This is a genomic window from Burkholderia puraquae (assembly GCF_002099195.1).
Classification (GTDB): Bacteria; Pseudomonadota; Gammaproteobacteria; order Burkholderiales; family Burkholderiaceae; genus Burkholderia; species Burkholderia puraquae.
Window position 1 is genome coordinate 283881 of record NZ_NBYX01000002.1, and the last position, 113175, is coordinate 397055.

At 66.9% G+C, this 113175-nt stretch carries 110 protein-coding genes and 2 pseudogenes (2 of these 112 running past the window's edge); 49 read left to right on the forward strand and 63 right to left on the reverse strand.

Annotated features, from left to right (window positions below; all coding sequences use genetic code 11):
* From B7G54_RS05655 to B7G54_RS05665, 3 genes are all read right to left on the reverse strand, one after another.
* Positions 1–736, reverse strand: partial view of a tyrosine-type recombinase/integrase gene (locus B7G54_RS05655; RefSeq protein WP_085038183.1) — the 5' portion only. The gene continues 284 nt to the left of window position 1, outside the view; only the first 736 of its 1020 coding nucleotides appear in the window; it begins with the start codon at positions 734–736; its stop codon lies off the left edge, out of view.
* 102 nt (positions 737–838) lie between these two features.
* On the reverse strand, positions 839–1216 hold the full coding sequence (locus B7G54_RS05660; protein WP_085038184.1) for a DUF2471 family protein: 378 nt from the start codon (positions 1214–1216) through the stop codon (positions 839–841).
* Positions 1217–1356: 140 nt separating this feature from the next.
* Complete coding sequence (locus B7G54_RS05665) at positions 1357–1968, reverse strand: helix-turn-helix domain-containing protein (RefSeq protein WP_085038185.1); 612 nt, start codon at positions 1966–1968, stop codon at positions 1357–1359.
* Between the two features lie 161 nt (positions 1969–2129).
* Here B7G54_RS05665 and B7G54_RS05670 point away from each other — a divergent pair, with 161 nt between their 5' ends.
* The gene (locus tag B7G54_RS05670) at positions 2130–3329 is read left to right on the forward strand and encodes a glycine C-acetyltransferase (RefSeq protein WP_085038186.1); all 1200 of its coding nucleotides are present in this window, start codon (positions 2130–2132) and stop codon (positions 3327–3329) included.
* Between the two features lie 13 nt (positions 3330–3342).
* Complete coding sequence (gene tdh / locus B7G54_RS05675; RefSeq protein WP_085038187.1) at positions 3343–4371, forward strand: L-threonine 3-dehydrogenase; 1029 nt, start codon at positions 3343–3345, stop codon at positions 4369–4371.
* A gap of 395 nt (positions 4372–4766) precedes the next feature.
* On the opposite strand, the gene B7G54_RS05680 is transcribed toward tdh, so the two are convergent.
* A complete protein-coding gene (locus B7G54_RS05680; RefSeq protein ID WP_085038188.1) occupies positions 4767–5183 on the reverse strand; it encodes a hypothetical protein in 417 nt (138 codons plus the stop codon).
* The gene (locus tag B7G54_RS05685; protein WP_085038189.1) at positions 5180–5818 is read right to left on the reverse strand and encodes a GNAT family N-acetyltransferase; all 639 of its coding nucleotides are present in this window, start codon (positions 5816–5818) and stop codon (positions 5180–5182) included. The genes B7G54_RS05680 and B7G54_RS05685 overlap by 4 nt, the downstream gene beginning before the upstream one ends.
* A 182-nt stretch (positions 5819–6000) precedes the next feature.
* On the opposite strand from B7G54_RS05685, the pseudogene B7G54_RS05690 reads away from it, so the two are divergent.
* Together B7G54_RS05690 and B7G54_RS05695 are read left to right on the forward strand one after the other, a co-directional pair.
* Positions 6001–6198, forward strand: a pseudogene (locus tag B7G54_RS05690) (TetR/AcrR family transcriptional regulator); the annotation flags it as partial.
* A 26-nt stretch (positions 6199–6224) separates the two neighbouring features.
* The gene (locus B7G54_RS05695; protein WP_085038190.1) at positions 6225–6704 is read left to right on the forward strand and encodes a nuclear transport factor 2 family protein; all 480 of its coding nucleotides are present in this window, start codon (positions 6225–6227) and stop codon (positions 6702–6704) included.
* Between the two features lie 597 nt (positions 6705–7301).
* On the opposite strand, the gene B7G54_RS05705 is transcribed toward B7G54_RS05695, so the two are convergent.
* Positions 7302–8387 carry a tartrate dehydrogenase gene (locus B7G54_RS05705; RefSeq protein WP_085038191.1) on the reverse strand — a complete coding sequence of 362 codons (1086 nt, stop codon included), beginning with the start codon at positions 8385–8387 and terminating at the stop codon, positions 7302–7304.
* Between the two features lie 125 nt (positions 8388–8512).
* Here B7G54_RS05705 and B7G54_RS05710 point away from each other — a divergent pair, with 125 nt between their 5' ends.
* Positions 8513–9436, forward strand: a complete 924-nt coding sequence (locus B7G54_RS05710) for a LysR substrate-binding domain-containing protein (protein ID WP_085038192.1) — start codon at positions 8513–8515, stop codon at positions 9434–9436.
* A 160-nt stretch (positions 9437–9596) separates the two neighbouring features.
* Here the strand turns inward: B7G54_RS05710 and argC are convergent, their stop codons facing one another.
* A complete protein-coding gene (gene argC / locus B7G54_RS05715; protein WP_085038193.1) occupies positions 9597–10535 on the reverse strand; it encodes an N-acetyl-gamma-glutamyl-phosphate reductase in 939 nt (312 codons plus the stop codon).
* A 120-nt stretch (positions 10536–10655) separates the two neighbouring features.
* Between argC and B7G54_RS05720 the strand changes: the two genes are divergently transcribed.
* The gene (locus B7G54_RS05720) at positions 10656–11540 is read left to right on the forward strand and encodes a LysR family transcriptional regulator (RefSeq protein WP_085038194.1); all 885 of its coding nucleotides are present in this window, start codon (positions 10656–10658) and stop codon (positions 11538–11540) included.
* Positions 11541–11610: 70 nt separating this feature from the next.
* Here the strand turns inward: B7G54_RS05720 and B7G54_RS05725 are convergent, their stop codons facing one another.
* From B7G54_RS05725 to B7G54_RS05740, 4 genes are all read right to left on the reverse strand, one after another.
* A complete protein-coding gene (locus tag B7G54_RS05725) occupies positions 11611–12075 on the reverse strand; it encodes a hypothetical protein (RefSeq protein WP_085038195.1) in 465 nt (154 codons plus the stop codon).
* Positions 12076–12135: 60 nt separating this feature from the next.
* Positions 12136–13353 (reverse strand): patatin-like phospholipase family protein, encoded by a 1218-nt coding sequence (locus B7G54_RS05730; protein ID WP_085038196.1) that lies wholly within the window; start codon positions 13351–13353, stop codon positions 12136–12138.
* 130 nt (positions 13354–13483) lie between these two features.
* Positions 13484–14269 (reverse strand): 3-hydroxybutyrate dehydrogenase, encoded by a 786-nt coding sequence (locus tag B7G54_RS05735; protein WP_048021178.1) that lies wholly within the window; start codon positions 14267–14269, stop codon positions 13484–13486.
* A gap of 52 nt (positions 14270–14321) precedes the next feature.
* Positions 14322–15062 (reverse strand): acetoacetate decarboxylase, encoded by a 741-nt coding sequence (locus B7G54_RS05740; protein ID WP_034181487.1) that lies wholly within the window; start codon positions 15060–15062, stop codon positions 14322–14324.
* Positions 15063–15505: 443 nt separating this feature from the next.
* On the opposite strand from B7G54_RS05740, the gene B7G54_RS05750 reads away from it, so the two are divergent.
* Complete coding sequence (locus B7G54_RS05750; protein ID WP_085038197.1) at positions 15506–16087, forward strand: undecaprenyl-diphosphatase; 582 nt, start codon at positions 15506–15508, stop codon at positions 16085–16087.
* Between the two features lie 26 nt (positions 16088–16113).
* Here B7G54_RS05750 and B7G54_RS05755 read toward each other — a convergent pair whose 3' ends face one another.
* The 3 genes from B7G54_RS05755 to B7G54_RS05765 all read right to left on the reverse strand — a co-directional run bounded on the left by B7G54_RS05755 (position 16114) and on the right by B7G54_RS05765 (position 18076).
* Positions 16114–16338, reverse strand: a complete 225-nt coding sequence (locus B7G54_RS05755; RefSeq protein ID WP_085038406.1) for a hypothetical protein — start codon at positions 16336–16338, stop codon at positions 16114–16116.
* A gap of 167 nt (positions 16339–16505) precedes the next feature.
* Positions 16506–17327 (reverse strand): siderophore-interacting protein, encoded by an 822-nt coding sequence (locus tag B7G54_RS05760; RefSeq protein ID WP_085038198.1) that lies wholly within the window; start codon positions 17325–17327, stop codon positions 16506–16508.
* A gap of 38 nt (positions 17328–17365) precedes the next feature.
* Positions 17366–18076 (reverse strand): PadR family transcriptional regulator, encoded by a 711-nt coding sequence (locus B7G54_RS05765; protein WP_085038199.1) that lies wholly within the window; start codon positions 18074–18076, stop codon positions 17366–17368.
* 70 nt (positions 18077–18146) lie between these two features.
* Between B7G54_RS05765 and B7G54_RS38525 the strand changes: the two genes are divergently transcribed.
* The 4 genes from B7G54_RS38525 (at position 18147) to B7G54_RS39535 (ending at position 23356) form a co-directional block, all read left to right on the forward strand.
* A complete protein-coding gene (locus B7G54_RS38525) occupies positions 18147–18491 on the forward strand; it encodes a hypothetical protein (RefSeq protein WP_133059143.1) in 345 nt (114 codons plus the stop codon).
* 400 nt (positions 18492–18891) lie between these two features.
* Positions 18892–19893 carry an FHA domain-containing protein gene (locus B7G54_RS05770; protein ID WP_085038200.1) on the forward strand — a complete coding sequence of 334 codons (1002 nt, stop codon included), beginning with the start codon at positions 18892–18894 and terminating at the stop codon, positions 19891–19893.
* Positions 19890–22760 carry a TOMM system kinase/cyclase fusion protein gene (locus B7G54_RS05775; protein WP_244289256.1) on the forward strand — a complete coding sequence of 957 codons (2871 nt, stop codon included), beginning with the start codon at positions 19890–19892 and terminating at the stop codon, positions 22758–22760. The genes B7G54_RS05770 and B7G54_RS05775 overlap by 4 nt, the downstream gene beginning before the upstream one ends.
* Before the next feature lie 116 nt (positions 22761–22876).
* Positions 22877–23356, forward strand: a complete 480-nt coding sequence (locus B7G54_RS39535) for a helix-turn-helix transcriptional regulator (protein WP_085038201.1) — start codon at positions 22877–22879, stop codon at positions 23354–23356.
* A gap of 149 nt (positions 23357–23505) precedes the next feature.
* Here the strand turns inward: B7G54_RS39535 and B7G54_RS05785 are convergent, their stop codons facing one another.
* The 5 genes from B7G54_RS05785 to B7G54_RS05805 form a co-directional block, all read right to left on the reverse strand.
* Positions 23506–24597 carry a porin gene (locus B7G54_RS05785; RefSeq protein WP_085038202.1) on the reverse strand — a complete coding sequence of 364 codons (1092 nt, stop codon included), beginning with the start codon at positions 24595–24597 and terminating at the stop codon, positions 23506–23508.
* A 176-nt stretch (positions 24598–24773) separates the two neighbouring features.
* Positions 24774–25496 (reverse strand): SDR family NAD(P)-dependent oxidoreductase, encoded by a 723-nt coding sequence (locus tag B7G54_RS05790; RefSeq protein ID WP_085038203.1) that lies wholly within the window; start codon positions 25494–25496, stop codon positions 24774–24776.
* Positions 25474–26595: a 2,3-butanediol dehydrogenase gene (locus tag B7G54_RS05795; protein ID WP_085038204.1), complete on the reverse strand. Its 1122-nt coding sequence runs from the start codon at positions 26593–26595 to the stop codon at positions 25474–25476. The genes B7G54_RS05790 and B7G54_RS05795 overlap by 23 nt, the downstream gene beginning before the upstream one ends.
* 1 nt (position 26596) lies before the next feature.
* Entirely contained in the window at positions 26597–27901 is a 1305-nt protein-coding gene (locus tag B7G54_RS05800) for an MFS transporter (RefSeq protein ID WP_085038205.1), read from the reverse strand.
* An 18-nt stretch (positions 27902–27919) separates the two neighbouring features.
* Positions 27920–28453 carry a 2,4'-dihydroxyacetophenone dioxygenase family protein gene (locus tag B7G54_RS05805; RefSeq protein WP_085038206.1) on the reverse strand — a complete coding sequence of 178 codons (534 nt, stop codon included), beginning with the start codon at positions 28451–28453 and terminating at the stop codon, positions 27920–27922.
* 178 nt (positions 28454–28631) lie between these two features.
* On the opposite strand from B7G54_RS05805, the gene B7G54_RS05810 reads away from it, so the two are divergent.
* Entirely contained in the window at positions 28632–29612 is a 981-nt protein-coding gene (locus B7G54_RS05810) for a helix-turn-helix domain-containing protein (RefSeq protein ID WP_085038207.1), read from the forward strand.
* An 85-nt stretch (positions 29613–29697) separates the two neighbouring features.
* Here the strand turns inward: B7G54_RS05810 and B7G54_RS05815 are convergent, their stop codons facing one another.
* From B7G54_RS05815 to B7G54_RS05830, 4 genes are all read right to left on the reverse strand, one after another.
* The gene (locus B7G54_RS05815; protein WP_085038208.1) at positions 29698–31263 is read right to left on the reverse strand and encodes a GMC family oxidoreductase; all 1566 of its coding nucleotides are present in this window, start codon (positions 31261–31263) and stop codon (positions 29698–29700) included.
* Between the two features lie 159 nt (positions 31264–31422).
* Positions 31423–32397, reverse strand: coding sequence for a helix-turn-helix domain-containing protein (locus tag B7G54_RS05820; protein ID WP_085038209.1), 975 nt, complete (start codon positions 32395–32397; stop codon positions 31423–31425).
* 235 nt (positions 32398–32632) lie between these two features.
* On the reverse strand, positions 32633–33373 hold the full coding sequence (locus B7G54_RS05825) for a hypothetical protein (protein WP_244289257.1): 741 nt from the start codon (positions 33371–33373) through the stop codon (positions 32633–32635).
* Positions 33374–33641: 268 nt separating this feature from the next.
* The gene (locus B7G54_RS05830; RefSeq protein WP_085038211.1) at positions 33642–34589 is read right to left on the reverse strand and encodes an aldo/keto reductase; all 948 of its coding nucleotides are present in this window, start codon (positions 34587–34589) and stop codon (positions 33642–33644) included.
* A gap of 355 nt (positions 34590–34944) precedes the next feature.
* Here B7G54_RS05830 and B7G54_RS05835 point away from each other — a divergent pair, with 355 nt between their 5' ends.
* The 4 genes from B7G54_RS05835 (at position 34945) to B7G54_RS05850 (ending at position 40914) form a co-directional block, all read left to right on the forward strand.
* A complete protein-coding gene (locus tag B7G54_RS05835) occupies positions 34945–37449 on the forward strand; it encodes a type VI secretion system Vgr family protein (RefSeq protein WP_085038212.1) in 2505 nt (834 codons plus the stop codon).
* 13 nt (positions 37450–37462) lie between these two features.
* Positions 37463–38365 (forward strand): DUF4123 domain-containing protein, encoded by a 903-nt coding sequence (locus B7G54_RS05840; protein WP_085038213.1) that lies wholly within the window; start codon positions 37463–37465, stop codon positions 38363–38365.
* A gap of 83 nt (positions 38366–38448) precedes the next feature.
* Positions 38449–39135 (forward strand): DUF3304 domain-containing protein, encoded by a 687-nt coding sequence (locus B7G54_RS05845; RefSeq protein WP_244289258.1) that lies wholly within the window; start codon positions 38449–38451, stop codon positions 39133–39135.
* A 36-nt stretch (positions 39136–39171) separates the two neighbouring features.
* Entirely contained in the window at positions 39172–40914 is a 1743-nt protein-coding gene (locus B7G54_RS05850; protein WP_085038214.1) for a T6SS phospholipase effector Tle1-like catalytic domain-containing protein, read from the forward strand.
* Between the two features lie 69 nt (positions 40915–40983).
* On the opposite strand, the gene B7G54_RS05855 is transcribed toward B7G54_RS05850, so the two are convergent.
* The gene (locus B7G54_RS05855; protein ID WP_085038215.1) at positions 40984–41604 is read right to left on the reverse strand and encodes a LysE/ArgO family amino acid transporter; all 621 of its coding nucleotides are present in this window, start codon (positions 41602–41604) and stop codon (positions 40984–40986) included.
* 110 nt (positions 41605–41714) lie between these two features.
* On the opposite strand from B7G54_RS05855, the gene B7G54_RS05860 reads away from it, so the two are divergent.
* Complete coding sequence (locus tag B7G54_RS05860; RefSeq protein WP_085038216.1) at positions 41715–42608, forward strand: LysR family transcriptional regulator ArgP; 894 nt, start codon at positions 41715–41717, stop codon at positions 42606–42608.
* A 47-nt stretch (positions 42609–42655) separates the two neighbouring features.
* Here B7G54_RS05860 and fnr read toward each other — a convergent pair whose 3' ends face one another.
* The 3 genes from fnr to B7G54_RS05875 form a co-directional block, all read right to left on the reverse strand.
* Positions 42656–43402, reverse strand: coding sequence for a fumarate/nitrate reduction transcriptional regulator Fnr (gene fnr / locus B7G54_RS05865; RefSeq protein ID WP_085038217.1), 747 nt, complete (start codon positions 43400–43402; stop codon positions 42656–42658).
* A gap of 103 nt (positions 43403–43505) precedes the next feature.
* Positions 43506–43973: a universal stress protein gene (locus B7G54_RS05870; protein WP_085038218.1), complete on the reverse strand. Its 468-nt coding sequence runs from the start codon at positions 43971–43973 to the stop codon at positions 43506–43508.
* A 600-nt stretch (positions 43974–44573) separates the two neighbouring features.
* Positions 44574–44984, reverse strand: coding sequence for a DUF3005 domain-containing protein (locus tag B7G54_RS05875; protein WP_085038219.1), 411 nt, complete (start codon positions 44982–44984; stop codon positions 44574–44576).
* 278 nt (positions 44985–45262) lie between these two features.
* Between B7G54_RS05875 and B7G54_RS05880 the strand changes: the two genes are divergently transcribed.
* Both B7G54_RS05880 and epsC read left to right on the forward strand, forming a co-directional pair.
* Entirely contained in the window at positions 45263–45496 is a 234-nt protein-coding gene (locus B7G54_RS05880) for a hypothetical protein (protein WP_011356723.1), read from the forward strand.
* Between the two features lie 137 nt (positions 45497–45633).
* Positions 45634–46554 (forward strand): serine O-acetyltransferase EpsC, encoded by a 921-nt coding sequence (epsC, locus tag B7G54_RS05885; RefSeq protein WP_085038220.1) that lies wholly within the window; start codon positions 45634–45636, stop codon positions 46552–46554.
* 38 nt (positions 46555–46592) lie between these two features.
* On the opposite strand, the gene B7G54_RS05890 is transcribed toward epsC, so the two are convergent.
* The 3 genes from B7G54_RS05890 to B7G54_RS05900 all read right to left on the reverse strand — a co-directional run bounded on the left by B7G54_RS05890 (position 46593) and on the right by B7G54_RS05900 (position 49044).
* Positions 46593–47396, reverse strand: coding sequence for an SDR family oxidoreductase (locus B7G54_RS05890; RefSeq protein ID WP_085038221.1), 804 nt, complete (start codon positions 47394–47396; stop codon positions 46593–46595).
* The gene (gene folE / locus B7G54_RS05895) at positions 47396–48028 is read right to left on the reverse strand and encodes a GTP cyclohydrolase I FolE (RefSeq protein ID WP_085038222.1); all 633 of its coding nucleotides are present in this window, start codon (positions 48026–48028) and stop codon (positions 47396–47398) included. The genes B7G54_RS05890 and folE overlap by 1 nt, the downstream gene beginning before the upstream one ends.
* Before the next feature lie 89 nt (positions 48029–48117).
* Entirely contained in the window at positions 48118–49044 is a 927-nt protein-coding gene (locus tag B7G54_RS05900; protein WP_085038223.1) for a LysR family transcriptional regulator, read from the reverse strand.
* Positions 49045–49160: 116 nt separating this feature from the next.
* On the opposite strand from B7G54_RS05900, the gene pobA reads away from it, so the two are divergent.
* The 7 genes from pobA (at position 49161) to B7G54_RS05935 (ending at position 56100) form a co-directional block, all read left to right on the forward strand.
* A complete protein-coding gene (gene pobA / locus B7G54_RS05905) occupies positions 49161–50393 on the forward strand; it encodes a 4-hydroxybenzoate 3-monooxygenase (RefSeq protein WP_085038224.1) in 1233 nt (410 codons plus the stop codon).
* Between the two features lie 142 nt (positions 50394–50535).
* Positions 50536–51249, forward strand: coding sequence for a 3-oxoacid CoA-transferase subunit A (locus tag B7G54_RS05910; RefSeq protein ID WP_085038225.1), 714 nt, complete (start codon positions 50536–50538; stop codon positions 51247–51249).
* A gap of 18 nt (positions 51250–51267) precedes the next feature.
* Complete coding sequence (locus B7G54_RS05915) at positions 51268–51924, forward strand: CoA transferase subunit B (protein WP_085038226.1); 657 nt, start codon at positions 51268–51270, stop codon at positions 51922–51924.
* 88 nt (positions 51925–52012) lie between these two features.
* Positions 52013–53371, forward strand: a complete 1359-nt coding sequence (locus B7G54_RS05920; RefSeq protein WP_085038227.1) for a 3-carboxy-cis,cis-muconate cycloisomerase — start codon at positions 52013–52015, stop codon at positions 53369–53371.
* A gap of 13 nt (positions 53372–53384) precedes the next feature.
* On the forward strand, positions 53385–54170 hold the full coding sequence (gene pcaD, locus B7G54_RS05925; protein ID WP_085038408.1) for a 3-oxoadipate enol-lactonase: 786 nt from the start codon (positions 53385–53387) through the stop codon (positions 54168–54170).
* A gap of 10 nt (positions 54171–54180) precedes the next feature.
* Positions 54181–54567, forward strand: coding sequence for a 4-carboxymuconolactone decarboxylase (gene pcaC, locus B7G54_RS05930; protein WP_034206288.1), 387 nt, complete (start codon positions 54181–54183; stop codon positions 54565–54567).
* Between the two features lie 174 nt (positions 54568–54741).
* Positions 54742–56100: an MFS transporter gene (locus B7G54_RS05935; protein ID WP_085038228.1), complete on the forward strand. Its 1359-nt coding sequence runs from the start codon at positions 54742–54744 to the stop codon at positions 56098–56100.
* A 123-nt stretch (positions 56101–56223) separates the two neighbouring features.
* Here B7G54_RS05935 and B7G54_RS05940 read toward each other — a convergent pair whose 3' ends face one another.
* The 4 genes from B7G54_RS05940 to B7G54_RS05955 form a co-directional block, all read right to left on the reverse strand.
* Entirely contained in the window at positions 56224–56472 is a 249-nt protein-coding gene (locus tag B7G54_RS05940) for a hypothetical protein (protein WP_085038229.1), read from the reverse strand.
* Positions 56473–56579: 107 nt separating this feature from the next.
* Positions 56580–57197, reverse strand: coding sequence for a LysE family translocator (locus tag B7G54_RS05945; RefSeq protein WP_085038230.1), 618 nt, complete (start codon positions 57195–57197; stop codon positions 56580–56582).
* Positions 57198–57497: 300 nt separating this feature from the next.
* Positions 57498–57947 carry a hypothetical protein gene (locus tag B7G54_RS05950; protein WP_085038231.1) on the reverse strand — a complete coding sequence of 150 codons (450 nt, stop codon included), beginning with the start codon at positions 57945–57947 and terminating at the stop codon, positions 57498–57500.
* Positions 57948–58186: 239 nt separating this feature from the next.
* On the reverse strand, positions 58187–58792 hold the full coding sequence (locus B7G54_RS05955) for a TetR/AcrR family transcriptional regulator (protein ID WP_085038232.1): 606 nt from the start codon (positions 58790–58792) through the stop codon (positions 58187–58189).
* Between the two features lie 110 nt (positions 58793–58902).
* Between B7G54_RS05955 and B7G54_RS05960 the strand changes: the two genes are divergently transcribed.
* From B7G54_RS05960 to B7G54_RS05975, 4 genes are all read left to right on the forward strand, one after another.
* Positions 58903–59958 (forward strand): sugar phosphate isomerase/epimerase family protein, encoded by a 1056-nt coding sequence (locus B7G54_RS05960; RefSeq protein WP_085038409.1) that lies wholly within the window; start codon positions 58903–58905, stop codon positions 59956–59958.
* A 31-nt stretch (positions 59959–59989) separates the two neighbouring features.
* Positions 59990–60874, forward strand: coding sequence for an alpha/beta fold hydrolase (locus tag B7G54_RS05965; protein WP_085038233.1), 885 nt, complete (start codon positions 59990–59992; stop codon positions 60872–60874).
* A gap of 2 nt (positions 60875–60876) precedes the next feature.
* The gene (locus B7G54_RS40205; RefSeq protein ID WP_425266454.1) at positions 60877–61944 is read left to right on the forward strand and encodes an alpha/beta hydrolase; all 1068 of its coding nucleotides are present in this window, start codon (positions 60877–60879) and stop codon (positions 61942–61944) included.
* Positions 61945–62169: 225 nt separating this feature from the next.
* Positions 62170–63399 carry an MFS transporter gene (locus B7G54_RS05975; protein ID WP_165765546.1) on the forward strand — a complete coding sequence of 410 codons (1230 nt, stop codon included), beginning with the start codon at positions 62170–62172 and terminating at the stop codon, positions 63397–63399.
* Positions 63400–63426: 27 nt separating this feature from the next.
* Here B7G54_RS05975 and B7G54_RS05980 read toward each other — a convergent pair whose 3' ends face one another.
* From B7G54_RS05980 to B7G54_RS05990, 3 genes are read right to left on the reverse strand one after another with little or no spacing between them, the layout of a single operon-like run.
* The gene (locus B7G54_RS05980) at positions 63427–64161 is read right to left on the reverse strand and encodes a polysaccharide deacetylase family protein (protein ID WP_085038235.1); all 735 of its coding nucleotides are present in this window, start codon (positions 64159–64161) and stop codon (positions 63427–63429) included.
* 23 nt (positions 64162–64184) lie between these two features.
* Complete coding sequence (locus tag B7G54_RS05985) at positions 64185–64751, reverse strand: hypothetical protein (RefSeq protein WP_244289259.1); 567 nt, start codon at positions 64749–64751, stop codon at positions 64185–64187.
* Positions 64751–65896, reverse strand: a complete 1146-nt coding sequence (locus B7G54_RS05990) for a glycosyltransferase (RefSeq protein WP_085038236.1) — start codon at positions 65894–65896, stop codon at positions 64751–64753. Before B7G54_RS05990 ends, B7G54_RS05985 begins: the two co-directional genes overlap by 1 nt.
* A gap of 603 nt (positions 65897–66499) precedes the next feature.
* On the opposite strand from B7G54_RS05990, the gene B7G54_RS05995 reads away from it, so the two are divergent.
* From B7G54_RS05995 to B7G54_RS06005, 4 genes are all read left to right on the forward strand, one after another.
* Positions 66500–67804, forward strand: coding sequence for a dicarboxylate/amino acid:cation symporter (locus tag B7G54_RS05995; protein ID WP_085038237.1), 1305 nt, complete (start codon positions 66500–66502; stop codon positions 67802–67804).
* Between the two features lie 57 nt (positions 67805–67861).
* Positions 67862–67993 carry a hypothetical protein gene (locus tag B7G54_RS39965; protein ID WP_279628047.1) on the forward strand — a complete coding sequence of 44 codons (132 nt, stop codon included), beginning with the start codon at positions 67862–67864 and terminating at the stop codon, positions 67991–67993.
* 344 nt (positions 67994–68337) lie between these two features.
* Positions 68338–70272 carry an SMP-30/gluconolactonase/LRE family protein gene (locus tag B7G54_RS06000; protein ID WP_085038238.1) on the forward strand — a complete coding sequence of 645 codons (1935 nt, stop codon included), beginning with the start codon at positions 68338–68340 and terminating at the stop codon, positions 70270–70272.
* A gap of 349 nt (positions 70273–70621) precedes the next feature.
* Positions 70622–71461 carry a peptidylprolyl isomerase gene (locus B7G54_RS06005; protein ID WP_085038239.1) on the forward strand — a complete coding sequence of 280 codons (840 nt, stop codon included), beginning with the start codon at positions 70622–70624 and terminating at the stop codon, positions 71459–71461.
* Positions 71462–71486: 25 nt separating this feature from the next.
* Here B7G54_RS06005 and B7G54_RS06010 read toward each other — a convergent pair whose 3' ends face one another.
* Positions 71487–71924, reverse strand: a complete 438-nt coding sequence (locus tag B7G54_RS06010) for a GNAT family N-acetyltransferase (RefSeq protein WP_085038240.1) — start codon at positions 71922–71924, stop codon at positions 71487–71489.
* Positions 71925–72072: 148 nt separating this feature from the next.
* Positions 72073–72240 (reverse strand): hypothetical protein, encoded by a 168-nt coding sequence (locus tag B7G54_RS38945; protein ID WP_165765547.1) that lies wholly within the window; start codon positions 72238–72240, stop codon positions 72073–72075.
* Between the two features lie 464 nt (positions 72241–72704).
* Between B7G54_RS38945 and B7G54_RS06015 the strand changes: the two genes are divergently transcribed.
* Together B7G54_RS06015 and B7G54_RS06020 are read left to right on the forward strand one after the other, a co-directional pair.
* The gene (locus B7G54_RS06015; RefSeq protein ID WP_085038241.1) at positions 72705–73997 is read left to right on the forward strand and encodes an MASE1 domain-containing protein; all 1293 of its coding nucleotides are present in this window, start codon (positions 72705–72707) and stop codon (positions 73995–73997) included.
* Between the two features lie 13 nt (positions 73998–74010).
* Positions 74011–74826 carry an alpha/beta hydrolase gene (locus B7G54_RS06020; RefSeq protein ID WP_085038242.1) on the forward strand — a complete coding sequence of 272 codons (816 nt, stop codon included), beginning with the start codon at positions 74011–74013 and terminating at the stop codon, positions 74824–74826.
* A gap of 7 nt (positions 74827–74833) precedes the next feature.
* On the opposite strand, the gene B7G54_RS06025 is transcribed toward B7G54_RS06020, so the two are convergent.
* Positions 74834–75856, reverse strand: coding sequence for a MerR family transcriptional regulator (locus tag B7G54_RS06025; RefSeq protein WP_085038243.1), 1023 nt, complete (start codon positions 75854–75856; stop codon positions 74834–74836).
* Between the two features lie 195 nt (positions 75857–76051).
* On the opposite strand from B7G54_RS06025, the pseudogene B7G54_RS40210 reads away from it, so the two are divergent.
* Positions 76052–76309, forward strand: a pseudogene (locus tag B7G54_RS40210) (STM2901 family protein); the annotation flags it as partial.
* Between the two features lie 3 nt (positions 76310–76312).
* On the forward strand, positions 76313–76678 hold the full coding sequence (locus tag B7G54_RS06035) for a DUF1493 family protein (protein ID WP_085038245.1): 366 nt from the start codon (positions 76313–76315) through the stop codon (positions 76676–76678).
* Between the two features lie 91 nt (positions 76679–76769).
* Here the strand turns inward: B7G54_RS06035 and B7G54_RS06040 are convergent, their stop codons facing one another.
* From B7G54_RS06040 to B7G54_RS06065, 6 genes are all read right to left on the reverse strand, one after another.
* The gene (locus B7G54_RS06040) at positions 76770–77744 is read right to left on the reverse strand and encodes an amidohydrolase family protein (protein ID WP_085038246.1); all 975 of its coding nucleotides are present in this window, start codon (positions 77742–77744) and stop codon (positions 76770–76772) included.
* A 1-nt stretch (position 77745) separates the two neighbouring features.
* The gene (locus B7G54_RS06045; protein WP_085038247.1) at positions 77746–78693 is read right to left on the reverse strand and encodes a YncE family protein; all 948 of its coding nucleotides are present in this window, start codon (positions 78691–78693) and stop codon (positions 77746–77748) included.
* Between the two features lie 52 nt (positions 78694–78745).
* Entirely contained in the window at positions 78746–80038 is a 1293-nt protein-coding gene (locus tag B7G54_RS06050) for an MFS transporter (RefSeq protein WP_085038248.1), read from the reverse strand.
* A 127-nt stretch (positions 80039–80165) separates the two neighbouring features.
* Positions 80166–81083 (reverse strand): dihydrodipicolinate synthase family protein, encoded by a 918-nt coding sequence (locus B7G54_RS06055; protein WP_085038249.1) that lies wholly within the window; start codon positions 81081–81083, stop codon positions 80166–80168.
* Positions 81084–81091: 8 nt separating this feature from the next.
* The gene (locus B7G54_RS06060; protein WP_085038250.1) at positions 81092–82264 is read right to left on the reverse strand and encodes an L-rhamnonate dehydratase; all 1173 of its coding nucleotides are present in this window, start codon (positions 82262–82264) and stop codon (positions 81092–81094) included.
* 50 nt (positions 82265–82314) lie between these two features.
* Complete coding sequence (locus tag B7G54_RS06065) at positions 82315–83370, reverse strand: 4-hydroxythreonine-4-phosphate dehydrogenase PdxA (RefSeq protein WP_085038251.1); 1056 nt, start codon at positions 83368–83370, stop codon at positions 82315–82317.
* A gap of 115 nt (positions 83371–83485) precedes the next feature.
* On the opposite strand from B7G54_RS06065, the gene B7G54_RS06070 reads away from it, so the two are divergent.
* The gene (locus B7G54_RS06070) at positions 83486–84433 is read left to right on the forward strand and encodes a LysR family transcriptional regulator (RefSeq protein ID WP_085038252.1); all 948 of its coding nucleotides are present in this window, start codon (positions 83486–83488) and stop codon (positions 84431–84433) included.
* A gap of 435 nt (positions 84434–84868) precedes the next feature.
* On the opposite strand, the gene B7G54_RS06075 is transcribed toward B7G54_RS06070, so the two are convergent.
* Positions 84869–86146, reverse strand: a complete 1278-nt coding sequence (locus tag B7G54_RS06075; protein WP_085038253.1) for an MFS transporter — start codon at positions 86144–86146, stop codon at positions 84869–84871.
* A gap of 184 nt (positions 86147–86330) precedes the next feature.
* Between B7G54_RS06075 and B7G54_RS06080 the strand changes: the two genes are divergently transcribed.
* Entirely contained in the window at positions 86331–87017 is a 687-nt protein-coding gene (locus tag B7G54_RS06080; RefSeq protein WP_085038254.1) for a hypothetical protein, read from the forward strand.
* Between the two features lie 52 nt (positions 87018–87069).
* Here the strand turns inward: B7G54_RS06080 and B7G54_RS06085 are convergent, their stop codons facing one another.
* Complete coding sequence (locus B7G54_RS06085) at positions 87070–88155, reverse strand: ATP-binding protein (RefSeq protein ID WP_085038255.1); 1086 nt, start codon at positions 88153–88155, stop codon at positions 87070–87072.
* Between the two features lie 2 nt (positions 88156–88157).
* Complete coding sequence (locus B7G54_RS06090) at positions 88158–88895, reverse strand: response regulator (RefSeq protein ID WP_106408942.1); 738 nt, start codon at positions 88893–88895, stop codon at positions 88158–88160.
* 218 nt (positions 88896–89113) lie between these two features.
* Here B7G54_RS06090 and B7G54_RS06095 point away from each other — a divergent pair, with 218 nt between their 5' ends.
* Positions 89114–89614, forward strand: coding sequence for a GNAT family N-acetyltransferase (locus B7G54_RS06095; protein WP_085038256.1), 501 nt, complete (start codon positions 89114–89116; stop codon positions 89612–89614).
* 45 nt (positions 89615–89659) lie between these two features.
* Here the strand turns inward: B7G54_RS06095 and B7G54_RS06100 are convergent, their stop codons facing one another.
* Together B7G54_RS06100 and B7G54_RS06105 are read right to left on the reverse strand one after the other, a co-directional pair.
* Positions 89660–89998, reverse strand: coding sequence for a hypothetical protein (locus B7G54_RS06100; RefSeq protein WP_085038257.1), 339 nt, complete (start codon positions 89996–89998; stop codon positions 89660–89662).
* A 172-nt stretch (positions 89999–90170) separates the two neighbouring features.
* Positions 90171–90326, reverse strand: coding sequence for a DUF3309 family protein (locus tag B7G54_RS06105; protein ID WP_085038258.1), 156 nt, complete (start codon positions 90324–90326; stop codon positions 90171–90173).
* A gap of 208 nt (positions 90327–90534) precedes the next feature.
* Here B7G54_RS06105 and B7G54_RS06110 point away from each other — a divergent pair, with 208 nt between their 5' ends.
* From B7G54_RS06110 to B7G54_RS06135, 6 genes are all read left to right on the forward strand, one after another.
* Positions 90535–91209 carry a histidine phosphatase family protein gene (locus B7G54_RS06110; RefSeq protein ID WP_085038259.1) on the forward strand — a complete coding sequence of 225 codons (675 nt, stop codon included), beginning with the start codon at positions 90535–90537 and terminating at the stop codon, positions 91207–91209.
* A gap of 19 nt (positions 91210–91228) precedes the next feature.
* Positions 91229–92260: a phosphotransferase gene (locus B7G54_RS06115; RefSeq protein WP_085038260.1), complete on the forward strand. Its 1032-nt coding sequence runs from the start codon at positions 91229–91231 to the stop codon at positions 92258–92260.
* 43 nt (positions 92261–92303) lie between these two features.
* Positions 92304–93068 (forward strand): SDR family oxidoreductase, encoded by a 765-nt coding sequence (locus B7G54_RS06120; protein WP_085038412.1) that lies wholly within the window; start codon positions 92304–92306, stop codon positions 93066–93068.
* 7 nt (positions 93069–93075) lie between these two features.
* Entirely contained in the window at positions 93076–93834 is a 759-nt protein-coding gene (locus tag B7G54_RS06125) for an SDR family NAD(P)-dependent oxidoreductase (RefSeq protein ID WP_085038261.1), read from the forward strand.
* A gap of 33 nt (positions 93835–93867) precedes the next feature.
* Positions 93868–95112 carry an acyl-CoA dehydrogenase family protein gene (locus B7G54_RS06130; protein ID WP_085038262.1) on the forward strand — a complete coding sequence of 415 codons (1245 nt, stop codon included), beginning with the start codon at positions 93868–93870 and terminating at the stop codon, positions 95110–95112.
* Positions 95113–95188: 76 nt separating this feature from the next.
* Positions 95189–96094 (forward strand): LysR family transcriptional regulator, encoded by a 906-nt coding sequence (locus B7G54_RS06135; protein WP_085038263.1) that lies wholly within the window; start codon positions 95189–95191, stop codon positions 96092–96094.
* A gap of 56 nt (positions 96095–96150) precedes the next feature.
* Here B7G54_RS06135 and B7G54_RS06140 read toward each other — a convergent pair whose 3' ends face one another.
* The 8 genes from B7G54_RS06140 to B7G54_RS06175 form a co-directional block, all read right to left on the reverse strand.
* Positions 96151–96363, reverse strand: coding sequence for a hypothetical protein (locus B7G54_RS06140; protein ID WP_175130442.1), 213 nt, complete (start codon positions 96361–96363; stop codon positions 96151–96153).
* Positions 96364–96503: 140 nt separating this feature from the next.
* Positions 96504–97601, reverse strand: coding sequence for a porin (locus B7G54_RS06145; protein WP_085038264.1), 1098 nt, complete (start codon positions 97599–97601; stop codon positions 96504–96506).
* 115 nt (positions 97602–97716) lie between these two features.
* Positions 97717–98817 (reverse strand): porin, encoded by a 1101-nt coding sequence (locus B7G54_RS06150; protein ID WP_085038265.1) that lies wholly within the window; start codon positions 98815–98817, stop codon positions 97717–97719.
* Between the two features lie 173 nt (positions 98818–98990).
* On the reverse strand, positions 98991–100625 hold the full coding sequence (locus tag B7G54_RS06155) for an HAL/PAL/TAL family ammonia-lyase (protein ID WP_085038266.1): 1635 nt from the start codon (positions 100623–100625) through the stop codon (positions 98991–98993).
* 17 nt (positions 100626–100642) lie between these two features.
* The gene (locus B7G54_RS06160; RefSeq protein ID WP_085038267.1) at positions 100643–101965 is read right to left on the reverse strand and encodes an MFS transporter; all 1323 of its coding nucleotides are present in this window, start codon (positions 101963–101965) and stop codon (positions 100643–100645) included.
* 36 nt (positions 101966–102001) lie between these two features.
* On the reverse strand, positions 102002–103642 hold the full coding sequence (locus B7G54_RS06165) for a urocanate hydratase (protein WP_085038413.1): 1641 nt from the start codon (positions 103640–103642) through the stop codon (positions 102002–102004).
* A gap of 24 nt (positions 103643–103666) precedes the next feature.
* On the reverse strand, positions 103667–104758 hold the full coding sequence (locus B7G54_RS06170) for a DUF917 domain-containing protein (RefSeq protein WP_085038268.1): 1092 nt from the start codon (positions 104756–104758) through the stop codon (positions 103667–103669).
* 260 nt (positions 104759–105018) lie between these two features.
* Positions 105019–105909 (reverse strand): LysR family transcriptional regulator, encoded by an 891-nt coding sequence (locus B7G54_RS06175; protein ID WP_085038269.1) that lies wholly within the window; start codon positions 105907–105909, stop codon positions 105019–105021.
* A 99-nt stretch (positions 105910–106008) separates the two neighbouring features.
* On the opposite strand from B7G54_RS06175, the gene B7G54_RS06180 reads away from it, so the two are divergent.
* Positions 106009–107394, forward strand: coding sequence for a dihydroorotase (locus B7G54_RS06180; protein WP_085038270.1), 1386 nt, complete (start codon positions 106009–106011; stop codon positions 107392–107394).
* Positions 107391–108662 (forward strand): Zn-dependent hydrolase, encoded by a 1272-nt coding sequence (locus B7G54_RS06185; RefSeq protein ID WP_085038271.1) that lies wholly within the window; start codon positions 107391–107393, stop codon positions 108660–108662. Before B7G54_RS06180 ends, B7G54_RS06185 begins: the two co-directional genes overlap by 4 nt.
* Positions 108663–108689: 27 nt before the next feature.
* Here B7G54_RS06185 and B7G54_RS06190 read toward each other — a convergent pair whose 3' ends face one another.
* The 4 genes from B7G54_RS06190 to B7G54_RS06205 form a co-directional block, all read right to left on the reverse strand.
* Positions 108690–109709 (reverse strand): AraC family transcriptional regulator, encoded by a 1020-nt coding sequence (locus B7G54_RS06190; RefSeq protein WP_085038272.1) that lies wholly within the window; start codon positions 109707–109709, stop codon positions 108690–108692.
* Positions 109710–109809: 100 nt separating this feature from the next.
* Positions 109810–111006, reverse strand: a complete 1197-nt coding sequence (locus tag B7G54_RS06195) for a porin (protein WP_085038273.1) — start codon at positions 111004–111006, stop codon at positions 109810–109812.
* Positions 111007–111143: 137 nt separating this feature from the next.
* The gene (locus B7G54_RS06200) at positions 111144–112334 is read right to left on the reverse strand and encodes an MFS transporter (protein WP_085038274.1); all 1191 of its coding nucleotides are present in this window, start codon (positions 112332–112334) and stop codon (positions 111144–111146) included.
* Positions 112331–113175, reverse strand: the 3' portion of a protein-coding gene (locus B7G54_RS06205) for a D-arabinono-1,4-lactone oxidase (protein WP_085038275.1). Its footprint extends 568 nt past the window's final position; only the last 845 of its 1413 coding nucleotides appear in the window; the start codon falls outside the window, past its right edge — the gene reads right to left on this strand; its stop codon occupies positions 112331–112333. Before B7G54_RS06205 ends, B7G54_RS06200 begins: the two co-directional genes overlap by 4 nt.

Sequence of the window (113175 nt, forward strand, 5' to 3'; positions counted from 1 at the left end):
CATGGGACGCGGGGAACACGAGTTCACCCGGAATGTCCTGGCGCTTGCGCTCGGTGAGCCATGCTTCGAGCAGGGCGATCGCGAACGATGCCAGGTGGGTTTCGCGCGCGAAATCCGGGTGTGTCGACTCGATCTGCAGTGACGTTCCACTCGTATTGATGCAACTAATCGTGAGCGCGCGAGCTTCACCGGTTTTAATGCCGGCACCGAGAAACGCGGCGACGAGCGCGCGGTCGCGCCGCTCTTTCCAGTACGCGGAACCGGATACCCCGATCGGCGAAAACAGGTATGCGAGCAACGTTGCGCGCTCGGCGGGCGTGAGGAAACCGGTAGGCTCGTTGTCGCGCGCCTTGCGCCAGTTCGCTTCGCCATCCTGAGCAATGAACCGGGCCGGGTTGGTCGACGCGTATTCGGTGCGCCGGATGTGGTCGAGCACGCGTTCGATCAGTCGCAAATAGCGCATTCGCTGGGTTTTCCGGATCGGCAGCTCGCCGACGAAATTCGCGATGGTTGCGGTATCGACCGTTGCCAGATTCTTCTGGTGTGCGCGCATCCAGGTGAGAAATGCGCCCCATTGCGCGCGATAGACGTCGGCCGATGAGCGGCGATAGTCCTGCATGGCGAGCCATGCATCGAATGCGGCTTCGGGCGAGACGATCCAGTCGGACGCACCGCGGTCGAACAGATCCGTTTCTTCCGGGCGTGCAGGGGTGTCGGGCGAGGCGGGAAGGGACATGTGATTTATTCCGTTAGTTGCGTATATGGTAGCCCTTTCCGCAACGTCTCGGGCAGCAAGAGGCTGGACAAGGCCACCACACGCGGCGGCCCCGGCGGGCAGTCAGTCACCCCATGCCTTGGACGGACGGTGGGCGCGCTCGCGAGGCGTGGTGTCGTGCGACGTTGATGCCGCTTCGTATGCGAGAACCGCGAACGAAAAAACGGCGGGCAGCGCATTCGAGCGCCCGAAGTCGATCGGATCGTCCGTTTCGGGAAACGTCATGTCCGACGGCCGTTCGAACAATTGACGCATGCCGGCCTCGTGCCGGCTGGCAAAGCCGAGATCGGCAAGCGCCTCGGCTTCGATGGCGTGCAGCAGGCGCCACGTCAGCGGGACGCGCTGGCGGATGTAGCGCCCGGCAATATGGCGGACGATCAGCTCGAGGTCGTGCGCGGCAGCCTTGAAGCTGAGCGCGGCCAAATCTTGTTCTTCTGTCATTGCAGGCTCCTGTCGACCGGGCGGGCGCCTCGGTGCGCCGGCTCCGGCCCATGCATGGCGGAATGTCCGTATACTGTACAAACATACAGTGTTTTCCGCAACCGGCCTGCAATTGGCCTTTTGGCCAGCTATCCGCGCCGTCAGCGATGTATCACGATCAGCAGTGCCCGCGCCTCGGCCTTGCCGGGATTGCGGATTGCGTGCGGCTCGTCGGCCGGGTAGCGCGCGGTGTCGCCTACCTTCAGGCGCCGGCTGGCCGCCGCGGCTTCGATTTCCATCGCTCCCTGCAGCACGGTGAGGTGCTCGCGCGTGCCGGGCTCGTGGGCGTTCGATATCAATGCGCCGCCGCCCGGCAGCGTCAGCTCGTACCACTCGAACTTGCCGGCGAGGTCGATCGGGCCCCACACGCGCAGCTGGTACCGGCCGTCATGGCCGGCGAGCGTCGGAATGTCGTGCGGGCCGTCTACGCGAATGGTTTCGGGCGCCTTCGGCTGCGAGAACAGCTCGTCGAGCGTGATGCCGAGCGCGTTCGTCAGCCGCCATGCAACGGCGATCGTCGGGTTGGCCTTGTCGCGTTCGATCTCGGAGAGCATCGATTTCGATACGCCGGCCGCGCGCGACAGGTCGTCGAGCGTCAGCTTGCGCTCGCTGCGCAGCCGCTGGATCTGCTCGCCGACACGCGGCGGCGTGGCGGCCGGCGGTTGCGGTGCGGCGCTGGCAGGCGTGCGCCGCGAGCCGGAGGAACTTGCCATTTGGATTCCGTTCGCTTAGAGTTGTTCGATATTTCGAATTCTAGTTCGGAATATCGGATAAATGCGGTCAACCGAACGACCGACTATAACAGTAGCAGGCCGTTGCGCCGCCGCCACGAGTGGCGCGTTGCGGAATGCGAAACCCTGTCAGGAGCTTTGCGATGCGTGATGCCTTTCTCGCCCAGGTACGCGGGACGCTGGACCAGATCCGCGCGGACGGTTTTTACAAGACCGAGCGCGAGATCGCGAGTCCCCAGGCGGCAGCCGTGCGGCTCGCCGGCGGTGCCGGCGTGCTCAATTTCTGCGCGAACAACTATCTGGGTCTGGCGAACGATCCGCGCCTGATCGATGCGGCGAAGGCTGGCCTCGACCAGGACGGCTTCGGCATGGCATCGGTACGCTTCATCTGCGGCACGCAAACCGTGCACAAGCAACTGGAAAGCGCGCTGGCCGCATTTCTCGGCACCGAGGACAGCATCCTCTATTCGAGCTGCTTCGACGCGAACGGCGGGCTGTTCGAGACGCTGCTCGACGAGAACGACGCGGTGATCAGCGACGAGCTGAACCACGCGAGCATCATCGACGGCATCCGCCTCTGCAAAGCGAAGCGTTTCCGCTACAAGAACAACGACCTGTCCGACCTCGAGGCGAAGCTCAAGGAAGCCGATGCGGCGGGCGCACGCCACAAGCTGATCGCGACCGACGGCGTGTTCTCGATGGACGGCATCATCGCCGACCTCAAAGGCATCTGCGATCTCGCCGATCGCTACGGCGCGCTCGTGATGGTCGACGATTCGCACGCTGTCGGCTTCATCGGCACGCATGGCCGCGGCACGCCCGAGCACTGCGGTGTCGAAGGCCGCGTCGACATCATCACGGGTACGCTCGGCAAGGCGCTCGGCGGCGCGTCGGGCGGCTATGTCGCCGCGCGTCGCGAGGTCGTCGAACTGCTGCGCCAGCGCTCGCGCCCGTACCTGTTCTCGAATACGCTCACGCCGAGCATCGCCGCGGCATCGCTGAAGGTGCTGGAACTGCTCGGCAGCGACGAAGGCGCGAAGCTGCGCGAGCGCGTGCGCGAAAACGGCGCGCGATTCCGCAAGCAGATGACCGAAGCCGGCTTCACGCTCGTGCCGGGCGCGCATCCGATCATCCCGGTGATGCTCGGCGACGCGCAGCTCGCGACGAACATGGCCGACAAGCTGCTCGGCGAAGGCGTCTACGTGATCGGCTTCTCGTTCCCCGTCGTCCCGCGTGGCCGGGCGCGCATCCGTACGCAGATGAGTGCCGCGCATACGCCTGAACAGATCGACCAGACGGTCGCCGCGTTCGTGCGCGTCGGCAAGTCGCTCGGCATCATCTGACGGAGGCGCGACCATGAAAGCACTGGCAAAGCTCGAACGCGGCCCCGGCCTCACGCTCACGCGCGTGAAGCGTCCCGAAGTCGGCCACAACGACGTGCTGATCAAGATCCGCCGCACGGCGATCTGCGGCACCGACATCCATATCTGGAAGTGGGACGACTGGGCGCAGAAGACGATTCCCGTGCCGATGCACGTCGGTCACGAATATGTCGGCGAGATCGTCGAGATGGGGCAGGAAGTGCGCGGCTTCGCGATCGGCGATCGCGTGTCCGGCGAAGGCCACATCACGTGCGGTTTCTGCCGCAACTGTCGCGCGGGGCGACGGCATCTGTGCCGCAACACGGTCGGCGTCGGCGTGAACCGCGAAGGCGCGTTCGCCGAGTACCTGGCGATTCCGGCGTTCAACGCGTTCAAGATTCCGCCGGAGATCTCCGACGATCTCGCGTCGATCTTCGATCCGTTCGGTAACGCGACGCACACGGCGCTGTCGTTCAACCTCGTCGGCGAAGACGTGCTGATCACCGGCGCGGGCCCGATCGGCGTCATGGCCGTCGCGATCGCGAAGCACGTCGGCGCGCGTAACGTCGTCATCACCGACATCAACGACTACCGGCTGGAACTCGCGCGCAAGATGGGCGCGACGCGCGCGGTCAACGTCGCGCGCGAGTCGCTGCGCGACGTGATGTCCGACCTGCACATGACTGAAGGCTTCGACGTCGGTCTCGAGATGTCGGGCGTGCCGAGCGCGTTCACGAGCATGCTCGAGGCGATGAACCATGGCGGCAAGGTCGCACTGCTCGGCATTCCGCCGGCGCAGACGGCGATCGACTGGAACCAGGTGATCTTCAAGGGGCTCGAGATCAAGGGCATCTACGGTCGCGAGATGTTCGAGACCTGGTACAAGATGGTCGCGATGCTGCAGAGCGGCCTCGACCTGTCGCCGATCATCACGCATCGCTTTGCGGCCGACGATTACGAGAAAGGCTTCGCCGCGATGCTGTCCGGTGAAAGCGGCAAGGTGATTCTCGACTGGACGGCCTGAGCGCCGCAGGGCAGTGCGGCGCGTTCGCCGCCTGCCCCGTTTCTGTTTACGTCTGCGTTTTCGAGGCTGAAACGCGCGAATCCGGGCTCAAGGTGAGATTATTCGGGAGCTGTGTTTGCGCGCAAAATCGCGACACGATCGCATATCGGTGACCTGCAATCGCACGTTCATTTCACCGGTCGTCAGCCGCCTCGCTTCCCGCCATCACGCCGTTCGGTACCTGCTCCCCTTCTTCCGCGCACGTCGCCGCCTCGCTTGCCGCGAAGTCGTTCGCTTCGCACTCCAAGCGGTGCCTTGCCGAACCACCGCATCAACCGTGAGTCCGCACGCCTCGTTGCGACTCACTCGTGCGCGAGGCGATCGATATCAGTCGACATCGATCGGTGCGCGCACCGCTACTTGATCCGTTCACCATTCAGCCCTCGCGGGTCGAGCTGAAGACTCAACACGACGAGCCAGCGCTTCGGGCACTGCGGTGCTACGCCGACCGGATCGCCGTGTGCGCCAGGAATGGTGACGAGCCCGTGTTGCGCCGCGTACTGATACGCGCGCAGCGCATCCGCCTGCAGCCAGAAGCTGACGAGCGCGCACGTCACGAAGCGGAACAGCAGCACCGTCGCAGCATCCGGCGCGAAGCCGGCCATCACCAGCAGGCTTTCGAACGCGAACGCCAGTGCTTGTGCGACCGCGATCGTGAGGAACGTGAGCTTCAACACACCGCGCAGCCGCTGCGCCGCGCGCACGCGTGCCTGCCGGACGGCGAGTTGCGTGCGATCGCCGCCGCCTTCGCGCTTCGGCACATCGTGTTTCATGACGCAGCACCGACGTGCCGCGCGACGTCGATCTGCGTCGTATCGCCGGCAACGAGGCGCCCGTCCGCGACGCTGACGGATTTGCACAGGATCGTGCTGTCGTAGTTGTGTCCCGGAAAGCGCATCACGTCGACCGGTTGAAATCCTGCGCGACGATAGAAGTCGATGAGTCGGACTGCCGCGTAGGGGGCGTCGAGCGCGAGATGCGTCGCGCCGCGTGCGGCGGCCCGTCGTTGCGCGAATGCAAGCAGCGAACGGCCGATGCCGCGATCCTGCCAGACGGGATCGACCGCCAGCTGGCCGAGCGTCGCGACGTGCCGGCTGCGGTACGGATCGCAGCGGGAATCGGGATCGTGCGACCGCATCGTCATCGTCGCGACCAGATGCGCGTTGCCGAGCGCGACGAAGCACTCGCCGGTGAGCACGCGTTCGCGCGTCGCCGAGGCGGGCTGGTCGACGCACGGGCAGTTGAAGCCCAACGCGCCGAGCGGCGCGAAGGCGCGATGCAGCAGCGCGGTCAACGTATCGTACGAATCGTTGCGCGGGTCGAAGCGCCGCACGACGACGCGGCCGTCGAGCCGCTTGGCATAAGCCGCATAGGCGCGCGCGGGGCGCGCGGATTCCGGTCGCTGCATGATGTCCTTTCGCCCAGACAGGGTGACCGAAGTGTAGTGAGCGCCGCGCGTCCGCTTCAAGAAAAAATGTCGTAAACGCGGCGGGCCGCGTCGCACGGCTACGCCGCGATTCAGCCCTCTCGTCGACAGGGCCTTTTCACGCACATCTTGAGGACGGAGAACGATCGTTCTACCGCAAACCCATGAACACACATCACGACCCCTGCGGCGAACCGGGCGTTCGCGACCGGCTGCTCGATGCGGCCGAAGCGCTGATCTATTCGGGCGGCATCCACGCAACCGGCGTCGATGCGATCGTCAAGCGATCCGGCGCGGCACGAAAGAGCTTTTATTCGCATTTCGAATCGAAAGAGGCGCTGGTCGTGGCCGCGGTCGTCCGTGGCCAGAACCTGAACAGGAGCAACCCATGTCCGCTTCCCCCGAAGTCCGTCCGCCTGTTCCGCCCTTCACGCTCGAAACGGCGCGCCAGAAAGTGCGTGCTGCCGAGGACGGATGGAACACGCGCGACCCGCAGCGCGTGTCGCTCGCCTATACGCCGCAAAGCCGATGGCGCAACCGTGCGGAATTCGTGACCGGCCGCGACGAGATCGTCGGGCTGCTGCAGCGCAAGTGGGCGCGCGAGCTCGACTACCGGCTGATCAAGGAGCTGTGGGCGTTCGACGGCAATCGCATCGCGGCGCGCTTTGCATACGAATGGCATGACGACGCCGGCAACTGGTTCCGTTCGTACGGCAATGAAAACTGGGAGTTCGACGAAAACGGCCTGATGGCGCATCGTCACGCGAGTATCAACGACCTGCCGATTCGCGAGCAGGATCGTCTCTATCACTGGCCGCTCGGCCGTCGTCCGGACGATCATCCGGGGCTGTCCGATCTCGGGCTGTGACACGCGCGTCGACTCGACGGATGGACAAACGCATCACCGGGCTTCAATGGTGAGGAAATTCGGGAGTCGATGCGCTGAAGGTGAGATTTTTCGGGACGAGGTGAAATGTCGCGTCGGACTGTATGCTTCGAGCCGTTCGACGCGGCATCGTGCCGGGCCAAGCAGACGTGCCGCACACGCCGGCGTCGCGTAATGCGCGCATCGACATGCAACGGTGTGCTTCACCACGTGATGCGTCTCACCGATTGCATGGGGCCGGCAATGGATTGACGATCGGTGTGCACGTGCGCGATGTGCAACTCACCGATCGTGTCGACGTCGAAGACGGATAGCGCGAGCCGTGCGCGTTGCGGTGCGACGTTGCTCACCGCTCGACTTCACCGTGCCGGCATCGGAATTCGCACGAGTGCGCAAACGCATTCCGTGTTGCTCACCGCTCACCGCTCACCGCTCACCGCTCACCGCTCACCGCTCACCGCTCACCGCTCACCGCTCACCGCTCACCGCTCACCGCTCACCGCTCACCGCTCACCGCTCACCGCACGCCGATTCGTGCAGTCGCTGCCCCGGCGCATGCGATCGCGCCGGGCGTGATCGTCAGCCCGCGATTCTTGCGGCGATCGCCTCGCCCACTTCCTGCGTCCCCGCATTGCCGCCGAGATCGCGCGTATGCGGCCCCGTGCGCAGCACGTCCTCGATCGCGGCGACGATCGCGTCGTGCGCTTCGCGTTCGCGGCCCGCGCCGTTGCCGAGGAAGTCGAGCATCAGGGCCGCCGACCAGATCATCGCGACCGGATTCGCGATGTACTGCCCGGTGATATCGGGCGCGGAGCCGTGCACGGGTTCGAACAGCGACGGAAATGTGCGGTCGGGGTTCAGGTTCGCCGACGGCGCGATGCCGATCGTGCCCGTACAGGCCGGCCCGAGATCCGACAGGATGTCGCCGAACAGGTTCGACGCAACGACGACGTCGAAGCGGTCCGGCTGCAGCACGAAGCGCGCACACAGGATGTCGATGTGCTGCTTGTCGACGGCGATGTCGGGATAGCGTTCGGCCATCTCGGCCGTGCGTGCGTCCCACCACGGCATGCTGATCGCGATGCCGTTGCTCTTCGTCGCGACGGTGAGGCGCTTCGCGCGCCGCTGCGCGAGATCGAACGCGAATTTCAGTACGCGCTCGGTGCCGTGACGCGTGAAGATCGACTGCTGCATCACGATCTCGCGCTCGGTGCCTTCGAACATCGTGCCGCCGACCGACGAATATTCGCCCTCGGTATTCTCGCGCACGATCATGAAGTCGATGTCGCCCGCGCGGCGGCCGGCGAGCGGCGACGGCACGCCGTCGAACAGGCGCGCGGGCCGCAGGTTGATGTACTGGTCGAACTCGCGGCGGAACTTCAGCAGCGAACCCCACAGCGAAATGTGATCGGGCACCGTCGCGGGCCAGCCGACCGCGCCGAACAGGATCGCGTCCATGCCCGACAGCTGCGCCTTCCAGTCGTCCGGCATCATCTTGCCGTGCTGTGCGTAGTAATCGCAGCTCGCCCAGTCGATCTGCTCGAACTGGAAGCGGATACCGAAGCGCGCGGTTACGGCATCGAGCGCACGCAGGCCCTCGGGCATCACTTCACGGCCGATGCCGTCGCCGGGGATCACGGCGATCCGGTAAGTCCTGTCGTTCATGCGAGTGCTCCTCCTTCATCGTGGGTCGGGGCTGCCGGCGTAGCGCGCAGCGGATCATGACGCCATTCTATTTATTTCCATTGGGATTAAAATCGTGCGAAAGGTTAATCGACTTTCCACGAATCGTGAACAAATCGCCGAATCTCGACGACCTGCGCGTGTTCAGCCTGGTCGTCCGCCTGGCCAGCTTCAGTGCAGCCGCCGAGCAGCTTGCGGTGTCGCCCGCCTATGTCAGCAAGCGCATCGCGTTGCTCGAGGCGCAGCTCGGCACACGCCTGCTGCATCGCTCGACGCGCCGCGTGACGGTCACGGAAGCCGGCGAACGCGTGTATGCGCGCGCCGAGAAGATCCTCGACGACGTCGATCATCTCGTCGAGGACGTGTCGACCACGCGCACGGTGCCGCGCGGCACGCTGCGCATGTCGAGCAGCTTCGGCTTCGGCCGGCACATCGTCGCGCCGGCGCTGCTCGACTTCACCGCGCGCTTTCCGCAGCTGAACGTGCGGCTCGATCTGTTCGACCGGCTCGTCGATGTCGCGGGCGAAGGCTACGACCTCGACGTGCGCATCGGCGACGAGATCGCCGATCACCTGATCGCGCGCCGCCTCGCCGCGAACTACCGCGTGCTGTGTGCATCGCCCGACTATCTCGCGCGGCGCGGTACGCCGCGCTCGCTCGCGGATCTCGCGTCGCACGACTGTCTTGCGATCAAGGAGCGCGACCATCCGTTCGGCGTGTGGCGGCTGAACGTGCGCGGCGAAACGGCAACGGTGAAGGTCGGCGGTGCGCTGTCGACGAACCATGGCGAGGTGGCCGTGCAATGGGCGCTGGCCGGGCGCGGAATCGTGTTGCGGTCGATCTGGGAAGCCGCGCCGCTGATCGAACGCGGTGCACTGTGTCGCGTGCTGCCGGACGCAATCCAGCCCGCGAACATCTGGGCCGTGTATCCGGAACGTGTCGCGGCGTCGGCGAAAGTGCGCGTGTGCGTGGATTTCCTGGTGGAGACGCTTGCGGGTTTGAATGCCGCAGCGAGCGACGATGCGGGCTGAAATCGCCCAAAGGTGAGCTTTTACGGGGGGCGTGTGCGGAACATCGGCAGGCCCCCGTTTCCGGCTCGCAACTGCTTCGCGAGCCGGTAGCGTCCAACCGGCACCAACGCAACGCGGCCGCGATGTGCCGGGCCGGCCGACGATGCTGCCCGCACGTGGCTTACGCCGCGCCCGCCACACCGAGCATCAGGTCGAGATTCTGCACGGCTGCCCCGGATGCCCCTTTGCCGAGATTGTCGAACACGGCGGACAGCAGCACCTGGCCGTGATCGGCATTGACGAATATGCCGAGCCGCAGGTCATTGGTGCCGTTCAGCGCTTGCGGATCGAGATGCGTGATCGCTTGCGTGTCCGCGAGCGGCGTGACGTCGACGTGACGCGCGTCGGCGTAATGGTGCGCGAGACACGCATGCAGCTGCTCACCGGTCACGCCGGCAGGAAGCAGGCGCAATTCGATCGGCACGGTGAGCACGATGCCTTGCCGGTAGGCACCGTAAGCCGGCACGAACAACGGGCGGTTCGCCAGGCCGGCATGCAGCTGGATCTCGGGCACATGCTTGTGCGCGAGCGCAAGGCCGTAGATCTGTAGCGGTTTCGCGTGCGAAGCGTCGTCCGATTCGAATGCGTCGACGGCGGCCCGCCCGCCGCCCGAGTATCCGGAGACGGCATGGATGCTCACCGGGTAGTCGCGCGGCAACAGGCCGGCCTGTTGCAGGGGCCGCAGCAGCCCGATCGCGCCGGTCGGGTAGCAGCCCGGATTGGTGACACGCCGCGCGTGCGCAATCGTCCGTGCGTGCCCGTCGGCCATCTCGGGAAAGCCGTAGACCCATTCCGGCTGCGTGCGATGAGCCGAACTCGCGTCGATCACGCGCACCGCCGGATTCCGGATGAAGCCGACCGCTTCGCGCGCGGCCGCGTCGGGCAGGCACAGAATCGCGATGTCGGCTGCGTTGATCGCTTCGGCGCGCCGCACGGAATCCTTGCGCTCGGCATCCGGCAGCGTGACGAGCCGCAGGTCGGTGCGCCCGCGCAGGCGCTCGTGGATCTGCAATCCGGTCGTGCCTTGATCGCCGTCGATATAGACAGTGGGGAAGCTCATGATGGTCGCGTTCCTTCGGTTCGGTCGTCGGGAAAGCCGTATCGTCCGCCGAACGCCTAGAATAGGAAAAGTTGAATTTGCTGACTGCGAGATTCAGTTTTCTTGAACGAGAGGTGGGGAATGCGGGAGATCAGCCTGGACCGGTTGCGCACGCTGGTCGCCGTCGCGGACCAAGGGTCCTTTGTCGCGGCGGCGCAACTGCTGCATCTCGCGCCACCGACCGTCAGCCTTCACGTTGCCGAACTGGAAAGCCGCATCGGCGCGCCGTTGCTGTCCCGTACGCGTGGAAACGTGCGGCCGTCGCCCATCGGTGAAGTGCTGGTGGAGCGGGCGCGCCGCCTGCTGGACGAGGTCGAATCCACGCTGGACGATGTGCAGCGACAGGTGCAGGGATTGACCGGACGCGTACGCCTCGGCGCATCGACCGGGGCGATCGCGCACCTGTTGCCGCAGGCGGTGGCCCGGTTGCGCGAGCAGCATCCGGACATCGATGTCCAGATCGCGGTGCTCACGTCGCACGACACGCTGGCGCGCATTGCGCAAGGTACGCTCGATGTCGGGCTGGTGGCGCTGCCGCAGACGGCGGTCGCCGGGTTGTCGATCCGCGCGTGGCGGCGCGATCCGGTGATGGCGTTTCTGCCGGCGGACTGGCCGCTTCCGGCTCGCGTGACGCCCGGCTATCTGGCCGCCCGTCCGCTGATTCTCAACGATGCGACCACGCGCCTGTCGCGGCTCACGATGGAATGGTTCGCGCTCGGCGGCCACCGGCCGGAGCCGCGGATCGAACTGAACTACAACGATGCGATCAAGAGCCTGGTCGCTGCGGGTTACGGCGCGACGCTGCTGCCGCACGAGGCGGGTGCCCCGCTACCCGACGCACGCATCGTCATGCGGCCGCTGCGCCCGGCGTTGTGGCGCGAACTGGGTATCGTGCATCGGGCGGGGCCGGTCGAGCGGGCGACACAGCACGTGCTCGATGCGTTGTGGGCGCTGAAGGCGCGATAGCGTGTGGAATGCGGGATAGACGGCGCGGCGGTGCGTGCCGGGCGCACATGCGCATCAGCCGCGCACCGGTTCAGAGCCGGTTGTTCTTCGCGAGCGTCAGCACGCGTGCCCAACGCTGCGCATCGTGCTTGTCCATCATCGGCAGCTTCCATTCGCCGCGCACCGCATCGCGCACGCGCACGACGAGATGCCAGCGGCCGCCGATCGGCGCGGCCTGGCAGCCGTCGAGCTGCGACAGCGTATAGCGGCCGTCCGTGCCGTCGTGCGACAGCCACAGCAGCCCCTGCGTCGCGGACACGCGCAGCTCGCCCCATGCGCGATGCACGACGTGGGTCCAGCCTTCTTCCTTCGTATTCGGTGCGATGTCGCGGCGGCGCTTGATCCACCACGCGACCAGCGCGATCAGGATCGCGGCGGCGAGCACGGCGGCCGCGATCGCGACCGGCTGGCCGAACTGCGCGGCGATGACGTGAAACAGGTGTACCGCGCCCCATCCGAGAGCGATGAGCGCGAACAGGGCAATGAAAATCGGCATGTCTGGTCGGAGAAGAGGACGAACCGGCGCATGCATCGCGCCGATCCGTCGCGCACGGCATTAGCGCTTGCGGTGAATATCGTGCGTCACGAAACCCGAGTCGTTATTGGGCAGCGCGAGGCCGTCCTTGACTGCGAGCGTCTTGCGGATGTCGTCGAGGCCTGCGGACCAGTGGTCACGCATCGTCGACAGACCGAACTGATAGTCCTTGTAGTGATGCTCGTAGGCCTTCTGCTGGTAGATCAGGTGCTGGATGTTGTACTTCTTGCTGCACGACATCGCATCGGCCTCGACGCACCAGGGATCCGCCTTGCGCTGCTCTTCCGGCACCTGGTCGAGCACGTGGCGCAGCACGTTGCGGTAGCGCTGTTCGCGCTGCAGCGTGTCGGTGACGAAACGCGTGCGGCTCGAATACTGCACGTCCTTCGTGCGTTCGGCGACGTCGGCCATCGTGCGCGGCAACGGCCCGCGCGCGCTCCACAGATCGACCTGGAACGCGAGCGTGTCGCGGCGCGGCCGTGCGCGGAGCACCTCCATCAGCGGCGTGTTCGAGACGACACCGCCGTCCCAGTAGTACTCGCCGTCGATCTCGACCGGCGGGAACGCGGGCGGCAGTGCGCCGGACGCCATGAAATGCTCGGGCGCGAGACGGATGCGCGAATTGTCGAAGTACACGAAGTTGCCGGTGCCGACGTTGACCGCGCCGACCGACACGCGCGTTTCGCCCGAATTGATCCGGTCGAAATCGCACAGCTTCAGCAGCGTCGCGCGCAGTTGCGACGTGTCGTACCAGCTGATCTTCTCCGGATGATCCGACACGCCCGGCAGCGGTGGCGGGAAGCGCGGCACGAAGAAGCCCTGCTGGCCCTGCATCATCGCGCTCGCGGCCTGCGACGCGGTGAAGAACGTGCGGATCTGGTCGATACTGTTGAACAGCGCGAACTCGAATGCGGCCGGAATCGTCGGGAAGAACGCCGGCTTGCAGATCGTCTCCCAGAACTCGCGCAGCCGCTCGACGCGATGCTCGGGCGCATTGCCCGCGATCAGCGCGGTGTTGAGCGCGCCGATCGAGATGCCCGCGATCCAGTCGAGCGGAATATCTGCCTCGTGCAGCCCTTCGAACACGCCGGCCTGGTACGCGCCGAGCGCGCCGCCGCCTTGCAGCACGAGCGCAATCGTCTCGTACGGCAGCGTGCGCGCGGCGGTCGGTGCGCCGGCCTCGTGATGCAGGTCCGCCGCATCGACGGCCTGCTTTTCTGTTCGGGCGTGCGGTTTCATCAGTTGCTCCGAGAAATCCCGCCATTGACGGCGGAGAGGAAAGGAGTGGCGTCGGCGGACGGTACTCCATCGTGAGTAGTGAGAACAGGCGGTGACGCGGGAATCGCCCCCCTTTCGGGAGGCGCGGACGTTACTGCATGAACCAGCCGTGGCTGACGATGAACGACTGGCCCGTGAGCGCGGCGCTCGGGAAGGCCGACAGGAACAACACCGTCTGCGCGACGTCCTGCACGGTCGTGAACACGCCGTCGACCGTATTGCCGAGCATCACCTTCTTCACCACTTCCTCTTCGCTGATCCCGAGCTCCTTCGCCTGCTCCGGAATCTGCTTGTCGACCAGCGGCGTGCGCACGAAGCCCGGACACACGACGTGCGAGCGCACGTTGTGCTTCGCGCCTTCCTTCGCCAGCACGCGGGCCAGACCGAGCAGGCCGTGCTTGGCCGTCACGTAGGCCGACTTCAGCGGCGACGCTTCGTGCGAGTGCACCGAACCCATGTAGATCACGACGCCGCCGCGATCGTCCTTGTACATGTGCTTGAGGGCGGCCTTGGTCGTCAGGAACGCGCCGTCGACGTGGATCGCCTGCATCTTCTTCCAGTCGGAGAACGAATAGTTCTCGATCGGGTTGACGATCTGGATGCCCGCGTTCGACACGAGGATGTCGACCGAGCCGAACGTTTCGGCCACCTTGTCGATACCGCTGTTCACGGCTTCCTCGTTCGTCACGTCCATCGCGACGCCGATTGCCTTGCCGCCCGCCTTGACGATCTCGTCGGCAACGGCGTTCGCGCCGTCCTGGTTCAGGTCGGCGATCGCGACGGCCGCGCCCGCCTTCGCGAGCTCGAGTGCGATTTCCTTGCCGATGCCGCTCGCGGCGCCCGTGACGACTGCGGTCTTGCCATTCAGGTTGCTCATGTTCGAATTCCCGTGGTGAAAGGATTGACAGGGAGAAAGGACTGCGGACGTGTTACTGAGCCAGGTAATCGTAGACGACTTCGCCGAGGCCCAGTGTCAAATCTGCGACCAGGTGGCGGGCTTCGACGATCTCGAGCACGGGCAGGTCGGCCACGGGCGCGAGCGCGTGCGGCGCCAGCTCGAGCGATGCGGGGCCCGTCCACGCGCCCTTCATCTTGATGTCCTGCATGTAGTAGCGCACCAGTTCGCAGACGCGCGCGGTGCCGTCGACGTGCGGGATGATCTTCAGCAGGAAATTGGGGCCGGCGAGCCGCTTGGTCTGCTCGTCGATGTCGAGTTCCTTGTGCTTGTAACCCATGGTGCCGGTGGCGACGCGCACCTTGCCGTAGTCGAGCGTGCCGAGGAGGTGGTCGGTGTTCACGTGCAGCGTGGGCGACGCGAGCTTCTTCGGGAAGCCCCACAGCTCGCGGCCGCCGGCGATCGGCGGGTGATCGTCGAGATACATCGCGAGCGTGTAGCCGCCCGGCTGGCCGTTGTATTCGACGGGAATGACCTGGCCGCTTTCGGTGTAATCGCCGAAACCGGTCGAATCGGCCATGCGGATGAATTCGTAATGCACGAGCGGCTCGGTGATCTGCAGCGGCTCGGGGACGATTTCGCGGAGACGGTCCGGATCGGTGCGATACGTGATGATCAGGAACTCACGATCGACGAAACGGTAAGGGCCCATCGGGAAGGCAGGGCTGGTCAACGGCATCGCAAACGCTTTCGATCGGACATCGCTGGGTTTCATGCGGACTCCTTGTTGTTGATCGCTTCGTGGATGAGTGCTCGTAAGCTCGTAATCCTATGCCTGTGCGTTGCCGTTGTGCGATGCCGCATTTGGAATTAATTGTTGCCGATTTCGAAGAATTCGCAGCGTAAATATTGAGATGAATGATGCAAACGGCCTGGACGGCGCCCGGCGTCCCGATATTCGCACGCGTCGATGACGCCACGATGTGAAAAAGGTGAGTCTTTACGGGATGTGGGGTGAGCCTTTACGGGAGACGGTCGCGCGGGAATGTGACAATTGTGTGAACTTGTGCTGCGGTGCAGGCTCTAAGTGCGTTCGCCGCGGCGGGCTTCGTCGCGTGCGGCCGCCGCATTAAGCATCGCTTAAGCGGATGCGCCCTAGCATCGTTCGTATCAGGCCGGGCAACCGGCCGATTTTTTACGCCCCACGCAACCGGATTCATGCAGACCCTCAATCTCACCCTCTTTTCCGCCATCAACGCCGGGGTTGCGCCGCAGCCGGGCGTTGCCCGCCTCGCCATCTTCGCCGCCGACTGGCTCGTCTATGCGTTGCCCGCGATGCTGTTGCTGACCTGGATCTTCGGTGCACGCCCGACGCGGCGCCAGGCGATCGAAACCGGCGTCGGCGTATGCGTGGCGCTCGCGCTTGCGCAGGTCATCGGACATTTCTGGTTCTCGCCGCGCCCATTCATGGCCGGCGTCGGCACGCAACTGATTCCGCACGCACCGGACAGCTCGTTTCCGAGCGATCACATGACGTTCGCGTGGAGCCTGGCGGTCGGGCTGATGCTTGGCGGCACGACCCGGCTCACCGGGTTCGCGATGGCCGCGATGGCCGTGGCGATTGCATGGGGACGCATCTATGCGGGCGTGCACTGGCCATTTGACATGGCGGGCGGGGTGCTGGTCGGCACGGCCGGCGCGCTGGCTGCGCACCTGTACGGGCAGCGCGTGACCGCGCTGCTCGAACGGCTCGGCGATTCGGTGCACGCAGTCGTGATGGGCCGCCGGCACGCGCCGTAAGCGGCAGGAGATCGGGCAGGACGCCGTCAGCCGGGTGTCTTGGCCGATTCGGCCGATGCGGACGGCCCGCCGCCCGCATCGCGCAATTCGGGCGTATCGGCCGGGTGCTGCGCGGCGTCGCGGTCGAGTGCACTTTCCTTCAGGATCGCGCACATCGCGACGAACAGCACGAGTACCACCGCGGCAAGGCCGCAATAGCCGGCGATCTTCAGGTTGCGAAGGAACGGCGACGCGTGGCTTTCTTTTGTCATGACCGGGCGCTCCTGGGCGGGCTGCGGCGGCTGTCGCCCGACAGCGGCGTCGCACACACAGATATATACCAGCCGCGATAGCGGTGCCAAGCCCGCTGGTGCGCCGACGCCACGATTGTGTCATCGGCCGGTCAACCGGGTACCCCTTGACCGGGTACCCGCATTCGTCAGTCTTCCAGCGTTTCGTGCACGGCCGCCGCGCCGCGCTTCCAGTAGGCCGCCGCGCGAATGCGCGACTTGTCGATGCCGCGCTCGCCGGTCAGGTGCTGGCGTACCGCGCGCATCGACAGCGCTTCGCCCGCCGCCCACACGTAGCCGTCGCCGGACGGCGGCAGCGGCATATCGCGCACGGCATTCAGCAGCACGTCGCCGTCCGCCGCGTCGGCTTCGGCGCGGAAGCGCCAGATTTCATGCACGTCGGCACGCGTGTCGAACGCGATCTGCGCGGTGCGATCCGCGACTTCCAGCACGACGGCCGCGCGCGCACCGGCCGGCAATTCCGAGAGACGCCGCGCGACCGCCGGCAGCGCCGTATCGTCGCCGATCAGCAGGTGCCAGTCGAAACCGGTAGGGACGACGAACGAACCGCGCGGGCCGCCGATGCCGAGCCATTGGCCGACGCGTGCCTGTGCGGCCCACTGCGATGCGGGGCCCGGGTGGTTCAGCACGAATTCCAGATCGAGTTCGCAGGCGGCGCGGTCGAAGCGGCGCGGCGTGAAGTCGCGCGCGACCGGCTTCGGTTCGCCTTCCGGAAACTCCGGGCCGTTCGCGCCGAGCGTCGGCATCGCGGGCCGTTCGGCGCCGGGCGGCGGGAAAAACACTTTTACGTGATCGTCGAACGACGCGGATTCGAAATCCGCGAGATCGGGGCCGCCGAGCGTGACGCGCAGCAGGTGCGGCGTCACGGCGTGCACGCGCAGGACCTGCAGCAAGCGGAACTTGAGGGTGTGGCGCACGCGGGTCACGGTGCGGTCGGATGGGCTCTGCATCAATCCGTTCTCCTTGGGTTTTGACGGGGCAGCGCGGCTTACGCGCCGGTGCCGCCTTCGATTTCGGCCGTCGCGCGGCGCATGATGGCCGCGATGCGCCGCTGTTCGTCAGCGTCGGCGGCGCTCTTGTGCAGCAGCGCGCGCTTGAGTGCGAGACGCGCCTCGACGAACTCCGGCAGCCAGCCTGCTTGCGCTTCGTCCTGCGTTTCGTTGCCTGCCGATTCCCCGGCGAACGCGCGACGCATGAACTCCATCTTGCGTGCGAGGTGCGTGAGGCGCGCGAACAGTGTGTCGACACGTTCGCGCTGGGCGTCGAGATGTGCGCGGCCGGCGTCGGTCAGGGCGTAGCGCTTGCGGTTGCCTTCCGCCTGCGACGCGACGAAGCCGACTTCTTCGAGATACGTGAGCGCCGGATACACCATGCCGGGGCTCGGGCTGTAGAAACCGTTCGAACGCGTGTCGAGCGCCTTGATCAGCTCGTAGCCATGGCTCGGTTGCTCGGCGACGAGCGCAAGCAACAGCAGCTGGAGATCGTCGGAGCTGAACTGGCGGCCGCGCGGCATGCCTTCGTCACCGGAATCGCCAAAGCCGCCGCGCCCGCCGCGGCCGCCGAACGGGCCGCCACCGAACGGATCCTGGCCGCGGCGGTGGCGGCCGATTGCGTACCAGAGACCGGTGAACCACTCAGGGCGGGCATGCGCACCATGACCGTCGCATCGGGCATGGCCGCGGGAGGGGGTGTGTCGCATGATCGTGTCCTATATGTCGTAAAACATATCTAAAGATATATTTCGAAAGGTAGGTCGTCAAGGAGATTTATTGGGGCTGGATGGCGGGCAAGGGCGAGGCTGGCAACTTCCGGCGACGATTGCCGTCGATGCGTTCCATCGACCTCGTGGGCGAGGCGGTCACGACGATCGGTCGGTCGGTGCCTTGCCCGCTTCCGCCGCGGTTGCCGGCAATCGATCGCGATGCAGCGGCGAGCCGACACGTATCCGCTTGCCGATGATTTCGCGAGACATTGGCCGTGACACACCTGAAATCCGCAATAATCCATGTAATGCAATCTGCCAAAACGTCGAATGGCATTATTTAAATCGTCGAAACTATTTAATTAATTTTCTTTTCGTCAAACAAAATATCCGCGCCAGCAAAGGTATTTAAATTTGCCCCGTCATTCAATGTGATTTCTCTTCTCTAAACAAGCCTGTCATGGATGTGAAGGCGGTGAAGATTTTCGACCCTTTATATATGAAATGAAACACCGTCGAAAATGTAAAGCATTGCAATATCAAAACAAGAGTTGAGCATTTCGATTGCGACGCATGATTTTATTTGGCAGGATTTTCATCAGGTTGCTCGAATTTAAAACAACAAAACAGTCGATCATTCAGTTCGTCGAAATGACGCGCACCGGACGAGCAACGAATCGAAAGGAAGCTGGCGAAGAAACAGGTAACGAGGCGGCGAACGGTCGACATCGTTCGCGATCATTGAATCAATCGCTTGTCCGGGCGTGGATGCGTCCCTCGAGCGATCCGGGCGAATCCGATACGGGGCGGCCATGGCGATACTCAAGAACGATTCTTCCGGGGAAGCGTGCCTGCTCCGCGCGTATCACGTGTTCGGTCGCGATACTGCACGCTGCGATACGGTCATTCGCGACGCGTCGGTGTCTCGTGTCCATGCCCATATCCGCTGGGTCGGCGGGCTGTGGGAGCTCCACGATCACAGCAGCAACGGCACGTCGGTATCGGGCGTGCCGTTGCGCGACGGCGAGCACGCTGTGCTGCAGCGAGGGGACGTCATCCGGTTCGGCACGGCCGGTGTCGCGCCCTGGCGCGTCGAAGTGCTCGACGATCCGGCCGATACGCTGTGGCCGGTACGGGGCGCCACGCATCCGATCGTGCTAGCGCCGCGCCAGATCCTGCCTGCCCGCGCCGCACAACCAGTCACGATCGTCCGGTCGCCGGCCGGCGAATGGCTATGCGACGACACGCTGCCGCCGCGCGCGCTCCATGACGGCGATGAAGTGTCGACAGGCGACTTCACGTGGCGCGTGGCGCTCGTGCGCCACGGCTCGACGATGAGGCTGCGCGCGCCTGCCGATCCGGCCGTGCCGGCCCGATTGCTCGAATTCTTCGTCAGCCGGGACGAAGAGCACGCCCGCGCGCTGCTGCACATTCGCGGCGGCGTGGTCGACCTCGGCGAGCGCGCACATCACTACAGTCTCGTCACGCTCGCCCGCGCACGCTCGGCCGACATGCAGGCCGGCTACGACGCCGCCACGCAAGGCTGGATCGAACTCGACCGGCTCGCGCGCATGCTCGGTATCGATACGTCCCATGTCAACGTGCAGATTCATCGCGCCCGGAGCCAGTTCGCGGCGCTGCCGGGGCTCGACGCGAGCCAGCTCGTCGAGCGGCGGCGCGGCAGCGTCCGCTTTGGCGATTTCCCGTTCCGCATCATGCGCGGCGAGCGCCTCGAATGCCAGTCGGTGCCCGGCGTCGAACCGCGCATCGGCATGCATCGTTCGGCGCCGGATCCGGTCGTCCACTGCTCGTGAACGCGGAAACACAGTCCGGGTTGCCGGCCGCGACACGCGCACGCGCGGTGCCGCACACGCGTGAATCGCGGCAGCCCGCCGCGCCCTTCGCCGTGCTGGCCGGCAAGCGGCATTACCGGCTCGGCGCGTTGCTCGGCGAAGGCGGCAGCGGCGTGGTGTTTCGCGCGACCTGTGGCGAGACGGGGCAAGACGTCGCGATCAAGCTGATGCGGGACGATGCCGCGCGGACTGCAGCGGAGCGCGCGCGCCAGCGCATGCGCTTCCGGCGCGAGACGGGCCTGTGCGAGGCGCTGCGGCACCCGAACATCGTGGCGCTGCTGGACAAGGGGGAAGCGCCCGACGGGCGGCTGTTCGCCGTCTTCGAACGCGTGCAGGGCCGGACCCTGCGCGACCAGCTTGCGATGGAGGGGCCGCTGTCGGCCGTCGACACGGGACGGCTGATGGCGGAGGTGCTCGATGCGCTCGCGGCTGCGCATCGTCGCGGCATCGTGCACCGGGATCTGAAGCCGCAAAACATCGTGATCGAAATGGCCGATGACGGGCCGCACGCGAAGCTCCTCGATTTCGGTATCGGCGCGCTGTTGCCCGGCACGGAAGATATCGCGCCCCAGGCCGCGACGCTCGCGGCCGAGGTGCTCGGCTCGCCGTCATACTGCGCGCCCGAGCAATTGCGCAACGAACCGCCGACGCCCGGCGGCGATCTGTATGCGTGGGGCCTGGTCGTGATCGAATGCCTGACGGGCGAAGTCGTCATGCAGGGCACAAGCGTGGCCGAGATACTGTATCGGCAGCTCAGCCCGGTGGATGTCGCGCTTCCGCCGTCGATCGCGTCGCATCCGCTCGGCTCGGTGCTGCGGCGCGCGTTGAGCAAGCATCCGGCGCAGCGCGCCGCATCGGCCGACGAACTCGCGGCGCAGTTTCGCGCGCTCAATTTCGCGGCGCTGGTCGGCCCGTTCGACGCCGGCCGTGCAAACCGGCACACGCGGCCGTACCCGTTCACGCGGCCCAGCGAGGCGATCGCGACGGCCGGCGAATACCGGCAGGTCACCACGCTGTGCTGTTGCGTGACGATCGCCGGAGACGGCCGGCAACGCCATGCCGGAACCGATCACGGCGCGTTGCTCGATGGCTACGAGGCGCAATGGCTGACGAAGTGCGCGGATATCGCGGTCGGCTATGGCGCGCAGGCCGACGAGCGGCTCGGCGACACGCTGCTGTTCCATTTCGGCCTGCAAGGCGATATCGACCGGCCCGAGCGCCGCGCGGCGCGTGCGGCGCTCGACATGGTGCGGGTGGCCGGGCGCGCGCGGCTGCCGGTGCCGGCCGCCGCCGGCAGTACGGTCGGCGGTGAAGGCTGGCACGTCGAAGTGGCCGCCGCGATTCATGTCGGGCAGGTTCTCGCGCATGCGTCGCCGATATCGGGCGGATCGACGCCGGCCGCGGCGTCGCGGCTGCTGCGGCTTGCCGGGCCCGGGCAGATCCTGATCAGCGACGATGCGCGGCTCGCGCTCGAACGGCATGTCGACTTCCGGTCGACCGCGTTGCGGCTGACGCGCGCGGGCCTCGCGCCGCAGCCGGTTCATGAACTGCTCGGCGAGCGCCGGGTCGATACGCCGTTCGATTCGCTCGACACCGGCATGAGGACACCGATGATCGGCCGCACGCGCGAACTCGACGCGCTGCTGCGCGCGTGGCAGGAAACCCGCGCCCGCCATCGTCGCGCAATGCACGGCGTGCCGCGGCTCGTCGTCGGCGACGCGGGAATCGGCAAGACGCGCCTCGTGCACGCGCTGTGCGAGACCTTGCGGACACAGGGCCACGCGTTCGCGCATTGCGGGTGCCTGCCCGAGCGGGAGAATCATGCGCTGTTTCCGATCCTGCGGTTCATCGGTGCACATTGGAAGATCGACGCCGACGGCCCGGCCGGTATCGCGCGCGCGGCGATCGACGCGTTGCTTGCGCCGCTCGAATGCGATCGTGTGGCGGCCCGCGCCGCGCTCGAGACCTGGCTGGGGCTGCCCTGTGCCGTGAAGGAGGAGCGGCGGTCGAGCGCGCGCGACCAGCACGTGCTCTTCGACGTCCTCGAGCAACTGATCGTGTCGCTCGGCCAGGGCGCGCCGGTGTTGCTCGTCATCGAGGATGTCCAGTGGATCGACCGCTCGACCGAGGATTTCCTTGCGTACCTGCAGCGCTCGCCGCGCGCGGCGGCGCTCTGCATCGTGCTCACGTCGCGCCCCGCCGAGCTCGCGCGCTGGCGCGGCGCGACCGAACGCCTGGTATTGCGCCGCCTGCCACGCGACGACGCGCGGCGCCTGATGTCGGCGTATCTGGGCCAGGGCGTGCGCGATTCGGCCTGGCTCGACCCGCTCGTCCACCGTACGGCCGGCATTCCGCTGTTCATCGAGGCCGTTGCGCGCGAGCTGACGATGAGCGGCGCGGACGGCTCGCTCGCGGGGCGGCGGACGACGGATCCGTGCCCGCTTCCGCTCAGTCTCGGCGGGATGCTCGGGCGCGCGTTCGACCGGATCGACGACGCGCGAGATACCGCCCAGCTCGCCGCGACGATCGGGATCGAGGTGGATGCGCACCTGCTCGCCGCGGCATCGCCGCATGATCGCGCGACGCTCGACGCGCACCTGCAGTTGCTGCTCGAAGAACGGATCATGTACGCGCAGCATCGGCGCGATCGCGTGTTCTATGCGTTCCGCCACGCGTTGATTCGCGATGCGGCGTATGAGTCGATGCCGCCGGCCGTGCGGCGTGCCAACCATGCGCGAGTCAGCCGCGCGCTGGCCGCGCAAGCCGATCGCGGCGCCGGTGCGCCCGCGATCGGCGCCGACGGACACTTGGCGCGCACGTGCATGTGAATCCTGCATTCGATTCACGGATGTCCCAGCGTTGCCGCAACCCGCGTCCTACAGCGGGCCAGATATGCCGATCCGCCGTTTGGCGCCGGATCGGCCTTTGATCTGGAGACAGCCGCATGACAGCCGAGTACACCCTTCAACACCGGATCGCAGGCGAGGCCTGCGACGCCGCGCAGGGCGAGTGGTTCGAGAAATTCGAACCGTGCACCGGACTCCTGCTTGCGCGTGTGGCGGCCGGCACCGATGTCGACATAGATCGGGCCGTGCGCGCGGCCCGCGCGGCATTCGACCGCGAACTGTCGCCCGATTGCATTGCCGCGGCAATGAAGGTGTGCGGCCGCACGCTCTACCAGGCGTTCGAATCGATCGGCGAGCGGCCGCAGGCGATGATCCGGCGCCTGCTGCTCGAGAAATGCCATGAAGTGCTGTCGCAGGCCGGTGCCGACGGGGCGAGCATCACGCGTCTCGCGCTGCAGTCGGGGTTTTCCGATCCGGCGCATTTCGCGCGGCTGTTTCGCCGGCGCTTCGGTGTCACGCCGCCGCAGTGTCGTGACGCGGCCATGCAGGACGGGGGCGGAACGGATGCCTCGGGTTAGTCGCGGTTGTGCGCATGCTTCGCGAGCCGATCCGATCGGAGGACGGCCGGCAGCATGTTGCGACGAAGGCAGCAGGGCGGCCGCGCTGCGCCTTCGTCGTCGAGTGATCCGGACACAGGAGCGCCGACAGGATCCGCCGAGGCGGCGGCCTAGAACCGCGTGCTGAACCCGATCCGCGCGATCGACTGCAACGCGCCGCTCGACGCGCCGTTCGCGTCCATCACGCCGTTGATCTGCGCGTTGCTGCCGTGGTTTGCGCGCTGATGCACGCCTGCCACGTACACCATCGTGCGTTTCGACAGCCAGTACTGGACGGCAGCCAGGAACTGGTGTGCGTGCGCGTTGTCGAGCGTGTCGTTGCCCTTCATGTACGTGTAGCTCGCGCCGATCACCCATGCCGGCGACGGCCGCCATGCGGCGCCGGCTTCCGCCGACCACGCGCCCGCGCCGTTCTGCGCGTTGCGTACGGTCGTGAAGAGTGCTTTCCCGGTGACCGTGCCGAGCGTGTAGTGCACGCCCGCGCCCCAGTTGCGCACGCTGGTCGGCGGCAGCCCGTCCGCCGCGCCGTACTTCTGGTTCGTATAGGCTGCGCCCGCGCCGAACGGGCCGTTGTCGTAGCTCGCGCCGACGCTGACCGTATTGTTCGCGCCGACCGACCCCGCGACGTTCCCGAAGCCGTACAGCGCGCCGAAGGTCAGGCCTGACAGCGACGGGCTCGTGTACTTGACCGAATTCGCGACGCGATTGCTGCCCGCGACGCGATCCCAGTCGAATGCGCCGGTCGGGTTGTTCGGCAACGCGAGCTTGTCGAACGGGCCGTTGCGAAAGCCGTACAGGCCGACGAGATCCTGCGCGATCTCGTTGCCGCTCGCGGCCAGCGCATCGACCATGAACTCGTACTGGTTGCCGAGCGTCAGCGTGCCGTACCGGTCGTTCTGCAGCCCGACATAGGCCGTGCGCGCGAACAGGCCGCCACCGATGATCGAGCCGTTGCCGAGCGAATACTGGTTGACGAGCCGGAAGATCGCGCGCGTGCCCGCGCCGAGATCCTCCTTGCCTTCGAAACCGAGCAGGTTCGGGAAGAAGATGTTGTCGTCGAACTTCGCGGCGCCATGGCCGCCTTGATTGCTGACATAGCTGATGCCGGCATCCATCAGCCCGAACATCGTCACGCTGCTCTGCGCGAACGACGCGGCGGGAACGGCGCATGCCGCGAGCGCCAGAAGGGTCTTTTTCGTCATCTCCAATGTGCTCCTCACATGTTTCCGATCGAGTCGGATATTTTTGATTGGACTACTGATTGATATGAACAAAGATGAACCGGGGCGATGCCCGGTTCGACGGCAACCGGCGGAAGCCGGTGCTTGACGGGCACCGGCAGACATCGCGCGCCCGCCGATGCCCGCTTGGCAGCGTGCTAGACCGTCGAATACCCGCCATCGACCGGCACGACCGCGCCGGTCACGAACGATGCACCGGGCGAGCACAGGAACAGGATCATGTCGGCGACTTCGTCGGCCGTACCCCAGCGCCCGAGCGGCGTGCGTTCGAGGATGCGCCGCGACGCCTGCATGTCGGCCATCAGGCCGCTGCTGAGCGGCGTGTCGATCCAGCCGGGTGCGACCGCGTTCACGCGTATGCCGCGATCGGCCCACGCCTGTGCGAGCGAGCGCGTGAGCTGCGCGATGCCGCCCTTGCTTGCGCTGTATGCGGGGCGATCCTTGCTGCCGAAGTACGTGTACATCGACGCGACATTGACGATGCTGCCGCCGTGCGCCGACAGCGCCGGCCGCGCGGCGTCCGATGCGCGCATCACCGACGTCAGGTTCACGTTCAGCACGAGTTCGAACTGGTCCATCCGGTATTCGTCCGCATGCCGGCTGATGCCGACGCCGTTGACGAGCACGTCGAGCCGCGGCAGGGCTGCGATCGTGCGCGTCAGCGCATCGCTGTCGGTCACGTCGAGTTCCACGCACCGGATGCCTGCATGCACCGGTGCATGCGGGCCGGTTGCGTCGAGCCCGAGCGCGACGACCGACGCGCCGGCTTCCGCGAACCGCATCGCCGTGCGCGCACCGATGCCCGACGTGCCGCCCGTCACGACGACGGACTGGCCCTCAAACGCCCACTGACGACTCATGCTCGACGCTCCCGATGGTGTGTGCGCGACGGGCCGGCCGTTGCGCGGGTGAAACGAGGATCTTGATCTGTGCGCGGTCGGCGAGCAGCGCGTCGAAACCGTCGGCGACGGCATCTTCGAGCGACACGGTGCGCGTGACGATCGACGTGAGGTCGAGTGCGCCCGACGCGACGATGCGCAGCAGGTCTTCGTACGCATGGCGGTAGCCGACGCTCGCCGTGAAGGTCAGCTCGTCGTTGACCGCGCGGAACGCGTCGAAGCCGGCATGCGACATCAGGCCGACCATCACGACGCGGCCGCCCTTGCGCAGTGCCTGCATCGCGGCTTCGAACGTGGCCGGCAGCCCGGCCGCTTCGAAGCTCGCGTCGACGCCCAGCCCGCCCGTGGCCGCGCGGATCGCGTCCTGCAGCGCGGATGCACCGAGGGCGCGCGCGTCGAATGTATGCGTCGCGCCGAAGCGTGCGGCCGCCGCGAGCCGTTCGGGCGAGACGTCGACGGCCACGATCGTGGTTGCCCCCTGCAGCTTCGCGAGCATGATCAGGAGCAGGCCGATCGGCCCGAGCCCGAACACTGCGCAGGTCTCGCCGAGCCGCAATTCGCCACGCCGCAGCGCGTGCAACGCGACGGCCGCTGGCTCCATCACCGCAGCCTGTTCGAGACTGACGCCGTCGGGCAGGCGATGCAGCATGTAGGCCGGCACGACCGCGAAGTCGGCCATGCCGCCGTCGCCCATCAGCCCGGCGAAGCCCATCGACACGCACAGGTTGTACGACCCGGAGCGGCAGTACGCACACCGGCTGCAGCGATACTCGGGCTCGACCGCGACGCGATCGCCCGCGTGCAGCGCCGTCACGCCGTCGCCGACTTCGACGACGGTGCCGCAGAATTCGTGGCCGAGCGTCAGCGGCGCGGTGCGGCGCGACAGCGGATGCGGCGTGTCGACCGGAATCGCGTGCGGGCCGTCCGCATATTCGTGCAGGTCGCTGCCGCAGATCCCGCAATACGCGATCGCGATGCGCACGTCGCCAGGGCCGACGCGCGGCGGTTCGATTTCCACGAGACGGACGTCGCGCGGGCCATGCCATTGAAGTGCCCGCATGTCAGCGTCCTCCGAGGTTTTGTGCATCGAGACGGTTCGCGGCCGTGCTGGCGAGTGCGCGCTTGCGCAGCACCGCGGGCGCGGTTTCGACGAGGCCGAACGACAGCACGCACGCGAGGATCGCGCCGGCGGCCGACGTCCACATCGCGAACTGCAGGCCGTATTTGTCGGCCGCGAAGCCGGCCACGGTCGGCGCAACGAAGCCGCCGATCAGCTCGCCCGCGCCCATGATCAGGCCGAGTGCGCTGGCGATCGCACGCGGCGGCACCGTTTCGGCCGGAATCGTCGCCATGAACAGCGTGAAGCAGCCGAGGCCCGTGTACGTGGCGAACACGAGCGCGCCGAGCGCCCAGAGCGAGCCGGCATGGATCATCACGATCGGGCATACGGCCGCGATCAGCGCGAACGCGATCATCGTCGGCTTGCGGCCGATCCGGTCGGAGATCGCCGGCACCGCAAAGCCCCAGAACACCCAGGCGGCGCCGAGGCAGGTCATCACGACGCCCATGTCGGACGGCGACAGATGGCGGCTTTCCACGAGGAACACCGGCGCAAACGAGATGATCACGATGAACCACGTGAGGAAGAAGCAACTGATCAGCATGCAGAGCAGGATGTTGCGTTCCTTCAGCAGCGCCCAGCGGCTGATGGCCGCGCCGCTCGCGGCCGGCGCACCGGCGGTATCGGCCTGCGCGTGCCGCACGCCGCCGGGCGGCACTTCGCGCACCCAGCGCCAGATGCAGAACGCGATCAGGAAGCCCGGAACGCACGACACGTAGAACGCCTCGCGCCAGCCGTACGCGGTCGCGACGCCGATGACCACCGGCGGGCCGATCATCGCGCCGAGCAGGCCGGCGGCGGAGCCTTGCAGCAGGCCCATGTTCAGCCCGCGGCGGCTCGGCGTCGAGCTTTCGACCATCAGCGATTGCGACAGCGGCAGCACGGGCCCTTCGGCGATGCCCATCAGCGCGCGGAATGCGATCAGGCTCGCGAAGCCGCCGACGAGCCCCGACAGTGCCGAACACACGGAAAAGCCGAGCACGGCCGCGATCAGTAGCGGCTTGCGCGTGCCGCGCGCGTCGGACCACGCGCCCGTCGCGGCGCCGGACAATGCCCACGTGAGCGCGAGCGCGGACGACACCATGCCGAGCTGCGCATTCGTCAGGTGCAGCTCGGCCGACATGAACGGGAACAGGAACGACAGCGCGAGGCGGTCGAAGAAGACGAAGCCGAACGTCATGAACAGGATCAGCAGCAGCCTGTTCTCGTACGTCCAGGCGGATCTGGAGGAGGAAGGGGATGTCATGGTGAGCCTCGCCGCGCGTCAGCGGAACAGCTTCTCGATCGCTTGCGCGCCGAGGCCGACCTTCTCGTAGTGCGCCTTGCACATCGCGATGTACGAGTGCACGTCGAAGTAGCCGTCGGGATTGCCTGCGTCGTCGAGCCAGATCAGCGGGCCCTTGACGATGAAGAACGCGCGCATCGGCTCGGGGTGATCGAACGCGACGAGCGTGTGGCCTTCGCCCGGCGTTTCATACACGAAGTCGCCGCGCGTCGCGGTCCATTCATGCTCCAGATAGCCCCACTTGCCCGACAGCGTGTAGGCGAACACCTCGTGCGGGTGATAGTGCCGGTTCACGAGCCCGGCTTCCTTCGCCATCAGGATGTCGCACCATTTGTTCTGCGACGGCGAAATCCACAGCGGCCGCGACGAAACCGTTTCGGTGAACGGAACGTAATAGCGTTCGTCGTCGGTGGCCGCGTTCGCGATGTACGCTTCGGGCAGCGCATCGGGCTTGAACGGATTGGCAATCGGCGGGATGTTTTGCCAGAATTCGGCTACGGCTCGGTCGACCACGGTTCGTCTCCTTGGGTATCGGTTGTCGTGGGCTCGACTTTAGCCAGCCGGTGCCTGCCGCTCTTGACTGGGCTGGACGAATTGCTTGACCGCGCCGGACATTGCATCGCACCAAAATCCAGACGAACCATCCCCCAATCCGTGCCGCTCCGCACGACAGGCGCCAGCAGGAGGCGACGTGACGAATTCGACGGTTTTTTCCCGCACGCGAGGCTCGACGGCCGACGTGCCGGCCCGCGACAGGATGGCGTACTGGGATGCGTTCAATGCGGCGACGCTGGTCGGGCTGCGCTGCTCGTCGCTGTCGCCGGCCGGGCTCGAGGTCGAGAAGACCGACCTCGTGCTGGCCGACCTGCGCGTCGCCGACATCAGCGGCCAGGATCATGTGATCGAGCGCAGCCCGACGCATGTGCGCCAGTTGCCGAAGGAGTCGCTGTTTGCATGCCAGCTCCTGAGCGGGCGCGCGTATTTCATCCAGCGCGACCGGTGCCTGCTGGCGGAAGCCGGCGATGTGGTCGTCTACGACACGCGCGTGCCTTATCTGTTCGGATTCCTGACGCCGATGCGGCAGCTGCTGATCGATATCCCGGTCACGACGTTCGACGACCGGCTCGATACCGAACTGGCGGCACTGCCGCTGCGGATCGCACCGAAGCCCGGCGCGGGCGCGATGCTCGGCGCGACGTTGCGCGCGAGCGTCGAACGGTTCATGAAGGATCCGGTCGAGCGCGACGCCGCGCGGTTCGCCGAGCACACGCGCACGCTGATCGCGGAACTCATCGATGCGGAAGTGAACGGTGCGGGCGCCTCGCGCGCGTCGCTGTCGTATCTGCTGACCGCGAAGCAGTACATCGCGACGCACCTGGGCGACCCGGAGCTCGGGCCGCAGGCCGTCGCCGACGCGGTCGGACTGTCGCTGCGGCATCTGAGCCGGCAGTTTGCGGCCGAAGGCGAGTCGATCACGCAGCACATCTGGTCGGAACGGCTGTCGCATGCGCATCGCGAGCTGATCGATGCGCGGCTGCGCAAGACGAGCGTCGGCGAAATCGCGTTTCGCTGGGGATTCTCCAGCCAGGCGCACTTCAGCCGGGCGATTCGCGAGCGCTATGGTGCGTCGCCGATGGCGCTGCGCGAGGCGGCGCGCACGGACGGGGGCTGATTCCGGCAGGTGATGCAGATGGAGCGGCGGCGCGGCCCTCACGCGCCGTTTTTTCCTTTCAGTTTAGTGAGCGCACCGCGCCGCGTTACTCCGCCAGCATGAACTCGGCACAGCGCTCCGCGATCATGATCGTCGGCGCGTTCGTGTTGCCGGACACGATGCGCGGCATCACCGACGCATCGCAGATCCGCAATCCGTCGACGCCTTGCACCGAGAGGCGCGGCGTGACGACCGCATGCTCGTCGTGGCCCATGCGGCAGGTGCCGGCCGGGTGATAGACCGTTTTCGCGCGGCGCCGCACGTAGTCGGCGAGTGCCGTCTCGGTCAGCGTCTCGGCTTCGCGCACGATGCGTGCGAGCGACGGCGCGCGGATGATCTGCCGCGCGAGCGCGACGCCTCGGACGAGGCCGTCGACGTCGGCAGGGTCGGACAGCGCGCCGCTGTCGAACAGGATCGGCGCGGCTGGATCGTTGCCGCGCAGTTGCACGGAGCCGCGCGAGCGCGGCCTGAGCAGGCACGGGTTGATCGACAGGCCGTGGCCGGGCAGCGGCTCGCGATCGACGTCGCCGACGAGCGTCGGCAGCACGTGGAACTGGATGTCCGGGCGGCCGCTGCCGGTGGTGTCGACGAACGCGCCGGATTCGACGACGTTCGACGTCAGCAGGCCCGTGCGGCACAGCATCCACTGCAGCCCGTGCCGCAATGCCTTCAGCCCGCGATCCTCGCCCAGCAGGCTGACGGGTGCGTGGCTGCGGCCGTAGATCGAGACTTCGAGGTGATCCTGGTAGTTCGCGCCGACCTCGCGGCTGTCGTGCAGCACGTCGATGCCGTGCGCGTGCAGGTGCGCGCCGGGCCCGATGCCCGACAACATCAGCAGCTTCGGCGTGCTCAGCGCGCCGGCCGCGAGCACGACGTCGGCGCGCGCGGTGGCCGAACCGGTCGCGCCGCTTTCCGTCCGCCATTCGACGCCGGTCGCACGCCGGCCGTCGAACCGGATGCGCGTGACGCGGTAGCCGGTCAGCACGCGCAGGTTCGGGTGGCCGATCGCGTCGGCGAGATAGGTGGCCGCGGTACTGCCGCGCTGCCCGTCGAAGATCGTCGTGTGGTAGAAGCCGACGCCATGTTGCGCGGCGCCGTTGAAATCGTCGTTGTACGCGATGCCGGTTTCCTGCGCGGCCTTCACGAATGCGAGGCTCAGCGGATGCCGGAAGCGCGTGTCGCCGACCTTCAGCGGCCCGTCGATGCCGTGAAACGGCTCGGAGAGCCGCAGGTGCGATTCGGCGCGCTTGAACACGGGCAGCACGTCGTCCCAGCCCCAGCCCGGGCAGCCGAGCGCGGCCCAGTCGTCATAGTCGTCGCGCGTGCCGCGCACGTACAGCATCGCGTTGACCGAACTGCCGCCGCCGAGCGTGCGGCCCTGCGGCACGTACGTCCTGCGTCCCGCCGCACCGGGTTGCGGCTCGCTCTCGAACGTGACCGTGCGCCGCGTGCCGAGCACGCGGATGAACGTCGCCGGAATCCGGATGAACAGGCTGTCGTCCTTCGGGCCGTCCTCGAGCAGCAGCACGCGCCTGCCCGCTTTCACCAGCCGGTGCGCGACCGTGCAGCCGGCCGAACCGCCGCCGACGACGATATGGTCGTACGTCTCCATCCCGCTTCTTCTCCTTGCTGTCAGGCGGCGAAACGAGTGCCGCCGCGCAGGAAGCCAGCTTAGCGATCGCCATGCGGCTCCATTTGACCGGGACGGACGCCGTGCTTGCCTCGCAGGGACAGGGTGGCGGGTAGTGGATGGCGGGTGGCGGGTGGCGGGCTAGGGCGCGTCGGCCGGCGCCGGCGCGCGCGTATCGCTCGGCGTTTCGCCGAAGCGCGCGCGGTAGCTGCGGCTGAAATGCGCGCTGTTGTTGAAGCCCCAGCGGAACGCGATCTCGCTGACCGTCAGGTGCTTCAGCGACCGGTCGCGCAGGTCGGCGCGGCAGCGCTCGAGCCGCCGCGCGAGGATGTAGCGCGTGAGCGGCATCCCTTCGATTTCGAATACGCGCGCGAGCTGGCGTGGCGACAGGTTGATCGCGCGGCTCACCGACCGGCTGTCGAGGTCGTCGTCGGCGAGATGGCTGTCGATGAACGCCTTGGCGCGCGACAGCGTATGGACGGTCGACTTCGTCGGCGACGCGTCGCCGTCGCGCAGCCGCAGCATCGACTGCACGAGATCGAGGATCGCGGCGGCGCGCCGTTCGCGTGCGTCGGGCGCCGGCTCCTCCGGCGCGGCGAGCAGCGCGTACACCTGCCGCACGGCCCACGACGCGACGCCGTCGCCGCGATCGATCTTGACGAGGCTGCGGTAGCGCCACGGGCCGACGCGCGCCTCGAACACGTCGCGCGGCACGTCGAGCACGGTCATCGCCATGTCGGCGGGAAAGCCGTGACCGTACGGCATCGACGTGTCGTAGAGGACGAGGTCGCCGGGCCCGTGCTGCATGCAGTCGACGTCCTGGAACGTATAGCCTTGCCCTGCGTGCATCAGGCAGATGAACACGGCGTCGCGCTGGTCCGCATGGATGTTGTGCGGCGTGCGCACGACCGCGTGCCGGTTCGCGACGATGTCGCATGCGCCGAACAGCCCGAGATCGCGCTTGCGCAGCGTTGCGTCGATGCCTTCGGACGACTTGCCGCTGCATTCGATCCGCACGAGCGTGCGCGCGACATGGTCGACCCAGAAGTCGACGCGTTCGTGGCCGCGTACGGCGCGCGTCGAGATCGTGGCGATCTCCGTGCTGGTGTCCGGCATGACGTTCTCCCAATGACCGCCCGAGCGGCGCAGTCTCGGGCAGGTCGAAGGGCGCGGTCAATCCGTGAAAAACCCGGGACGGGCGTGTGACGCGCTTGCGGCGGGGCGTTGCGGCGGCAAGCGCGATGGATGTCCGGCTGAGTCAACTCGAACGGCCGTGCCGGTCAAAACGCGATGGTGGTTTTCGGTTAGGTGGCGTGCAATTCGCTACGCACGGGAGACAGCTGCCACCGGCTCACTTTGACGAAGACGACGTCAGCCCGAGTGACACGTCCTCCTCGTAACCCATCTTGCCGCCGCGGTACTCGACGCTGACGTAGCCGGCCCGCCGCGCGTCGGCGACGTTCGCGTAGATCGACGTCATCACCATGCCCGCGTCGCAGCCGAGTGGGATCGTGCGGTCGATGCGGCCCGTCGCGATGTTCACGGCCCGCAGCGACTGCATGGCAATGCCGCACTGGCCGGACAGCGCATAGACGCCGACCAGCATGTGCGTCTTCGTGCGATACCACATCGGAATATCGACGGTGCCGTCGAGCTGGAGGTGATCCTGATCGTCGTCGTTCAGTCGCCCGACTTCGTTCAACGTGATCGGGAGTGTCTTGCGACCGTCGTCCCAGGTGCCGGTTGCCGTTTTGCCGGCGACGTTCAGCGCGATCGGGCAGGGTTTCGGCCGCGAGGGCGATGCGGCCGGTACGACCGGCGAGTCGGCGCTCGATGCGGGCGGCGATGCTTCGCACAGCGTCACGCGGCCGTCGGGCTCGCGGTGGCCCTGCAACGGAATCGGCTTACGATGCGCGTCGTAGTAGTAGCTGCCGTCGACGCGCCAGCGGCCCGCGTCGTTGCGGTTGATCCGGTCGTAGGTCTGCAGCGAGACGTGGACGGACGCATGGCCGATCGTGCCGGTGTAGTTGACGACTTCGTACCAGCCTGCGTAAGCCGCGGCCGGCGCGCACGCGAGCAGCGTGGCGAGCATGGCGGTGAACGGGGGGACGCAGCGGGCGCGACGGGTGTTCCGGAGCATGGGCGGTCTTTGTGCGTGGTGTTGGTTCGGGCGTCACGGATCTCGATAGGGCCGTGTCGAGCCGTGCGGCGGGCCGCCCGGACCCACGCCATTGTATCCATCCGCCATTCACGAATGACCCGGCCCGCGAATGCGGTGACAAGAGCGCGCACATGACACAGGCCGGTCGCGAAACCGCGCGGACTGCGCGGTCCGATCGACCGGCCCGTTGCCGACGACTTCAGCCCGCGCTCGCCTCGTCGATCCGGCGAATGTCGTCCTGATCGAGCTGAACGCGGATCGCGTCGCCGAGCGATTCCAGTTGTGCCAGCGACGTCGCGCTCGCGATCGGCGCGGTGATCGTCGGCCGCGCGATTTGCCACGCAAGCGCGATCGCGGCTGGCTGCGTGCCGTGCTTCCCGGCTACCGCATCGAGCGCCGCGAGGATGCGCAGCCCGCGTTCGTTGAGATACCCGGCCACGCGATCGCCGCGCACGCTCTTCTTCAGGTCGGCCTCGCTGCGGTACTTGCCCGACAGGAAGCCGCTCGCGAGCGCGTAGTAGTTGACGACACCGAGCTTCAGGTCGCGCACGACCGGTTCGAGGTCGCGTTCGTAGCCGGCGCGGTCGAGCAGGTTGTATTCGGGCTGGATGACCTGGTACGCGGGCAGGTCGTCGCGCCGGCTGATGTCCGCGGCTTCGCGCAGGCGTGCGCCGCTGTAGTTCGATGCGCCGATGATCCGCACCTTGCCCGCGTCGATCAGCGTTTGATAGGCGCCGAGCGTTTCCTCGAGCGGAGCCGTATCGGCAAGGTCGCGATGCGAGAAATACAGGTCGATGTAGTCGGTCTGCAGGCGGCGCAGCGAATCGTCGGCGGCTTTCAGGATGTTGTCCCGGGTCAGCCCCGCGCGCGCCCCCAGCAGGCCGACCTTGGTCGCGATCACGACCTGCTCGCGCTTGCCGGAACGCTTGAGCCACTTGCCGATGATCGTTTCCGATTCGCCGCCGCTGTTGCCGGGCGCCCAGGCCGAATAGACGTCGGCCGTGTCGATGAAGTTGATGCCGGTGTCGGCGAGCGCGTCGAGCAGCGCAAACGACGTGTTCTCGTCGACGGTCCAGCCGAAGACGTTGCCGCCGAACGCGAGCGGCGAAACCTGGATGTTCGACGTGCCGAGGGTGCGTAGTGCCATGTTTCTCTCCGGGTGCTGCGAGGTGAGGGGATTGGACTGCGGGAGATGAAGCCGGTCGCGTTGAGACGGCGGAGCGCTGCACGAGGTTCCTCCCGCAGCGCGCAAACCGGCATGTTCGGAGGCCGGGTGTCGGGATGCCGGAGCAAGCGACGTCATCATGGATACGCCATCCGTTCGAGCGCCGCCCGGTACGCGGCAAGATGTTGTATTTATTACCGATTTCTTCGTGCGAAGCGAATAAATTACCGGGCGCGTCGGCGTTGTCGCCCGTGAGTGTCTACGATATCCTTTCATCCCAAAATGATGGGAGGCAGCAGGCCGCTGCCATACGAACAAAAAACATTCTGAGGCGGTCATGGCTGACCTTGCGGCATTCATTCGAACCCCGTTTTTCCTGCAAGACAAGCGCCTGCTCACGCTGTCTTTCCCTCACGACGACGCACCCTCGGTCACCGACTCGTACGGCCGGCATCGTCCGGCGCGGCTGGTCGCCGAGCGGCTCGTCGCGCACGAGGGGCTCGGGATCGATTTCACGTTCGAACTGACGCTGTTGTCGGGCGAGGCGGGCGTCACGCTGGTCGACATGCTGGGCAAACTGCTCGCTGTGTCGATGGTGCGCCCCGATGGCGGCCTGCGTTATTTCACCGGTTATTGCACGGAGTTTTCGCTCGTTCGCAATGACGATTCGGTCGCGGAATATCGTGCGGTGCTGCGCCCGTGGAGCCACTTCCTGCAAACGCGCGTGAACAACCGCCTGTTCCTCGGGCAATCGCTCCAGCAGCAGATCGGCACGCTGCTCGCCGATTACCAGGGGCTCGCGCCGTCGTGGGAATGGCGTGTGCGCGGTGACGATCCGGCACGCACGATGAACGTTCAGGGTGGCGGCCAGGGCGAAAGCGACTGGAACTACATCGTTCGCCATCTGGAAGCCGCCGGTTGCCTGTACTGGTGGGAACATGACGAGAAGGGGCTGAAGCTGATCGTCGGTGACGACAGCACGGTGCAGTGCCCGGCCATCGACGGCCGTTCGCCGGAGATCCGCTTCCAGACGCACGACGGCCCGATGGCCGCGGACGCCATTTCGCAATGGTCCGCGGTACGGTCGCTGTCCGCGGGCAGTTACAGCGCGACGGCGTTCGACTTCAAGGCGCCGCATGCCGCAAGTGCGCAGATACCCACGCTTCACCCGCCGGGTGTCGCGCCGCAGGTCGAGCACCACGAGTACGTGGGGCACTACGGTTTCGTGAAGGAAACGCGCTCCGGCGATGCGCTGGCGCGCGTGCGCATGGAAGAGATCGAAGCCGCGGCTTCGCGTTTCGACGCGGCCGGCAACCATCACGGCATCGTGCCCGGCCGCTGGTTCCAGCTGTCCGACCACTTCAGCACGTCGTCGGGCAGCCCGGAGGACCACCGCTACCTGATCCTCGAGGCCCGTCACGAAGCGGCGAACAATTATCTGCAGGCCGACGGCAAGCCCGAATATCGCAACCGCTTCGTCGCGGGCCTGCGGCATACGCCGTGGCGCCCGGGCCGCGGGTTCAACAGTGAACCCGTGCGGGTGCTGGCGCCGCAAACCGCGACCGTCGCGGGCGCGAAGGGCGCCGGCAGCGTCGACGTCGACGAGTACGGTCGGGTCTGCATCGTGTACCACTGGGATCGTGCGGCGCAGACCAGCGCCCGGATTCGCGTGGCTGCCGGCTGGGCCGGCGGCGAGAAAGGCATGATCGCGCATCCCCGTGTGGGCAGCGAGGTGGTCGTGATGTGCCTCGACGGCAATCCCGACCGGCCGATCGTGGCGGGCACCACGTACAACGCGGAACGGATGCCGCCGTGGGCGCTGCCCGACCAGCAGGTGCTGACGGGGCTGCGCAGCCGCGAGTTGTCGGGCGACAGCGGCAATGCAGCGGGCGGACGCTCGAATCACGTGCTGCTCGACGACACGCCGCAACAGCTCCAGCTGAAGCTGCGCAGCGATACCGACGCCAGCGAACTGACGTTGGGGCACAACGTCCGCATCGACAAGACGCAGGGGCGCACCGATCAGCGCGCGCGCGGTTTCGAGTTGCGGACCGACGCGCACGGTGCGGTTCGGGCGGCCAAGGGCCTGCTGGTGACCAGCGAAGCGCGCTACGACGCACGCGCCCATGCGACCGACATCGACGAAACCGTCGCGCGCCTCGAGAAGGCGCACGACCTGCATGAATCGCTGTCGGGTTCCGCGCACGATGTGAAGGCGCAGGCGTCCGGCGACCAGGATGCCGTCCACCAGGCGCTCAGGACGCAGAACGACGGCCTCAAGGGCAGCGGCGGCAATCCGCAGCAGGGCGAGTTTCCGGAGTTCGCGCAGCCGTTCCTGGCGCTCGCCAGCCCGGCGGGCATCCTGGCCACGACGACGGGGTCGACCCATGTCGCGAGCGACCAGCACGTCGCGCTGACGAGCGGCGCCCACACGAGCATCGGCGCGGGCAAGAGCCTGCTGGTCAGCGCACAGGAGGCGGTACGCGTCGCCGCGTTCGAAAAAGGCATCCGGCTCGTGGCGGCCGCCGCCGACATCGACATCCAGGCGCTGAAGGACAGCATCAACGTGCTGGCCAAGCTGGACGTGAAGGTCGATGCGAACCGCATCACCATCACCGCAAAGGAAGAAGTCCTGATCAACGGCGGCACCAGCTATACGCGCTGGAACGGCAGCGGCATCGTCCATGGGACCAAGGGCGAATGGACTGCGCATGCCGCGTCGCATACGTTCATCGGGCCGGACAGCCTGCCGGTGCCCGCGCAGGCATTCCCGGGAACGGCATGCGCACCGTGCATGGTCAATGCGGCGTCGATGGCATCGCCATTCGCGGCCAAGGCTTGAGACAGGGCAACGAATGACGAACGAGTTGAAGGCCGCGCGGGCGGTCGACGTGCTTCAGGCCGCGTTGTCGTCACAGGACGGGCTGCGTGCTTACGTCCTGATCGACGGTGCGTTGCTGAATACATTGCCGGATGAAGAAAAGGCGTCATGGCCCGCGTTTGTCGCGGCATCGCTGCTCGACAACGCCGACGACGATGCGAGAGTCGTCGGTCCGCTGCTGTTCGAATGGCAGCCTGCCGATGATAGGGCCGATGCAGTGGGCAAGACCGATCCGCGTGACATTCCGTGGCAGGCGGCGAGCGTGCTGGTTTCGCCATTGACGCTCGCGCAACTGGCTGCGCATCTCGCGCCGATGGTGGATGTTCAGCTCGAGCAGATGGAGAGTGTGATGCTGATGCGCTTCTTCGATCCGCGCGTGTTCCCGTTCTGGCTCGAGATTCTGCCCGCGGCGCATCGCGCGTATCTGGCGCAAGGCGTGCGGCACTGGATTCATCTGGATACCGAACTGCAGATCCGGACGGCGGAAATCGCCGCGCCGGCCAACGTCAAGCAGGCTGCCGAGTTTCCGCTGCAGTTGTCCCAGGCACAGGAGGACGACCTGCTCGCGGCCTGTTATCCGTACACGATGATCGAGCGGCTGCGCGCCGAGAAGCCCGCGTTGCTGGCGTCGTTGCCGGCCGCGCAGCACTATGGTTTCGTGCGCGATCAGCTGGCGCGGTGCCACGCGCATGGTGCGGAAAGCGCGGTGTCGCTGCTGATTTACTGCGAACTGGCGCTACGGTACGGCCCGCGCTTCGACGAGCATCCGGCGATGGCCGCCGTGTTCGACGCGGTGGCGCAAGGGCAGGATTTTCCGCAGGCACTGGGGCTTGTGCCGGCGGAAGGCTGGCAGCAGATGCAGGAAGCGGCGGGTTAGCGGCACAGGCGCGGCGCGTTGCCTTTATCGGGTTGGTTGGATGGACTGATCGGCCCCTGAATGAAATTGATTGGGAAAGAAGGATGTTCAACATGAACCGCTGCTGGATCACTTTGCTTTCCGTGATGGTTTTTTCCACGGCCGCATGCAGCAGGACCACGGGCGATGCCGAAAAGGAAAGCCTGGCACCCGGCGACGCGAACAAGTGGAATGACCCGAACTACGACGTCATTACGGCGGGGTCGTTCAACTATACGGACTACGATATTTACGGCGTCTACCTCCTGCCGCCGGACAAGAACAGCCTCGACGATGCGGCAAGCGCAGATGGGGCGAGTGCCACGCCGCGGAACGCGGCACGCTGGACAGGCGGCAGCGGGCAGAGACCGAGCCTCGCATGGGATCTTCGCTGGACCACCCCCCGCAAGTTCAAGGTGTGGTGGGAGCGGGTGGTCGACAAGCGCGCATTGGAAGCGTCGTCTCCGGATTACGACGAATACACGCATCGTGAAACCCGACCCGGGATGGCATGGTGTGAAGGCGAGATCACGATCACGCGTCCGCCGGTCAAGGGCAAGAGCGGCGGTATCGTGTTGCACTTCTTCCCCGATGGCCATGTGGAAGGCGACATGAACTTCCAGGTCGATGGCCCGGATCCGAAGGTGGCGCTTTCAGCGCGCGACGAGCAGCACAAGCTGACCGGCCGTGCCTGCCTGAAGGAAATTCCCAATCCGTTCTATGGGCGCAAGAAGCCGACCCAATGGAATTGACGTTGGTCGCATTGCCGGAACAGGAGCGAAACCGCCATGAGCAATCCCCCCATCATCAGACGCATCTCGGATCTCTCCCCTGCCGAGGATGCTATCCGAAGCGCCCAGCGCGAGATTCTTGATCCGCTGCTGATCGAGCAATGCAAGGAGTGCCCGAAGCCCGTGTGGTTCACGGCCTTCTTCGACGGAACGGGCAACAACTTCGACCTGGACGGCCGCGGGTTGAAGGATGTCAAACTGACCAAGTACAGCAATATCGCGAAGCTCTGGCAATTTGCGCATGCCAAAGACAACGCGTTTCCCCGGACTGTCGCACGTTATGTCGAAGGTGTCGGCACGCCGTGCAGCAAAGTGGGGGATAGCGGAAAAGGTCTCGATAACGCGCTCGGTATGGCTGCCGCGAGAAAAGGCGAGTTGCGCATCCGATGGATGCTCGACGAACTCGACAAGCACGTGACCGGTCACATGCCGGCGGTGAGTCAGATCAACCTGGCAGTATTCGGCTTCTCGCGCGGCGCGACGGAAGCGCGTGCCTTCGTTCGCATGCTGACCGAGCAACTCGCCGAGAATGTCGGCGGGCGGCTCTGGTGGAACAAGAAGAACATGAAGGGGCATCGCCCCGAATTGGTCGTCTATTTCCTGGGAATTCTCGATACGGTGTCGTCGACGGGTTTCGGCGGCAGCCGCCTCGAGACTGCGGCACCCGTCATCGTCATGCCTTTGCTCGGACCGCTCGGACCGTACGCCGGCGGTTACCTGGCCTACATCAACAAGGGAGGTCACGCTGAGTGGGCGAACGATATCCGCATTCCGGGCTATGTGCGGCAGTGCGTTCACTATGTGGCTTCCCAGGAGGTCCGGGAAAAATTTCCCAGTGACTCGGTGCGGGAAGACCAGAAGATTCCCGCGAACTGCCGCGAAGTGTTCTACCCGGGCATGCACTCGGACGTAGGCGGTGGTTACGAGCGCAATTACCAGGAAGGTCGAACCAACGAGCTGGCCAACGTCGCACTGAACAATCTCTATATCGAAGCCTGGAAAGCCGGCGTCCCGTTCCGTTCACCGCAGGAGGTGATGGCGGACGCCGGGCAGTTGTTCGAGATTTCCAAGGACCTCGAGGCCGCCTGGAATGTCTACATGGGCCAGGGAGGTGTCAAGAGCGCGGGAGTAGCGCCGAACAGCGACAGGCTCGAGGCGCAGGTCATCTGGCACATGAACCGCTATTACCAGTGGCGGGCCAGCAGAAGCCGACGTCTGAAAGACGGACGTCTGAAACCGCCGGGTGGCGTGGACGATCATATGGCCATTACCGATCGCGAGTGGAATTACGATACGGATTGCCTGCGTCACGCGAACGGCGGCTATCTGACTGTATCTGTTTCGGAGCAGGAAAAAGCCATCGACGCGGCCGTCCGGGTCACAGGCAACTGGCTGGGGGGGATCGATCCCGCGGCGCGTGCGATCTTCGACAAGTTCTTCGATCACTACGTGCACGACTCGATTGCCGGCTTCAAGAAGCAGATGGAAGACGGATACGTTGGCCCTGCCGAAATGAGCCGCTGGACGGTCAACCGACAGTACTTCATGGGCAAGCGTGGCAACAGGTTCCTGTACTGGCGCTACGCAGGCGACAAGGCCGAGCATGCCGCCACGCAAGTGGCCAAGGCCGATCCGGCCAAGCAGCAGGACCCGACGGCGGCCAACGAGCCTCAGCTCGCCAGCAACCAGCCCGCGACGACCGGCAGCGATGCGCTGCCCGATGCGACGTCGACCGCCTGAAGCCGCACGCGGCAGCGAGCGGAAAACCTGACGTCGCGGCAGACCGGATCTGCCGCGACACCCCCTTCCTTACCGCAACTGCACGGCCGCGAGAAACAGCACCATGCTGCCGATCGCGCCATCCAGCACGCGCCACGCCACCGCCTTGCGGAACCACGGCGCCAGCAGTCGCGCACCGTAGCCGAGCCCGAGGAACCACACGACGCTGACCGTCATCGCGCCGATCGCGAACGCGAGCCGCGCGCCTTCCGGCTCGCGTGCGCCGGCCGTGCCGATCAGCAGGAACGTGTCGAGATACACGTGCGGGTTGAGCCACGTGAACGCGAGCGTCATCAGCACGATTGCCAGGCCGCTCTGCGGCGGCGGCGCGACCGCGTCGCCGCGCACGTCGAGCGTTTCGTGGCCCGGCTTGAACGCGCGGCGCAGCGCGTTGATGCCGAACCACGCGAGATAGGCGAGGCCGACGTACAGCACCGCGTGGACGAAGGTCGGATAGCGTTCGACGAGCGCCGAGGCGCCGCCGACGCCCGCGCCGATCAGGATCATGTCGGACAGCGCGCACAGCAGCACGATCTTGCCGACGTGCGAGCGCATGATGCCCTGCCGCAGCACGAATGCGTTCTGCGCGCCGATGGTGACGATGAGCGAACCGCAGAGTGCGGCGCCGTGGGAAAAAGCGAGCCAGTTCATGGTGGGTGACAGCAGTAGAAGCAGTAGACGGATGAATCGGGTAGCGCTAGTCTGCGGTCAGCCTCAAAATAAGAGAAGCTAAATCACCTAATGCCGATTAAGGAAATCTAATGCTCGACTACGCGTTGCTCGATGCCCTCGCGGCCGTGATCCGGCACGGCTCGTTCGAGCGGGCGGCCAAGGAGCTGAATGTCACGCCGTCTGCCGTGTCGCAGCGCGTGAAACTGCTGGAGGAGCGGGTCGGCAGCGTGCTCGTCAAGCGCGGGCAGCCGTGCGTCGCGACGACGTCGGGTGCGCTGCTGTGCCGGCATACCGAGCGCGTGCAACTGCTCGAGGCCGAGCTGGGCGGCCGGATGCCGGCGCTGCCGGGCCAGATCGCGAGCGCATGGCCGACGTTGCGCGTGGCGGTCAATGACGACAGCGTCGCGACGTGGTTCATCGACGCGGTCGGGCCGTTCTGCACGGAGCGCGAGACGTTGCTCGACCTCGTGATCGACGACCAGGATTACACGGCGTCGCGCATTCGCGACGGCAGCGTGCAGGGCGCGGTGACCGCGCAGGCCGAGCCGATCCAGGGGTGCCGCTCGGAGCGGCTCGGGCGCATTCGCTATCGCGCGGTGTGCTCGCCGGTGTTTTACGAACGCTACTTCGGCGCGGGCATCACGCGCGATGCGCTGCGCCGCGCGCCGTGCGTGATGTTCAATCCGAAGGACGGGCTGCAGGCGCGTTTCATCCGGCGCGTGACGCGCGCAGATCTCGATCCGCCGCAGCACTGGATACCGCACGTCGCGGGCTACCTGCGCGCGTGCGAAACGGGATTGGGATGGGGAATGTGTCCGGACCGGATGGTCGATCGCCAACTGGCGGCGGGCGAACTGGTCGACATGTCGCGCGGGCGAACCGTCGACATCGATCTGTACTGGCAGAGCTGGCGCTTGTCGATCGGCTGGCTCGACGATTTCAGCGCGGCGCTGAAGGCGCGCGCCGCGCTATTTCTCGACTGATCGGCGACGCGACGCGACGCGCGAGGTGCGCGCCGTGCGGCATTACATCAGACGTGATGCAGGCCGTCGAAATCGACGATCTGGACGTGGCGGCCCTGCATTTCGATCAGGCCGCGCTTCTGGAATTTCGACAGCGTGCGGCTGACCGTTTCGAGCGTCATGCCGAGGTAGCTGCCGATGTCTTCGCGCGTCATCCGCAGGTTGAATTCCGACGGCGAGTAACCGCGTTTCAGGTAGCGCGACGATACGTCGAGCAGGAAAGCGGCGACACGTTCTTCGGCATTCAGCGAGCCGAGCAGCATCGTTTGCGACGTTTCACGCACGATCTGTTCGCTCATCAGCTTGTGCATGCGCAGTTGCATCGAGCCGGCTTCCGAGCACAGCGTCTTGAGCGCGCTGTACGGGATCACGCAGACGGAGCTGTCTTCCAGCGCGACCGCGGTGCGCGGATGCGTATCGTCGCAGATGCCGTCAAGGCCGAGCGCTTCGCCGGCGAGATGCAGGCCCGTGACCTGCTCGCGGCCGTCGTGGCGCGTCGCGACGGTTTTCAGCGAGCCCGAGCGCACCGCGTACAGGTTGTCGAATGCGTCGCCTTCGCGGAACAGCGCTTCGCCGCGCTTGACGGGGCGCGCCGCGCAGATGACCGACTCGAGGCGACTGAGCGCTTCGGGCGCCAGGCCCTGCGGCATGCACAGGTGCCGCATGGCGCACGACGAGCAGTGTGCAGCCTGGCGAGGAGCCCAGCTGCCGGCATGAGGCGTGGCGGCGGGACGTGTGGCGACGGGCGTCAGCATGATCGTTTACTCCGGCGTTGAATCGACGGAATCATTGTCCCACCGCAACTTGCCGCTGTCGGGTGACAAAACGTCGCGACCGGGCGCACAAGCCGAACGCGGCTTACGCGGCCGGTTCGTCGACGTTGGAAGCCGCCGGAATCAGCAGCACGGGCAGCGTCGCGTGGCGCACGCATTGCTCGGCGATGCTGCCGAGCACGAGACGGCGGAACCCGCGGCGGCCGTGCGTGCCGAGCACGAGGAGATCGGCACCGAACGCCTTTGCGCCGTCGAGGATCAGCGACGATACGTCGTTGAGCGACGTCGCTTCGCCCAGCCGCGTATCGCCTTTCACGCCCGCTGCCTGCATCAGCGCCGTGAAATCCTTCGCGAGTGCGTTGCCCTGTGCGACGAGCTGATCGCGCAGCACGGACGGATCGTAGCCGGGCACGTTGTAGTAGATCGCGGCGTTCTCGACGACGTAAAACGGTTGCAGCTCGGCGCCATGCGATTTCGCGAGCGCCAGCGCGGCATCGAACGCATGGCGGGACGTGTCGCTGCCGTCGACGGCAACCAGAATACGCTTGTACATAGTGTCTCCGAATGGCGGGTTGAATCGAAGTCGGCCGGATGGCCGATCGGGCTGGGCAATGCGCAATGCTGCGAGGCAGAGTAAACCAATGGCAGGGACTTTGCAGTGAGGTGCCGGTCGCGCCTTGCGGCGATGCCCCGTTTCCGTTTCTGCGGCGCGTGGCCCTGCACGTGGCGCATGCCGCGGCGCGTGACGTGTAATGTGCGACGCGTGTCGTGCGGCGTGGTCGCCGCCATCGTCGGCGGGATGGCATGCGCGAGCATCGGTGTCGCGTGTGGCATGCACACACGCGCACGCACACGCGTCGTCGCGCATGCCGGTTGCATCGACACGGCGCGACAGTCACACGGATGCATCGCCCGCACCGCCATTCAATCGCAATCGTGCCGATTCGACATGACCTCGATCAACGCATGTGCGTCAGTGTGATTCACGGCATGCATGAAGCGGCCGGTGCTGCTGCGCGGAATCGTTCGTTCTTGCATTGCGCGGTTGCCGGTGCACGGTCGGCGCACGGCAGTCGCGTACGCCGATCCTCAGCCATCGGCTGTCGGCCGATGGCGGTTCGCAAACGAACGATCGATTCAAACGCTGCGCCGGCTACCTTGGTGCGGCCGTCAGCTCGAATACGCGCTCCGGCCGCCGCTGGTGGCCGGGCCAGTACGTGCTGCCGTACATCCGGTGGACGGGGCCGAACAGCGCATCGCTCATGGGCGGCGGCGCGTCGAAGCCTTTCTCGATCACCATGTAGCCCGCGCGCAGCGCGAACGCCGGATGATTGCCGCCGGGGCGGCTGTCGAAACCGGCGAAGCCGTCGCCGGCTTCCGGCATCGCATTGACGAGCGACGCATTGCTGCGGGTGATCTCGTCGGGTGAGATCGGTCCGCCGCCGGCGAGGCGCGACGCCTCGCGGTTCTTGCCGTCGGTGTCGACCGTGCTGTCGTGCGTGTCGTCGTTGTCGAGCTCGATGCTGCGCGGACGCGAACGACCGGTTTGACCGGATGATTCCATCGCGGCTCTCCTGGCGGCGAAGCGTTCCGGATCGAAGCAAATCCCGTTCCGGGCGTGACGGGAAAAGGCGCGCGGGCGATCGCCGCGGTCGCGCGGCGCGCACTGATTTGTCGTGATTTATTTCAGCTAGAAGACGCGTTTTCTACAGAGTATGATTCTTTTCCTGCGAAGCGGCGACAGGGGATTCAGTCGCGCCGCCTCTGCCCGCGCCGGGGCGCCGCAGCACCCTTAAAGACGGGTAGTGAACAACAAAGCAAGGGACTAGAGGTGGCGGATTCATGCAAGCGACTACTGCCTTCACGCACCGCGGTTATCTGTTGAACTGCGCGCCCGCGCGCGCCAGTGACGGTTCATTCAAGCCCTACGTCGTGATCTCCCGATCGAGCGACGGGGAACTCGTTGCGAACCGATTTTTCCCGATCGAGCTCCAGTTCAACGACGAAGGCGACGCAATCGCGCACGCGCGCGACTGGGCCGTGCGCTGGATCGACGCGAGCAGCATCACGATCTGACGCCGCCGCGATTCGGCACCATCTGCCGTCAGGCCGATCCCCGGTGAGCCGCTCCCGGACAAAAAACGCGGTAATCTTGCGGAACCCGTCACTTTATTAGCGGCCGTGCGATCGAGCGCGGCCGCCTGCATTGGCATATGTCGACATCACCCGCCCGTCAGTGGGGCCTCGAAGAAATCGTCGCCGGCTTGCGCGAGTCGCGCGAGGAACTCCATCGTACGCGCCATCCGCGCGGCATCCGCGAGCTGCCGTCGCGCGATGCAATCTGCAAGATTGTGACCGGCCTGCGCGCGTCGATGTTTCCGACGCACTACGGCGCACCGGATCTGACTGACGAAAGCGTCGATTTCTACGTCGGCCATACGCTCGAAAGCACGCTGCGCATTCTGTCCGAACAGATCCGCCGTGCGCTGCCCTTCCTGCCCGAGCATGCCGATACGCCGTTCGCCGAGCTCGACGAACGCGCGTTCGAGATCGCGCGCGAATTCGGCCGGCAGTTGCCGGCGGTCCGCGCGCTGCTCGTCAGCGATATCCAGGCTGCGTATGCGGGCGATCCGGCCGCGCAGCACATCACCGAGATCCTGCTGTGCTATCCCGGCGTGCTGGCGATGATGCATCACCGGCTCGCGCACGCGCTGCACCAGCTTGGTGTGCCGCTGCTTGCGCGGTTCATCAACGAGATCGCCCACTCGGCCACCGGCATCGACATCCACCCGGGCGCGCGGATCGGCCCGAGCTTCTTCATCGACCACGGCACGGGCGTCGTGATCGGCGAGACGGCGATCATCGGCGAGCGCGTGCGCGTGTATCAGGCCGTCACGCTCGGCGCGAAGAGTTTCCCGGCGGACGGCGAAGGTGCGCTGGTCAAGGGCAATGCGCGGCACCCGATCGTCGAGGACGACGTGGTGATCTACGCGGGTGCGACGATTCTCGGCCGCGTGACGATCGGGCGCGGCTCGGTGATCGGCGGCAACGTGTGGCTCACGCATAGCGTGCCGCCCGGCACGAGCGTCGCGCAGGGCAAGGTTCGCGAAGGCGGGAGCGCCGAGAAGCCGTAACGCGGCGCGCGGCCGCCGGCCGTTGCCGCGCGCGTCGGTCAGTGCTTGCCGTCGGGTGCGCGGTGCTTGTACAGCACGTCCTGGTCGACGCGGATCAGGTTCTGCCCCGCATCGACGACGAAATCCACGCCGTTGTACGCATTGCCCGTCAGCATCAGGATCGCGCTCGCGACGTCGTCGGGGCCCGCGATGCGCGCGAGCGGCGTCGATGCGCGGCTCGCGTGTTCGAAGTCGGCCTGCGTCTGGTCGTCGCTCGGCAGCATCAGCCCGGGGAATACCGCATTCACGCGGAGCACCGGCGCGGACGACAGCGCGAGCATCTGCGTGAGGTTGCCGAGCGCGGCCTTCGCGACCGTATAGCTGAAATGGTCGCGGTGAAAGTTTTCCTTGATCTTCTGGTCGACCACATTCACGACGACACCCTGCGTCCCGGCCGCGCGGGCCCGTTCGTAGAACGCGCGCGTGAGCAGGATCGGCGCGCGGCAGTTGACGGCCCATGCCTGGTCGAATGCCGTGAGGTCGAAGCTCGGGAAATGGTCTTGCCAGAATACCGACGCATTGTTGACGAGCACGTCGAGGCGCCCGAAGCGCGCATACACCTGGTCGATCAGCGCGGTGATCTGCGCGGCATCCGACAGGTCGGCCTGCAACGCAACCGAATCGTGCCCGCGTTCGGCGATCGCGCGGGCCGCCGCCTGCGCGGCATCGGCCGAACGGTCGTAGTGCACCGCGGTGCGATAGCCGTGCGCGGCAAAATACTCGGCAAACGCGCGCCCGGCCCGGCGCGCGGCGCCGGTCACGAGCACGACGGGCGCGTGCGCCGTTTGCTTCGTCGACTCCATTACGTATTCGTCAGGTTGACTGAAGAAGGATTCGCGACGATCGACAGGAATTCGCGCCGCGTTGACGGATCGGTGCGGAACGTGCCGAGCATGCGCGACGTGACCATCTCGACGCCCGGCTTGTGCACGCCGCGCGTCGAGATGCACTGGTGCGCGGCCTCGAGGATCACGCCGACGCCCTTCGGCTGCAGCACGTCGAACAGCGTGTCGGCGATCTGCACGGTCATCTTTTCCTGAATCTGCAGGCGCTTCGCGAACGCGTCGACGAGGCGCGCGAGCTTCGAGATGCCGACCACGCGATGGTTCGGCAGATACGCGACGTGCGCGCGGCCGATGATCGGCACCATGTGGTGCTCGCAGTAGCTCTCGAAGCGGATGTCCTTCAGCACGATCATTTCGTCGTAGCCGTCGACTTCGCTGAACGTGCGCGCGAGGATGTCGCGCGGTTCCACCTCATAGCCGGCGAAGAACTGCTCATAGGCGCGCACGACACGGGCGGGCGTGTCGATCAGGCCTTCGCGCGCGGGGTCGTCGCCGGCCCAGCGCAACAGCACGCGAACCGCGTCTTCCGCTTCTTCACGGCTCGGGCGGGATGCGGCCGGCTCGGGCCGCGCGGACTTCTTTTTACCCATCTATTTGCTCCATCGAATGCCGCCGCCGGGGCGGCGCGGAATCCGGGCATTGTTTCATGCTTTCGCGGGTCGTGCGTGAGGCCTGGCGCTCACTTCGGCCATTCGTCCTGCTCGTCGTTGAACAGCGACGCGACGACGCCGCGCAGCCACGCGGTGCGCGGATCGTTGTGGTACTTGCGATGCCAGTGCTGCTTCAGGTCGAAGCGCGGCAGTGCGAGCGGCGGCTCGACGGGCACGATGAACGCGTGCTCGGCCGCGTACGCATAGCCGATCGCATGCGGCACCGTCGCGATCAGGTCGGTGCGGCTCAGGATGAACGGCAGGCTCATGAAGTGGGGCGTCTCGAGCACCGCGCGGCGCTGCATGCGCTGCTTCGCGAGATATTTCTCGAGTACCTCCTGGCTGCGGCCTTCGGCGCGCACCACCGCGTGCCCGCACGTGAGGAACTGCTCGACCGTGAACGGCGGCGCCTGTTCGAACGGATGGCCGCGCCGCATCAGGCAGACGAACCGGTGCGTGAACAGCCGCTGCTGGAAGAAGTTGTTGCCGTCGAGATCGGGGAAGTAGCCGATCGCCAGATCGATCGAGCCGGCTTCGAGGCCGCGCCCGACTTCGTCGTGCGCGAGCGAGACCGAGCGCAGGTTCGCATGCGGCGCGCGCGTCGCGAACGCCTGCAGCAGCTTCGGCAGGAACACGATCTCGCCGACGTCCGACAGCGCGATCGAAAACGTATGCGTGCTCGCGGCCGGATCGAAATCGTGCGGCGCAACGAGGCCGCGCTCGATCTGCGCGAGCGCGTCGCGCGCAGCCGGCAGCAGCGCGAGCGCACGCGGCGTGGGTTCCATCCCGCGCGACGTGCGCACGAACAGCGGATCGCCGAAATACTCGCGCAGGCGGCCGAGCGCCGTGCTCACGCGCGGCTGGCTCACGCCGAGCAGATCGCCCGCGCGGCTCACGTTGCGCGTGTCGTCGAGCGCGACGAGGTAGGGAATGAGGTTCAGATCGAGCGATTCCATTACCGGGCCAATATCTTTAAAACGTATACAACATATCTCCAGAATCGCGTTGCCGCATAGTCGGGAAAGCGCTCAAATGGGTTCCATTACTCGAACCAAAGTTCTGGAGACGAACAATGCGCACCCAAGTCGCGATCATCGGCGCCGGCCCGTCCGGCCTTCTGCTTTCCCATCTGCTGCGCCTGCAAGGCGTCGATTCCATCCTCGTCGAAGCGCGTTCGCGCGAATACTGCGAGAACCGCATCCGCGCCGGCGTGCTGGAACAGGGCACGGTCGACACGCTGAACGAAGCCGGCCTCGGCGACCGGATGCGTCGCGAAGGGCTCGAACACCACGGCATCGAGCTGCTGTTCTCGGGCCAGCGCCATCGCATCGACCTGTCCGAACTCACCGGCGGGCGGGCGATTACCGTCTACAGCCAGCACGAAGTGGTGCGCGACTTGATCGCGGCCGGCGTCGAGCATGGCCACGCGATGCACTTCGAGGTCAGCGACGTCGCGTTGCACGACGTCGAAGGCGAGCACCCGTTCGTCACGTTCAAGCATGCCGACGGCCGCGAAGACCGCATCGACTGCGACTACATCGCCGGCTGCGACGGCTTCCACGGCATCGCGCGCCAGACGATTCCGGCCGAGCGGCTGAACACGTTCGAGCGCGTCTATCCGTTCGCGTGGCTCGGCATCCTCGCCGACGCGGCGCCGTCGCTCGACGAGCTCGTCTACGCGCATCACGACAACGGTTTCGCGCTGTTCTCGATGCGCTCGCCGACGGTCACGCGCCTGTACCTGCAGTGCAAGCCCGACGAAGACCTCACCGAGTGGTCCGACACGCGGATCTGGGACGAATTGCACACGCGCTTCTCGAACGACACGGGCTGGACGCCGACCGAGGGCCGGATCACGCAGAAAAGCGTGACGCCGATGCGCAGCTTCGTGTCCGAGACGATGCAGCACGGGCGCCTGTTCCTCGCCGGCGACGCCGCGCACATCGTGCCGCCGACCGGCGCGAAGGGGATGAACCTCGCGGTGGCCGACGTCCGCGCGCTGTCCCGCGCGCTTGGTGCGCGCTACCGCAACGGCGACGCGACGCTGCTCGACACGTATTCGGCGACCTGCCTCGAACGCGTGTGGCGCGCCGAGCACTTCTCGTACTTCATGACGAACATGCTGCACTCATCGCCGGAAGACTCGCCGTTCGTCAATCGCCTGAAGTTTGCCGAGCTGAAATACGTGACGCGCTCGCGGGCCGCCGCGCAGTCGCTCGCCGAAAACTACGTCGGGCTGCCGTTCGACGACGCGACGGCCCCCGAGGGAACCCGCCTTGACAACGCGCTGTGCGCGACTCTATGATCGGCCCATCGTTCGCTAATCGAATCTAGGTTCGAATAGCGAACAAAACCGGGATCGACATCGGCCCCGGCGCGACACGCGGCACGCGCGTGTCCCCTCGACAGGCCGCGCATCGAGCCGCGGGTTCGTATCAGGAAGAGACATGGTCAACAAGATTTTCGAATCGCTTCAGTCGGCGGTGGCCGACATTCACGATGGCGCGACAATCATGATCGGCGGCTTCGGCACGGCCGGCATGCCGTCCGAGCTGATCGACGCGCTGATTGAACAGGGCGCGCGCGACCTGACGATCGTCAACAACAACGCCGGCAACGGCGAGACGGGCCTCGCGGCGCTGCTGAAGGCGAAGCAGGTGCGCAAGATCATCTGCTCGTTCCCGCGCCAGAGCGACTCGCAGGTGTTCGACGGGCTGTACCGTGCCGGCGAGATCGAGCTGGAACTCGTGCCGCAGGGCAACCTCGCGGAGCGCATCCGTGCGGCGGGCGCCGGCATCGGCGGCTTCTTCACGCCGACCGGCTACGGCACCAAGCTCGCGGAAGGCAAGGAAACGCGCGTGATCGATGGCAAGCCGTATGTGTTCGAGACGCCGATCCACGCCGATTTCGCGCTCGTGAAAGCGTACAAGGGCGATCGCTGGGGCAATCTCGTGTATCGCAAGACCGCGCGCAACTTCGGGCCGATCATGGCCAGCGCCGCGAAGGTCGCGATCGTGCAGGTGTCGGAAGTCGTGCCGCTCGGTGCGCTGAACCCGGAACACATCGTGACGCCGGGCATTTTCGTCCAGCGCGTCGTCGAGGTGCCGCAGGCCGCGCACGCGGCCGAGCTGGCCGCCGAACACGCATCGCAAGCCGCCTGACCGCCTGAGGAGACCGACATGAAACGACTGACCCGCGATGAAATGGCCAAGCGCGTCGCCCAGGACATCCCCGAAGGCGCGTACGTGAACCTCGGCATCGGCGTGCCGACGCTGGTGGCAAACCACCTCGACCCGAGCAAGGAAATCTTCCTGCACAGCGAGAACGGGCTGCTCGGCATGGGCCCCGCGCCCGCAGCCGGCGAGGAAGACGACGAACTGATCAACGCCGGCAAGCAGCACGTGACGCTGCTCACCGGCGGCGCGTATTTCCACCACGCGGATTCGTTTGCGATGATGCGCGGCGGCCACCTCGACTACTGCGTGCTCGGCGCGTTCCAGGTGTCCGCGACCGGCGACCTCGCGAACTGGCATACGGGTGCGCCCGATGCGATTCCGGCGGTCGGCGGCGCGATGGATCTCGCGATCGGCGCGAAGCAGGTGTTCGTGATGATGGAGCACCTGACGAAGCAGGGCGAAAGCAAGATCGTCGCGCAGTGCTCGTACCCCGTCACCGGCGTGCAATGCGTGAGCCGTATCTATACGGATCTCGCGGTGCTCGACGTGACGGCCGACGGCCTCGCGGTGAGCGAGATCTTCACCGACCTGTCGTTCGACGAACTGCAGAAGCTGACCGGCGTGCCGCTGATCGACGCGACGCAAAAGGCCGCTGCCTGAACCTCAAGCGTGCCGGCGCGTGCGCTAGCGCGCATGCCGGCACGCTTGGGTGGACAATAGGCGCACGCCGTTTCCCCAATCTGATGCCATGCTCGAAGACAGCGCCCGCCTGACCTCCCTCATCTGCGGCACCGAGCCGCTCAACTGGATCTGGTCGCCCCGCGCGACGATCCAGCGGATGCTCGACGTCGAGGCCGCGCTCGCGCGCGCGCTCGCCGCGCAGCAGGTAATTCCCGCCGCCGCGGTCGCGCCGATCGAACGTGCGTGCGACGCCGGCCGGCTCGACGCCGACGCGCTCGCGCACGGCGCGGCGCTCGGCGGCAACCTCGCGATTCCGCTCGTCAAGCAGCTCACCGCGCAGGTGAAGGCCGACGACCCCGAGGCCGCGAAGTTCGTGCACTGGGGCGCGACGAGCCAGGACATCATCGATACCGCCACCGTGCTGCAGTTGCGCGACACGCTCGACGTGCTCGAGCCGCTGCTCGACGAAGCGTGCGCGTCGCTTGCGACGCTCGCGCGCACGCATCGCGCGACACCGATGATCGGCCGCACGTGGCTGCAGCAGGCGCTGCCGATCACGCTCGGCCTGAAATTCGCGCAATGGCTCGATGCGCTGCTGCGTCATCGCACGCGCTTCGCCGAATTGCGCGAGCGTGTGCTCGTGCTGCAGTTCGGCGGCGCGGCCGGCACGCTCGCGAGCCTGCGCGAGCAGGCTGCCGGCGTCACGGCCGCGCTTGCGGCGGACCTGAAGCTCGCGGCACCGGCCGTGCCGTGGCATACGCAGCGCGACCGCATCGCGGAAGCCGCGTCCTGCTTCGGCATGCTGACGGGTACCCTCGGCAAGATCGCGCGCGACGTGTCGCTGCAGATGCAGACCGAAGTCGGCGAGCTTGGCGAGCCTGCCGCCGCCGGCAAGGGCGGCTCGTCGACGATGCCGCACAAGCGCAACCCGGTCGGCTGCGCGGCCGTGCTGACGGCTGCCGTACGCGCGCCGAACCTCGTCGCGACGGTGTTCGCGGGGATGGTGCAGGAGCACGAACGGGCACTCGGCGGCTGGCAGGCCGAATGGGAGGCACTGCCGGATCTCGCGCGCCTGACCGGCGGCGCGCTTGCGCAGATCGCGCAGATCGTCGCGGGCCTCGACGTGAACACCGAACGCCTTGCGGCGAACCTCGACCTCACGCGCGGGCTGATTCTCGGCGAAGCGGTGATGCTCGCGCTCGGCGACAAAATCGGCCGGCTCGACGCGCATCACGTCGTCGAACATGCATCGAAGGAAGCCGTGCGCACGGGCGCGACGCTGTTCGACGTGCTCGCCGCCGATGCGACCGTGTCGGCGCATCTGTCGCGCGATGCGCTCGCGCGGCTGCTCGATCCCGCTCATTACGTCGGCGAGGCGCAAGCCTACGTCGATGCCGTGCTCGCGCTGCACGCGGGCGCGCAATAACCAGGAGAACAAGATGCCTTTCGCCACTGTCAACGGCGTGAAACTGCATTACCGGATCGACCGTGCCGCGCGCGACGACGCGCCGTGGCTCGTCTTCTCGAACTCGCTCGGCGCCGACCTGCAGATGTGGGCGCCGCAGATCCGTCCGCTCACGCAGCATTTCAACATCCTGCGCTACGACACGCGCGGCCACGGCCAATCCGATGCGCCGGCCGGTTCGTACACGGTCGAGCAGCTCGCCGGCGACGTGATCGGCCTGCTCGACCACGTCGGCATCGCTCGCGCGCATTTCTGCGGGATCTCGATGGGCGGGCTGACGGGCGCAGCGCTCGCCGCACGCTTCCCGTCGCGCATCGTTCGCGCGGTGCTGTCGAACACCGCCGCGAAGATCGGTTCGCCGGAAGTGTGGGTGCCGCGTGCGCAGAAGGCGCGTGCCGAAGGGATGGCCGCGCTCGCCGACGCCGTGCTGCCGCGCTGGTTCACTGACGCGTTCGTCGAGCGTGAGCCGCGCCTGTTCGACGCGATCCGCGACACCTTCGTGCATACCGACAAGGACGGCTATGCGGCGAACTGCGATGCGCTGAATGCAGCCGACCTGCGCGAAGAGGTGAAGGGCATCGCGCTGCCGGTGCTGGTCGTGACCGGCGCGAAGGACATGTCGACGCCGCCCGACCAGGGCCGCGCGCTTGCCGCCGCGATTCCGGGTGCGCAGCACGTCGAATTCGACGCCGCGCATATTTCGAACATCGAGTGCACCGACGGCTTCAACCGTGCGCTGCTCGATTTCCTGACTGCGTGAGGCACCGGCGATGGATGACCAGGAACGTTATGAAGCAGGGATGAAGGTGCGTCGCGCGGTGCTCGGCGACGCACACGTCGATCGTTCGCTCGAGAACCGCACCGAGGTGACCGACGAATTCCAGAACCTGATCACGCGCTATGCATGGGGCGAGATCTGGACGCGCGACGGCCTGCCGCGCCATACGCGCAGCCTGCTGACCATCGCGATGATGGTGGCGCTGAACCGTGGCGAGGAGCTGGCGCTGCATCTGCGCGCCGCGCGCAACAACGGCGTGACGCGCGACGAGATCAAGGAAGTGCTGCTGCAGACCGCGATCTATTGCGGCGTGCCGGCCGCGAATTCCGCGTTCCATCTCGCGGACAAGATCTTCAAGGAGCAGGATGCGGCCGGTTAGGCACCGGCTGTCGTTCGATCCCGAGTCGACGCCCGCTGATGGTTGGCGGGCCGTCGACGATGAATGAACGCGCCGGCAGAGCATCGGCGCGCGGCGTACCGGATGGCCGGTGCGCGAACAAAGGCGAGACGCGGTTCCGAGGCCGCGTCGCTTAAATATATCAGGAGACTCGCGATGAATCGCGCACCCGTGGTCGATGTCCAGACCTTCATCAACGAGCAGCCGTTCGGCGGCTTTCAATGGCTCGTGTTCCTCATGTGTTTCGTGATCGTGCTGCTCGACGGCTTCGATACGGCCGCGATCGGCTTCATCGCGCCGTCGCTGCTCGGCGAATGGAACCTCACCAAGCCCGATCTCGCGCCGGTGCTGAGCGCCGCGCTGTTCGGCCTCGCGTGCGGCGCGCTCGTGTCGGGCCCGCTGTCCGACAAGCTCGGGCGCCGCTCGCTGCTGCTCGGCTCGGTATTCCTGTTCGGCGTCGCATGCCTGATGTCCGCGTTTTCGACGACCATCGGGCACCTGACGATCCTGCGTTTCATCACCGGCGTCGGGCTGGGTGCGGCGATGCCGAATGCGGTCACGATGATGGGCGAGTTCTGCCCGGACAAGCGCCGCGCGACCGTGATCAACCTGATGTTCTGCGGCTTTCCGCTCGGCGCCGCATTCGGCGGTTTCCTGGCTGCATGGATGATTCCGCATTTCGGCTGGCGCAGCGTGCTGATCCTCGGCGGCGTGACGCCGCTGCTGCTCGGCATGCTGTTGCTGCTGAAGATGCCGGAATCCGTGCGCTTCATGGTCGCCAACGGCCACGCCGTCGACAAGATCCGCGCGACGCTCGCGCGCATCTCGCGCGATGCGCTGAACGCCGGCTCGTTCGCGATGACCGAAGCCGCGCCGCAGACCGGCAGCAAAGGCCTCGGCGTCGTGCTGTCGCGCTCGTACCTCGTCGGCTCGGTGATGCTGTGGCTCGCGTACTTCATGGGGCTCGTGATCTTCTACGCGTCGATCAACTGGATGCCGATCCTGCTGAAGGATGCCGGCCTGACGCCGAAGAGCGCAACGCTGATCTCCGCGCTGTTCCCGCTCGGCGGTGTGGGCGCCGTGCTGTGCGGTGTGCTGATGGACCGCTTCAACGCGAACCGCGTGATTGCCGTGTGCTACGCGCTGACCGCGCTGAGCGTCTATGCGATCGGGCAGGCGGCGGGGAATGTGGGGCTGCTCGTGCTGGTCGTGTTCGTGGCCGGCGTGCTGATGAACACCGCGCAATCGTCGATGCCGGCGCTCGCCGCCGCGTTCTATCCGACCGAAGGGCGCGGCACGGGTGTCGCGTGGATGCTCGGCGTCGGCCGCTTCGGCGGGATTGCGGGATCGTTCCTCGTCGCCGAACTGACGCGCCGGCATTTCTCGTTCGCGGGCGTGTTCGCGACGATTGCCGTCGCGGGCGTGTTCGCGTGTGTCGCGCTGCTGATCAAGCAGATGGCGCGGCCGCATGGCGTGACGCAGCCGGCGAGCAAGATCGAATCGCTCGGGCATTGAGCGAAGCGCGGGCCGGGGCAATACGCCGGCTCCGCGCGGGTTGCGGTTGGTCGGAAGACGGCCGACGCGTAACAGCAGACCGGGCCGCGTCAGCGGCCCGTTGATTTTACGGCCGCGGCGCCGTTACTCCTCCGCGTCGTGTTCCTTGACGAAGTTGCGCAGATACGCGCGCAGCGCGGCCTCCCGGCTGCGATGATCGGCGAGGTTCGCGGCGCCCATGTCTTCCTCTTCGCCGAACATCGTCGGCGGCGCGCAGTAGATGCCGATCTCGATGTCTTCGCGCAGCACACGAATCTCGTGCGTGAGCGGGTGATACTCGGCGATCCAGTGCATCCCTTCGATGTGTTCGCCCGCCCTCAGCAGTGGCTTCATCGGCACTCTCCCGGCAGCAGCGGCGCAACCGGCCAAGCGGTTGCGCGCGCCCGTACCAAAAGGGTACGCCTGCATTGCACGAATCTCAACGGGCGCGCTGTGAGTGCTCACTGCGGCAGCAGGTGTGCGATGAGGGGGTACAGCGACAGGATCAGCAGCACGGCCATCGTCACGTTGAAGATGCGCAGCGCGCGGGGATTCGACAGGAAGCGGCGCAGGCCGAGCCCGAACGCGGCCCACAGGCTGATGCACGGGAAGCCGATCAGGATGAACACGACGGCCATCCACGCGGCGTTCATGCCATAGTCGGCGGACAGGCGGATCGTCGTCGCGGCGGTCAGCACCATCATCCATGCCTTCGGATTGATCCACTGGAACGCGGCGGCTTCGATGAACGTCATCGGCCGCGGCTTGCCGCCTTGCGCCTTCACTTCGCCGGACGTGCCGATCCGCCATGCGAGGTACAGCAGGTAGGCGACGCTCGCGATTTCGAGGATCGTGTAGAGAAGCGGGAGGCGCTTGAACACCTCGCCGAGCCCGAAGCCGACGCAGAGCATCAGGATCGCGACGCCGATGCTGATGCCGAACAGGTGCGGCATCGTGCGGCGGAACCCGAAATTGACGCCGGACGCGAGCAGCATCGTGTTGTTCGGGCCGGGCGTGATCGACGTGACGAGCGCGAACAGCAAGCCGGCGGGCAGCGCGCTCAGGGTGAGGAATTCCATCGTGGATTCTCCATTCGTGTTCGAGACTTGAATGGAGTCAGTGTAGCGACGGTTTTCTGTACAGTACCGGTACAGTTGTGCTGGTGGGTGCCGGTACGGGGAGGGAGCGGTGTGCTTGGCGATGGTGGAAGTTTGTTGCCTTTCGAAAAAGATGTCTTCGGTCTGAAGATGTCGTCGTTGAAGAAGGGGGGAGCGATGGTTGGTCTCTGCCATATGTTCCAGGCCGGAAGTTTCGCTATCGCGGCACCAAGGTGGTGCGCGGCGGAGCGCTGGCCGCAATGGAGATATCGAATACCGCACCTAGATGATTCGATTCCATGAACCGTTTTCCGCTTTCTCAGGCTCGACGAATACCCAAATCGAGCGGCAGAAGGTGCAGCGACAGCACATTGCAGAACCCGTCGAATCGGGGCCTTCGGAGGAAAAATGAGGTTCAGGAATTTCGGAGAGGACGCCGTTTGCGATGGCCGCGTCGCGTCGATGGATGTATTGCTGATACTCCTGACGTGATACGAATGCTTTGGGCTCGCCGACACCGAGACAGCGTATGCAGGCTGGAAGCAGACGCGCGATCGCATAGTTGCTTTGCGCTTCACTCCCTCGCTTGAGTTTCAGCAATTCACCGCGCGGGATTTGTGCATCCACACGCGTTCTCTCGCCGTCAAGCCACACGCGGAGCTGATGCAGATCGATATCTCGTTCGCGATAGCGGCGGAGCATGTTCTGGATGTCCTGGTCCACTGCGGTCATGCACCTGATTTTCGACCGGCGTCGTCCGGCTGAAACAGCGTTATGAAGCGCGATCCCACATGCGTGAACATTCCCAGCGGTGGAGACGTGCCGCGAGAGGCTTGCCTCGTGGCCCGCAAGATCATGATATACCCGGTTTCTGGCGTGCTCATAACCGGAGCGTGACGGTGATACAGCGTTCGCAGTCGGCTTCCGAGCGGCGACATGAACGTTGTGCGCGTGAGTCGGGGGGGGGGGCGTCACGCCCCGTCACGCACAGCCATTGCGAGCGGCATCATCGCCGGCCCGATGGAGGCGAGCAGGCGCTCTTTCGATACCCCGTCGCGGGATTGAACGGAAATGCCGTGCAGCTGTGTCGCATAGAAATCGGCCAGCGCCTTGATGTCGGTGCCACGTGCGAGCTGCCCCTGCTCGGCGGCAAGCTGCAGGCGCTCGGCGATCGACTGTGTGCGGGCACGCCGATGGGTGGCCAGCCATTCCATCACGCCTTCGTTCTCGGCCGAGTAGTTGGTCGCGGCGGAGACCACCATGCAGCCGTGTGGCTGGCCTCGCCGGGTATAGGCGGCGACGGCATCGCGCAGCATCCGTTCGACGGCCGCGCGGACATCGGTCTCCTCGCCGAGCGCGCGATCGGCGAAACCGCCTTCGCCTTGCTCGTAGAGCGCCACGGCCTCCTGGAACAGAGCTTCCTTGCTGCCGAAGGCAGCATAGATGCGCGCTGACGCGATGCCCATCGCTTCGACCAGGTCGGACATCGACGTGCCTTCGTAGCCGCGTCGCCAGAACGCAAGCATCGCGCGTTTCAGCGCCATGTCGCGATCGAATTCTCTCGGTCGTCCCGCCATATCCCTTTCGTCCGTCGTCACATCGTGCGCCGATTTTATCGCGCGCCGTGTTGACACGCGCCGTTCGCGTATTTTATTCTTTGTCGATCAACAAACAATAGGAGTTGATCATGCGTACCCTCAAGGGCCCCAGTCTCCATCTCGCGCAGTTCGCCGACGATGCGGCGCCGTTCGACAGCTTGCCGAATATCGCGCAATGGGCGGCCGGCGTCGGCTTCAAGGCGCTGCAGATTCCCGCGTGGGACGGCCGGCTGTTCGACGTGGAGACCGCCGCGGACAGTCAGGCCTACTGCGATGACGTGAAGGGCATGCTGGCCGAACAGGGGCTGGAGATCAGCGAGCTGACCACGCACATCTTCGGGCAACTGGTTGCCGTGCATCCGGCGTACGACGCGATGTGCGACAACTTCGCGCCCGAGGCGGTGCGCGGCAACCCGGCGGCGCGCACCGCATGGGCGCTGGATCGGCTCGAGCTGGCAGCGCGGGCTTCCCGCCGCCTGGGGCTGACCGACATGGGCACTTTTTCGGGCTCGTTCGCATGGCCTTACCTGTTTCCGTTCCCGCAACGGCCCGCCGGCCTGATCGAGACGGCCTTCGATGAACTGGCGCGCCGCTGGCGGCCGATTCTCGACGCCTGCGATGAAAACGGCGTCAACCTCTGCTACGAGATCCACCCGAGCGAAGATCTGCACGACGGCGTCAGTTTCGAGCGTTTCCACGCGCTGGTCGGCCAGCACGCGCGCTGCAAGATGTTGTTCGATCCGAGCCATTTCGTGCTGCAGCAGCTGGACTATCTGGCGTACATCGATATCTACCGCGAGCACATCCGCATGTTCCATGTGAAGGATGCCGAATTTCTGCCTTCGGGCCGCCAGGGTATTTACGGCGGCTACAGTTCGTGGCTCGAGCGTGCCGGCCGCTTCCGCTCGCTCGGCGACGGCCAGGTCGACTTCAAGGCGATCTTTTCGAAACTTGCTCAGTACGACTACACAGGATGGGCCACCCTCGAATGGGAATGCTGCCTCAAGAACCAGGAGGACGGCGCGCGCGAAGGCGTCGCATTCATCAACGACCACATCATCCGGGTGACGGAGCGCATCTTCGACGACTTCGCCGGTGCCGCGGTCGATCAACAGCAAATCCACGACATGCTCGGCATCGCCTGAGCCGTTTCCCCCATTGCCAGGAACAATCGATATGTCCGCTCAACTTCAGTCGTCGTCAGGCGACTCGCAAAGCTTTGGTCACCAATACGTACGCATCGACGGCCAGCGCCTCCATTGCGTCACGGCCGGTGCAGGCACCCCGGTCCTGCTGATTCCGGGATGGCCGCAAACCTGGTACGCATGGCGTCACGTGATGCAGGCGCTCGCCGCGCACGGTTTCATGGCTGTCGCGGTCGATCCGCCAGGCACCGGCTATTCCGACCGGCCGGATGCGGGTTACGACACGGGGCACACGGCGGCGACGTTGCATCGCGCGATGGTGCAGCTTGGCTTCGATGTGTATCAGGTGGTGGGCCACGACGTCGGCATGTGGGTGGCCTATGCGCTGGCGAGCGACCGACCCGACGCGGTGAAGTCGCTGGCGCTCACGGAGGCGGTGATCCCCGGGCTGGCGCCCGCACCGTCGATCTTTGCCCCGCCGGAGGAGAACATCTTCCTGTGGCATTTCATGTTCAACCAGCTGGCCGATTTGCCCGAGACGCTGATTGCCGGGCGTGAACGGGCCTATCTGGAATTCATGTTCAACCGCTGGTCGTTCCGGCGCGATTGCGTGGCCGTCGATGTGTATATCGACGCCTATGCGGCGCCGGGCGGCTTGCGCGGCGGCTTCTCCTACTATCGCGCGATTCCGGAGACGATCCTGCAGAACCAGGCACGGGCGCAGCGCAAGCTGGCGATGCCGGTGCTGGCCGTCGGCGCCGAACATGCCACCGGCGATGCGCCGCTGGTCACCATGCGCGATAACGCGACGGATCTGCAGGGCGCGGTCGTGCCCGACTGCGGTCACTTCATCATGGAAGAGGCGCCCGACGCATTCATCGGCCATCTGCTGCCGTTCCTGGAGCGGAGCCGCTGAACATGCCGATCGACACCAACATTGCCGCGCTGCTGGAGCAATTGGCCCTGGTCGAGCCGCCTTCGTCGCTGGACGCGTTGCGGCGGGCGACCGATACGGCACTGCAGGGCTGGCATGGACCGCTGGAAGCGGTCGACCGTATGGAGACCTTCGCGGTGCCGACGCGCGACGGGCGGCAGATTCGCGTGCGGGGCTATTGGCCACTGGTCATTTCGCAGAGCGCGGCACGCCAGCCGGCGATCGTTTATGCACACGGCGGCGGGTGGTGCCTCGGCACGCTCGAGGTTTACGACAATCCTTGTCGCGCGCTGGCCAACGCGACGCAATGCGTCGTGCTGTCGGTCGATTACCGGCTGGCGCCTGAGCACCGGTTTCCGGTGCCGTTGGAAGATTTCTGCGATGCGCTGGACTGGGTATTCGGCGAGGCGGCCAGGCTGGGGCTGGACCCGGCGCGCATTGCCGTCGGCGGCGACAGTGCGGGAGGAAACCTCGCGGCGGCGGCCTGTCTGGTCGCACGGGAGCGGGGCGGCCCGCCGATCGCGCATCAGCTGTTGCTGTACCCGCCGCTGGATGCGTCGATGAGTGCGACGTCCTATCGGACTTTGGGGGCAGGGCTACTACCTGACGCAAGACATCATGCGGTATTGCTTCGACCTGTACCTGACCGATCCGGCCGACGGCAGCTCGCCCTGCGTGTCGCCGCTGAGGGCGGCTTCGCTCGAGGGCGTGCCGCCGGCCACGTTGCTGGCGTGCGAGTACGATCCGGTGCGCGACGATGCGCACGCGTATGCGGAGCGCTTGCGGGAGGCCGGCGTGCCGGTCGATTGCGTCGTGTTGCCGGGGATGATCCATGCGTGCATCCATATGGTCGGCGTGACGGCGGCAGCGCGCCAGGTGTTCGACGTGGCTGGAGCGCAGATGCGCAGGGCTTTTCAGCGGTGAGCGCGTTGCATCGCGTGGATGGTCGTACGGTCCGGCGGTCGCGCGATATCAGGAAGACCGATGCGCTTTCCGTGGTGTCGACGAACTTCCTGTTTGACGGGCCACACAGTCGACGGTCGACGTATTGACGCCCGACAGCAGGTTGTCTAGATTCGTCACATGAACGCACTCTTCGTCACGACCACGACTACCACCACGACCGCCAATGGCGGGCCGGGAGGAGGTTGCGCGTCGTAGGTCAGTGTGTCGAACCCACCCCAAGCCCCGCCGGAAACGGACGGGGCTTTTTTCATGCACCGTCTGGCCGGCATCGAACGTCAGCGGAGAACATGATGGATGATTGCGATCGCCGGGTGTCCGGCGCCAGAGTCGACCCGTTTCGCCGGAAACGCAACAACCCGGCCGCATGGCTCACCGGCATCGCGGAAGGCGTACCGACGTCGACGCGGATCCTGCTGATCTTCCAGTTCCTGGTGAATCTGTCGGTGTTCGGGTCGCTGCCGCTGCTTGCTGCGTTCCTGGACTTGGAGCGCCATCTGGACGCGAGCAGCGTCGCCAGCGTGCTGACGGTGAATCTGCTGGCGAGCCGGCTGCTGCCGCTGGTGCTGGGTGCGTCGACGGATCGCTTCAGCAGCCGCGTGCTGACCACGCTCGGCCTGCTTTGTCGTGCGGCGGGATTCGCCGGATTCGCGTTTGCGCAGTCGCTTCCGGGCCTGTTGATGTGGGCATGCCTGTCCGGGCTCGGTGCCGCGCTTTACGAAACGACCGCGTATTCGATCTTCGGCTCGCTCGATGGCCCCGTGCGTCCCAAGGTATTCGCGCTGAACAATCTGGCGCTCAATCTCGGCGCGTTGATCGGTCCGGCGCTGCTGATCGTCGTGCCGAACACGAACGGGGCACTGCCGTTTCTGGTGAGCGGCGCGGTCTTCACGGCGCTTGCACTGATTGCCCCGTGGATCGCGGGGCGAAGAAGGCGCAACACAGTCGCGTTGCACCCGCTGCGCGGTGTGCTGGTCGCGTTTGGCGACAGGCGGTTTCGCCGGCTTTGCTGGGCGCTTGTCCCGTTCTGGACCGTGTACACGCAGATTTACGTATTCATCCCGTTGACCTTTTCGCATGGCGCACGCGGCTATAACGGCGTGAGACCGTTCTACATCACGAATGCGTTGATCGGAATCGCCACCGCCTGGCTCGGCATGGGCTGGTTTCAGCGCACGAACTGGCGCTCGATGATGGTGATCGGGCATGCCGCATTGTGCGGCTGTTTTGCGATGGCGGCACTGCTGTTCGCCCGCGATCGGGGCGTGGATGCGTCGCTGGTGATCCTGATCGTGATCGTCTTCACGTTTGGCGAAAGCCTGATTCTTCCCGCGTCGAATATTGCGCTCGCCGACCTGACGACGGATGGCAATGCCGGTAGCTACTTCGGTGCGTCGGCGATTTCGTGGGCGATCGGCGGGATGCTCGGCAATTTCATCGGCAGCATCGCCGCAGGCTGGACGGTGCTCGCGCCGGCATGGATCCTGTTCATGGGAATCGCGCTGGCCGGCCTGCTCGCATTCTGCCGCGGGCAGCCGGAATAGCCGTGGCGACGGCCGATGCCGCGTGAATTACCTGCGCCTCTGAACTCGCGCCTTTGCACACTTGAACCACAGCCGCACCGCACCGACACCGCCCGCCACCGGAATTCGCGGCAACAGGAACGGATCGTCGGACGCATCGGCGCAGCCGCGCCGGGTTGTCGTCGCGTTGCGGTAGCCGGCGGCGGCGACCTGATCGCGGACGCGCGGGTCCAGATCGCCGTACGGGTAGCAGAACGATTCGACGGGCCGGCCGCTCAACGCTTCGAGCCGCCGCTTCGATTCGGTGACTTGAACCTCCGACACGTGTGCCGGCGCGTACGACAGCGCGACGTGATCGAGCGTATGCGAGCCGATTTCATGGCCGTGGTCGCGCCATGCGAGCATGTCCGCGCACGTCATGAGCGGCGAGCGTGCGGTATCGGCCCCCGCATCCCAGTCGTTCTCGCCGCCGAACCGGCCGGCGACGAAGTAGCAGGTCGCGGTGAAGCCGAGCTCGTCCAGCACGGGCATCGCATGCGTCAGCACGTTGAGAAAGCCGTCGTCGAATGAAATGCCGAAGACCTTCCCGCGGCGCTCGCCGCGCAGGTACGGCTGCAGTTCGCGCACGCTCAGGCCGCGGTAGCCGAGCCGCTTGAAGAGCGTCATCTGGCGGCGGAATGCGTCGGGCGCGACGCTCAGGCCGCGCAGCCGGTCGGGCGGCGGCGGCAGCGTGCGGATCTGGTGATACATCAGGATCGGGTGGCGCGTGGCGGACAGCAGCATGAGCGGGGCGCGAGAACGGGGCGTTACGCGGCCTTGCGGAAAATCCGCAGGGTCTTGAAGTCGCCGATTTCGACGAAATCGGCATTCGCCGCCCATTGTTCGATGATCGGCTCGGCCTTCCGGTAGGCCGACGAACCCTTGTAGAACAGCAGGTGGCCGTCGCGCGCGGTATGGCGTGCGAACAGGTCGAGCACTTCGGCGTCGGTCTTCGCGCCGTAGCGACTGTTCGTCTCGTCGCGGAATTCGCACAGATGGAACAGCGTGACGACGTCGAACGCCGGCAGCAGTTCCGAATTGCTCGTATAGATGTCGCCGAAATAGGCCAGGTAGGTCTTGCTCACCTCCGGCTGCCGCGTGACGAGATCGACGTACGACTTGTATTCCTTCGGCGATGCGGTCACGCCGAAGACGGTGTTGTTCAGGTGCGGCCGCGCGCATTCCATGCCGACATGATGGTGGCCGCCGGTGCCGAAGTGATAGATGCGGATGCCGTTGAGGCGCGCGGTTTCCAGCCATTCGACGAAGTGCACGTCACACGGGCACTCCTGTGTGCGCAGGTCCCAATACTTCTTCCAGATGTTCATTGCCATTAAACGGACCTCAAGGATGTCACCCAACGATAGGGGTTGTGTCGAATCGATTTCTGATAAACGGACGACGTCGCATCGACGAATCGTTCGAACGAGAACTCGCGCTTGCCCTTCAGCCGCGCGCTGCGTCCCATCGCGCGCACGCACCCGGGCTCGCGCACGATCGCGCGCAGGATTTCCTCGATCGCTTCGGGCTCGCGCGGCGGGACGACCCAGCCGTCCACGCCCGGCTCGACGTTCTCGGGCAGCCCGCCCACGCGCGTCACGATTGCGGGGCAGCCGAGCGACATCGCTTCGCGGCACGCATACGACAGGCTCTCGTGGTACGACAGCACGAACGACACGTCGATGATCGAGAACGGTGTCCGCACGTCGTCGAGGCGGCCGGTGAAAACGGTACGCGTTGCCATGCGGTGCCGCGCGATCTGCTCGCGTTGCTCATCGGACGGCTCCGCGCCGACCAGCAGCACGCGAAACCGCTCGCGCTCGTGTTCGGGCAGGCGGCCCAGCGCGGCGATCAGGTCCATCCAGCCTTTTTCCGGCGCGGTGCCGGCGCTGCTGCCGAGCACGATCGCGTCCGCGCCGGACGGCCCGAACAGCGCGATCTTGCGGCGGCGAATTTCGTCGACGGCCAGGCGTTCCGCGGCCTGCCGGCGCACGCCATGCTTGACCACGGTGACGTTTCCATACGGCGACCGGAGCGCGAGCATGCCCGCCACGTAGTCGCTGACCGCGATGGTGTGATCGGTTGCCAGCCGGGCGCGCAGCACGTTGCCGAAGCTGTCGGCGCGATAGGTGTTGTGCTTGGTGAGCACGACGGCGGGCCGATACCGGCAGCCGAGCGTCGCGAGCATCACCTGCCGGTGATCGGCGGACCCGTTGACGTGGATCACGTCGAAGCGCTCGGCGACGATCCGCTGGCGCAGCCGGACGATTTCCTGGCACAGCCGGTTCCAGCGCGGCTTGAATTCCATGTCGAAGATGGCCACGTCGGGACTGTCGCTCAACAGTCGCGACAGGCGGCTGCCTTCCGGCGACGCGACGGTCACGCGATGATGCCGGCTCATCGCGGCGGCGAGATCGCGGACGTAGGTGTCCTGGCCGCCGCCGTAGTCGCCATGGAAGTTGGTATACAGAATGTTCATGACGATGCCGCCTTTTCTCGATCATTCATTTGAAAGGACTGCTGAGAAAATGAATGCGTGAACCCGTGAAAGCAATGATTCGCACCCGGTTCCGCGTTGCCGGTGCGTGATTGCGCGTCGACGCCCGAGCATGGCGGCAACGCGAATCGCTTCCAAATATTACAGACGCATTACGTACCGTAGTGTCAAGGTCTGCGCATCTTTGTGAGAATGTGTCGCGATCGTTTGCGGTGTCGTCACGCCATGTGGCGCCGACGGGGAGCGCGGGGAGGTCCGGCGCTGCAGCTGCCTGCCGCCGGCGCGTGAGCCATGGCGATCCCGGCGTGAACGGCGATGCGCCCGGTGTCCCCGCCGGCCGCACGGGAAGCGGGCAGGATCACGACAAAACCCGACTTTTCGACGACATCCGGACGCAGATCAACCCGGCCGACTTACAGATTTGAAAGCCGGGGTGCCATTTGCGTTAGAATGCCCCCCCTGTCCGCCATGGCGACCGCCAACGGCGGACCTGTCGCACCCAGAGAGACGTGGGTTTCGATTCGTAGCCGGGCGCGAAAGATGTGCCAGCCGTTAGCAACATACGCTTTGTGATTTGGATTACTAATGAAGAAGAAGCACAACATCACCAAGTACATCGTTGTCGCGATGATTCTTGGTATCGTCGTGGGTTACGCCTGTCATAGCGCGTTTCCCGACCCGAACATGGCGAAGGAAGTCGCCGGCTACGTGTCGTTGCTGTCCGACGTGTTCCTGCGCCTGATCAAGATGATCATCGCGCCGCTGGTATTCGCGACGCTGACCGTCGGCATTGCGCAGATGGGCGACGGCAGCGCGGTGGGCCGCGTCGGTGTCAAGGCGTTCGGCTGGTTTTTCATCGCATCGTTCACGTCGTTGCTGCTCGGCCTGCTGACCGCCACGATCCTGCAACCGGGCAGCCATCTGAGCCTGTCGCTGCCGGCCTCCGATGCGGCCCTCGGCCTGAAGACGGGCGCGTTTACGCTGAAGGACTTCGTGGTCCACCTGGTGCCGAAGTCGATCGCCGAAGCGATGGCGAACAACGAAATCCTGCAGATCGTCGTGTTCTCGATCTTCTTCGGCACCGCGCTGTCCGCGCTCGGCGAATCGGGCAAGCGCCTGACCGGCGTGATCGACGATCTCGCGCAGGTGATGCTGAAAGTGACGGGCGCGGTGATGTGGTTCGCGCCGGTCGCGGTGTTCGCGGCGCTGGCGTCGACGATTACCACCCAGGGGCTCGGCATCCTGCTGACGTTCGCGAAGTTCATGGCGAGCTTCTATCTGGCACTGGCGCTGCTGTGGGGCGTGCTGACGCTCGCCGGCGTGACGTTCCTCGGCAAACGTGCATTCACGCTGATCCGGCTGATTCGCGAGCCGTTCCTGCTGTCGTTCGCGACGGCAAGCTCCGAAGCCGCGTATCCGAAGCTGCTCGACGCGCTCGACCGCTTCGGCGTGAACCGCAAGATCTCGAGCTTCGTGCTGCCGATCGGCTATTCGTTCAACCTCGACGGCTCGATGATGTACTGCACGTTCGCGGTGCTGTTCATCGCGCAGGTGTACGGCATCCATTTGCCGCTGGGCACGCAGATCACGATGCTGCTGATGCTGATGGTCACGTCGAAGGGGATGGCGGGGGTGCCGCGCGCGTCGCTGGTCGTGATCGCGGCCACGCTCAACCAGTTCAACATGCCCGAGGCCGGGTTGCTGCTGATCATGGGCGTCGACATGTTCCTCGACATGGGGCGCTCGGCCACCAACGCCGTCGGCAACTCGATCGCGGCGGCCGTGGTCGCCAAGTGGGAAGGGCAGCTCGACGATCCGCGCGACGACAACGATCCGGACAGCGGACGCGCCATGCAGGTGAAGGTGCCGGAGACGTCGGCATCGGCGTGATGTGCGGCGGTGCAGCAGCGCCACGATAGTGGCGCGTTGCCCGCCTCGCGGCCATCGATGATCGCCGGCCTGGATTCGATACGGATTCAGGCCGGCGATTTTGTGTGGCGCAATGATTTCACCTTGAATGCGGTGGCATTCCCCGATTCCCTGAAACCGGCGCTCGCCGTTTCAATCGGTCGTCGTTGAACATGCGGCGATATTCCCGCAAGCACAAGCCTGATTTTCCCGTTCCCCGATTCAACGCGTAAGTGACCATTCACTGTCGCGCAGTCGCGCTCGCCGTCGGCGCGCAGCGGCGCAACGGGCATTGCCATCGAAGCCGAACCCGTGAAAAGCGCAACGGTACGCGTGATCCGCAATTTTTTTCGATTTATATAACGCTATTCTCGCGCTGCGCATTATCGAACGCGTGCTGCACGTAATACCGACTGCGCCGGATGATTCAGGGGAAGTTTTTACGCATCGCGGTTTTCAAGCCATCCGGCCGGCCCTTCATGTGAATGTGCGCATCATTCAGGAGAGCATCCGTCATGGTCGCCCGACAACGGTTTCAGGCTGCGCTTCTCGCCGCGGCGATCGCCGCGATTACCCCTCCCGTTCACGCAAGCAACACCACCGACTGGCTGGCGAACACGTACGGCACGCTTGCGGCCCACGTGGGCAACGTCGCGCGCGCGATGTGGGTCGCGCCCGAAGGCGTGATCTATACGGCGTCGATGTGGGACGAAGATGAAGGCGGTGTCGCGATCTACCAGAACGGCAAGAGCGCCGGCTCGATCGGCACGCACTCGGAGTTCCAGGGCAGCGCGATCACGGGCAACGCGACCTCGCTGTTCGTCGCGCTGCAGCCCGGCAAGACATACGGCAGCGGCGCGGTGGGGCGCTACAACCGCGCGACGAAGTATCGCGACCGCGTCATCCAGGTCAGCGCGGCGACCAACCAGCCGCGCATCGACGTCGTTACCGGGCTTGCGACGGCCGGCTCGCTGCTCTATGCAAGCGACTTCTACGGAAATCGCGTGCGCGTATTCACCACCGACGGCGTGTGGCAGCGTGACATCAACGTAGCGGGGCCGGGCGCGCTCGCGGTAGATGCCGCGGGCAACGTGTGGGTAGCGCAGAAGAGCGCGGGCTCGATCGTCGGCTTCAGCCCCGCTGGTGCGCTGCTGAACACGATCCGGATGGCGGCCGGATCGCAGCCGTCGGCGCTGGCTTTCGATGCGGCGGCCGGCCAGCTGCTGGTGGGCGACGAAGGCCCCGACCAGAACATCAAGCGCTATACGGTGTCGGGCCGGCCCGCGCTGGCCGGCACGTTCGGCGTGCGCGGCGGCTATCTCGACACGACGACGGGCATCAAGGGGCAGGTCGGTGCGCAGCGCTTCACGCGCATCGTCGGGATCGGCAAGGACACCGGCGGCAATCTCTATGTGCTCAACAATCCGTGGGGCGGCAGCTGGGATCTCGGCCGCAACGGCGCGACCGACATTCATGCGTACAGCAGCACCGGCAGCCTGCGGTGGACGCTGCAGTCGCTGAACTTCGAAGGCATTGCCGCGCCGGATCCGGTCACGGACGGCGCGCTGTTCTACGGCGGCACGCATGTGTACGGCGGCAGCGCGGGCGGCAAGTTCATCGCGAATACGGTCGATCCGTTCACGTATCCGGCCGATCCGCGCATCAACATGAGCGACACGCAGCGCGACGAGCATTTCGGGCTGCTCACGTCGGTGGGCGCGAACCGGATTCTCGTCGCGGCGGGCCAGAACCCGCCGGTCTTCTACTTCTTCCACTTCAATGCCGCGAACGGCTATATCGCGATCCCGGACGGCTCGATCCCGGGCCCCGCGTTCAACACGACGCGGCGCGTGACGAGCGGCTTCAGTATCGACAGCAAGGGCGGCGTGTGGGCCGGCCTCGACAAGACCGGCGCGATCACCCACTACCCGCTGACCGGCTTCGATGCGAGCGGCAAGCCGTCGTGGGGGCCGGGCGTCGCGACGCGCGTGCCCGACAGCATCCAGCCGCTCACGCGCATCGTCTATCTCGCGGACAGCGACACGATGGTGCTCGCGCAGGGCGCCATCGGGAGCAACGACTGGACGTCGATCGGCACGCGCATCGAGGTATATCACGGCTGGAGCGCGGGCAACACGACGAAGCCCGACCCGGTGATCACGCTGCCGCACAGCGGCGCGAAATCGATCGACGCGGTGGGCAACCATCTGTTCGTCGGCTACTGGTTCAGCAGCAGCGGGCCGCTGTGGCCGAACGTCGACGCGTTCAACCTCACCACCGGCAATCTCGACACCACGCTGGTCAACGCGAGCCCCGCGACCGTCGACACCAGCAGCGCGATCGATGCGATGTACAGCATTCGCGCATACCGCCGATCGAACGGCGAGTACGTGGTGATGAAGAACAACGTGAAGGGCAACAGCATTACTGTTTATCGGTGGACGCCCTGACCTTGACGAGGCACGTGCGGCCGCTTCGACCGGCGGCCGCGCCCGCGAAGCAATGACGGCATTCGTCGCGATTTCACGGGGTTTCCATCGCGTTTCCACAGAGTTTCCACACGACGCGTTCGTAATGAGCGGCGTGCGCAACGCGCGCCTCACCGCCCGCCGGGCGGCTGCCCCCAACCACACGACGCGGAAAACCGGTTCCGTGCACAATGACAGCGGCACCGGCAGGCACTGCGCGTGCCCATGACGATGAACCGAACCGACTGAATGGTTGCGCCGGCGCATTGCCGCGCCGGCGAATTTGCACGGCAGCCTCATGCCGCGTTTTTTGAGCCGAAGTGATAAAACAATGAAGATGAAAACGACACCGAATCGCCTGTTGCTGATCGCTGCGCTGGCCGGCGCGTTGAGCGGCCCTGTCCACGCAGAGACGGCGGCGACCGCAGCGACCGTTGCGACGGTCAACGGCACGCCGATCACGCCGGCCGACGTCGATACGTTGCTGCGCGCGTCCGGACAACCCGACTCGCCGCAGATCCGCCAGGCGATCAAGAATCAGCTGATCACGCGCGTGCTGGTTCAGCAGGCCGCGGAGAAGGCGAACTACGGAGACAAGCCGGAGGTCAAGGCGGCGGTGCAGCAGGCGAAAGCGAATGCCGAGGTGCAGCTTTACCTGCGCGACAACGTGAAGCCCGAGCCGGTGACCGACGAGCAGGTGAAGGCGCGCTACGACGAACTCGTGGCCGCGCTCGGCAAGAACGAGTACAAGCCGCGCCTGATCATCGTCCAGGATCCGATGACGGCCGCGACGGTGCTGAGCGAACTGAAGGCGGGCAAGTCGTTCGACGGGCTGGCGCGCCAGTACAGCATGGCGCCGAGCCGCGATGCCGGCGGCGAGCTGCCGTGGTTGAGCTTCAACACGCCGGCGACGGAAGGCAAGACGTCCGGCCTGCCGCTGCCGGTCGCGCAGGCGCTCGAGAAACTGACGGTCGGCGCCGCGACGAAGGATTCGATCCCGGTCGATGGCGTGCGGGCGATCGTGAAGCTGGATGCGAAGCGGCCGACGCAGGTGCCGGGCTTCGCGACCGCGAAGCCGGCGCTTCAGCAGCAACTGCAGGCGGCCGCTGTGGAGAAGGCGAGTGCGCAGATGATCGGCAACTTGCTGAAGGACGCGAAGATCACGCAGTAATGCGGCGGCGTCGAAACGACCGGCATCACGCGCGCCAGATCATGCTCGCGCTCGTTTCGGTTTCCGACTCGCTGCGGAAACCCAGCCGTTCGTAAAGCCGCCGCGCCGGGTTGCCGTGCAGCACGCTGAGCGACACGGGCACGTGCTCGCGTGCCGCATCGGTCAGCAAGGCGTTCAGCACGGCTTCGCCGATGCCCTGGCCCTGGCGCGCGGGGAGGATCTGGATCTGATGCACGTGCCACTCATCGGTGGTGCGTGTCACCTTCAGCAAGCCGATTGCGTCGATTCCGTCGCAGACGATCAGTGCATCGTCGAAGTTCGCGCGGATGCGCCGGTCGTGCGCTGCGTCGTCGGTCGGCGCGCCAACGCGTTGCAGGTGCTCCGTCATCGTGAGCCGGCGGAGCGTCAGCAGGAACGGCAGGTCGGCGGCAGACGCCGGGCGCAGGCGGATTGCGTGTGTCATCGTGTGGACTCGTTCGTTCGGGATGGCCGATGGGAAGGGCGAACCCCGCAGCGAATCATTGCCGATGGCGGGACGCCGGTCAAAGGGCGCAATGCCGAATCCGGCACGCATGCGTGACCGATTATCCGGCGTGCCGGCCGGATGCCTTTTATGCATCGGCGAGATGGGCGATCAGCGTGTCGACCACGGCGCGTTTCAGGCTCACGCGCGCGGAAGGCACTTCGTCTCCACCGGCATGGAAGTACACATCGACAGACGGCAACGGCGGCAGGCTGCCGCGCTCGCCGAGCCGTCGCCGCGCCGGCGGCACACCCACCCTCGTTTTCGGCGTAATGCCCAGTCCGCCCGCGACGCCAGCCCGCAGGTTTTGCGGGCCGTCGAGAAGGCGAACCCTGCCGACAAGCCCGAGGTCAATGCAGGGGGCAGCAGGCGAAAGCGAATGCCACGTGCTGCTTTACCTGCGTGGGGCACGCGAGAGCGGCTCCCGGGCCGTGCGCCCGGTTACCACGCCGCGGGGGCGCCGGCCCGGGCCCGTGCACCGCAGCCGCGGATGCGGCGCGGCGCGGCGCGGCGAGAGCGGCACCCGGCACGGTCGTGACGCAGTGTCGCCCGCAGCCCGCGATCTTTTTCGCGCCTTTCCGGTCACATGCATCACGCATGACGGGCCCGTGGCGGTGGCCGCCGATGCCACCGAGCGGGTATTCCACCGCCCGCCCCGCCCGCATATCATTCGCACATCGCGCCCCTGCCGACCGCAGGCGCAGCACACAGGGATTCTCGATGGACACCAAACGATCGCGGCCGGGCCTCGTCGCCGCGCTGCTCTGGGCGGCGCTGTATCTCGCGACCGGCTACATCTCGCACCAGTTCAACGGCCCCGTCCGGCTGACGGGCTACATCTGGCTGCCGGCCGGCGTGACGGTCGGCGCGTTCATGCTGCGGCCGATGCGCGAATGGCTGACGCTGGCCGGCGCATTCCTGGCCGGGCAGCTTGCGCTGGCCGGCATCGAACACGGCAACCTGGTCAACGCGGTGCTGTTCACGGTCGACGAGGTCGGTGCGGCCGCGCTCGCCGTGTGGCTCGTCCAGCGCGTGCGCTTCTCGCTCGAAGGGCTGTATTTCCTGCGCTCGGTGATCCTCGCCGGCTTGATCGCGGGCGTGGCCGGCGCGATCGGCGGCGCGGCGTGGTACACGGTGGTCAAGGGTGCGCCGTTCTTCGACGTGTGGTCGGTGTGGGCCGCGTCCGATTTCGTCGGCGTGCTGCTGGTCACGCCGGTACTCGCGTCATGGTCGCGCTTTCGCGCGCACCGCTCGGGCGACCACGAGCGCTTCGACCTCGTGCTCGGCCTGGTCTCGTTCGTGCTGCTCGCAATCGTCGCGCTCGTGATCTTCGACGGCAACACGCCGCAGAAATTCGGCACGGGCGCCGGCTTCGCGCTCACGTATATCCCGCTGTTCCTGACTGTCGCGGTGACGCTGCTGCTCGGCGGCCGCGCGGGCTCGTCGTCCGTGCTGGTGCTCGCGCTGATCGTGATCGCGCAGACTGCGCAGGGCGACGGCCCGTTCGCGTCGCTTCACGAGCACTACGGCAGTGCGCTGCTCGAGGCGCAGCTCTACCTGGCGGTCGCGTCGCTGCTGGTGCTGACGGTGAGCACGCTGAAGACGACGCGCGAACGCGTGCACGAGCATGCGGCGGTCCTGCAGAACAACATGGAGCTCGCGCTCGCGAGCGCCGGCCAGATCGCGTACGTGCTCGATCCGGAATCGGGGCGGATCGAGTGGAGCGGCGACGTCGAGCGCGTGTTCGGCGTTGGCGTTGATGCTTCGCAGATCGCAAGCGTGCCGCTCGTGCTCGAACGCGTGCAGCCGGGCGACCGCGATGCGCTGCGCGACTACTGGGATGCGGAGATCGCGGGCGAGGATCGCGCGTCGCTGTCGCTGCGTATCGTGCAGCGCGACGGCGGCACGCAGACGATCACCGATCACGGCGCGCCGTTGCTCGATTCGAATGTCGACGTGACGGTGGTGGCGGGCGTCTGGCAGATCGAGCGCGTGTGGCCGGCGGACGAATGAGCGGAGACGCGTCATGACGGGCCGCACGGGCGTCCTGCTGATTCACGGGCTCGGCGGCACGCAATACGATCTCGGTTCGCTGCACAAGGCGATGCGTCGCGCGGGCGGCGCGACGCACATGATCACGCTGCCGGGGCACGGCACGCGCCCCGAGGATCTGGTCGGTGTGCGCGCGGAGGCGTGGCTCGATGCGGTAACCGAGCAGTATCGCGCGCTGGAAAGCGAGTACGACACGCTGCATGTCGCGGGCATGTGCATGGGTGCGCTGGTCGCGCTGCTGCTGTGCCATCGCGTGCAGCATGCACGCGGCCGGCTTGCGCTGCTGGCCACGCCGGTGTTCATCGACGGCTGGTCGACGCCGTGGTACCGGGCGTTGCGGCATGTGCTGTACCGCGTGCCCGGTGTGGCGGAACGGATGCGCGTCGAGGAAGGCGATCCGTTCGGCATCAAGAACGCGACGATCCGCGCGATCGTGAAGAAGAAGTTCGAGCGCGAGGACAGTTTCCACTATGCGTGGGTGCCGCTCGCATGCGTGCGCCAGGTCGACCGGATGCGTGACTGGGCACTCGACGCCGCAGCGGGCACGCCGTGCCCGACGCTCGTGCTGCATGCGCGCGAGGACGAACTGACGAGCCTGCGCTCGGCCGATTTCCTGCTCGCGAAGATGCCCGACGCGCGCGGGATCGTGCTGGAGAACAGCTACCACATGATCTGCGCGGACAACGATCGCGACGACGTCGCGCGCCACGTGCTCGAATTCTTCGGGTTCGATCCGGTGCATGCGGTCAGCCCGGCGATGGCGCGCAGGATGGGGCGGCTGGAATCCTGACGGCGGCTCACGCCACTTCCGGCCGGCGCGCGAGCCGCTCGCGAATCTCGGGCGACGCAAGACAAGTGGCCACGGCTTCGTAGCCGGGCGCACCGGGGTAAGGCGCCACGCGCGAAGGCGGGCTGTGATTGGCCGGGCACAGCAGAATGGTTTCGTCGGGGCCGACCGCGGTCAGATCGAGGATCGCCGACGAACGCGTCAGCAGGAACAGCGGCCGCATGCCGGCGGCGGCGCGTTCGCGCAGATGGGCAATCAGGGCCAGTTGCGTGGGCCGGTCGAGATCCTGTTCGATCATGTCGACGACCAGCGCGCGCGGGCCTTCGGCTTCGAGACTGGCCAGCAGCGCGGTCAGTGCCGCCGATGGCGTCGCGCCTCGGTCGGCGAGCAATGTCGATGCACGCTCGACGCGCGACTTCAGCGCCGGATCGATGCGCAGCACGTCGCGTGCCGCCGCACCGTCGTTTTCCAGCCGGTCGAGGCCGACGAACACGGCATCGGGCAGCGCATCGGCGAGCCGCAGCGCCAGCCGCGTCTTGCCGCTGCCCAGCGAGCCGATGATGTAGTTCAACGGCCGGATATCGCGGCACTCGAACCACTCGCCGCCCCACGGCCACGGCAGGCTGAATGCCACGCCGGCGCCGCTGTCGTCGACGAGCCGGGTCAGTTCGCCATCGGCCGGCATCCGCCCGCGCGCAAGACCGGCGCGGATCGCGCGCACCCGGTCGGCCTTGCGCACGAGATCCTGGATGCCGTGATCGAGCGCCGCTTCGTGCGCGGCCAGCGCGTCGTCCAGGCTGCGCGCGTCACCGTCGAGCACGCTCGCGACCTGCGCGAGACCAAGGCCGAGCGCCCGCAGCGCCGCGATGTCGGCAGCGCGTGCAAGATCTTCGGGACGATACGCGCGGTAGCCGGCCGGCGTGCGTTCCGGCGTGACGAGGCCGTGCCGCTCGTACAGCCGCAGCGCCTTGATCGATACGCCGAGCCGCGCGGCGGCGGCCGATGCGTTCAAACGGGGCGTGGACGTGCCCATCCGTCACCTCTCTCTGCTGTCGATTCGTTGCGCCCAGCATAAAGGCGATCCCAAGGGCCGGGTCAAGCGCGATCGCGCGCGAATCGACGAAGACGCGGCCGCGCCGCGCATCAGTCGGCCGACGCGAACTCGTCGCGCAGCGCGCGATACAGCCGCAGGTAGCGTGCGAGCCGGCCGGCCAGCAGAGCGGCCATGGCGGAATCGGGCGCGTCCGTCGCCTCACTTGCAGCGCGGAAGTTGTTTCCTCGAACGTTGCCGTTTCGCCTGCCGATGATCACGGGTGTCGGGTTGTCCGGTATTCGGATCGCCTTCACTCGTCGCCTCGGCGCGTGGGTCGGTCGGGCGATCCCCGTCGTGGGCGAAGTGTTCCTGGCGCGCGACGCCTACCTGATCATGCGCAACACCGTGTCGACCTGCAACCGAATCGTAAAGCCCGAGGACCGGGTGCTCTGAACCATGAAAGACGATACCCGGGAACGCCTGGAAGCCTTCACACGCGAAGAACTCGGTCGGCCGCTGCTCGGAGGCAAGCTGAACCTGCAGCCGGAATCCCGACTTGAGCAGGATCTCGGCGTCACGGGCCTCGATGGGGTGGAGTTCATCGAAAGGTGGGCAGAGACATTCGGCGTCGACGCCCAGGGATTCCCGTACCGGCGCTATATTGGCCCCGAAGGTCAGGAACTGCTGTCGTCACTTATCGGGCTGTTCGTCAAGCGCCTCCGGCACCCGGAGCGGCGGCCACTGACCTTGGGGATGCTGGCCGAGGCAATGCGACGCGGGAAGTGGGACACGGACGCGATCGAGGCTGATGCGGGGCAGTGATCGTATATGGCTGGGCCGGTCGACGTGCTGACCGGCCTTTTTCACTGGCGGAAACACAATGACGCCACGAGAAATTTCTCTACTTACCTATTTATCGCGCGCGGCCTGATTCGCGCGCCGGCCCGTGTGGCGTGTCGAGCGCGATCCGGTACACCCGCAGCGCGTTGTCATGCCAGATCGCGCGGCGCTCGACGTCGTCGAGGTCGGCCATCGCACAGGCGAACGTACGCAGCAGCGCGGGATACGACACGCGCAGGCCGGCCACCGGAAAGTTGCTGGCGAACAGGCAGCGCTGCGCGCCGAATATCGCGATCGTGTCGCGGATGATTCGTGCATTGTCCGCCTCGCTCCACACCGCATCGCGCAGGCCGAGTTCGGAAATCTTCACGACCACGCGCGGCAACGCGGCAAGCGCCTCCATGCCGCGCCGCCAGCGCGCGAGCCCCGCATCCGAGCGATCCCACGGGAGCCCCGCATGTTCGAGCACGACGTCGACATCAGGGGCATCGGCCAGCAGCGCGGCCGCCTCCTCGAGATGCCAGAACGGCACGCGCAGATCCCAGCACAGGCCATGCGCGGCAAGGCGTTGCAGCGCGGCCGGCCAGCGCGGATCGCGCAGCGTGCCCGGCCCGTCGATCGACGCGTCCGGCGCGGCCGAGGTGCGCGGCTTGAAGCGCACGCCGCGCACGCGCGGCCATGCGGCCTGCTCGGCGAGCCGTTCATCCGCATCGCTGGCGAGCAGGTCGACCCATGCGACGACCGCCGACGGCAACCCATGCGACTCCGCGACTTCATGCAGCCAGCGCGTTTCCGCCAGCGCCTCGTCGCGCGCGCGTTCGGCCTCGACGTGCACGCTGGCGACGATCGGCGCACCTTGCGCCGCGTGCCGAAGCTCGCCCACCCCGAAATCGCGGCACAGCGCCGCGTAGTCGCCGAACATGAAGCGCGCCGGATCGTACTGTTCCTGCAGCCACGGATAGTGCGCGCCTGCATCGAGCCGCCACAGGTGGTGATGCGCATCGACGAGCGCATCCGGCATGCCGTCGGGCGGCGATGCGTCGCGCATGTCAGCGCGCTCCGGCGAGCACGTACGACGCATCGGGCTCGCGCAGCGTCGCCAACGCGCCGACGAACTGCCAGGTATCGAGATCGAGCTCGCGCACGTAGTCGTCCTGGAACGACACGTACGCGACGCGCCGCGACGGATGGAACGACAGCGCGGTCGGGTTCGCGGGCAGCGCGATGCGTTCGATCTCCTCGAGCTGGCGCGCATCGAACACGGAGATCGACCGCTCGCCCGAATTGGTCAGCAGCAGCAGGTCGCGGCCGTCCGGTGCGCTCGTGCGGTAGATGCGGTTCGGATCGCTGCGCGTCTTCACGCGGCGGCCGCAGGTCATCGTGTCGGTATCGATCTCGACCAGCGTATCGTCGCCGCGATTCGCGACGAACAGCGTGCGCTCGTCGCTCGACAGCGCATTGCCTTCGGGGCGCGGGCCGGGCATCACCGCACGCGGCGCGACCGTCGCATCGCGCGGATGGAACTGCGTGACCGTATTCGACAGCAGATGCACGCCGTATGCGCGGCTCGCGTCGCGCGTGAGCGTGACGAGGTGCGTCTTCACGCCGCCGGACGGCACGGCCATGTTCGGCACGGGCTGCCTCGTCGGCTCGTCGAACACGAGCAGCATGTCGTGCGCCTCGCTCATCGCGTACAGCCGGCCGTCGCGGTCGCTTGCCATCCCGTGCGGCCGGTAGTACGGCCACAGGTCGAGCATGCGCGTGTGCGTGCGTTCGACGAGATCGATCTCGGCGATCCGGTGATCGCCTTCATGGCCGCGCGACCATGCGGTCTCGATGCCGAAGATGCCGACGTACGCAAAGCGCTCGTTCACGTCGACGGTGAACTCGTGCGGGAAGTTCGGCAGCACGACGTGCTTGAGCGCGGCTTTCGTGTCGAGGTCGTAGAAGCTGAAGGTGTGGGCGCATTTCTGCACCAGCAACAGGATGTCGTTCATGGTGGTGTCTCCGTCAATTCGTCAGCAAGCCTGCGGTTTCGTGGATCCGGACTCAGTCCTCGCAGCGTTGCGGCAGCGTCAGCGCGAGCAGGCCGGCCACCGCGAGCGTGATCGCGAGGCTGTACACGCCGGCCGCTGCGCTCACGTGCTGGGTCAGCACGCCGACCGCGTACGGGCCGCAGAAGCCGCCGAGATTGCCGAGCGCGTTGATCAGGCCGCGCGCGCTGCCGGCCGTCTCGACGCTGCAGAGCTTCGGCGGAATCGCCCAGAACACGCCGGCGGCCGCCTGCAGGAAGAAGCCGCAGCCGATCAGGAACGCGAACGACACGGCCATCGACGCATGCGTGAGCACCGACAGCGCCAGGCACGCGGCGAAGCCGACCAGCGGGAGCAGCACGAACAGGCGGCGCTTGCCGGTTCGGTCGGACAAATACGACGTGACGAACATCCCGATCACCATCGCGACATACGGCAGCATCGCGAGCAGGCCGATCTTTCCCATCCCGCCGTGCGTGAGGTTTTTCAGCAGGGTCGGCAACCACATCGTATAGCCGTAGATGCCGACCTGATAGCAGAAGTTGATCGCGATCAGCAGCCAGATCGTCGGGTTGCGCAGCATCTCGCCGAACGACGCGGCGGCCGGTGTGCCAGCCGCACGCTTGCGTTCCTGCTCGTCGCGCAGTGCGTCGAGGATGTAGACCTTCTCGCGCGGCGACACCCAGCGCGCGGTCTCCGGGCCGTCGTCGGCGAACAGCAGCCACACGACGAGGCACAGCAGCGACAGCGCGCCCGCGCTGAAGAACAGGTGATGCCAGTCGTACGCGGCGAGGATGAAGCCGGACAACGGCGCGGTGATCATGCCGGCGAGCGGCACGAACATGATGACCATCGCATTCGCGCGGCCGCGTTCGCGGTCGGGAAACCAGTGGCTGACCATCGTCAGCACGACGGGCAGCATCCCGCCCTCGGCCACGCCGAGCAGGAAGCGCAGCGTCAGCAGTTGCCAGGTATGCGTGACGAGGCCGGTCAGCACCGACAGCACGGCCCAGCTCACGAGCGACCACGCGATGAAGGTCTTGCCGCTGCCGAGCGCCGCGCGCCGGCCGCCGGGAATCTGCAGGAACAGGTAGCCGAAGAAGAAGATGCCGCCGGCGAGCCCGGCCATCGTCGCGTCCATGCCGAGATCGGCGTTCATCCCGCCGGGCATCGCGAACGCGATGTTCACGCGGTCCATGTAGGAAATGATGCAGGCGAGCAGCAGCGGCGGAATCACGCGCAGCCAGCGGCGGCGCGGAATGGCTTCGCCGGCTTCGTATGCCGGGGTGGCCGGGTTCAACAGGGTCATGGTGTCTCCGATCTTGGTGATGGGCGGCGGCGGTCTTCTGATGAACCGCTGTCACGCCGTGACGCGCCGGTGTCGCACCGGCCGCCGATGCGCAACGCTCTGCGGCGTTGCACGTGTGAACCGATGGCTAGCGCCCCCAGCGCAGCACGAGCGGATCGAGCCGCCGCGCCGCATCGAGCAAACCGGCGCGCACCTGCGGATGCAGCTCGGGCCACGGCGAGCGCGGCTGGTCGCACGCGATCACGCCGCCTTCGCGCATCAGCGCCTTCGCGGTCAGGAAACCCGACTGGCGGTTCTCGTAGTTGATCAGCGGCAGCCAGCGCGCGTACTGCTCGGCCGCTTCGTCGCGGCGGCCGGCGAAATACGCGTCGGTGATCCGGCGAATCCCGTCCGGATAGCCGCCGCCCGTCATCGCGCCGGTCGCGCCGGCATCGAGATCGGCGAGCAGCGTGATGCCTTCCTCGCCGTCCCACGGCCCCTCGATCGCGTCGCCGCCGAGCGCGATCAGCTCGCGCAGCTTCGACGCGGCGCCGGCCGTCTCGATCTTGAAGTACGACACCGCGTCGATTTCGCGGGCGAGCGCGGCGAGAAGCGGCGCTGGCAGCGCGACGCCGCTCGCGGGCGCGTCCTGGATCATCAGCGGAATGTCGAGGCCGTCGGCGGCTTCGCGGAAGAACGCGCGCACCTGCGCTTCGGGCACGCGGAACGTCGCGCCGTGGTACGGCGGCATCACCATCACCATTGCTGCGCCGAGCGCCTGTGCGCGCCGGTTGCGTTCCGCGCAGATCCGCGCGCTGAAGTGCGACGTCGTGACGATCACCGGCACGCGGCCCGCGACGTGCTCGAGCGTGGCGCGCGTGATCAGGTCGCGTTCGTCGTCGCCGAGCGCGAATTGCTCGGAGTAGTTCGCGTGGATGCAGAGGCCCTGCGAGCCGGCGTCGATCATGAACTCGAGGCAGCGGCGCTGGCCGTCGAGATCGAGCGCGCCGGTTGCGTCGAAGATCGTCGGCGCGACCGGAAAGACGCCCTGGTAGCGTGCGTTCATGGCTGGCCTCACTCGACGATGTCGAACTGGTCGAGGAATTCGGTCTTCAGCGTGAGGCCGAGGCCCGGCACGTCGTCGCGCAGTTGCACGAAGCCGTTCTCGGCCACCGGCTCGCCGTCGAAGATGTAGTAGAACAGCTCGTTGCCGACCTCGACGTCGAACATCGGGAAGTACTCGCTCATCGGCGATGCGAGCGTGCTCATCGTCAAGTGGTAGTTGTGCATCTGGCCCGCGTGCGGAATCACCGGCACGCTGTACGCCTCGCACAGCGCGTTGATCTTGTGCGCCATCGTGATCCCGCCGACCCGGTTCGTGTCGTACTGGACGACCGACACCGCCTTGCGATCCAGCAGTTGCTTGAAACCGTACAGCGAGAACTCGTGCTCGCCGCCGGAGATCGGAATGCGCGTCAGCTGGTTCAGCTCCGCGTAGCCGTCGATGTCGTCGGCGATCACCGGCTCCTCGAGCCAGCGCGGCTGGTATTTCTCGAGCTTCGGCAGGATGCGCTTCGCGTACTCGAGGTTCCAGCCCATGTAGCACTCGAGCATCAGGTCGTTGTCGTAGCCGATCACCTCGCGGATCGCCGCGACCGACTTCAGGTTCTCGGCCACGCCTTGCTGCCCGTGCGCGGGCCCGTAGCCGAAACGCATCTTGAACGCGCGGAAGCCTTCCTTCAGGTAGCGCTGCGCCTCGTCCTGCATTTCCTTCAGGTCGGTGCGGTAGAGCTTCGAGTAGTAGCAGGGGATCTTTTCCTTGGTGCGGCCGCCGAGCAGCTTGAACACGGGCTTGCCGACGCTCTTGCCGAGGATGTCCCAGATCGCGATGTCGACCGCCGAGATCGCCGCCATGCCGATGCCCTTGCGGCCCCACGCATGGGTTGCGCGATACATCCGCTGGTTCAGGTATTCGTAGTCCCACGGATCCTGGCCGATCACGAGCGGCGCGAGGTACTGGTCGATGATCACCTTCGCGACATGCGGCGCGAGCGCGACATTGCCGAGGCCGACGATGCCGTCGTCGGTCTCGACTTCGACAACCGTCCACGAATGGAAGCGGAACGTGCTCATCGTTTCCTGCGGCGCATACAGCAGGTCCATCGCGTTCGAGCAGAAGTTGCCCTGGGGCGGCACGGTCTTGCCTTTCCACTGGAATACGCGGGCGCGTACGGAACGGATCTTCATGATGGTGTCTCCGGTAATCGATGTTGTCGTGTGTGGAAGGCGTGCGAACGTCACGCAGAAACGGCGGAAGTGCGGCGCGCGGCGCCCATCCGGCATGCGATCTGCAGCGCCTGCCAGGTGGCGCCGACGTCGGCCGTGCCGCGGCCCGCGATGTCGTATGCGGTGCCGTGCGCGGGCGTCGTGATCGGCACGGGTAGCCCGCCCTGCACGGTCACGCCGCGCGAGAAGCCGAGCAGCTTGATCGCGATCTGCCCCTGGTCGTGGTACATCGTGACGATCGCCTGGTAGTCGCCGGCCTGCGCCTTCAGGAAGATCGTGTCGGCGGGGAACGGGCCGTGGAACGGCGCGTCGGTCGGCCAGTCGCGCGACTGCAGCTTGCGCACGGCCGGCTCGATGATGTCGACTTCCTCGCGGCCGCAGCTGCCGCCGTCGCCGCCGTGCGGGTTGAACGCGGCGATCGCCACCTTCGGCGCGGCGACACCGTTCGCGAGCAGCGACCGGTAGATCAGTTCGGAGGCCTGTTCGATCCGCTCGATGCTCAGGTAGCCCGGCGCATCCTTCAGCGGAATGTGCGACGAGATGCGCGCGGTCCACAGCTCGCCGAGCGTGTTGAATTCGCAGAAGTAGCCGGTCACGCCGAGCGCTTCGGCGAAGTGGTGCAGTTCGTCCTCGTGCTTCAGCCCGCCGAGCTTCATCGCGTACTTGTTCAGCGGCGCGAAGCAGATCGCGTCGATGTCGCCGGCGAGCGCCGCGTCGACGCACAGGTCGAGCACGGTCAGCGTCGAACGGCCGCCGGCCGCGCCGGGCTGCCCGACCGTGACGTCGGCCGGATCGATCGTGTCGATGGCGACGAACGCGGCGCGCGCGGTCGACGGCCGGCCGCGCGCGGCGGCGAGCGATGCGACGGGTTCGACGTCGACCGTCACGCCGGCGACGCGCTGGCCGGCTTCCCACAGCCAGCGATCGCCGATCAGCACGAGATTCGCGCGGGAAGTTGCGTCGGGGCGCGCGAGCAGTTTCGCGATCAGTTCGGCGCCGATGCCGGCGGGGTCGCCGAGCGTCAGCGCGACGACGGGCAGGGCGGCGGTGGACGAGGGGGCGTGCATGCGGTGTCTCCGGTGGCGGCGCGTGGCCGTTTGTCTATGGGGTTCATGCTAGGTAGACGGAATGAGTCGGTAAATTGAAAACTCTTGATGAATCGATAACCTGGAGTAATCAGAGATGGGCTCGATCGACCGACGAGACTCGACCCCGCAGTTGCTGAACCGGCTGCGCATGCGGCAGATCGCGCTGCTGCTGGCCGTGGACGAGTGTTCGACGCTGCGCGCGGCGGCCGAGCAGATGGGCCTCACGCAGCCGGCGGCGACGAAGATGCTGGCCGAACTGGAGAGCGCGCTCGGCCAGCGGCTGTTCGATCGCGTCGGGCGCGGGCTCGTGCTGAACCCGGCCGGCGAGCGCGTGCTCGGCTATTTCCGCGGTATCCGCGGCAGCATGGAGGCGCTGAATCGCGAGCTCGGCGAACTGCAGCTCGGCAGCGCGGGGCGGCTGGCGATCGGCAGCATCATGGCGGCGTCGCCGGGGCGGCTCACCGAGGCGCTGGTGCAGTTGAAGGCGCGTTACCCGCTGCTGGCGATCGATATCGCGGTGGATACGAGCGACCGGCTGATGCCGCAGCTGCGCGAAGGCGTGCTCGAAGTGGTGATCGGTCGCCACGTCGGAACCGATTGCGACTTCCGCGTGGTCGCCGACGAGGCGCTCGCGATCATCGCGGGCCGCGACCATCCGCTCGCGGGCGCGGGGCCGGTGGCATTCGATGCGCTGCTCGATTACGCGTGGATCCTGCAGCCGGCCGGCAGCCCGGCGCGTGAGGTCGTCGAGCGCGAGTTCAGCGCCCGGCACCAGCCGATGCCGCGCGGGCTGGTCGAAACGGGGTCGATCCTGACCACGATGAACCTCGTCGACCGTTCGCCGATGCTCGGCGTGATTCCGCTGACGGTGGCGCAGCGCAATGCGGAGCACGGGCTCGTCGCGATCATCGACTACACGCTCGAACAGAAGCTGCCGTCGTACGGCAGCCTCGTGCGGCGCGACCGGCCGCTCAGCATTCCCGCGCAGCAGTTTCTCGCGCTGTTTCACCGCGAAGGAGCCGGAGATGACGGCGGCGCTTAATGGGGCGGTTTGCCAGCCGAGGCGGCCGAGCCAGCCGCGCCAACCGCGCTGGCCGAATCAGCCGCGCCAGCCGCGCCAGCCGAGTCAACCACGCCGGCCGAACCAGCCGAGCAGGCCGGGCCAGCCGGGCCAGCCGAGTCAACCGAGTCAACCGAGTCAACCGAGTCAACCGAGTCAACCGAGTCAACCGAGTCAACCGAGTCAACCGAGTCAACCGAGTCAACCGAGTCAACCGAGTCAACCGAGTCAACCGAGTCAACCGAGTCAGCCGAGTCAACCGAGCCGGCCAAGTCAGCCAAGTCAGCCAAGTCAGCCGAACCAGCCGAACCAGCCGAACCAGCCGAGCCGGTCATGCACCACCGTCGCGGAACGCGGCGAAGCGTGATGGCGGCGCCGGAGAGACGGTTGACGCAGGCGAACCCTGAGCGAACCGCTTCAGTGTGCCGACGGCGCGGCGGGCGCGTCGGCGAGCGCCGGCATCGATTCCGCCAGCGTGCGTTCCGGGCGAATCCGCAGCGCGGCGACGATGCCGATCAGCAGCATCGCGACCGAGCCGATGAATGGCACGGTCCAGCTGCCCGTGCGATCGACGAGAAAGCCGAACAGGATCGGCGACAGGATCCCCGAGATCGCGGAACCGGCGTTCATCATCCCGCTCGCGATGCCGGCGTGGGTCGGCGCGATGTCGCTCGGCACGGCCCAGATCGGCCCGATCGTCAGTTCGAGGCACAGGAACGACCCCGACAGGCACAGCGCGACGCCGGCCGTCGAGTGCACGGCCGCGAGCGGCAGCAGGCACACGAGCGCGCCGGCGAAGCTCGCGACGATCACGCTCTGGCGCGACAGCGCGAGGTTGCCGGTCTTCCGGTAGATCCGGTCGCACAGCCAGCCGCCGAGCGTGTCGCCGACCACGCCCGCGAAGAACACGCCGGACGCGAACAATGCGGTCGACTTCAGGTTCAGGCCCTGGCCGTTCAGGAAGAACGTCGGCAGCCATGTGAAGAACAGCCAAGCAGTCCAGCCGTAGCAGAAGTAGACGAAGATGGTCGGCGCCATCCGGCGGAACAGCGGCCCCCACGGCGTCGGGCCGGCGGGCGGCGCGGGGCGGGCGGCGCGTGTGCGGCCGTGGCCGGCGTCGTCGCCGAGCGGATGTTCGCGGAAGCCGACGATCCACCACGCGAGCCACACCAGCGTGACCGCGCCGATCACGAAGAACGCCGCGCGCCACGACAGCCAGGTCATCAGCGCGGCGACGATCGGCGGCGTGACCGCGTTGCCGAGCCGCGAGAACGAATGCGTGAAGCCCTGCACGACGCCGCGCCGCTCGCGCGGGAACCAGTGGGTGATCGCGCGGGCCTGGGCGGGCAGCGTCGCGCCTTCGCCGATGCCGAGCAGCAGGCGCGCGGCGAACAGCAGCCCGAGGCTGTGCACGAGCCCGGTGGCGAAGGTCGACACGACCCAGATCAGCCCGCAGCCGATCAGCGTGATGCGCGCGCCGAACCGGTCGGCGATCCAGCCGCCGCCGATCTGGCAGATTGCATACGAATACGCGAACGCGGAGAATGCGACGCCAAGTTCGGTGTTCGACAAGCCGAGCTCGGCCTTGATCGCGCCGGCCGCGGTCGCGAGGTTGACGCGGTCGACGTACAGGATGAACGAAAGCGCGCACAGCAGCCACAGCGTGTGGCGCCGTTGACGGTGGTCGTTAGGCATGTGTCTCACTCCATTCTCGTGCGCGGCGTGGCAATGACGCCGCGTTCACTGGCCGGGCCAGCATCGCGCGGCGGCGGAGACACTGTCTAATGAATCTTTGGGATCAATCGATAACCCCAGGTATTCATTCCGGTTTCAGCCGCATCGGCCGTACCCGACGCAACGGAGCACCACAGGTGAAGAATTGACCGACGACGAAGAACTCTCACTCCGCCGCGAGAGCCGTTTCTGGGAGTGGCCACCGGTGAAATGGTGGATCCGCGGGCACGGCCGCGACGGCTATTCGTTCCGCCTGCTGCTGTGGCCGCCGGTGATCGTGTTCGTGCTCGAATTCGTCTGCATGATTTTCGATGCGCTGTACACGAGCATCGGCATCAGCGCCGTCGCGACGCTGTTCCTCGGCTTTGCCGGGTACCACGGCGCGCAGCGCGAGTGGCTGGTGCCCGCCGCGACCACGCGCGCGCTCGTGAAGGCACGCATGAAGAAGGCGGCCGAGCGGTTCTCGTCGCTCGGCGTGGGGGCGACTGTCCTGGCGATCTTCGTCGCCGCGACGTCGCTGTCGCTCGTGATGTCGGGTCAGCCGGTGCTCGACACCGCCTCGAAGGACGCGGTGTCGATCTTCATCGCGCTGGTGTTCCTGCCGGTGTACGTGTCCGGCGCGGTGCGCAAGCTGGCGATCGCGCGGATCGAGGAGCTGGAAGCGCTGCGCAACGCGACCGTCGGCACCCGCCTGAAATTCGACCGGGCCGGTGCGGTGCGCGCGGTCGTCGTGCAGGGCGCGGCCGGGAAAGGGACGGTGTCCGTGCTGGAGTACACGGTGCTCGGGTTCAACCCGCCGCTCGAACAGGTCGGGCGCGAACCGCGCGCGTGACGGCACGACGGCGCAACGGCACGACGGCACGGGCGCAACTGCAGGCGGCGTATTAAGCCGGAAAGCGTTCGTTCTCGGGTGCCGGCACGAGGTTCTCGGGCCACTGCAATTCGAATCGCGTACCGCCCGCGCCGGTCGGCACGCAGACGGCTTCGCCATGATGTGCATGCGCGATTGCAGCGACGACCGCGAGCCCGAGGCCGCTGCCACCGGGCTGCGATTCGTCGGCGCGCCGGAATGCTTTGAACACGTGCGGTGCGAAATCGGCCGGGATGCCGGGGCCGTCGTCTTCCACGCGCAGCCGGCACATGCCCTGTTCGACGCATGTCTGGATCCGGATCGTGCCGGGTACCGCATGGCGGCGCGCGTTTTCCAGCAACGCGAGCAGTGCCTGACGGATGCGCACCGGGTCGCAGCGCATGGGCCGCGGGTCGAGATCGAGCACCGGATGCTGGCCGGCGCCATGCATTGCATGGGCGAATACGTCGACCATGGCGCGCACCTCGGCGGCGAGATCGGTGTCGCGGATCTCGATGCTCAGGTGGCCGCTATCCGCGAGGCTGACCACGCGCAGATCCTCGATCAGCCGCGTCAGCCCTTCGACCTGCGTGAGCAGGCTGCGGAACTGTGCTTCGTCGGGTTTGAACACGCCTTCGGCGAGCCCCTGCAGGCGCCCGCGCAGCACGGTGACGGGCGTGCGCAGCTCGTGCGCGATCGCGGCGTTCCAGATCGTCTGCTCGTTGGTCACGCGCTGCAGCTCGTCGGCGAGCGCGTTGAAGTGGTCGGCGAGCAGCGCGGCTTCGTGCAGCGACCGGTCGCCTGCAACGGCGCGTGCGCCGAGATCGCCGCGCGCGACGCGGCGAATGCTGTCCGTGACCGAATTGAGCGGCACGAGGATGCGGCGCGCGAGATTGACGGCGACCGCGACCGACAGCACGAGGCCAACCGACGTGGTTGCGATCAGCCACAGCCATTCCGGCGCGGTCGGCAGCCAGTTCTTCGTGTCGAAATGCGCGGGCCAGTAGTTGAACGCGACGTAGTAGAAGACGATGGCGGTGAGCACCATCAGCAGCGTCACGCCGAACACCATCCCGGCCATCGTCAGCGCGATCTGCCGGCTCAGGCCATCGAGCTTCACGCTCAGCTCCAGAGCTTGTAGCCGACGCCGCGCACGCTGACGGGTACGCCCGGCATGCCGAGATCGTCCAGCTTCTTGCGCAGCTTGCTGACGTGGCTGTCCACCGTGCGTTCCAGCGCGTCGCCTTCCGGCAGGCAGGTGGCCATCAGCTCGGCGCGGCTGAACACGCGCCGCGGCGCGCGCGCAAGCTGCGCGAGCAGCTTGAACTCGGTGAGCGTCAGCACGAGCGTGTGCCGCTCGCTGCCCACTTCGAGCGTGGCTTCGTGGTGTTCGAGATCGATCTCGAACGGCGCGACCCGCAGCACGCGCTGTTCTTCCTGGCGGGCGCCGGCCATCGAACGGCGCAGCACCGCCTGCGCGCGCGCGACGACTTCGGCGGGATTGAACGGCTTCACCACGTAGTCGTCGGCGCCGATGCGCAGGCCGGTGAGCTTGTCGATGTCCTGGTCGAGCGCGGTCAGCATGATCACGGGCGTGTCGCCGCGATGACGGATTTCGGCGAGCACCTTCCAGCCGTCGACGTGCGGCATCTGCACGTCGAGCAGCACGAGGTCGGGCTTCAGTTGCAGGTGCAGTTCCAGTGCGCGGCGGCCGTCGGCGGCGTGCACGGTGCGCAGGCCGCCGCGCGCGAGATAGGCGGTCAGGATCTCGGCGATCTCGGGTTCGTCCTCGGCGATGAGGACGAGCGCCTGGGCGTCCTGGCCGGCGCTGGAAGGGGGCGGGAGATCAGGCAGGGCCATTCGTGTGCGTCCATCGGGGTTTCCATCGAGTCGCCATACTACCGCATGGGAAACGCCGTCGAGCAGAGGTGGGGCGGCGGTCATCGCGTGTCGAGCGCGGTGGGCAGCGGCGGGTGCGGAGGCTGGGTGCAAGCGGGCTGCGGTGTGGCCCGAAAGCGTAACGCCTGAGGAATGCCGTTCGCCCTAAAATCGGCTTTCCTGTCTCCAGCGGCCATCTAATGCTGATGCTCACCCTTCACCCGCTTTCCGGCGAGTCGGCCAGCGACCGTGCCGACGTCTGGCGTGTCTTCACCGAAGCGCCTTCGTACGCGCAAACCGTCGAAGGCCGTTTGCCGACCGAGGAAGACGTCGACGATTTTTTCGACGGCAAGCCTGCCGCCAAGGCGGCGGCCGACAAATCGGTGTTCGGGTTGTGCGTCGACCAGCACATGATCGGCTGCGCGGATGTCATCCGGGCCTATCCGGACGACGACTGCCTTTGGATCGGTCTGCTGTTGCTCTCGGAAGCGCATCAGCGGCGCGGTTACGGCAAGGCCGCGTTGGGGCTGCTCCTCGACATGGGGAGGAAATGGGGCTACCGCGTCGCGCAACTGGCCGTCATTTCGACCAATCCTCGAGCCCAGGCCTTCTGGCAGCGCGAAGGCTTCGACGAGATTCGTCGCACGGTGAATCCGAGGTTTTCCGGCGACGTGATCGTCATGCAGCGCACGATCCGGTAGCACACCGCTTCCCGATCCGTAGAAACGGAAGCCGCCGCAACGCACCTATGAATAGTCGAAATACTTCGCGACCCCGTGCCTGTCGCCATCGAAATCGATGGTGGGACAGGTGCCGATCTCGGGGCGCCCGCCCCAGGTGAGATGCAGCACCGAATAACGGCCAGGCTCGTCGACATGGGTGCAGATCACGTCGTCGCAACCCAGTGCGTGAGCGATCACTTTGAGATTGCGCCGGTAGAACGGATGCTCGGGGTGGATTTCGGTTTCAAGTTCCGCCTGGATGCGTGCGTGATCCGTATCGCACTCGCGTGACGGATCGTCGAACGTGCACCACCCGTCCGAACCCGCAGCCTGATCCAGCTTCGTTTCGCCGTCGGAGGTCAAGGGTTGCCTATTTCGTGGGTAACGATGATCGACGACGCGCGGTTCGCGTCGTTTCCGTGAATCGACTGCCGGCCATCCAGGTGTCGGGACGGAAACGTTCGTGCATGGCTGGCAGGGCCGGTCGTCATTATTTCATGTGAAACCCGGCCGGCCCGGCTGTCACGCCGCAGGCTCAGATGCGATCCAGCAGCACGAGCACGACGACGATGATGACGATGAGCCCGACGGTGCTCGAGGGCCAGTAGCCCCAACTTCGGCTGTGGGGCCATGCAGGAAACGCACCGATGAGTATCAGAATCAGAATGATGATAAGGATCGTACCGAGCATCGCACCCCTCCTGGAATGGATTGAACATCGCGGTTCTCCCGCCGGAGGCGATTGGAGCAATGCGTGTGCCGCGATGACGCGGCCCGAACAGCGGCAAGGCCCGGAGCGGGGTGAATTCACGAAATGAATACCCCAGGATTCAGAAAATAAAGTTTAAAAATGCGTCCCCGCCCCCTATGCTGAATCCTTCTGATCTGGCGGGCAGGCGATGGCTGAACTTTTTCTGGTACGGCACGGGCAGGCGTCCTTCGGCACGGACGACTACGACCGGTTGTCCGCGGCGGGCGAGCAGCAGGGCGTCTGGCTCGGCGAATACTTCGCGCAGCAAGCGCTCACATTCGACCGCGTGATCTGCGGCACGCTGAACCGCCACGCACAGACGGTCGACGCGATCCTGCGCGGGATGGGCCGCGAAGGCGCGCCCGTCGACCGCCACCCGGGCCTGAACGAATACGACTTCCACGGCCTGTTCGCGGCCGCCGCGCACGACTACCCCGACATCGCCCGCCTCGCGGCCGGCTCGATGAAGGAGCATTTCCGCGCGCTTCGGCAGGTGCTGCAGCTCTGGTCGGAAGACAAGCTCGGCGAATCGGCGCCCGAGACCTGGGCACACTTCCAGCAGCGCGTGGCCGATGCCCGCGCGGCGATCCGCCACGGCGGCAGCCAGCGCGTGCTGGCGGTGAGCTCCGGCGGCCCGATCGCGGTCACCGTGCAGCAGGTGCTGGCCGCCCCGCCGTCGAGCGCGATCGCGCTGAACCTGCAGATCCGCAACAGCAGCCTTTCGCAGTTTTTCTTCAACGCCGATGCGTTCCACCTCGCGTCGTTCAACGGTATCCCGCATCTGGAGGATCCCGAACGACATGCACTGCGAACCTACGGCTGACCCACGAACGATCGCGACGATGACGAACCCTACCCAGCAACTCGACGTAGCCCGCCTCACGCGCTATCTGGAAGCGCACGTGCCGGGCTTCGAAGGCCCGGTCGACACGGAGAAGTTTGCCGGCGGCCAGTCGAATCCGACTTTCCTGCTGCACGCGAAGAGCGGCCGCTACGTGCTGCGCCGCCAGCCGCCGGGCGAACTGCTGAAGTCTGCGCACGCGGTCGACCGCGAATTCCGCGTGCTCACCGCGCTGTCGGGCACCGCGGTGCCGGTCGCGCGTCCGTATCACCTCTGCGAAGACCGCGACGTGATCGGCAGCCTGTTCTACGTGATGAGCTTCGAGGACGGCCGGATCTTCTGGGATCCGGCGCTGCCGGAACTGCCGAAGGCCGATCGCGCGGCGTGCTACGACGCGTTGCTGAAAACGATGGCCGCGTTGCACGACATCGATGTCGATGCGGTGGGCCTCGCCGACTACGGCCGCCCGGGCAACTACTTCGAGCGCCAGATCGGCGTGTGGACGAAGCAGTACCGCGCGGCAGAAACGGAGCGCATCGACGCGATGGAAACGCTGATCGACTGGCTGCCGAAGGCGTGCCCGGAGGACACGGGCCGGCCGGCACTGGTGCACGGCGATTTCCGGATCGACAACCTGATGTTCGCGCGCGACAGCTATCGCGTGCAGGCCGTGCTCGACTGGGAACTGTCGACGCTCGGCAACCCGCTCGCCGATCTCGCGTATCTCTGCATGTGCCTGCGGCTGCCGTCCGGCGGGCAGGTGCGCGGGCTCGCGGGCCAGGATCGCGCCGAACTCGGCGTGCCGGACGAAGCGGCGATCGTCGCGCGCTATTGCGAACTGCGCGGCATCGAGCCGATCCGCGACTGGCACTTCTACCTCGCATTCAGTTTCTTCCGGCTCGCGTCGATCGCGCAGGGTGTGAAGGCGCGCGCGCTGCAGGGCAACGCGTCGAGCGAGCAGGCGCTGCGCGTCGGTGCAATGGCCGGGCGGCTCGCCGAACTGGCCGTCGGCGTGATCGACGCGCATCGCTGAAGCCGCCGGGCACGACAACACATCAATGGAGGAGCACAGCAACATGGCAACGAATCTGTTCGACCTGACGGGCAAGATCGCACTGGTGACGGGCGCGAGCCGCGGCATCGGCGAGGAAATCGCGAAACTGCTCGCGGAGCAGGGCGCGCACGTGATCGTGTCGAGCCGCAAGCGCGACGACTGCCAGGCCGTGGCCGACGAGATCGTCGCGGCAGGCGGCCGCGCCGAGGCGCTGGCCTGCCACGTCGGGCGGCTCGAGGACATCGCCGCGACGTTCGAGCACATCCGCGGCAAGCACGGCCGCCTCGACATCCTCGTGAACAACGCGGCCGCGAACCCGTATTTCGGGCACATCCTCGATACCGACGTCGCCGCGTACGAGAAGACGGTCGACGTGAACATCCGCGGCTACTTCTTCATGTCGGTCGAGGCCGGCAAGCTGATGAAGACGCACGGCGGCGGCGCGATCGTCAACACGGCATCGGTGAACGCGCTGCAGCCGGGCGACCGGCAGGGCATCTACTCGATCACGAAGGCCGCGGTCGTCAACATGACGAAGGCCTTCGCGAAGGAATGCGGGCCGCTCGGCATCCGCGTCAACGCGCTGCTGCCGGGCCTCACGAAGACGAAGTTCGCGGGTGCGCTGTTCGCCGACAAGGACATCTACGAAAACTGGATGGCGAAGATCCCGCTGCGCCGCCACGCGGAGCCGCGCGAAATGGCCGGTACCGTGCTGTACCTCGTGTCGGACGCGGCGAGCTACACGAACGGCGAGTGCATCGTCGTCGACGGCGGCCTGACGATCTGAGCGCGCGATGAAGATCGACAGCTATGCCGGACAAGCCGTGATGATCACCGGCGCCGCAAGCGGCTTCGGCGCGTTGCTCGCGAGCGAGCTGGCCGCGATGGGCGCGCGCCTCGCGCTTGGCGACCTGAACGGCGACGCGCTCGAGCGCGTGGCCGCGCCGCTGCGCGCGGCCGGCGCCGACGTGATCGCGCAGCGCTGCGACGTGCGCGTCGAGGCCGAGGTGGCATCGCTGGTGCACGCGGCGGCCGAGCGTTTCGGCCGCCTCGACGTCGGCATCAACAACGCGGGCATCGCGCCGCCGATGAAGGCGCTGATCGACACCGACGAAGCCGATCTCGACCTGAGCTTCGCGGTGAACGCGAAGGGCGTGTTCTTCGGGATGAAGCACCAGATCCGCCAGATGCTCGCGCAGCGCGAAGGCGTGATCCTGAACGTCGCGTCGATGGCCGGGCTCGGCGGTGCGCCGAAGCTGGCGGCCTATGCGGCGTCGAAGCATGCGGTGGTCGGGCTCACGAAGACGGCCGCCATCGAATACGCGCGCCACGGCATTCGCGTGAATGCGGTGTGCCCGTTCTACAGCACGACGCCGATGGTCACCGACAGCGATATCGGCGACCGCCAGGACTTTCTCGCGCAGGGCTCGCCGATGAAGCGGCTCGGCCGGCCCGAGGAAATCGTCGCGACGATGCTGACGCTGTGCGCGAAGGAAAACACTTATCTGACCGGGCAGGCCGTCGCCGTCGACGGCGGTGTCTCGGCCTTCTGACGGAACCGGACAAACGGAATCGAGGAGTCGATCATGGACTTTGGCTACACCCCGAAAGTGGAAGAACTGCGCAGCCGCGTGCGCGCATTCATGGACGCGCACATCGTGCCGCGCATCCGCCAGTGGAACGAGGAAGTGCACGCGGGCCAGTATCCCGTGTCGTTCATGGAGGAACTGAAGGAGTGCGCGAAGGCGGAAGGGCTGTGGAACCTGTTCCTGCCGCACCTGAAGGACGACGAGCCCGGCACGGGCCTGACGAACCTCGAATACGCGCCGCTCGCCGAGATCATGGGGCGCGTGGGCTGGGCGTCGGAGGTGTTCAACTGCAACGCGCCGGACACCGGCAACATGGAGCTGCTGCACATGTTCGCGTCGCCCGGGCAGCGCGAACAGTGGCTGAAGCCGCTGCTGCGCGGCGAGATCCGGTCGGCGTTCGCGATGACGGAGCCGGATGTGGCGTCGTCGGATGCGACGAACATCACGACGCGCATCGAGCGCGTGGGCGACGAGTACGTGATCAACGGCCGCAAGTGGTTCATCACGAACGCCGCGCATCCGAACTGCAGGATCCTCATCGTGATGGGCAAGACCGATCCCGAGGCCGCGTCGCACCAGCAGCAGAGCATGATCCTCGTGCCGCGCGACACGCCGGGCGTGACGATCGTGCGCAACATCACGGTGGTCAATCACTACGCGCCGGAAGGGCACTGCGAGATCACGTTCGACAACGTGCGCGTGCCGGCGAGCAACCTGCTCGGCGAGGAAGGCAGCGGCTTCGCGCTCGCGCAGGCACGCCTCGGCCCGGGCCGCATCCACCACTGCATGCGTTCGATCGGCGCGGCCGAGCTTGCGCTGGAACTGATGGTCGACCGCGCGCAGTCGCGCGTCGCGTTCGGCAAGCCGCTGAACAAGCACGGCACGGTCGGCGAATGGATCGCACGCTCGCGCATCGAGATCGAGCAGGCGCGTTTGCTCGTGCTGAAGGCCGCGTGGATGATCGACAAGGTCGGCGCGAAGGCCGCCCGCAAGGAAATCTCGATGATCAAGGCGCTGGTGCCGACCGTCTATACGGACGTGTGCGACCGCGCGATGCAGGTGTTCGGCGCGGCGGGCCTGAGCCCCGATACGCCGCTCGCCGACCACTGGACCTGGGGCCGCGCGCTGCGCTTTGCCGACGGCCCGGACGAGGTGCACCTGCAGGCGATCGCGCGAATGGAAATCAAGGACGGCGAGCCGGGTTCGACGGCCCCGTACCTGACGCCGCCGCCGCGTGCCTGAGCGTCACGTCAGGATGCGCAGGGCCGTGGACGAACGGGAGGCGCACGCCGTAAGATGCCGGCAAGGAGATCCGGCGATGCGCCTTTCGAAGATTGACCTGAACCTGTTCGTCGTATTCGACGCGATCTACACCAAGCGCAACCTGACGCGGGCGGCCGAGGTGCTGAATCTCACGCAGCCGGCCGTCAGCAACGCGCTGGCGCGGCTGCGCAAGACCCTGAACGATCCGCTGTTCGTCAGCACGCCGGGCGGGATGATGCCGACGCCGCTGGCCGAGAACATCGTCGGCCGTGTGCGCGAAGCGATGCAGCTGCTCGATTCGAGCGCGCACGAAGGCGACGTGTTCGATCCGGCGTCGTCGACGCGCGTGTTCCGGATGAGCATGAGCGACCTGACCGAGGCGCTGCTGCTGCCCGCGCTCGGCGAACTGCTGCAGACGCATGCGCCCGGCATGCACGTGCGCAGCTACACGATGGACCGCCGCGAAGTCGCGACCGCGCTCGCGAACGGCTCCGTCGACATCGCGATCGACGCGCCGCTGATCGGCGATCCGCACCTGCACCAGGCGCTGCTCGTGCGCGACCGCTATGCGTGCATGATCCGCGACGATCACCCGTTCAAGGGCGACACGCTCACCATGGACGACTACCTGTCGATGGGGCACATCCACGTGTCGAGCCGCCGCAAGGGCAGCGGGCACGTCGACGCGGAGCTGACGCGACTCGGGCTGCGCCGCACCATCCAGATGCGCGTGCAGCACTACATGGTCGCGCCGCTGATCGCGATGCGCGGCGATCTCGCGCTGACCGCGCCGCTGCGGCTGCTGCAGCGCTATCCGGCGCGGATTCTCGAACTGCCGTTCGAGATGCCGGGCCTCGAATACTTCTGCTACTGGCACCGCAGCGCCGATCAGGATCAGGGCAGCCGGTGGCTGCGCGAGCAGCTGATGATGCTGATGGGCGGGATCGGCGAGTCGGAGTGACGGAGCGACGGAGACGGGCGTGTCGGCGTGATGCGTGCCGCACGTCGAGATCGTCATCAGTTTCGCAACGCGCGCGCCGGCATCTTCGCCACATGCACAGCCTGCGTCTGTGCGCCGCCCGCGACGACGATCGCGCTTTCGGCCCGCGCATGCAGGGCCGGCCGCAGCGACCGCTCGGCCTTCGCCTGCGACGCATCGTCATGCTCGGCTTCGTCGCCGAAGCTGCCGGCCGTCCCGCAGCATGACGAGTCGACCGGCGACACCTTCAAGGCGCTGGAGGCGCTCGCGGCGATCCTGCGGCGGCATCTGCTCGAAAAGCGCGACGCGGTGTTGTTGCTGCACGCGGAAGTGCGCGCACAGTCACACGCCGCACGCGAAGCGCCATGGCGTCGCGCCGGCGTGTGCCGGCTCAGAACGCCGTGCGCAGGCCGAGCCCGGCCGAATCGCCGTTCCCGTAACCGCTCGCGCGGTCGCGCATGTACGCGACGTAGACGTCGGTCCGTTTCGACAGCCGGTAGTCGTAGCCGAGCGCCCAGGTTGTTCTCGACGGGCGGTCACGGCCGTGGCTTTTCGCGGCCATCACCGATGCGAGCACCGTGCCGAAGCCGAGCGGCACCGCCGCGCCCACTTGCCCGCTATGCGTGCCGAGCCCGCCGCCGTCGATCGCGTCGTGCACGTACTGGTAGAACGCGGTGAACTTCACGAACTTCAGGTCGTAGCCGACACCGGCCAGCACGGCGTCCTGCTGCGTGAAGCCGGCGATCGACCCATTCAGGTCGCCCGGTGTCCGATCGTACTTCGCCTGCTGGAACGCGAGCGTCGCGCTGAACGCGCGGTGCCCGTCGTAGGTGACGCTGCCGCCCCACTGGTTCGCGCCGGTGTGGCCCGGCGCGTTGCCGGTCGCATAGATCAGGCTCGCCTGCAGTACGTGCTCGCCGGGTGTCGAATACAACACCGAATTGCTCCAGCCGTTGTCGCCGACGAGGCCCTGCCCCGCTACGCCCTTGTACATCTGGTTCAATGCCGGCGAAAAACCGAACGATGTCGAGAACGGGTTGAAGCGCACGACGGAGATGTAATACGGCGTCGTGTTGCGTCCGGCGCGCAGCACACCGTACGGCGTCGCGACGCCGACATACGCATTGCGCCCGAAGAACGTATCGCCGCTGAAGCGGCCGGCGCCGCCGTTCGACGGGCGCATGAATGCTTCGAGCGCGAATTGCAGCGCATAGCCGCCGCCGAGATCCTCGCGGCCGCCGATCCCCCAGAAGCTCGTCGTGAAGCCGCCCGAATTCATCGCGTACGCGCGCGGCTTGCCGAGACTCTTTTGCGTGCCGACGTACACGTCGGCCAGCCCATACAGCGACACGGACGACTGGGCCGTCGCGTCGTCCGCAATCGCGCAGGCGATCACCGAGGCGCCGACAGTCGATAGCAGCCGGCGGTTGACTGCCGGTGCGAGCCGATGGCGTCGCCGGCACTTGTTCTGGTTCGATTGAGTAGGCATGCTGATCAATTGGTGTGAAGGAAGCGGATCGGTAGCGGCGCTGCATCGATGCTTCGCCGCGTTTGCCGAACGGCTGACGGCAGGCATCACGCCTGACCGTCAGCCGTCGCGAACGTCAGAACGCGTGCCGGATGCCGGCGCGGCCCACCGCCTGCTTCTGGTTGCCGGACGGATTGAAGCCCGCGATCTGCGCGACCGGCGCATCGCCCGCCGCCTTCTGGAACGCGCCCATCACATAGACGCTCGTGCGCTTGGACAGCGCGTATTCGACGCTCAGGTTGAACTGGTGATACTTCGGCTCCGCGTTCGTCGCGTGATCGCGTCCCGTCGTGTATGTATAGCCCGCGCCGATCGTCACGGCCGGCGACGGCGTGACCAGCGTCGACAGCTCGTAGTTCTGGAACGTCGCGTCGTGCCCCGCGCTGCCTTGCTGGAAGTTCGTGTTCGTGAAGTCGGCCAGCAGCTTGAGCCACTGCACGACCTGGTACGACGCGCCCACGCCGAACACCTTCTGCGCGCGTGCCGCATCGAGGTAGTTGCCGTAGATCGCGTTCGTGAAGCCCGGATAGTTCTGGTAGCCCTGTGTCGACACGCCCGGGTTGTTGATCCGCAGATAGCCGATGCCGAAGCCGACCGGGCCCGCTGCATAGCTTGCACCGACGCTGAACGTCGCGTTGTCCGAGAAGCGGCCGGGTTGCCCGCCGAATGCATAGAGGCCGCCGAACGTGACGCCGGCGATCGTCGGGCTGCGGTACTTCACCGCGTTCGAGATCGGGAAGCCGTTGTCGGTGTTGTCCATGTCGTTCGGGTGCGCGAAGTAATAGCCGCCGATGTTGCCGTTCAGCGTGAACGGCTCGACGTAGTCGACGATCGAATCCCACTGGCGGCCGAGCGTGAGCGTGCCGAGCTTCGTGTCATTCAGGCCGACGTACGCGTTGCGCGAGAACGCGAGGCCGCTGCCGAGCCGGCCCGAGTTGATGTCGAAGCCGCTTTCGAGCCGGAAGATCGCGCTCAGGCCGCCGCCGAGATCCTCGGTGCCGCGCACGCCCCAGCGGCTACCGGCCGTCACGCCCGACGCGAGCTGCACGAGGTGCTTGCCCTGCACGTTCGACACGTAGTCGACGCCGTCTTCGACGATGCCGTACAGCGTGACGCTGCTTTGCGCGTGGGCGGTGGCGGCCGCGGCGAGCGGCAGCGCGAACAGGAGTTTTTTCATGATGATGTTCCGGTGCGGAGTGGTTGAAAGGCGGCGAGCGGTGGTGCGATGCGGTTGCGTGCGAATGGGCGATATGACGAACGTGCGGACGTGCCCGCCGCCGCAATCAAACGACGATCGCGGCGGCGGGTGCAGCAGCTAAGGGGTGAAACGAAGGAAGGGCGGTGCGCCGCTCAGTCGCGATACGCGCGCAGCAGCGTATCGGCGGCGCGGAAGTCGGGGGTGAGCGGGCGGTCGCGCTGGAGGAACGCGACCTTCGTGCGCAGCGCGCGGTACAGCGGCTGCGTGGCCGGCGCGAGCGTGAACGACGGCTGCTTGCGCTGGCGCAGGTCGATCGCCTGCGCGGCTTCGATCAGTTCGAGGCCGAGCAGGGTATAGCTCGCGTCGATCTGCTGCTGCACGCGCTGCACGACTTGAGGCGCGTTCGTCGCGACGTCCTCGATGCCGCCGGCAACCGGCAGGTAGTCGAGCGACACGGGCATCGCGAGCGATTTCACCGTCATCGCGAGCGCGGTCGGCGGCTTTTCCATCGCGCCGAACGCGTGCACGGTTTCCTCGGTGCCGAGGAAGCGCGAGAGGCCGGTGAGGTGCGGGTCGTTCAGCTTGACGATGCGCTGCGCGGACGCGAGCGCATTGTGGCCGAGCGCGAGCCCGAGTTGCTCGAACGCAAGCACCCACGGCAGCGGCTCGAAGTTCGCGCTCGGCAGCACCGCGCCGCCGCCGTCGACGTAGCCGGCCGCATCCTGCACGCGGTTCGACTTCGGCGTGACACCCACCGCGACGCCCGGATTGTCGTCGCTCGAATTGAGTTGCACCTGCAGCAGCGTGCGCGCTTCGTCGTAGGTGCGATCCTCTTCGCCGAGCAGATAGACGCCGGAACGGAAGCTGAGCGGATCCTGCAACGGCCGGTCCGGATCGCGGTTCCACAGGCTGCTGCCCGCGAGCAGCGTGCGCAGCGCCGCGCCCGCGTGCCGCGTGGCCGGGAACGGCCGCAGCGCGAGCGTGTCCTCGCGGAACGGCGATACGTTGCCGTTCAGCCCCTGCAGGCTCAGCGCGAACACGACCTTCGACACCTGCGCGAGACGTGCCATGTCGGTGAGCGCCAGCGCACCCATGCCGGCCGAATACGCGTTGGAACTGAGGATGGCGAGCGCATCCTTGCCGTACGGGCGAATCGTCGCGATGCCGGCCGACTTCAGCGCATCGGCGGCCGCGACCTTGCGGCCCTGGTAATAGACGTCGCCTTCGCCGAGCATCGCGAGGCCGACGTGGCTCAGGATCGTGATGTCGGCTTCGCCGATCGACCCGTCCGCCGGCATCGCTGGCGTGACGCCGCGATTGAGGAACTGCGCGTACGCATCGACGATCGCGGGCTGCACGCCGGCGCCGCCGTCGAGCATCGCGTTCAGGCGTGCGGCCATCGCGGCGCGGGCCACGCGCACGCTCATGTCGGGGCCGACGCTGCCCGAGTGCGCGTGGATCAGCCCGATGTTGAAGCGCATCGACGCATCGATGACCTCCTGGCTCAGCTTGCCGTGCGCGTCGACCATCTCGCGGTCTTTATTGAGGCCGACGCCGACCGTCAGACCGTAGATCTGCTGGCCGGCCGCGGCCGCCTTCAGCAGCACGTCGTGCGCGGCGACGACCCGCTGGCGGGCGGCCGGCGCGATCGACACGGCTTCGCCGTCGGCGATGCGCGCGATCGATTCGGGCGTGACGGACCGGCCGTCGAGCGTGACGTCCGCGAAGGCCGGGACGGCGGCGAAAAGCGCGAGCGCGATCGCGCTCCGCATGAGGAAGCGTTGCATGAAGCAGTTCTCCGGTTTCAGGCGTGACGTGACGTGGAAGACAGCGCGGCGATCGACGCGAGCGCGATGACGCTCGCGGCCATCACATACCAGGCGGGCGCGAACGGGTTGCCCGACCGTTGCGTAAGCCACGCGAGGATCGCGGGCGCGAAGCCGCCGAAGATCGTCGTGGCGATGTTGTAGGACAGCGACATGCCGGTCGCGCGCACCTTGGTCGGGAACAGCTCCGACAGCGCGGCGGGCGCGACGCCCGTGAAGATCGCGACCATCACGCAGAACGCGCTCTGTACGACGATCAGCGCAGCGAGCGTGTGCACGTCGGCGAGCCAGTGCAGCAGCGGATATACCGACACGAGCATCAGCACGGCACCGGCCGTCAGCACCGTGCGCCGGCCGATGCGGTCCGACCAGCTCCCCGCGCACACGCAGGTGACGGCCATCAGGCAGTTGCCGACCAGCGACGCGATGAACGCATCGCGCCCGTCGAAGTGCAGCGCGCGCTGCACGTGGGTCGGCATGTAGATCACCAGCGCATACACGCACACGGCCCACAGCACCGAGAACCCGGTGCCGACCACGAGCGCACGCGGATAGTCGCGCACAACCTGCAGCAGCGGCGCCTTGCGTTCGGCCGGCGCATGCGCGGCACGCGCCATCTCCGCACGGAAATGCGGCGTTTCGTCGAGCGTCTTGCGCAGCCACAGGCCGACCGGCGCGATCGCGAGGCCGAGGATGAACGGAATCCGCCAGCCCCAGTCGCCGATCTGTTCGCGCGACAGCGTGAGCGTCACGGCGGTGGCGACCAGCGCGCCGAGGATGTTCGACGCGGCCATGCTGGCCTGCAGCCACGATGCGTAGCGGCCCTTGCGGTCCGCCGGCGCGTGCTCGATCAGGAACGCCGCGGCGCCGCCCACTTCGCCGCCGGCCGAGAAGCCCTGCAGCAGGCGGCCGCACAGGATCAGCAGCGGCGCGCCGACGCCGATCGCGGTGTACGGCGGCGCGAACGCGATGATGCCGGTGCCGGCCGCCATCACGAGGATGGTCAGCGTCAGCGCGGCCTTGCGGCCTGCGCGATCGCCGTACACGCCGATCGCGAGCGCGCCGAGCGGCCGGGCGATGAAGCCGATCCCGAACGCCATGAATGCCTCGACCAGCTCGGTGCCCGTGTCGCCGCGATGGAAGAAGTTCTGCGCGATATACACGGCAAAGAACGCGTAGACGGAAAAGTCGTACCACTCCAGCGCGTTGCCGATCGACGCCGCGGCGATCGCTCGCCCGGCACTCGAGGTAGGGGGCGACACGGCATCGGCCGTGTCGAGGGGAACCGCGGTTTGCTTCACTTCGATCTCCTGTCCTGTCGTCGTGCGAGCCGGCCGTTACAGCCGGATATGCGGAATCTGCTTGCGTTGCGCTTCGTCGAGCGCTTCTTCGTAGCCGGCGTCCGCGTAGCGGATCACGCCGAGCGCGGTGTCGTTGGTCATCGACAGCGTCAGCCGCTCGTCCGCGGCTGCGCTACCGTCGGCGACGACGGTGACGCCCGCGCTCGTCATGTAGCCGCTGTAGCCGCCGCCGCCCGAATGGATCGCGACGAGATCGGCCATCGACGAGCAGCTCATCATCGCGTTCAGCAGCGGCCAGTCGGCCACCGCATCGGAGCCGTCGCGCAGGTTCTCGGTCATGATGTTCGGGTGCGCCATCGCGCCGGCGTCGAGGTGGTCGCGCGTGAAGGCGACCGGCCCGGCCAGCACGCCGTCGCGCACCATCGCGTTGACCGCCAGCGCGAGCCGCGTGCGCTCGCCATGGCCGAGCCATGCGATGCGTGCCGGCAGCCCTTCGAACGGCACGCATTCGCGCGCTTTCTGGATCCAGTTCGTGACGATCCGGTTATCCGGGAAGTGTTCGAGCAGGTAGTCGTCGATGACGCGGATGTCGTTCGGGTCGTTCGACAGCGCAATCCAGCGGAACGGGCCGATCGCGCGGCAGAACAGCGGCCGCAGGAAGGCTTCGGTGAACACCGGAATCTCGAACGCGCGTGCGACGCCGCCGTCCTTCGCATGCGTGCGGATCAGGTTGCCGTTGTCGAACACGATCGCGCCGCGATCCTTGAAGCCGAGCATCGCTTCGACGTGCCGCACGATCGACGCGCGGCTCGCGTCCATCAGCTTCGTGCGGTCGCTGTCGCGCAGCGCGCGAACGTCGTCCAGCGTGTAGCCCGACGGCACGTAGCCGTACACGAGATCGTGCGCGGCCGTCTGGTCGGTGACGATGTCCGGCACGACGCCGCGCGCCAGGATCGCCGGGAACACGTCGGCCGCGTTGCCGAGCAGGCCGACCGAGATCGGCTCGCGCCGGGCCTGCGCGTCGCGGATCAGTGCGAGTGCCTCGTCGAGATCGCGCGCCTGCCGCTCGAGAAAGCCGATCTGCAGCCGCTTGTCGATGCGCGTCTGGTCGATCTCGACGACGAGCGTCGCCGCGTTGGCCATCCGCCCTGCGAGCGGCTGCGCGCCGCCCATGCCGCCGAGGCCGGCCGTCAGGATGAAGCGCCCGCGCAGGTCGTTGTCGAAATGGCGCTCGGCGATCCGCGAGAAGATTTCGTAGGTGCCCTGGATCACGCCCTGCGAGCCGATGTACTGCCAGTCGCCGGCCGTGAGGCCGCCCCAGCAGATCAGGTTGCGCCGTTCCAGTTCGTAGAAGTGCTCGGCTTTCGCCCACTGGCCGATCAGGTTGCAGTTCGCCATCACGACGAGCGGCGCGCTCGCATGCGTGCGCAGCAGCGCGACGGGCTTGCCGGACTGCACGACGAGCGTCTCGTTCTCGTCCATCGTCTTCAGCGTGCGCACGATCGCGTCGTGCGACGGCCAGTCGCGCGCCGCGCGGCCGAGCGCCGCATAGACGATCAACTGGTCGGGATCCTCGCCGACGGCGAGTACGTTCTCGAGCAGCCGCAGCAGCGCTTCCTGGCGCCAGCCCTTGCAGCGCAGCGTGGTGCCGGACGTGACTTCGAAGGTGCGGGTCATCTGGTTCGTCATCGCGCCCCCCGTTCAGCGCGCGAGCGCATAGTCGGCGATCGAGATGCCGAGCGCGGCTTCGACCGGCGGATACACGGCAGGATCGAACACCGACGACGACAGCGGAATGTGCGCCTTCGCCACGCGCAGCACGTGGATCTCCATCCCCTCCTTCAATTGGCCCGCGCTGACGGGGCGGCCTTCGGCATCGAGCGTCGTGATCACGTCCGGGTAGGTCGCGATCCGCGCGCCGTGCGCGTCGTCCACCGCCATGTGTTCGTTCATCACATGAATGACCGCGCGCTGCGCGCCGCTGCCGAGGTAGACGAGGCCGACGTCGAACGCTTCGCGCGTGTATTCGAGCGTGTTGCGCTCGACCTTGCCGCTCGCGATGATCTCGCCGTGCGTGGCTGCGCAGATCGCGTCGATCACCGCGCGGCCGCCGCGCCGCTCGGCGTCGATGATCGCTTCGCCGAGTGCGAGCGCACGGCCGATGCCGCCGAGCGCCGCATGCTGGCGCACGTACGACGCGCGAATCGGGTTGCGGCAGCTCGCGATGAAGCCGCCCGCCATGTCGGCCGCCTTGCGCAGCACCGGCGATACTTTCGCGGTCGCGCCGCGCACGACCACTTCCATGTATGCGTGCTGTGCGCGGTTGCCGCCGGCCGCCGCCTGGATCATCGGCGTCGTGCTCGACGCGAGCCCGAGCGAGCCCATGTCGCCGGTCGGATGGGCGCGGATGTCGCCCACCGCGTCGACCACCTTGGTGCCGAGCAACGCGGACGGCAGCCACGCGTTCAGCGTGCTCGACATCCCGTTCTGCCCGATGATGAGCCCCGCGAGCGGCGCGCCGAGCGCGTCCTGCACGAGTTGCGCGGCCTTCACGTAGTCGGCGCCGAGCATTTGCCAGTCGGTGAGGCCGCCCGGCGCGCCGATCGCGGCGGCCGTGGCGATCCACGCGTCGTCCGGCAACTCGTCGATGGTCACCAGTTCGGGGCGGCCGATCGTGACCGCGAGCGTGCCGAGTTCACGGCCGTGGTCGGCCCAGCCGCCGCCGCCGCATGCGAAAACCGAACCGCCCTTGACGGCGGCTTCGACGTCCTTCGAAGACAGAATGCGTCCCATGTGTCGTTTGTCCTGAGAGAGGAAAAGGGCTGTACGCGCCGGCCGGAAAGCCTTGTGTGGCGGTACTGTCCAAACGATTCTAGGGACGCCGAATATTGAGCGTTATTGCTATTTTATGGAGACTTCATAACGCGATGTTAAGCGTAGGGTAATCCCGGTGACGCTTGAACGCCGGATGGCGAACGGGGTAATCCGCCGCTGTCGGCTGGACGGCGAAACGCAGGCTGGGCAATGGTTTCAGCCTGTTCGGGCAACGAAATTCACGCGTCGGCGGAGAGCGCGTGCAGCGTGTCGATGAACTCGTGCGCGAGGCGCGACAGCGGTGCAAGCACGGGGTGCAGCACGCTGACCGGCGCGGCAATGGTCGGCACGATCGGCTTCACGACGATCTGCGGCCACACCGGGCCCGCGACCGTCAGCTCGTCGATCAGCGCGATGCCGGTGCCGGCCTGTGCGAGCGCGCAGGCGACATGCGCCTGCTGCACTTCGATCTTGACCTGCGGCACGAGCCCTTCGTCGCTGAACAGCCGCCGCACCAGCTGCCCGAGCGGGATGTCGCTGCCATAGCCGATCAGCGGCTGGTTCGCGAGATCGCGCACGGCCAGCGTCTTGCGGCGCGCGAACGGGTGCGATGCGGGCACGGCCGCGACCATCCGGTTCTCATAGAGGCGCTGGCTTTCGACATTCGGGTGCGTGTCTTCCAGGAACGCGATGCCGAGTTCGACCTGCTGCGTGAGCACCGCCTGCAGCAGCACGTTCGGGATCATCGTGTGCAGGATGATGCGCACGTCGGGAAAACGTTCGTAGAACGCGGCGATTGCGCGCGGCAGCAGCGATTGGCCGAGATTGGGGCTGCACGCGATGCGCAGGTGGCCCATCCGGTTCTCGATCAGGTCTTCCGCGATTTCGTTGACGCGCTGCACGCCCTGGTACACCGCGTTCACTTCGACGAACAGACGCTGCGCTTCCGGCGTCGGGTAGAGCCGCCCCTTGATGCGCTCGAACAGCGCGAGGCCGAGCCGCTGCTCGGCATACGAAATGAGCCGCGAGACAGCCGGCTGCGATACGTGCAGCAGCTTCGCGGCGCCGCTGATCGAGCCGGTCAGCATGATGGCGCGAAACACCTCGATCTGGCGCAGGTTCAGACGCACAGCCTTAACTCCATGTTATGTGGGGGCGATAAATCGGCATGAGACATTCTGGCAGAGCGCTGCCTAAACTGCTCGTGATCAAAAAAGCAGGAGGCGCAGATGAGCGAATTCGAACAGGTGGTGCGCGGCCGGTTGGTCGATGCGCGCGAGGTGGTCGACGACGGCTGGCTCGCGATCAGGAGCGGGCGGATCGCCGCACGTGGCACGGGCGCGCCGCCGGCGGCACGCGACACGATCGATGCGCGCGGGCAGTGGGTGCTGCCGGGCGTCGTCGACGGGCAGGTGCATGCGGCCAGCCAGGCGAACCAGGAGGGGCTCGGTCACGCGTCGCGTGCCGCCGCCGCCGGGGGCGTGACGGTGATGGTCGACATGCCGTACGACGATCCGGAGCCGGTTGCGTCGCGCGCGCAGCTCGACCGGAAGATCGCGGAAGCCGAACGCGATTGCCACGTCGACGTCGCGCTGTACGGCACGCTCAACGCGAAACACGGCCTCGAGGCGGCGGCCGGGCTGATCGACGGCGGCGTGTGCGCGTTCAAGTTCTCGACGTTCGAGGCGACGCCCGGCCGGTTCCCGCGCGTCGAAGAAGACGTGCTGTACGACGCATTCCGGCTGATCGCGCCGTCGGGCCTCGCATGCGGCGTGCACAACCAGATGCAGGACATGACGCGCAAGAACGTCGCGCGGATGATCGAGGCCGGCGACACGGGCTGGGACGCATTCCTGCGCGCGCACCCGCCGCTGATCGAGAACCTCGCGACCGCGCTGATCTACGAGATCGGCGCGGAAACGGGCGCCCGCGCGCACGCGGTGCACGTGTCGACGTCGCGTGGCTTCGCGCTGTGCAACATGTTCCGGCAGGCCGGCCACCGCGCGAGCATCGAGACCTGCGTGCAGTACCTGATGCTCGACCACGAAACGCATACGAAGCGCTTCGGCGCGAAAACCAAGCACTATCCGCCGATCCGGCCGCGCGCCGAGCAGGAACGGCTGTGGACGCACATCGCGCGCGGCGAATGCACGTTCGTGTCGTCGGATCACGTGAGCTGGGGGCTCGAACGCAAGGGCGACCCGAACGTGTTTCGCAACGCGTCGGGCGGCCCGGGGCTCGAAACGCTGCTGCCGGCGTTCTGGACCGGCTGCGAGCAGCATGGCATCGCGCCGACGCGGGTGGCCGAGCTGCTGGCGACGAACCCCGCGCGGCATTTCCTGCTCGACGACCGCAAAGGGTCGCTCGATATCGGCGCCGATGCGGATTTCGTGATCCTCACGCCGGAGCGTCATGCGTTCGATCCGTCGCGCAGCCTGTCGGCCGTGCAATGGAGCGCGTTCGAAGGGATGGAATTCACGGTGCGGATCGCCGCCACGTACTGCCGCGGCGCGCTCGTGTACGACGGCGAGCGCATCGTCAACCCGGCGGGCTCGGGCCGCTTCCTGAAGCCGCACGGCAACCGGTCGATCGCCACGCAACTGGAGCATGCATGAATCCGACAGTCTTCCCGCCGCTGAACGCCGAACGCCTGAACGCGCGCGTCGAGCGACTGGCGCGCTTTACGCGGCCCGACGTCCCGTGGACGCGCCGCGCGTTCTCGCCGCTGTTCACGGAGGCGCGCGCATGGCTCGCCGCGCAGTTTGCCGAAGCCGGCCTTGCCGTGTCGATGGACGCGGGCGGCAACCTGATCGGCCGCCGCGAAGGCAGCGGCCGTTGCACGAAACCGCTCGTCACGGGCTCGCATTGCGACACGGTGGTCGGCGGCGGCCGCTTCGACGGGATCATTGGCGTGCTCGCGGGCATCGAGGTCGCGCATACGCTGAACGAGCAAGGGGTCGTGCTCGACCATCCGTTCGAGGTGATCGACTTCCTGTCCGAAGAACCCAGCGACTACGGCATCTCGTGCGTCGGCAGCCGTGCGCTCTCGGGCGTGCTCGACGCCGGCATGCTGCGCGCAACGAACGCCGAAGGCGAAACGCTCGCCGATGCATTGCGACGCATCGGCGGCAACCCGGACGCGCTGCACGAACCGCTGCGTGCGCCGGGCAGCACGGCCGCGTTCGTCGAGCTGCATATCGAACAGGGGCCCGTGCTCGAGACGCGCGGCTTGCCGATCGGCGTCGTGACCAACATCGTCGGCATCCGGCGCGTGCTGATCACCGTGACCGGGCAGCCCGACCATGCGGGCACGACGCCGATGGACATCCGTCGCGACGCGCTCGTCGGCGCCGCGCACCTGATCGAGGCCGCGCATGCGCGCGCGTCGGCGCTGTCGGGCAATCCGCACTACGTCGTCGCGACGATCGGGCGGATCGCGACGACGCCGAACGTGCCGAACGCGGTGCCGGGGCATGTCGAGCTGATGCTCGAAGTGCGCAGCGACAGCGACGCGGTGCTCGACGCTTTCCCCGAGGCGCTGCTGGCCGGTGCGGCCGCGCGGCTCGACGGGTTGCGGTTGAGCGCGCGCGCCGAGCACGTGAGCCGCGCGCGGCCGACCGATTGCCAGCCGCTCGTGATGGACGCGGTCGAACAGGCGGCCACGCAGCTCGGCTATCCGAGCATGCGGCTGCCGAGCGGCGCGGGGCACGACGCCGTATACGTCGCGCCGACTGGGCCGATCGGGATGATCTTCATTCCGTGCCTGGGCGGCCGCAGCCATTGCCCGGAAGAATGGATCGAGCCGCAGCAACTGCTCGATGGCACGCGCGTGCTGTATCAAACGCTCGTGGCGCTCGATCGTTCACTCGCGGGGGCGGCGTAACGTAATCGCAGCCGCTCGGCGAGGCAATTACGCCGGCCGCTGCCCTTCCCGCGGCCCGTGCCCCGTCCACCGCTTGAACGCGCGCCGGAAGTTGTGTGCATCGCTGAACCCGACTTCGTGCGCGACGTCCTCGATCGACAGCCGCGGGTTGCTCAGCAGCGTGAACGCGCGCTTGCGGCGGATCGTGTCGATCACCGTTTGATACGACACGCCCTGGTCGGCAAGCCGCCGCCGCAGGGTGCGCTCGCTCATGCACAGTTGCGCGGCGATCGCCGCGAGCGACGGCGCATGCCGCAGGTCGCGCCGCATGATCCGTTCGATCGATTCGAGAAATTCGGTGCCTTCGGGTTCGGGCGGCAGCGCATCCTGCAGGAATTCGAGCGCCTGGCGATGCGCGAGCGGATCGTGGGTCGCGATCGGGCGGTTGCCGAGCGCGGCGTCGCATGAAAACAGGTTCTGCTCCTGTTCGAACCGCACCGGGCACGGGAACACGCGCGCGTACTGCTCCGCATAGGCCGGCGGCGGATAGCTGAGATCGACGCCCTTCGGCTGGAACGCGGGGCCGACGAGCGAGCGCCCGATCTTCATGAAGCTGCCGAACGCTTCCTCGACGAGGAACGCCTCGATGTCGGCTTCGAGGAATACGTTGGTCGCGCGGATCGACAGCGTGCGCGCATCCGAGACCACGTCGAAGCGCATCAGCGGCCCCGTGTGGCGCTGCAGCTCGATGCCGGCCACGATCGCGTCCTTCAGCGTCGGGCTCGTCAGCATCGCATAGCCGACCAGCCCGATCGACGCGATCGTCTCGCTCGTGCCGAGTTCGAGGCCGAGCGCCCGCCCGGGCGCCATGTCGAGCGCGCGGCGGATCATCGTGCTCGCCTGGCGCAATGAAATCCGGCACGACGGATTCGACAGGTCAGCGACGTCGAAGCCGAGCCCGAGGCACAGCCGCGTGGGATCGATGCCCAGTTCCTTGCTTGTCTCCGCGAGGCACCGCAACAGATGGACCGGCAGATTCGCCGTCGTATAACGGTCGGGTTCGTCCATGGATGCTCCGTATTTTTTTCCATGGATTGTACTCGTCCCGCCCGGCCGGAGACCCGCTGCCGCCCCGGCCGCGATCGCCCACATCCTGCGCGGCCCCGCTTCAGAAGTAGTGGCGCAGGCCGACCGTCGCGCCGAGCTGCGTGGTGCTCGTGCTCGGCGACTGCCCGTTGATGCCGACCAGTTGCGTGCCGACCAGGCCGCCGCGATAGATCGCATAGTCGACTTCCGCGTAGAGCATGCTGCGCTTCGACAGGCTGTAGCCGGCGATCACCTGGAACTGGCGCGCGCGGCCGTCGAAATCCGGCGTGTAGCCGGACTGCGTGGTCCACCATGCGTTGACGGCGGCCGTGAACGCCGGCGTGAACCGGTAGGTCAGCCCCGCGAGCGCCATCTTGCGGCGCCGGAACCCGCCGGGCACCGACGGATCGACCACCTGCGCGGGCGAGATGATGCCGAGCGCGGCGAGATCGGTCGGGCTGAACGGGCCGTTCGCGAACGACGTGAAGTCGTTGTCGCGCGCGTTCTCGATATAGCCGGCGTTGACGGTCGCGTTGCCGAGCGTCACCGAGCCGCCGCCGCCGTACACGTCGAACTTGCCGTGCGTGACGTCGTCCCAGCTGCGCATGAACGATGCGCCGACCGTGAACGGCCCCTTGTCCGGCGCATACGCGACCGCCGCGCCGGCCTGGCCGCCGAGCACGCCGCCGCCCGCATGGCCGCCGGGCGAATACTGTGCGAGCAGGTACAGGCTGCCGAGCTGCGCGCCGTACTGGATCATGTTGCTGGTGCGCGAGCCGGCGAGCATCGTCTGCTCCGGCTTGAACAGGTTGAAGTACGGATCCTGCGGGCCGGCCCACAGGTTCGAGCCGTAGGTCAGCGACACCATCTCGAACGGCACGTTGTACTGGCGGCCGAGCGTGAGCTGGCCGAGCGACGTCGACGTCAGCCCCACGTATGCGACCTCGAAGAAGTTCGGCGAGCCGGCCGGCACGATGCTGCCGCTGTTGGGGCCGAAGTGGCTCTCGACGTTGAACTGCGCGGACAGCCCGCCGCCGAGATCCTCCTGCCCCTTGAGGCCCCAGTAGCTTTCCGTCAGGCCGCCGCCGTCGGCCATCGAGATCTTGCGGCCCGTCGACACCGGCGAACCGTCGGCGCCGTAGGACACGCCGTGCGTTTCGTAGCGGATGCCCGCGTCGATCACGCCGTACAGCGTCACGTTGCTTTGCGCGTGTGCGCCGGTACCGGCCAGGGCCATCATCGCGCAGCACGCGGCGCGAACGCTATCGTGACGATTCATTACTCTGGACTCCGCATCGAACAGGGGGCGGACGGCTCGCACCGTCGTGAACGAATGTAGAAAGCCAAATTTGCGCGGGCCAAGGCCGCGGCGGCCATTCTCGTGGTGCGTCGCGGCCACGCCATGGCGCACTGCGGTCAGGGCGACGGCGACGCGCTCGCCACCGCACCGGGCGCCGCGCGGCGCAGCGCAAGCCGCACGAACGGGGCGGCGGCCAGCACGGCCACGCACAGCACGTGGGCGACGCGCGTGCCGCCGAAACGGCCGAGCAGCGCGCCCGACAGCGCGGTGCCGATACCGGCCGCGAAGAACGTGACGACGAGCGTGCGCGCGACCAGCGAGCCGTCCGGGTCGACGTCGGACAGCATGCCGGTGAGGAACGGCACGATCACGAAGAACGCACTGTTCAGCACGAACTGGCTCAGGAAGTACGCACTGCCGCCGCGCGCGCCGAAGAACCATTCGATCGACGCGATCATCGCGAGCTGCGCGGCCCAGATCAGCACAAGGCGGTGCGGGTGGCTGGCCGGATGCGACGGAATCGCCGCGCCGACGAAGCCGAGCAGCGACGACACCGACAGCAGCACGCCGATCGTCGTCGGTGACAGCCCGGCACGCTCGCCGACGAAGCCGGCGATCGCCCATTGCGACGCCTGTACGCCGTAGACGAGCGCCGTCACGACCCAGATCGCGATCACCGGCCGCCACGGCAGCGTGCCGGCGCGCACGCGGGTCTGCGCCGGCGCGCTCGCGAACGCGTCGATACCGCGGATCGCGGGTGCCAGCATGGCGACGACGGCCGCCAGCAGCGCGAACACCCAGCGCCCGAGCCAGGCGGCCGGCAACGTGGAGATCAGCACGAGGATGCCGCCGTTGATGACGCCCGCGAGCAGGTTGATTTGCCCCCACAGGCGGTCGGTCGATGCGCGCTGCGACACGCCGGAGGCGACGACGACGAACAGCATCCCTTCGAACAGCCCCGTCATCCCGCGCGCGACCGCCGCGGACACGATGCCGGGCGCGACCGCGCCGAGCGCCTGGCCGGCGATCGTGCCGACCAGGCCGGCCAGCGTGAACGACCGTGCGGCGCGCGCGATCCGGTGCGACAGCAGTGCGCAACTGATCGCGATGCCGAGGATCTCGGCGCTCACGAGCGCGGTCGCGGTGCCTTCGTCGAGCCGGAAGCGCGTCATCACGGCCGCAACGAGGAACGGCGACAGGATCAGGCCGTTGGTGGCCGCCGCGAACGCGAGCGCAAGGCGAACGACGGCGCCCGTCGACGGATCGGGGCGCGACTGCGCGGCCGCGTGCAGGGGGGCGGTGCTCATGAGGCCTCCTGGCTGGATCGCGGCCGATCGTGTGTGACGCCGGCCGTTTTGTGCATCGGGTGTATCCCTCGGTGGGGCGGCGTGGCGCGCGCCGTTGCGGTGGCGGCTGCGCTTGCGTCTTGCGTCAGGCCGAACAGCGTGCGCAGGTACGGCGTCAGGAAGCGGCCGTGCGGGTCCATCCGCTCGCGCAGCGCGAGGAAATCGTCCCAGTGCGGATAGCATGCCGCCAGCTCGGCGGCCTTCATCGCATGCACCTTGCCCCAGTGCGGCCGCCCGCCGTGATTGCGGCAGATCGCCTGCACGCCCGTGAAGTACGCGTCGAACGGCATCCCGCGATACTGGTGCACCGAGATGCGCACGCTGTCGCGCCCGTAGTCGGGGCTCAGCCAGATGTCGTCGCCGCGCACCCACCGGTATTCGATCGGGAACATCAGCGGGAAGCTGCGGCGCGCGATGAACGCGCGGATTTCGCGCAGCGCGTCGGCGCCGCGTTCGGCCGGCACCGACCATTCCATTTCGTTGAAGCGCACGCGGCGCACCGACGACAGCATCGCGTAGCTCGCATCCACGTGCCGGCCGGCCGACACGGTCGACGCGCACAGCCGGCTCAACGCCGGGCACAGCGACGGCACGCGCCGGCCGAGCCCGCACAACGCGCCGAACACCGTGTTCTCGAGGAACGACTCGGAGGCGCGGCTCACCCAGTGCACCGAGTCGGCCGGCTCGTCGGTCATGTCCCACGCCTTGGTCAGCACGGTGTCCGTATGCGGGAACCAGTAGAACTCGAACGAGCGATGCCGGGCGATCAGCGCATCCGCTTGCGCGAGGCAATCGTCGAGCG

Excerpts from the sequence above, each read along its gene's own strand:
- B7G54_RS05660 (WP_085038184.1), bottom strand. The coding sequence starts at position 1,216 with ATGACAGAAGAACAAGATTTGGCCGCGCTCAGCTTCAAGGCTGCCGCG.
- B7G54_RS05665 (WP_085038185.1), bottom strand. The coding sequence starts at position 1,968 with ATGGCAAGTTCCTCCGGCTCGCGGCGCACGCCTGCCAGCGCCGCACCG.
- B7G54_RS05670 (WP_085038186.1), top strand. The coding sequence starts at position 2,130 with ATGCGTGATGCCTTTCTCGCCCAGGTACGCGGGACGCTGGACCAGATC.
- tdh (WP_085038187.1), top strand. The coding sequence starts at position 3,343 with ATGAAAGCACTGGCAAAGCTCGAACGCGGCCCCGGCCTCACGCTCACG.
- B7G54_RS05680 (WP_085038188.1), bottom strand. The coding sequence starts at position 5,183 with ATGAAACACGATGTGCCGAAGCGCGAAGGCGGCGGCGATCGCACGCAA.
- B7G54_RS05685 (WP_085038189.1), bottom strand. The coding sequence starts at position 5,818 with ATGCAGCGACCGGAATCCGCGCGCCCCGCGCGCGCCTATGCGGCTTAT.
- B7G54_RS05695 (WP_085038190.1), top strand. The coding sequence starts at position 6,225 with ATGTCCGCTTCCCCCGAAGTCCGTCCGCCTGTTCCGCCCTTCACGCTC.
- B7G54_RS05705 (WP_085038191.1), bottom strand. The coding sequence starts at position 8,387 with ATGAACGACAGGACTTACCGGATCGCCGTGATCCCCGGCGACGGCATC.
- argC (WP_085038193.1), bottom strand. The coding sequence starts at position 10,535 with ATGAGCTTCCCCACTGTCTATATCGACGGCGATCAAGGCACGACCGGA.
- B7G54_RS05720 (WP_085038194.1), top strand. The coding sequence starts at position 10,656 with ATGCGGGAGATCAGCCTGGACCGGTTGCGCACGCTGGTCGCCGTCGCG.
- B7G54_RS05725 (WP_085038195.1), bottom strand. The coding sequence starts at position 12,075 with ATGCCGATTTTCATTGCCCTGTTCGCGCTCATCGCTCTCGGATGGGGC.
- B7G54_RS05730 (WP_085038196.1), bottom strand. The coding sequence starts at position 13,353 with ATGAAACCGCACGCCCGAACAGAAAAGCAGGCCGTCGATGCGGCGGAC.
- B7G54_RS05735 (WP_048021178.1), bottom strand. The coding sequence starts at position 14,269 with ATGAGCAACCTGAATGGCAAGACCGCAGTCGTCACGGGCGCCGCGAGC.
- B7G54_RS05740 (WP_034181487.1), bottom strand. The coding sequence starts at position 15,062 with ATGAAACCCAGCGATGTCCGATCGAAAGCGTTTGCGATGCCGTTGACC.
- B7G54_RS05750 (WP_085038197.1), top strand. The coding sequence starts at position 15,506 with ATGCAGACCCTCAATCTCACCCTCTTTTCCGCCATCAACGCCGGGGTT.
- B7G54_RS05755 (WP_085038406.1), bottom strand. The coding sequence starts at position 16,338 with ATGACAAAAGAAAGCCACGCGTCGCCGTTCCTTCGCAACCTGAAGATC.
- B7G54_RS05760 (WP_085038198.1), bottom strand. The coding sequence starts at position 17,327 with ATGCAGAGCCCATCCGACCGCACCGTGACCCGCGTGCGCCACACCCTC.
- B7G54_RS05765 (WP_085038199.1), bottom strand. The coding sequence starts at position 18,076 with ATGCGACACACCCCCTCCCGCGGCCATGCCCGATGCGACGGTCATGGT.
- B7G54_RS05770 (WP_085038200.1), top strand. The coding sequence starts at position 18,892 with ATGGCGATACTCAAGAACGATTCTTCCGGGGAAGCGTGCCTGCTCCGC.
- B7G54_RS39535 (WP_085038201.1), top strand. The coding sequence starts at position 22,877 with ATGACAGCCGAGTACACCCTTCAACACCGGATCGCAGGCGAGGCCTGC.
- B7G54_RS05785 (WP_085038202.1), bottom strand. The coding sequence starts at position 24,597 with ATGACGAAAAAGACCCTTCTGGCGCTCGCGGCATGCGCCGTTCCCGCC.
- B7G54_RS05790 (WP_085038203.1), bottom strand. The coding sequence starts at position 25,496 with ATGAGTCGTCAGTGGGCGTTTGAGGGCCAGTCCGTCGTCGTGACGGGC.
- B7G54_RS05795 (WP_085038204.1), bottom strand. The coding sequence starts at position 26,595 with ATGCGGGCACTTCAATGGCATGGCCCGCGCGACGTCCGTCTCGTGGAA.
- B7G54_RS05800 (WP_085038205.1), bottom strand. The coding sequence starts at position 27,901 with ATGACATCCCCTTCCTCCTCCAGATCCGCCTGGACGTACGAGAACAGG.
- B7G54_RS05815 (WP_085038208.1), bottom strand. The coding sequence starts at position 31,263 with ATGGAGACGTACGACCATATCGTCGTCGGCGGCGGTTCGGCCGGCTGC.
- B7G54_RS05820 (WP_085038209.1), bottom strand. The coding sequence starts at position 32,397 with ATGCCGGACACCAGCACGGAGATCGCCACGATCTCGACGCGCGCCGTA.
- B7G54_RS05825 (WP_244289257.1), bottom strand. The coding sequence starts at position 33,373 with ATGCTCGCCACGCTGCTCGCGTGCGCGCCGGCCGCGGCTTACGCAGGC.
- B7G54_RS05830 (WP_085038211.1), bottom strand. The coding sequence starts at position 34,589 with ATGGCACTACGCACCCTCGGCACGTCGAACATCCAGGTTTCGCCGCTC.
- B7G54_RS05835 (WP_085038212.1), top strand. The coding sequence starts at position 34,945 with ATGGCTGACCTTGCGGCATTCATTCGAACCCCGTTTTTCCTGCAAGAC.
- B7G54_RS05840 (WP_085038213.1), top strand. The coding sequence starts at position 37,463 with ATGACGAACGAGTTGAAGGCCGCGCGGGCGGTCGACGTGCTTCAGGCC.
- B7G54_RS05845 (WP_244289258.1), top strand. The coding sequence starts at position 38,449 with ATGTTCAACATGAACCGCTGCTGGATCACTTTGCTTTCCGTGATGGTT.
- B7G54_RS05850 (WP_085038214.1), top strand. The coding sequence starts at position 39,172 with ATGAGCAATCCCCCCATCATCAGACGCATCTCGGATCTCTCCCCTGCC.
- B7G54_RS05855 (WP_085038215.1), bottom strand. The coding sequence starts at position 41,604 with ATGAACTGGCTCGCTTTTTCCCACGGCGCCGCACTCTGCGGTTCGCTC.
- B7G54_RS05860 (WP_085038216.1), top strand. The coding sequence starts at position 41,715 with ATGCTCGACTACGCGTTGCTCGATGCCCTCGCGGCCGTGATCCGGCAC.
- fnr (WP_085038217.1), bottom strand. The coding sequence starts at position 43,402 with ATGCTGACGCCCGTCGCCACACGTCCCGCCGCCACGCCTCATGCCGGC.
- B7G54_RS05870 (WP_085038218.1), bottom strand. The coding sequence starts at position 43,973 with ATGTACAAGCGTATTCTGGTTGCCGTCGACGGCAGCGACACGTCCCGC.
- B7G54_RS05875 (WP_085038219.1), bottom strand. The coding sequence starts at position 44,984 with ATGGAATCATCCGGTCAAACCGGTCGTTCGCGTCCGCGCAGCATCGAG.
- B7G54_RS05880 (WP_011356723.1), top strand. The coding sequence starts at position 45,263 with ATGCAAGCGACTACTGCCTTCACGCACCGCGGTTATCTGTTGAACTGC.
- epsC (WP_085038220.1), top strand. The coding sequence starts at position 45,634 with ATGTCGACATCACCCGCCCGTCAGTGGGGCCTCGAAGAAATCGTCGCC.
- B7G54_RS05890 (WP_085038221.1), bottom strand. The coding sequence starts at position 47,396 with ATGGAGTCGACGAAGCAAACGGCGCACGCGCCCGTCGTGCTCGTGACC.
- folE (WP_085038222.1), bottom strand. The coding sequence starts at position 48,028 with ATGGGTAAAAAGAAGTCCGCGCGGCCCGAGCCGGCCGCATCCCGCCCG.
- B7G54_RS05900 (WP_085038223.1), bottom strand. The coding sequence starts at position 49,044 with ATGGAATCGCTCGATCTGAACCTCATTCCCTACCTCGTCGCGCTCGAC.
- pobA (WP_085038224.1), top strand. The coding sequence starts at position 49,161 with ATGCGCACCCAAGTCGCGATCATCGGCGCCGGCCCGTCCGGCCTTCTG.
- B7G54_RS05910 (WP_085038225.1), top strand. The coding sequence starts at position 50,536 with ATGGTCAACAAGATTTTCGAATCGCTTCAGTCGGCGGTGGCCGACATT.
- B7G54_RS05915 (WP_085038226.1), top strand. The coding sequence starts at position 51,268 with ATGAAACGACTGACCCGCGATGAAATGGCCAAGCGCGTCGCCCAGGAC.
- B7G54_RS05920 (WP_085038227.1), top strand. The coding sequence starts at position 52,013 with ATGCTCGAAGACAGCGCCCGCCTGACCTCCCTCATCTGCGGCACCGAG.
- pcaD (WP_085038408.1), top strand. The coding sequence starts at position 53,385 with ATGCCTTTCGCCACTGTCAACGGCGTGAAACTGCATTACCGGATCGAC.
- pcaC (WP_034206288.1), top strand. The coding sequence starts at position 54,181 with ATGGATGACCAGGAACGTTATGAAGCAGGGATGAAGGTGCGTCGCGCG.
- B7G54_RS05935 (WP_085038228.1), top strand. The coding sequence starts at position 54,742 with ATGAATCGCGCACCCGTGGTCGATGTCCAGACCTTCATCAACGAGCAG.
- B7G54_RS05940 (WP_085038229.1), bottom strand. The coding sequence starts at position 56,472 with ATGAAGCCACTGCTGAGGGCGGGCGAACACATCGAAGGGATGCACTGG.
- B7G54_RS05945 (WP_085038230.1), bottom strand. The coding sequence starts at position 57,197 with ATGGAATTCCTCACCCTGAGCGCGCTGCCCGCCGGCTTGCTGTTCGCG.
- B7G54_RS05950 (WP_085038231.1), bottom strand. The coding sequence starts at position 57,947 with ATGACCGCAGTGGACCAGGACATCCAGAACATGCTCCGCCGCTATCGC.
- B7G54_RS05955 (WP_085038232.1), bottom strand. The coding sequence starts at position 58,792 with ATGGCGGGACGACCGAGAGAATTCGATCGCGACATGGCGCTGAAACGC.
- B7G54_RS05960 (WP_085038409.1), top strand. The coding sequence starts at position 58,903 with ATGCGTACCCTCAAGGGCCCCAGTCTCCATCTCGCGCAGTTCGCCGAC.
- B7G54_RS05965 (WP_085038233.1), top strand. The coding sequence starts at position 59,990 with ATGTCCGCTCAACTTCAGTCGTCGTCAGGCGACTCGCAAAGCTTTGGT.
- B7G54_RS40205 (WP_425266454.1), top strand. The coding sequence starts at position 60,877 with ATGCCGATCGACACCAACATTGCCGCGCTGCTGGAGCAATTGGCCCTG.
- B7G54_RS05980 (WP_085038235.1), bottom strand. The coding sequence starts at position 64,161 with ATGCTGCTGTCCGCCACGCGCCACCCGATCCTGATGTATCACCAGATC.
- B7G54_RS05985 (WP_244289259.1), bottom strand. The coding sequence starts at position 64,751 with ATGGCAATGAACATCTGGAAGAAGTATTGGGACCTGCGCACACAGGAG.
- B7G54_RS05990 (WP_085038236.1), bottom strand. The coding sequence starts at position 65,896 with ATGAACATTCTGTATACCAACTTCCATGGCGACTACGGCGGCGGCCAG.
- B7G54_RS05995 (WP_085038237.1), top strand. The coding sequence starts at position 66,500 with ATGAAGAAGAAGCACAACATCACCAAGTACATCGTTGTCGCGATGATT.
- B7G54_RS39965 (WP_279628047.1), top strand. The coding sequence starts at position 67,862 with ATGATCGCCGGCCTGGATTCGATACGGATTCAGGCCGGCGATTTTGTG.
- B7G54_RS06000 (WP_085038238.1), top strand. The coding sequence starts at position 68,338 with ATGGTCGCCCGACAACGGTTTCAGGCTGCGCTTCTCGCCGCGGCGATC.
- B7G54_RS06005 (WP_085038239.1), top strand. The coding sequence starts at position 70,622 with ATGAAGATGAAAACGACACCGAATCGCCTGTTGCTGATCGCTGCGCTG.
- B7G54_RS06010 (WP_085038240.1), bottom strand. The coding sequence starts at position 71,924 with ATGACACACGCAATCCGCCTGCGCCCGGCGTCTGCCGCCGACCTGCCG.
- B7G54_RS06015 (WP_085038241.1), top strand. The coding sequence starts at position 72,705 with ATGGACACCAAACGATCGCGGCCGGGCCTCGTCGCCGCGCTGCTCTGG.
- B7G54_RS06020 (WP_085038242.1), top strand. The coding sequence starts at position 74,011 with ATGACGGGCCGCACGGGCGTCCTGCTGATTCACGGGCTCGGCGGCACG.
- B7G54_RS06025 (WP_085038243.1), bottom strand. The coding sequence starts at position 75,856 with ATGGGCACGTCCACGCCCCGTTTGAACGCATCGGCCGCCGCCGCGCGG.
- B7G54_RS06035 (WP_085038245.1), top strand. The coding sequence starts at position 76,313 with ATGAAAGACGATACCCGGGAACGCCTGGAAGCCTTCACACGCGAAGAA.
- B7G54_RS06040 (WP_085038246.1), bottom strand. The coding sequence starts at position 77,744 with ATGCGCGACGCATCGCCGCCCGACGGCATGCCGGATGCGCTCGTCGAT.
- B7G54_RS06045 (WP_085038247.1), bottom strand. The coding sequence starts at position 78,693 with ATGAACGACATCCTGTTGCTGGTGCAGAAATGCGCCCACACCTTCAGC.
- B7G54_RS06050 (WP_085038248.1), bottom strand. The coding sequence starts at position 80,038 with ATGACCCTGTTGAACCCGGCCACCCCGGCATACGAAGCCGGCGAAGCC.
- B7G54_RS06055 (WP_085038249.1), bottom strand. The coding sequence starts at position 81,083 with ATGAACGCACGCTACCAGGGCGTCTTTCCGGTCGCGCCGACGATCTTC.
- B7G54_RS06060 (WP_085038250.1), bottom strand. The coding sequence starts at position 82,264 with ATGAAGATCCGTTCCGTACGCGCCCGCGTATTCCAGTGGAAAGGCAAG.
- B7G54_RS06065 (WP_085038251.1), bottom strand. The coding sequence starts at position 83,370 with ATGCACGCCCCCTCGTCCACCGCCGCCCTGCCCGTCGTCGCGCTGACG.
- B7G54_RS06070 (WP_085038252.1), top strand. The coding sequence starts at position 83,486 with ATGGGCTCGATCGACCGACGAGACTCGACCCCGCAGTTGCTGAACCGG.
- B7G54_RS06075 (WP_085038253.1), bottom strand. The coding sequence starts at position 86,146 with ATGCCTAACGACCACCGTCAACGGCGCCACACGCTGTGGCTGCTGTGC.
- B7G54_RS06090 (WP_106408942.1), bottom strand. The coding sequence starts at position 88,895 with ATGGCCCTGCCTGATCTCCCGCCCCCTTCCAGCGCCGGCCAGGACGCC.
- B7G54_RS06095 (WP_085038256.1), top strand. The coding sequence starts at position 89,114 with ATGCTGATGCTCACCCTTCACCCGCTTTCCGGCGAGTCGGCCAGCGAC.
- B7G54_RS06105 (WP_085038258.1), bottom strand. The coding sequence starts at position 90,326 with ATGCTCGGTACGATCCTTATCATCATTCTGATTCTGATACTCATCGGT.
- B7G54_RS06110 (WP_085038259.1), top strand. The coding sequence starts at position 90,535 with ATGGCTGAACTTTTTCTGGTACGGCACGGGCAGGCGTCCTTCGGCACG.
- B7G54_RS06115 (WP_085038260.1), top strand. The coding sequence starts at position 91,229 with ATGACGAACCCTACCCAGCAACTCGACGTAGCCCGCCTCACGCGCTAT.
- B7G54_RS06120 (WP_085038412.1), top strand. The coding sequence starts at position 92,304 with ATGGCAACGAATCTGTTCGACCTGACGGGCAAGATCGCACTGGTGACG.
- B7G54_RS06125 (WP_085038261.1), top strand. The coding sequence starts at position 93,076 with ATGAAGATCGACAGCTATGCCGGACAAGCCGTGATGATCACCGGCGCC.
- B7G54_RS06130 (WP_085038262.1), top strand. The coding sequence starts at position 93,868 with ATGGACTTTGGCTACACCCCGAAAGTGGAAGAACTGCGCAGCCGCGTG.
- B7G54_RS06135 (WP_085038263.1), top strand. The coding sequence starts at position 95,189 with ATGCGCCTTTCGAAGATTGACCTGAACCTGTTCGTCGTATTCGACGCG.
- B7G54_RS06145 (WP_085038264.1), bottom strand. The coding sequence starts at position 97,601 with ATGCCTACTCAATCGAACCAGAACAAGTGCCGGCGACGCCATCGGCTC.
- B7G54_RS06150 (WP_085038265.1), bottom strand. The coding sequence starts at position 98,817 with ATGAAAAAACTCCTGTTCGCGCTGCCGCTCGCCGCGGCCGCCACCGCC.
- B7G54_RS06155 (WP_085038266.1), bottom strand. The coding sequence starts at position 100,625 with ATGCAACGCTTCCTCATGCGGAGCGCGATCGCGCTCGCGCTTTTCGCC.
- B7G54_RS06165 (WP_085038413.1), bottom strand. The coding sequence starts at position 103,642 with ATGACCCGCACCTTCGAAGTCACGTCCGGCACCACGCTGCGCTGCAAG.
- B7G54_RS06170 (WP_085038268.1), bottom strand. The coding sequence starts at position 104,758 with ATGGGACGCATTCTGTCTTCGAAGGACGTCGAAGCCGCCGTCAAGGGC.
- B7G54_RS06180 (WP_085038270.1), top strand. The coding sequence starts at position 106,009 with ATGAGCGAATTCGAACAGGTGGTGCGCGGCCGGTTGGTCGATGCGCGC.
- B7G54_RS06185 (WP_085038271.1), top strand. The coding sequence starts at position 107,391 with ATGAATCCGACAGTCTTCCCGCCGCTGAACGCCGAACGCCTGAACGCG.
- B7G54_RS06190 (WP_085038272.1), bottom strand. The coding sequence starts at position 109,709 with ATGGACGAACCCGACCGTTATACGACGGCGAATCTGCCGGTCCATCTG.
- B7G54_RS06195 (WP_085038273.1), bottom strand. The coding sequence starts at position 111,006 with ATGAATCGTCACGATAGCGTTCGCGCCGCGTGCTGCGCGATGATGGCC.
- B7G54_RS06200 (WP_085038274.1), bottom strand. The coding sequence starts at position 112,334 with ATGAGCACCGCCCCCCTGCACGCGGCCGCGCAGTCGCGCCCCGATCCG.